Source organism: Bradyrhizobium sp. 141, assembly GCF_023074055.1.
In the GTDB taxonomy this organism is placed as follows: Bacteria; Pseudomonadota; Alphaproteobacteria; order Rhizobiales; family Xanthobacteraceae; genus Bradyrhizobium.
Window position 1 is genome coordinate 1 of record NZ_JADPKR010000113.1, and the last position, 105,610, is coordinate 105,610.

Below are 105,610 nucleotides of genomic sequence, written 5' to 3' on the forward strand. Positions count from 1 at the left end.
ACATCCCTGCCTCCATCGACCTTTGAAAGCAGAGAATCATTCGGCTCACCGTTCGGCAAACGGAAACGCGCCAAATCACATAGATTCACAGCCTCTGAGAGTGACAAGGTTGGCACTGTGAAGATGACAAGTTTGGACGCTCAAAGCGAGCAGCCCACTCTTTCCGTCGGAGCTTGTACCGGTGTTCGAAGTCACGGAAGGCTTCCCAGTTCGGCTCGTAGCTGTTGCAGTGCCGGTTGCCTGCGTGCTTGCGCTTACGGAATAACTTGGCTTCAACGAGGCGATTGCCAGCCCTGATGATCGTCCGCGTGCTGCATTTTAGGATGTGAGCGGCCGTTTCTTCTGAGGGGTCACACCGGCCGGTCTTCCGATTGAAACTATCGATCAGAAAAACCGCGAACTGCTTCTCGGTACCATTGAGCCGTTCCGACATCGCAATGTGCTTGAAGGCAAGCAAGATATCGTTGGGTTGAAAAGGCATCGGCCAGCACTGTTCGGCGCCGGCTTACAGGCGGACGATCCGCGATCCAGCGCGTCGACAGCTAGCCAAGACACCACCGCCGAGTCTTGGAAGTTAAATGGAGGAGAAAAGCAGATAAATGGGGTCAGGCGGGATAACGCTCGGAATATCTCGTCGTAAGACGCTTTTCCTTAGAGGCCTCGCTGCCAAACCCGGCCGCTCGCGATACTCGAGCCCGCGCCGCGGCTGCGATCGATGTATGTTTACCTGCAAGGATATCTGCCCGCATCTCCTCGACCAGCTCTAGATCTCCTGCTTGATAGGAGCCGGAACCGGGAGGACGGCCAGCGCTCCGCTTGCTCTGAGGATCAAGCACTTGAGCTTTCTCAGCAATTACCTCACGCTCATGCTGGGCCGTGGTGGCAAGGTTCTTCCATTCGCTATCAAGCTCGGCAAGCTCTGCTGGTAGCTCTGGAGCATCACTTGCCCGGGCATCGTCGTAGTGACCAGTCCAAGGATCGACTTCGCTTTCGTGCGCCCCTTGGGTGGAGTGCTGTTTATCTAAAATGGGGTCTTCCAAATCGCCAAAGCCCCCCGTAGCCCAGTGGATGGCTTCTCGACGGACCGCAGCGGCAGTCCCACCGGGACAATCGGGGGGACCGAGGTGTCGCGCCTTTCTCACCAGACGACGTAGACTCGAGGCTAATGACCCGACGCCCGGAGGTAGCTCTACCTCATGGTGCTCACAAAACTTGCGTATCCCAGACTTGCTGACGATGATCCGATTGAGGAGCTTAGCTGCGTAGTCCCGATCAATCGGGGCGTGCACTCCGATATCTCTTTTCATCGCCCAATACATCTCGAGAACGTCGATCGGTTCGCCGCTCGGGAGCAGAAATGTTCCTTCTGGAAAATGGCCGGAGATCGCCCAGTCGCAGATTCGGCGCAGGGTGAGCAAAGGTAGCTCACCGCTTTGCTCCGACCACACATTCACCAGGTCCACGAAGGCTATATATTTTGAGGCGGCCATAACTCGGGAGAGAATCTTCAAATTGTCAGGCGGGGATTCTTCTTCCTTTCACTGCCATTTTTCAACCGAGACGCCCTAAAAAGCTGTCGAGTACACGGTCTGAGCCACTTGGGACTCAGTCCATGACCGATTCGGACAGCGACCTCCTCGAAATTGCAGCCATTCTTGCGGTCGCCCACCAGCGTCTTTCGGAGCGAAAGTCCAGTCAAAAAACCCGCTGTGGGACAGAAACTCTGCTCGACTGTGGCGAACGGTCTGAGGGTGATGTGGCCCGAAAAGCCCAGGAAGTTACCCCGTGAAAGAGTCCATTTTGTCGCAGTTGGCGGCCCTAAAGGGCGCCTCCGCCCCCGTTCTAAAGGCCCGCTGGCGCGAGCTTTTCGATACGGAGCCCCCTGCCTATAACCGCCGTTTCCTGGAGAGACGACTGGCCTACCGCATTCAGGAATTGGCCTATGGCGGCCTGAGCCGGGAAACCACCGAGCGGCTTAAGGCCATGGCCAAGCAATATGCCGACCAGAAGCCGGCAGACCGCAAAGCCCGGCCGGCTCTGCGCCCCGTTTCAGGGACCAAGCTGATTCGCGAATGGGAGGGCGTGGAGCACTGCGTCTCTGTTCGTCACGACGACTTCGAATATCTCGGCCGACCCTACAAGTCCCTGTCCTCGGTTGCTCGTCAGATCACCGGCACAAACTGGAATGGCTGGGTCTTCTTCGGCTTGAAAAAGTCGACGGGCAAATGAACTCCCGCAAGCGGCAAAAGGGCCGAGCCTCCTTATTCGCCAACTCCTTCGAGAGTGCAGCCACAGGCCGGCCAGGTGTCCGAAAGATCCGCTGCGCGGTCTACACCCGCAAGTCGAGCGAAGAAGGCCTCGACATGGACTTTAATTCGCTCGACGCCCAGAGAGAGTCATGTGAGGCTTACATCGTCAGCCAGCGGGCCGAGGGGTGGACCGCAGTTTCCGACCGTTACGATGATGGCGGCTTCTCGGGTGGCACCCTCGAACGGCCTGCTCTGAAGCGGATCATTGCTGCTGTCCAGGCCGGCAAAATTGATGTCATCGTCGTCTACAAAATTGACCGACTTTCGCGGTCGATGCTCGACTTCCTCAACCTTGTGGAGCTCTTTGAACGCCATGGGGTGACGTTTGTCTCGGTCACCCAATCGTTCAACACCAAGGATGCCATGGGCCGCATGGCGCTGAACATCCTCGTGACCTTTGCCCAGTTCGAGCGCGAGTTGATCGGGGAACGCATTCGCGACAAGGTTGCGGCCTCTCGCAAGCGCGGCAAATGGATGGGCGGCTGGACGCCGCTCGGCTACGAAGTCCGCGACCGCAAATTGCTCATTCATGAGCTCGATGCCGAGCGGGTTAGGGCCATTTTTCGGCGCTTCGTACAGCTCAAGTCCGCGACCCTGCTGGCTCGCGAGCTCGTCGCGGCCAACGAACGAACGCGATACGGACAACTCCTAGACAAGGGGGTGCTGTACAAGATCCTTCACAACCGGGTCTATCTTGGCGAGGCCGTTCACAAGGGCACCTCATATCCAGGCGAGCACCAAGCAATCATCGATCAGAAGCTCTGGGATCAGGTCCACGCCATTCTCAAGGAGAGCCCGCGCAAGCGCGCCAACAACAGCCGGGCACAAACCCCTGCCCTGCTAAAGGGTCTGTTGTTCGGGCCCGATGGCGCGGCGATGTCGCCAACCCACACCCGGAAATCCGGCCGGCTCTATCGCTACTACATCAGCCAGACTGCGATGAAGCAGGGTAGATCAGAATGTCCCGTCAAATTGGTGCCCGCAGCCGAGTTAGAGCGAATCATCATCGATCAAGTTCGGCGGTTGCTGCAAACACCCGAAGTGATCGTTCAGACCTGGCGTGCTCTCCGCAAGCAACCCGCTGATGTTAGCGAGGCGGAGGTGCGAAGCGCCCTGCTCGGCTTTGACGAACTCTGGGACGAGCTTTTTCCGGCAGAACAGGCACGGATCGTTGCGCTGCTCGTCGAGCGCATCGACATGCATGCCGAGCGCATGGACATCACATTGAAGGTCCAAGGCCTGACCTCGCTCTCCTCGGAATTGCAACTCCAGCCCTTCCAGCAGGCCGCCGAATGAACCGACCGACCACCCTCACCCTCGGTCCCATCGGTCGACCGAAGCTCAGCCGCGATGGCCGGACAATGGTTGTGAGCATCCCGATTTCATTGCGACGATCGGGTGGGCGCAAGCGCGTGGTTACTCCGGCAAGTGCGGAAGTCTGGTCGCCCCCGAAGCCTCAGGTCGACAACACATTAGTCAAGGCAATGGTGCGGGCGCATCGCTGGCGCAACATGCTCGAATCCAACCTGTTTAGCTCAGTGCGAGACCTCGCTAGGGCCGAGAAGATCAACGAGTCCTATCTCTGCCGGGTGCTTCGGCTGACCCTGCTCTCGCCGGCCATCACCGAAGCCATCCTGAATGGGCTGCAGCCGGAGGGGCTGGAGCTAGCACAGTTGTTGAAATCCATCCCTGCCGAGTGGGACGAGCAGCAGGCGGTGTTCAGCTCATCTGCCAAGAAGGCTGAAGCGCGTTAAAACCCCTTACAAGATGGAAGTGGTTTCAGCCGGCGCGGGTTCGCCCATCGAATGTTATGGAATTTTGCCGACTGATAAGCTTTGCGAGCAAGCCTTATCAGTGATGAATCGGCTCGAAAGTAAATAAGTCGATGCACTCAAGGGGGACGCCTGTCATTCGCGACGCTGGTGCGGATAAAGAGCTTCCCGCTGCGAAACGATCCTTGAAAACTCTAGCAAATTCAACAGAACATTCTACGACCACCGAGACAGTTGGACGAAATGGTGGACGTTTTCTAACGTTCCCCGGCCATCTCGGATCCACTTCGACTTCGCGCAAGGCGACGCGTTCACCAGAGAGCGCGAACGGCCACGGTTTTCAGTGCCTCAATAACACTCCGAAGCTCGCGGGCACTCTCTCCATGCACAATCACACCGCATTCAAGTGAGCGGTCCAGTGCGGAAGCCATGAAGTTACTAGATCCCACATAGTAGGCCGCTTGGTCTACCAAGACGACCTTGGCATGGAAAGTCTCCCGTCCTGAGGGTAGCGCCGACGGCAATGCATATTCATAGACCGCTACAGCAAGGCGCTTGAACTCTTTCTCGCGTCTGCGGAAGGCGTCGCCACAATGGGGTTCATTCAAGGGACGGCAGATGAGTTCTTTGGCGGCGCCCGGTCGGCAGGCCGAATATAGGTCGATGAGAAATTCGCAGCCGGCATCATCGAGGAACGGCGCCAACACGGTCAGCACGCGCTCTGTACCGTGCGCCAGATTCAGAAACGCGTCACGCGTTTGAAATAGGCGTGGCGGCAAGCCTCTGCGATTGATTTCTCGTCGCAAAGCACTGTTATTGCCCGGTTCAGTTATGACAACCCGCACGGCATCCGCGTCTTTGTGGCTCCGGAGATAAATCGAAACGCCGTCCAAGTTTGCCGCAAAGCGCGCCAACTGACCTGGATGCGCAACGATTCGCAAAGCGAATCCGTTTTCTACAGCAACACCCGTTCGCAGAAGCGACCGCTTCACGAGAGCTACTTGTTGCGCCGATACGCCTCCGACGCGCCCGGCGAGCTCTGCGTCCGAGCCGGAAATAGAAGTCGGCGTCTGGCTTAAATACTGCAGAATACGGGCCGCTTGGCCTGCAAGAGAATGCAGGTCCACCAGCAGTTCAGAGGCTATTTGATCATTTCGCAGCACGGGCATTTTCGAGCGCGAATTGCAAATAGCCTTTGATCCGCTCCTCACCTGAGAGAAAATCAGGCCGCCCCCGTCCGATCAGTGTTGACCGGCTGAGGTATTTGTTCGCCGTCAGGCAGATGACTTCCGGAATCATAATACAATCTGGACAGGCACCTCCTTTAGTCATGCAAAGATTTCCCAGATTACAGCCGAGAGACGTCGGAAAGTTTCGTAGGTAAGACAAGAACGCTTGATAATGATTTCGCCAGAGCGCGGAGAGATCGCCGAGATCGAGCGTCATTCCATTGCGATAGACGACAAACGCCAGATCGCACGGAAAAATGTACTCGCCCATCGAGCCAAGATCGAGACCGGAAAACTGTTGGATGCCCTGCATGACATAGTGGGAGTAAGAGTGCAGCAGTGCGTAGGTCATCGAGTATATGGTCGGACCGGATTTCCGTTCATGCTCCTCGAGATAGCCGCTCATTACCTTAGCGGAACCAAGCATGGCCGCGGCAAAGTTGCCGCTGAAATCGTCGAGCAGCGCCGCATCCGCGCAGCCCAACTCGGATTGGCGGAGCCATGCCCGGACGAGCTCCTCGTCGAGCTTGAAATAGTAGGCTTCGTTGGACTGCTCGAGCACATAGACCGGATGCAACGGTTCGTGGCCTGCGCGCACCTTGGGAAACAGATTCAGGCGCACGGGCATCATACGGTCGTGCTTCAAGACCTTGGGGCCGTTCTCGACGCGCGAATAGCCATAGCTGAACTTGCACAGATCGAACTTCGTAATGAGGCCGGCGCGTGTCAGCCCGAGCTGGCGCTGCGCCTCGTGTGCCGAAGTCACCATAATCTCTTTTTCGTTGGATGACGGCGGAACAAGCCATTCATCCGGATTGTCAAAATCGACGTAGCTGGCGCGGCCGGAAACAATATCTCCCTTGAGCTTGGTGTTCGAAAGAGCGGCGTGTTCAACGATTAGACGGAACGGATCGTATTTGCCGGACCATTCGTGCCGGTGATGTAGCTTATCGAGAATGTAGCTCGGTAACGCGCCCTTGCGGTTGAGCCAGCCCGATTTCGTCCAGCCCGACAACCGTTCGGCCTTAATGCCGGTGATGAACGTAAGGGCTTGCTCGTTCGTGCTGTCAGCGGCCAGCCGAAGGATGCTGTCGAATTCCGTTACTTCGGCATGCCGGCCTTTTTCCAAAAGCTGCGTCCTGATCTCATCATCGCTGAGAGCCGCACCTTCGAGCCCAATCATTCGCTCGATTGCCTGCGGGAGCAGGTGGGTCTGTCCGGGCTCCAACGCCTCAATGCCGGAACCTTCCGGGAAAGTGATGAACGTATCCGATTTGACAAAGTAAGCGGCCGACGCCGCGTAATTGATCTTCTCCATGGAGGCTTCGCCGGCGATGTTGCCGCCGGGAACGATATTTGCAGCGATCCGGCCGAGAGTCTCGTCGCACTTGTCGATCCAGGGATCCGGATGGCGCGTGCCACAAGCCGCGCAGGAGAACGACCAATTCGACAGAGCAACCTGGTCTTTGTTGAGTACGAACTGCCGGCTGCCACACTTTCCGCACATCGCGTAACGCTTAATGGGCCGCCGGGATGCCTGATCGTATACTGTCATATTTGGGCTCGCGGATTTCCACGAACCGGACCAGTGCGCAAAAATCACGTCGAGCTGTCCCCAGGAGCAATCTTTGGGATCGTCCGGGCGCTTCGGATGAGGGCACTTTTCAGCGAGTTCACTGAGCCGCTGACCCATCCGGCGTGGCGTTTCGGTCGCTTCGATCAGACCACACTCGCTGCAAATGAGTGTGGTCGGGTAAGGTAAGTAGCCCATCCGGTCAGGGCGCAGATAAACCAAGGCTTGTGGCCGGAACGTGTATTGCTGGCGTGTTGCATCCAGAAGGGAGACGTCCACGCAGAATTCCGGGAGCGGCCTCGGAGCTGGTGGAGTACTGTTCTCACGGCAACTTATCGCCTTATCGAACCACGCACGAGCTGCTTCGTTTATGCGCATTTCGATTTGAACGCGCGTGGTGGCGCTCGGCTTTGCGGGGGTGGCGTCGGGTGATGGTATAGCTTGGCAAGCGCCGGCTGCGCCCTCGAATGTAAAGTGTTGTCCCGGAGCATAGCTCATCGCGATCTGCGCCTGGGACCTTGTCATGGAAGGGCCGCGGGCGAATTCTTCCTCGCCATCCTCTTGCTTGGGTCGTCTTGCCATTCGCACTACTCCCCGGCTTCGCCTGCCGTCCACGCATTGTTTCCGCGCATCAAGGCCGACATGACCCGCCCAAGATCGCTCCGGTTGATGCGGTCCGAACCGCTGCCATAGCCGCCCTCGAGCATTCCAGCTTCGTTCACGTCGCGCAGACTCGTCATGGGCTTCGAAAGCGGACATGCCGGTTGGCGGAAGAATGTCTCTAACGTCTCGGTCCGCCAGTTCGACTGCTCCATAGCGGTGGTCGCGCTATCGAACAATTGCTCAATGCGGGCGACATAGAACGTCTTATTGATCGGCGACGTCGCGTGATAGAGGCCCACGCCGTCGACGACGAACTTGCGCAGGTCGTGAAGCAAGTTGATATGGTCGTTTCGCGAGCGGGTTCCGATTTCCCCGACATTATCGGGCTCCGCAAGCGCAGCCTTGTCGGCGGCACTCCTCGCGCCGTTCATGTTGGTGATGTAGTCGACCCCGCACAGTTTCAGCTGCAGAAACGACGCCAATGTGCGGTTGATGGCGTTCTCGGCCCACCGCTCTACCGGGGCAGCGTCAATCATACGCTCGAGGAAGCGGTGGAAGATGTCGTGGATTTCCACGACGTAGCGGTCGCGCCGCTGCTGCGGGGTTGGAATCAAAATGCTCGTGCCGACGTGGGTTCGTCCAACACGGGATGAGGCCTGAATATACTCCGCGATGTCCGCCGGCATTCCCGCAAAAAACATCATGTTGAACTCATCGACGTCGACGCCGTGCGAGATCGCGGACGTCGCGATCACGCCACGAAGAGAATCGCGCACGTTCTCGACTCGTAGAGGAGAGCCGACAGCAGGCTTGCTGGCGGCTTCATTGACGATGGCGCCAATGAGGCCCGCGTCAATGGCGCCCGTGATGAGTTGCGTCTTTACACCCGGAAACTCGCCAAGGCCGGCAAGGCGGTGATCGCGCCGAACGACATCTTGAAGCGCGGCTTTGACATTGTCGCCGCCCTTCTTGTTCGTCACATAAAGGAGTGCAATTCTGTTGAGATCGATGATAGCCGCGATCTCCGCATGCGTCGTGGATGGGTCAAGGATCGCGCCCCGGTGACTCGGTTGGAAGACGTCATCCGGCAGGACCTCGGCCATCGCATTACGGACTTGCCAGCGCGCGGCATCGTCGCCTTCGATCAGACGGGTAAGCAACTCCGAAATCGTCAGGTGAAATGCCGACAGGACGCCCACCGTCGCTGCGGTATGCGTCCGGCCATTGGTCATGAGCGACGCATACCGGCGCCGCGTGGGGCTCCGGTGTTCGGCATTCGGGCTGTTTTTGCGCGCGTTATCTCGCGCTTCGGGCCGGGCCAATCGGGAATAGAAGCTTTCGTAGAGATCGGGCCCCGACTGCGGGAATAACCGCACGCTTCGCTGATAGATCTGGTCGATTTGACGCTCGGGTTCCGTGACCGTGGCGGATGCCGCCACGATGCGCGGACCGCGATAAGGGGCAGACGCCGATGCGCCGGGGCGGTCCAAAAGCGGGGCGAGCGTGCGCAGCGCGTGATGGAAGGTGGTCTCAAACAGGCCGGAAAAGGTGCCGAGAGACTCATCGAGCAAATGCGCTTCGTCTTGAATCTCCAAGAGGGGATAAGGGTCAAGGAGCAGATGCTTTCCATCCCCGTAGAAGGGGAATACGGCTTCGCACCCGAACGCCTGCGGTCCCTTCCGGAATTGCTCTCGCGTGCTCGGCGAAATAAGCCGGCCTGTGTCGACGTGATGCCAAGCCGGAAAGCCGAACATGCCCATTACTCTGGCGATGGTCCGAGCACTTTGTCCGATGAGCGCAAGCTTATCCACGGTACCGAGAAGAACGCACGGCGTGTGGGCATAGATATCCGTATCCATAATGTGAATAGGCAGCGGCCAGGGCTGGTGCTTGGCTTGATGCTGCCGGTTCCATTCGCATTCCTTGTTGAAGCAGAAATGGGCCAGGCGCTCTTCGCTGCCTTCGTGAAACCGCCGAAGGCCAACGGTGGATTTGCGCTTGCCGTCGCTGCCAACGAACGAGCCGTTGCAAAATGGGCAAGCCGGGAGCCGCGACCATTTTTTGAGGTAGAGCGCATAGTCGCCCTTGCGGATATTTAGCTCATCCCAATCGTCGTCGAGCCGCGGTATCTCGCTCACACCGCGCGCGCTGGAGTTGTTCGGGGTGTTGTTTCCGCCAACCCAAAATCCGATGGCAAACTCATGTCCTTTGAGAGACTGCGATTGCTGGCTCCAGCTCCAGCGGACCCGCTGCGCGGCAGCCAAGACTTGCGAAAGGCGGAACGCCTGCTGGCTGGTTAAGAGGCGTAGCGGATAGCGCACCGCAGCAGTGATCCCGCGCAGTTTGCCGCGCAGCCGGTCAAACGCCAGCGAGAATACGAGAAGGCCGAAGAAGCTCTCCGATTTACCGCCGCCGGTAGAGAAGTAGAGCAAGGTAGCTTCGCGATCGTCGTTTGGCTCGTACGCGAATTCGTTGTTCTTCCAAGTGTCGAGCCGCGATACGACGGCAGGTAGTTGCGCCAAAACAAAAGCAATTTGAAACAAACGCCATTGGGCAACTTTTGAATTTTTCCGAGACCAAAATTCCTTGAACGTTTGGTTCATGAAACGCCATGCAGTTAACGGCAGGACTTCCTCGGAGTCGTAGGATTTTCCGCTCGCGGCCGATGCCGCTGCTAGTTCGAGGATGGCGACACCGCGGGCAATGGCGCGCCGCTCAGACTGCCAGGCGGGTAAATCGACCGTTTCAAACTGCTGCTTTTCACGTGCGAGATCAGCGGCATCGGTTTGAATATCGAGGCCCTGCTCATATGGCTTAGATACAGCGATATCGGAAAGCCAGCGGTCATACGCTTTAAGCAGCTCGCGCAAGAATGGCAGCCCGCCGTCCGGACCGCCCAAGGCGTCAAACACGGGCCCAGGCGAGGTCTCAAATTGTTCGGTCAGGGGTTGGAAGTAGATCGGAAGCGGTGTGGTCTCGAGGACGTGTGCGTCCGTGAACCGGCGGCGCCGGATGCCGCAATTGATGCCGAGGGCGTCGTGCGTGAGATAGCGGTTGTACCTATAGGAGGGCTCGATCCGCTCAAGGCGGATAGGTTTGTGAAGGTCGGGCGCGAACTCGACGGCGAGTTGAACCTGATAGAGCGTTGCGTCGGTCTCGCGTGCGGCCGCGTAATCGTTTTTAATGAGCTCGGATTCGTTGGCGAGGATGATTCGGATCGTGCGTTCTTGCGGATGCAACGGGTCGTCGAGATTCTCGTATTCTAGGACGGGTTCAATGTTAGGCCGCGCCAATCGTCGGTTCGTGCGCAGCCGCACGAGGGTATTAGGCCAAGCGACGACATCGGCGGGTGTTACCCGTTGGCTATGCGATCCGCGGCCACCAGGAAAACCCCACAGGAGGCCACCGGAAGCCGCGTCTGGATCAGCGGCCCACGCGTCGATGGCATCATCAATCGCCTTCTTCATCGAACCATTGAACGCAGTAATCGCTTGCTCGATGGCGGCATCGTCCCGCGAAAGATCGATGCGCAAGGTACCGAAGTTGACCGGCACGCGAATCCATTTTTGCGGAATTTGCTCGGGCTCCGTTAAAACGGCGGGTGGTGGGTGTGGTGCGCCCGGTCGAACCTCGAACTCAAAGATGCGCAGGGTATCGCTTTCGGCGCTTCCGGCATTGTTTCCGGATTTCTCAATGTCGGTGCCGTCACCGTCTGTTGTGGCGCTGTCGTCGGCGACGTCGTCCGATGCCGACTCATCGCTCACCGAGGGGTCATCGTGAGCGCCTCTTTCATCGGAATCGGGAAGCACGGAAACAAGTGCCTCCCGCTTCGGGACTTCGCGCAGAACGGCGGAGCCGATGCGGAGTTCGGCGAGCGCGGCTATCTGGGCTCTCTCCGTTGCCGCTTCTTTGATGGCTTGCCAGGCAGCGCTCTTCTTACCTTCAGCACCCAGTAATTCACGGTTCTCGATCTCTGCGTCCCGCAGCGCATCGCGCCGGTGCCGCATGATGACGGAGCGCGCATCCTTCGAAAGCCGGAATACTACGGAGCGGTGCTGGAGATCCTCAACGGACGGCAATATCCGGAGATAGATGCACGCCTTCGGAGACACCGCAATCGATCTGTCCCGGCGGTCGGCAATCTGAAACGTCATGCCAACGGTGCCGACATGTGAAGGCGACGTTACGTCTTCCTTGTCCATGTAGGTTGCCGCGCCGGGCGATGGTTTACGACGGGGCAATAAGGTCTGGGTGAGCAGTAACTTCGACGGCTTCTCGCGATAGACAATGCGCCCCGACTCGCCAGCGCCGCGGAGGCGATCAAACGTCTGATGCAGAATGGCCGACGCCACCGCCTCTTTTGACGTGTGGTTCAATTGCCCGGTGGCTGGATAGGTGAGATCGGTCATGACACTGCCGCCTGGACTGAGTTCGACGAGTGACGCGTGCTGCTCTCAAGGTGTTTCTCAAGTACGGGGTATACGTTCTCCAACGCTTCGCTGCGCAGACCCCGAAGCTTGTCGAAGGTGACCCGGTGCGTGTGCATCAGGCTGTCAGGATCGAGCAGAAGGCGATCGAAGAGCGCCCGGTTGGTGTGTCCGTCGCGCTGGAGCGCGGAGCGAACGATACGAATGGCACTTGAGAGGGGCCGGGCCATGAGGCCTGCGCCCATCAAATGCAGGAAGGCTTCAAAATGAGCTGGGTCGCTGGCGGCATAAGGCGTGTCGACGTCAAGGCGCTCGGCCGCTTGCAGCCAGTAATCGACGGCTTGCTTACCGATAGAGGGTAATGCGGGATTCGCTTCGAACAGCATCTCGTGGATGCGAGCCGCCGTAGGGCGTTTGCCCTCTTGGGTGCTCAATCGTTCGATGCCGGACTTCACGTAAGCCTTGTATTGATCGACCATCGCCTGTTCGAGCGTACGGCCGCGGTCGTCCTTCTCGCGCAGGATGGCTTCGATCTCTTCACGTATGGAGTCGGACATCACGAAGACTGCATCGCCAAGTTCTATAGACCGTGCTTCGTGCGGATGGAGTTCCTGGCTGACCGGATCGAGAACGTAAAACGTGGTGCCGGGTCCTGCGGCGACCCTGCCATAGCCATCCAGTAACATGTACCCCTGGCCAGTAAACGGCAAAGCAATCCTCGGTCGATCGGGATCGAGCTTCAGCGCAATGGAAATGTCGCCGACCTCCTTGGGTGCCCGTGGCAGGCCAGCGGAGAGACGCACAATGCGATCTTGGAAGGCGTGGTATTCGGGCATGCCATTGACCACTTTGAGGATCCGGCCGATGGTCACGACATCCTGCCCGGCGACCAGCAATCGAAACTGCTTGGAAGCGAGCGGGTCGCCAACGTAAGCACGCGTACCGGCGATGGGTGACGCCGCCCAAACCACACAGGTCGGATGCCTTGCCACCAACTCGCTTGCATACCGGCTGGATGTTGTCACACGCAGTTCCGGCACGCCTTGCGTAAAGCGGCCAGGTTCGGTCAAGTAATCCAGCAAGAGAATGTTGGCTTGCTGGGCATCTTCCGGATGGCGGAGAACCACGAGGATATCCTCGTTACGGCTCGATTCATCCAGCAAACGCTTTAGATAGCGGAGAAGCGGCGTTCCGGTTCGCAGCGCCGAAGCCAGAGAGAGGCCATCAGCCAGATCTCGCTCAATGTCGCCGCGTGCGTGTCCGCCGCGCCCTTCCGCGATCAGTCCCTGTGCCTTGTTAAAGTGTGGCTCGAACGAATGCCGTTCGCGTTTTATGCGATGATAGGCATCGTGTGTATCCGCATAAGGTGCGAGAAGCTCATCTGCGGTTGATGCTGTAAGCGCCATGCCCTTCAGCGCCACGGCGGCATCAATCAGTGTGGACCTTAGCGGATTGGCCGGTTCAAGTTCGTGCGAATGCCGCCATATCCTCGTCGCGACGACGCATTCTTGTGATGCGACCGTAACAACTTGGGGCGGCGGAGCCGGTTGAATGGGAGCTGGAACCTCCCAGCCTTTGCCGCGCGATGACCATGTGAGCCGATGAACCTGAACGCGCGTGCCGAGGGGACCCGCATCGCGTCGGTTTTCCGCGGCACTTCGAAGGAACGAATAGCGGAGCGGGCAATCGGTAACGATCAACGTGCGCCGGGGCGTGAGATTCCGCTGCAGCTCCAGCTCGTGAAGAAGGTCTCTCAAAAGATCGCTTGCATCCCGGCCACGAACGGCGTGGGTCGTCATGTCGATCACGACAAGATCGATATTTCCCGGTAAGCATCGTAGAGCTTTGCGGCGCGCAGCTTGGTCAAAATGCGACGGCATCAGGAACGCAAAGCCGGAGCTACGGTGGGCCGAGGTCAAAACGTCAAGGTGCGAGCGGATCGATTGCAGGCGGCTTAGATCGAAATACCGCTTAAATCCTTTGAGCGTCTTTTCGTCGAAATCTCGCCAGAATGTGTCATCGTTCAAGGCCACGGCATGAGGAACGATTGAAATCAAGGGCACGGCAGTAACGTTGGAATTGCGGGTATCGCCTAGGAACATCAGAAAGTGTGCATCTGGCCCAATGGGGTGCGCGGCACCATCGCCGCGCCCATCAATGCCGCTTCTGAAGACTCCGCGCGCTTGCAACCGGGATGTGCGAGCAACCACCCCCGAAAGTGTCTGGAGAGCCGGACGGCCCATGTTCATAAATAAGGTACGGGATGCTTGGCGCACGCGCCCGCGGCAGACTTCGCGAAGCATCCACGGCAAGATCATGCGGGGCGGAATATGCGGCCACGCAACGCTCAAATGGAGAGGACAATCATCCGCGGCGACCTTGTCGAACAGATCGACAAGTAGTTTGAGCTCGGCGTTCGGCTCTTGCTGAAGAACCGAATAATCAAGGTCATCGTGGGCAATGGCAGCGGACGCGGGAGCAGGCTCGGGAACGCGTTGTTCTTCTTTCTGTACCTGTACCGGCGCAGTCTCGGTCACTTTCCTCAAGCGGCTCAGAAGGGAACGCGCGCGTTCGGCGTTCGCCGCGGCAATCTCGGCATGGTTGGGTTGCTTTCTTTCCCATGGAGAACGCTTCACGATAGCCTCTGCGTCTCTGACCTTTCAAAGAGTGTTTTCCAATCGCGCGCGACGTATTTTTTCAGAGTACCGATGCGGCACCCGTACAGCACGGCGATCATATCGAGGATGGTGTCACGGTCGCCGCGCTTGCGCGCAGCCTTGAACTCGGTGCGCCAGCGCTTGTCGAGTTTGCGCCAGCGCGGCAGTGGGACCTTGGCAATGTGTTCTTTCTGGAATCGATGGAAGCTGTTTTCCGTACCCGAGGCCATCCCGGCCACAAACAGTCCCAGTACGCCCGCAGAGAGAAAGACCAGAAGGTCTTGGAGCGGCCATTCTTTGCTTCGGATCTGATAGACGCCACCGCCCGCGCAGCAGCCTTTCCGATCGATTCCGATGACCGGTACAGCCGAAATGTCGACGATCAGCAGCTTGCGAGCCTCATACCATTCCGGTTGAAGCGCATCGATCGATCGCCACCAAATCTTAGCATTCTTCGCTTTTGCGCGCGCCTTGAGCGCGTCCTTGTGGCGATACAAGTACCGGCGAAGACGTGGATATCGTGTCAGCGCCACGGGCTTGCCGGAGCGGTCAAAGACATTGACGATCTTGGTTCCTGACCACTGCACAACGCCATTCTTGATCGATCGGGCATTCACGAATGGTAGGAGACGGCTCTTCTCGACAATGTCGTTTGGGCCATCGACAAGGAAGGTCTCGTTTGAACCGGTCGCCGACCCCACGCGAACCAAACACCCGGCTTGTTCCAAGGTCGGAAACTTGTTGCGAGCCCGTCGTACAGTGGCTGCAACATCGCCGCCGACGTTGAGAATCAAGGGAGAGTTTGACGGAGCAAACTGACGGGTCGTGGACGCGGAAACACGGGCGCTTTTGCCCCTCGTATTCATGGAAGCGATGTAGGTTGCGCCCGAGCGGCCATTTTGAAACACGAAGAAGTGCGGGTAAGCGTCTGCCGGCGTTTCAAAGCTGTCGATGTTGCTGAAGTCGGAGATCGACTTGATGTGTCCGCGGGACGTGAGCGCCTCGCGAATACTTCCACCATAGACGTTGCGGGTCCACGTGCCCGGGCAGAGAAAGCCGAGTTGTCCTCGCGGCGCGAGCAGCTCGAGCGATTTTTCGATGAAGGGTATGTAAAGATCGGCTCGCTGCTTGAAGGAATCGAATCGCTTTCGATAGGCGTCCCGTAGGGACGACGGTACGGCGTCCCAGCGAATGTAGGGCGGATTTCCAACAACATGCGAGAACGCGCCCTTGAGATTTGCCTCGAGGAAATCTTCGTTCCTGACCCAGGCACGCACGATCTTGCGCGCGGAATCCTTATCGATACCGGCTTCATGCAACGCGCTCGCGCACCGCTGCCGCAAAGCCGCCGCGACGATGGGGTCGATTTCGAACGCCCGGATATTGTCGGCCAGCGCTTCAGCCGGCTGCCGGAGCTTGCGGTTGTGGCGAACTAACCGCGGGATAAGCGGTAGAATGAACGCCCCCTGCCCGGCTGCAGGTTCTAGCAGCCGAATGGACGATAGGTTCCGAGGCAGGTCGAGCCGTTGGAGGCACAGCCGGGCAATATCGGCACGCGTGAAGAACTGACACAGTTCTCCCTGCCAAGGCCGGTCTACCCCGGCGCTCTCCGCGACGTACCCCTCCATCCCCCGCCCCGAACAACTGGTTGAGTCTTCGGGAAGACTATACAGTTGATATATGTGCCGGCCACTAGATATTGTGCGGTGGATGATCAGACTTTCGGCCGAATGGCGCCAAGTTGGGCCGACCGGAATGATTCACGAACAATCCGCGCACTTCTAATCCGCTCCCTTCGGAGATGCCTAGAGCGGGTGAAGAGCAACGAACCCGGCCACACTCACTGACAAGCTTTTGTTAGAAACCTCAGTGCCTGAGCGCACCGCTGCCGTCGGAATGCATAGGCGATCGAATCCGCAAATTCCGAATCGATTGGCATAGAATCGGAGTCCTTCGTTCTCATCGGTTGAGCGAGAGAGATCCAAACCGCCGCGCAACGAAGCCGTTGTTTTTCCGAGAAATGCCGTACTAGACCAATTTTGCGGGTTCTAAGATTCGGAGAAAATTCGGTTCTCCGGCTTCATCGAGGCCCCTGCTGGATGAAGGATGGGAGTTCTCCGCCCGCAGAAAAGCAGGAAAACGGCCGAGTTTCTGGCCTGTCTCCAGCTCCAAGTACGAGACGATTTTGGTGGGGTGGCGGAGAGAGTGGGATTCGAACCCACGGTACGGTTTCCCGCACACACGCTTTCCAAGCGTGCGCCTTAAGCCACTCGGCCATCTCTCCGGAGCGCCCTCTCTTGAAGGGGCGCCGATGATTTTGCAAGGGATCGAAGGGGAATCGGGTGAATTTTCCGCAACCTGTTGTATTTACGCGATAATATCTGGCGTCGCACATGCCTTGAACCGTTTGGCGGCCGAACCCGTGGCGGGTCTGGCGCGACGATTCACGTGAGGACGCCAACCACGACCGGGGACGCCATGACCATCCGCAAGACCATCACTGCGCTGAGCCTGATATCGGCCCTTGTCCCCGTCTTCGCCGTGCCGGCCCTGGCCCAGGTCTGCACCCGGCAGGGCGTCGATGTGAGCTGCAACGACGGGCGGCGCGGGGTGCTGTCCGGCGATGCCATCATCTGGCCGGACGGCACGCGCTCCAGCGCGACGCCGCATCCAAGCGTGATCATCGGCAACAAGAGCTCGGTCCATGTCGGGCCTGGCGTGTTCGTCGGCCAGGGCAAGGGGATGGTGCCGATGGACGATCCCAATGCGCCGAACAAGCGGCAGTGTGCGATCCTGGATGGGGTGTCGTATTGTTATTGAATGTCGTTATTTGCGGCTAGCCGTCATGCCCGGGCTTGTCCCGCCTGCGCGGCCGAAGCCGCTTCGGCGCGGCGAAGCCCCGGGCATCCACGTTCTTAAGGACGAGGAGTGACGTGGATGGCCGGGACAAGCCCCGCCATGACGCAGGATCCTAAATCAACCGCACGCCTGATATCGCCGACCTCAGCCAGCGCAGTGCTTGCGGCGGCTGCGCTGCGAGCGGCGCCTCCGCGGCCTTCTCGGTCCGGCACTTCTCCAGTTCCGCGACGAAGTCGGCCGACCATTGCTGGATGGTGTGGCCGCGCAGCTTCTTCATCATCGCGTCCCAGCGCATCTTGCGCTCGGTGAGCGGCATTGCGGCCGCGACCGCGATCGCGCGCGCCATGCCGTCGATGTCGTGCGGATTGACCAGCAAGGCGGTCTCGAGCTCGTTGGCTGCGCCCGCGAACTTCGACAGCACCAGCACGCCGGGATCGGCCGGGTTTTGCGCGGCGACATATTCCTTGGCGACGAGGTTCATGCCGTCATGCAGCGGCGTCACCACGCCGACCTGCGCTGTGCGATAGAGACCAGCAAGCACGGCCTGGCTGAAACCTTTGTTCAAATAGCGGATCGGCGTCCAATCCACTTCGCCGTGGCGGCCATTAACGTCGGTGACGAGGCGCGCGACCTCGTTCTGGAGATTGCCATAGGCCTCGATCGCGCCGCGCGAGGGATTGGCGATCTGAAGCAGCGAGATGCTGCGCGCAAATTGCGGCTGATCCGTCCACAGCCGGTCGAATGCGCTGATGCGGTTGACGAGGCCTTTCGAATAGTCGAGGCGATCGACGCCGATCGCGAGCCGCTCGCCGTTGAGGCTGCGCCGCAGCCGCGACACATCGGGATGCGATGCCGATTTTGCGGCATAGGCCGCGAACTTCTCCGCATCGATCCCGATCGGAAATACCTCGCAGCGGGTGCGGCCATGCTGAGAGATCGCAACGCCGTCCTCGATGGTGAGGCCGAGCTCGCCGCCGACATAGCCGAGAAAGTTCTGGCAATCCTCATTGGTCTGGAAGCCGAGCAGATCGTAGGCCAGCATCGCCGTGATCAGCTCACGATGATTGGGCACGCCTTGCATCACCGCAGCGACGGGCCACGGCGTATGCAGAAAGAAGCCGATCGGATCGTCGACGCCGAGATTACGCAGTTCCGCACCGAGCGCGAGGAAGTGATAATCCTGCACCCAGAACGCGGTCTTGGTTTTTCGGAAGCGCATCAAGGCGCGCGCCATGAAGGCGTTGACCTCGCGATAGCTGACATAATCTTCGCGCGAGACGCGGATCAGATCGCTGCGCGAATGCAGCGCCGGCCACAGCGCCGAATTGGCAAAGCCCTCGTAATAGCCGCCGTAATGCGCTGCCGGCAGATCCAGCGTCGCAATCGCGCCCGTTCCCAGTGCTTCGATCTCGGCGAACGGTTCCTTCTGATGGCCGTCACGCACCCGGCCCGAAGATCCCACCCAGATCGCGCCCGAATGTTCCACCACCGGCAACAAGGCCGCCGCGAGGCCGCCCGTCATGGGCTCGTTAGGCTTGCCGCGCGCGACGCGATTCGAAACGACGACTAAGTTCACAGGTCGTCCCCTCCTGTTTCATTCCACCCCATTTAACTGCCGTTCATCAATATGGTTCCTGATCATCGTTTCAACCAATTGAAACCAAAATCGGGCGCGCGCGTTGGAACTGGTTTCGCTTGTGGGAACCGGGAATTTCACTGCAAAGACAGCTTTTGCGGCGATGTTGCGCGGCACGCGTTGCGGCGCGCGGCTGCGCCGTTTCCAAGAGCTTCATGTCGGCGGCGTGGCGCTGCCTTGGTTTCACCTTGGATCGAGCAGGCGGGCAAGGAACGCGCGTACGTCGTTCGGGGCGTCGAAATGGCCGTTCACGCCCATGGCACGGCGGCCGACCGAGAAGGCAAGCCCGTTCATGTCGGGCATGATCGCGAATACGGTTTCATCGGTGACGTCGTCGCCGATGAAGATCGGACGCCGTCCTTTGAAGGGCTCCCGCTTCATCAGTTCACGCACGCCGGTCGCCTTGGTGAATCCGGAATGCTTGATCTCGCAGACGAACTTGCCGGGCAGCACCTCGATCGGCGCATTGGGCAGGTCGGCGCGGATCACCGAGACGGATTCATAGATCGCTTTCTCCGCGTGCGGCGCGAGGCGGTAATGCAGAGCGAGCGAATAGCCCTTGTCCTCGAGCAGAATACCCGGGCTGAGCTTGGCGATGGCCGCCAGCCGCCGCTTCAGCTCCTTGTCCAGCGGCGGCGCGTGCACGGCATCGGCCTCATTGTCGACCGACAGTCGCATCTCGGCACCGTGGCCGGCGACGGCGCGAAACACGTCGGGCGCGAAGATCAGGTCGATGTCGTTGAGTGAGCGGCCGCTGACCAGCGCCAGCGCGCCGGAGGTGCGCTCGGTCAGATGCTTCAACGTTTCAGACAGTCCCGGCGGCACCCACACCTCACGCGGGGTCGGCATCAGGTCGAGCAGGGTGCCGTCGATGTCGAGCAGAATTGCGGTCTCACCGAGATGCGGCACGAGCGCATGCGGCACCGGCACCGTTTCGGGCGTGTCGTCGTCGAATATGGTGGGCTGCTGGTCCAACGCCATTTCTGCAAGTTCCGATTTCATCAGTCTACTCCATAAAGGCGAGCGGCCGTGCGATTTGTTCGAGCGATTTGCGCTCCGCCGAAACGGCATAGCGCCACGCCACGATCGCGGCCGCGATCATCAGGACTGCCCCCAGCAGATAGCCGGCGAACACGCTGGTGCGTGATCCCGTATCGATCAGCGCGCCGAACAGCGCCGGCCCGATCACGCCGCCGATACCGGTGCCGACGGCGTAGAACACCGCGATCGCCAGCGCACGAACTTCAAGCGGAAAGGTTTCGCTGACGGTGAGATAGGCCGCGCTCGCAGCCGGCGAGGCAAAGAAGAAGATCACCATCCAGGCGACGGTCTGCCCCTGCGCGGTGAGCACGCCGATGGAGAACAGATAGCCCGAGATCGCCAGCAGCAGGCCCGACATGCCATAGGTGAACATGATCATGGCGCGGCGGCCCAGCGTATCGAACAACCGGCCAAGCAGCAGCGGCCCGAGGAAATTGCCGGCAGCAAAGGGGAGCAGGTACCAGCCGACGTTTTCGGCACTGATGCCGTAGAAATCGGTCAGCACCAGCGCGAAGGTGAAGAAGATCGCGTTGTAGAAGAACGCCTGCGCGCTCATCAGAACGAGGCCGACCAGCGCGCGCTGCCGGTAAACCGAGAACAGCGTGTGGACGACCTCGCGGATCGGCGTGTGGTCGCGCATCCTCAGACGGATCTTCGTGAAGCGTCCGTCGCCCGCATCCTGGCCGTGTCCGACCACCGAGCGCTCGATCTCGTCGACGATGGCATGCGCTTGCTCGGGACGGCCGTGAATCATCAGCCAGCGCGGGCTTTCCGGAATCCACATCCGCATCAACAGCACGACGAGGCCGAGCGTCGCGCCGATCAGATAAGCGAGACGCCAGCCGAGATCGGGCGCGATCACAGCGGGATCGAGCAGCACGATGGCCGCGACCGCACCCATCGCGGCACCGATCCAGAAACTGCCGTTGATGACGAGATCGGTCCAGCCGCGATAGCGCGCCGGCACCAGCTCCTGGATGGTCGAGTTGATCGCGGTGTATTCGCCGCCGATGCCGGCACCGGTGAGAAAACGAAACAGCGCGTAGCTCGCCACATTCCATGACAGAGCAGTCGCCGCCGTCGCCGAGAGGTAGAGCGCCAGCGTGATGAAGAACAGCTTCTTGCGGCCGATGCGGTCGGTGAGCCAGCCGAAGCCGAGCGCGCCGAGCACGGCACCGGCGAGATAGGCGGAATTGGCGATGCCGAGATCGAGGTTGGAGAAATGCAGCGACGAACTCTGTTTCAGCGCGCCCGAGAGCGCACCGGCAAGCGTCACCTCAAGCCCGTCAAGGATCCAGGTGATGCCGAGCGCGAGCACGACGCGGGTGTGAAAGCCGCTCCAGGGCAGTGCGTCGAGGCGCGAGGGAATGCTGGTCTCGACGATGCGATCGGCGGCGGCCGCCGCGACTACAGGAGCATAGTTCGGCGCTGGGCTTTGCTGCAATGCCATCGGGTTGTTGTGTCTGATCAATGGAAGTGCCCCCGGCTCACGTGTTGTGGACGGGGTCGATCCGATCATCGGGGTGCGGCATTCCGCCTGCCACCAACGACAACGTCTGCGGCGAGGCCAGGTTCCCATGGGAACGGCCCTTCGTGCCGCTGGTTTCCGATGGGGCCGCAAGGAGTTGACGCATGGCTCATGTCAGAAAGACGACACAATCCCGCAAAACAGCCGCGCGCAGGAAGACGAGCGCAAAGCGCAGCACCGGGCGGAAGAGTTCGAAGCGTGCTGCGCCGAAGCGCTGGTCGCAGCACGTGACGAAGGAGAGCGACGCGCTCGACCTCAAGCGCGGTGTGTTCAAGCTGACCAGCGCGAAGCGTATCGCGACGTCGCTGAAACGATCGGCAGAGCACAGCTCACGCCGCAAGACTGGCGCCTATCGCTCGGCGCTGTCGATGCTGACCTTCTACATCAATCGCGCCGGCAAGACGCTGCCGCAAACCCAGCGCACCCGGCTCGAGCGCGCGAAGGTGGAGCTGAAGCGGGCGTTCGGGAAGGAGTGAGGGTGAGCGCAGCTGGCGTCCCTTGCTCCGCTGTCCTCCCGGACAAACGGAGCGCCGATCCGGGACGACAGTGGAGTATGACGCCGCAACGAGCCCTACGCCGCCCGGATATTCCCCATGAAGCGATCGAGCTCGGCGCGTAGGCGGGTGCTTTCGGATGACAGCGTCTTGGCCGAGTGCAGCACCTCCTCCGAGGCCGAGCCGGTCTCGGCGGCGCCGCGGTTGACCTCGCCGATATCGGTGGCCGCGGTCTGGGTGCCTTGCGCGACGGTCTGGACGCTGCGCGCGATCTCCTGGGTCGCCGCGCCCTGCTGCTCGACCGCGCTCGCGATCGAGGTCGAGATCGACGATATCTGGCCGATGGTCGCCCCGATCTCCTTGATCGCGGCTACCGATTCCGCCGTGGCGCCCTGCATGCCCGTGATGTGCGAGGAGATCTCGTCGGTGGCCTTCGCGGTCTGGCTCGCCAGCGACTTCACTTCGCTCGCAACCACCGCAAAGCCGCGGCCGGCTTCGCCGGCGCGCGCCGCCTCGATGGTGGCGTTGAGCGCCAGCAGATTGGTCTGCTCGGCAATCGCGGTGATCAGCTTGACCACTTCGCCGATCTGCTGGGCGGCATGCGAGAGCTTGCCGATGCGCCCGTCGGTCTCCCTGGCCTGAACCACGGCGGCCTCGGCGATGCGGCTGGAGTCCCGAACCTGGCGGCCGATCTCCTCGACCGAGGCGGAGAGCTCTTCTGTCGCGGTGGCGACCGACTGCATGTTGGAGGAGGCCTGCTCGGAGACGCCGGCGACCTGGCTCGACAGGCTCTGTGTGGTCTCGGCGGTGCGGGTCAGCGTGGAGGCCGCCGATTCCAGCTGCACGGCCGAGGCCGAGACGTTGGAGACGATGGCACCGACCGCGCTCTCGAAATCATCCGCAAAGCGGATCAGCTCGGCGCGCCGGCTTGCCGCCTGCTCCCGGTTCTGGACTTCGCTGGCGGCGGCATCGCGCTCGGCTTTTGCGACGGCCTGGACCTTGAACTCCTCGACCGCGCCGGCCATCTCGCCGATCTCGTCCTTGCGGCCAAGGCCCGGCAGCACCACGTCGAAATTACCCGAGGCCAGCTCGCGCATGGCCTTGCACATCGCGATCATCGGACGCGAGATGCCGTTGCCGAGCATCAGTGCGAGCACAGCGCCGATGGCGAGGCCGCCGAGCGCCAACATCACCATCAGCCGCTCGGTATCCACGATCGTCGCATTGGTGCTGGCTTCGATGCGCTGCTGATCGGCAGTCAGGTCCGACCGCAGCTCGCCCGAGAGCTTGAGGATGCCTGCCGCCGTCTTGGTCATATCGCCGTTCAGCTTGACGATGATCTTCACATTCTCCGACAGCTTGGTGAAGGAGGTGCGGTATTGCTTCAGGAGGTTGCCGATCTCGGTCACGCGGTCGGTGATCTTCTGGTCGTTCGCATAGATCGAGACCAGCAGGGTCTCCAGGAATTTGACCCGCGCGATCACGCCATCGGCGGTCTTCGGCTCCGGCTTGGCGACGAAGGCGCTGACCGAGGTGGAGACCGCCAGATATTGCGAGGTGATGTCCTTGGCCGTGGTCTGGACCGAGGCCAGCCCGGCCAGCGCGGCGGTATCCGCAAGGTCGTCGAACTTGAAGCGGATCTTGTTGCCGACGCTGTTGAGCTCATCGGCCGCGATCTTGTTGTTCTCGCGCGTCAGGGTGATGATTTCGCCGAACACCTTCGTAAAGAGCTGGAACTCGGCCTCGAGCTTGCCGACCTGCTCACGGCGGGCGGCACCGGTCGTGGCGGCCATCGACTTCGCGATCGCGCTCCTCAGATTCTCTTCAGCCGCCTTGGCCGCGGTCTCGTCATCGGCCGCGCCGGTCAGGGTATAGGCCCGCGCCAGCCCCTGATAGGCGATCAGCTCGCGATCGACCGTCCGGGCGAGGTCGGCTTCCGACACGCTGGTTCGGTAGGAGGCGACGGCGCCTTGGATCCGCTCGAAGCCGAAATAGGCGAAAGCCATACTGACGGCGAGGATGGCTAGCACTGCCACGAAGCCGAGGATGATTTTTGCACGAAAACGCAACGTTGGCAGCTTCGATTGGCGCGACTTCGACTTGACCGACATTCCCCCACCCCATTCCATTCGCGGAAAACCAGGCGCAGCCGGAAGCAGCCCGCTTCCAGACTCGCCGGCACGTTACGGGGCAAAGGATAAGCTGTGGTAAATTTGTGGCAGCGCAACTGACGGTTAGGTGACGCGGGGGATGTAGGAGGCGCTTTCCCGCGCCGTTACAAATCGGCCGCCACGCCAATCTGTCGTCTCGGATCGGCGCGCGCCCAAGGGCGCGCTAGTCCGGGACGACAGTGGAGTGTGACGCCGCAACAAGCCTTACGCCGCCCGGATATTCCCCATGAAGCGATCGAGCTCGGCGCGCAGGCGGGTGCTTTCGGATGACAGCGTCTTGGCCGAGTGCAGCACCTCCTCCGAGGCCGAACCGGTCTCGGCGGCGCCGCGGTTGACCTCGCCGATATCGGTGGCCGCGGTCTGGGTGCCTTGCGCGACGGTCTGGACGCTGCGCGCGATCTCCTGGGTCGCCGCGCCCTGCTGCTCGACCGCGCTCGCGATCGAGGTCGAGATCGACGATATCTGGCCGATGGTCGCCCCGATCTCCTTGATCGCGGCTACCGATTCCGCCGTGGCGCCCTGCATGCCCGTGATGTGCGAGGAGATCTCGTCGGTGGCCTTCGCGGTCTGGCTCGCCAGCGACTTCACTTCGCTCGCAACCACCGCAAAGCCGCGGCCGGCTTCGCCGGCGCGCGCCGCCTCGATGGTGGCGTTGAGCGCCAGCAGATTGGTCTGCTCGGCAATCGCGGTGATCAGCTTGACCACTTCGCCGATCTGCTGGGCGGCATGCGAGAGCTTGCCGATGCGCCCGTCGGTCTCCCTGGCCTGAACCACGGCGGCCTCGGCGATGCGGCTGGAGTCCCGAACCTGGCGGCCGATCTCCTCGACCGAGGCCGAGAGCTCTTCCGTCGCGGTCGCGACCGACTGCATGTTGGAGGAGGCCTGCTCGGAGACGCCGGCGACCTGGCTCGACAGGCTCTGCGTGGTCTCGGCGGTGCGGGTCAGCGTGGAGGCCGCCGATTCCAGCTGCACGGCGGAGGCCGAGACGTTGGAGACGATGGCGCCGACCGCGCTCTCGAAATCGTCGGCAAAGCGGATCAGCTCGGCGCGCCGGCTTGCGGCCTGCTCCCGGTTCTGGACTTCGCTGGCGGCGGCATCGCGTTCGGCCTTTGCAACGGCTTGAACCTTGAACTCCTCGACCGCACCGGCCATCTCGCCGATCTCGTCCTTGCGGCCAAGGCCCGGCAGCACGACGTCGAAATTGCCCGAGGCCAGCTCGCGCATCGCCTTGCACATCGCGATCATCGGACGCGAGATGCCGGTGCCGAGCAGGAAGGCGAGGACCGCACCAAGCAGCGTACCGCCAATGGCGAGGATCAGAACCAGGTGCTCGGTCTGCCCGATGGTCGCTTCCGACTCCGATTCCAGCCGTTGCTGTTCGGCGACAAGGTCCGCCTTCATGGCGGTGGCGCCCTGAAAGATCGCGCCGGCCGAGCCGCTCATCTCGGTGACGAGGTCGTCGACCAGCTTGGCTTGCGCAATCAGTTTCTCCAGCGCTTCGCGATAGGCGGTAAGAAACGCTTTGGCCTCCTTCAGGCCGGCGACGATCTTGTCGTCCATGGAATAAATCGCGCCGAGCGAGTTCTCGACGAACTTCAGTCGCGCCATCGCACTTGCTCCAACGGCTTGGTCGGAGTTGAGGATGAAATTGCTCGCGGCCGCACTGGCGGTCTGGAATTGGGCGTTGACCTGCTTGGTGCCGAATTCGATCGCCTGCGCCTCGGAGTCGGAGGCGTTATTCCCGACGTCGTCCAGCTTGTATTTCAGGAGGTTGGCGTTGCGCTGAAGCTGATTCTGGACCAGAAGCGTGCTGTCGCGCTTGGCCTGCAGAATCTTGGCGAAGGTCGCCGAGAAGTTGGAAAATTCCTTGGCGAGCTTGTTGAGGCTCTCCAGCCGCGCCGGCTGCTTGGCATTCTTGATCGCCTGATCGATGGCATTCTTCAGGCTGGCCTCGGCGTCCAGCGCCGCCTTGGCGTCGTCGTCCTTCCCGGTCACCACGAAGTAACGGGCAGCCGAGCGATAGCCGAGCAGTTCGCGATCGATATTGCGGGCAAGATCAGCCTCCGAGACGCTGCTCCGGTAGGATCCGACGCCTTCCGAAACGCGCTCGAAGCCGAAATAGGAGAAGGCCATGCTGCCGGCGGAGATCGCCAGCACGACGGCAAAGCCGAGGATGATCTTGGCGCGGAACTTGAGAGTGGGAAATATTGTGCGCTTTGACGGCGACGCGATACGCCCTGACATTCCCACCCCCATCATTTATTCCAAACAGCCGCGATCCGAAGGCGCCCGCCTCCCCGACCGGATGCGTAAAACTAAGGCAGAAACGTCAAGGGGCGGTAAATTCGTCCTATCTACGCGCGCTCCGGCTTCCTCGGCTAAGGCCTACCGAATGGGGGCGCCGGCTGGCATCCCACGCAACCTGTGCACCTTAATAATGAGAATATGCTGGGGATCGCCCTCGCCCCCGCCTCAGCCGCCGGGCCGCGGACGCCGACTCGCGGTCGCAAAGCCATTGTGTCCCCGGCAGGATCAATGACTTTTCCATGACGCGGGCGACCAAAATCCTAGTTGCAAAGTTCCGGGTCGCTGTCTCTAATTAGAAGCAATCAAAATCAATCCCGGGAGGACTACACCGTGTCTACAGTCAAACTGACAGTGAACGGCAAGGCCGTTGCTGTCGACGTCGAGGACCGCACGCTGCTGGTCCAGCTCCTGCGCGATCACCTCAATCTCACGGGAACCCATGTCGGCTGCGACACCAGCCAGTGCGGTGCCTGTGTCGTGCACATGGACGGCAGGGCGGTGAAATCCTGCACCATGCTGGCGGGCCAGGCCGACGGCGCCAGCATCACCACCATCGAGGGCATCGCCAAGGGCGACGAGCTGCACCCGATGCAGGCCGCTTTCCGCGACAATCATGGCCTTCAATGCGGCTATTGCACGCCGGGCATGATCATGTCGGCGATCGACATCGTGCAGCGCCATGGCGGCCAGCTCGACGAGGCCACCGTCCGCAGCGAGCTGGAAGGCAATATCTGCCGCTGCACCGGCTACCATAACATCGTCAAAGCCGTGCTGGACGCAGCCGGACGCATGAAGGTCTCGCAGGCGGCCGAGTAAAGCGGCGCGCCTCGATAGAACAAATCACCGCTGCCGCTCTCGAAGGAAGGCGCAGCCATAGAATTTCCGGTCGGGAGGACCAGTCATGGGTGTTGAAGGCATCGGCGCGCGGGTCGTGCGCAAGGAAGACAAGCGTTTCATTACCGGCAAGGGCCGCTACGTCGACGACATCAAATTGCTGGGCATGACCCATGCCCATTTCGTCCGCAGCCCGCACGCCCACGCCAAGGTGAAGGGGATCGATTCCTCTGCCGCGCTGAAGATGCCGGGCGTGGTCGCTGTGCTCACGGGCCAACAGATCGTCGACGACAAGGTCGGCAACCTCATTTGCGGCTGGGCCATCACGTCCAAGGACGGCAGCCCGATGAAGATGGGCGCATGGCCGGCAATGGCGCCGGAGACGGTGCGCTTCGTCGGTCAGGCCGTCGCGGTCGTGATCGCCGACAGCAAGAATCTGGCGCGCGATGCGGCGGAAGCGGTCGTTGTCGATTACGAAGAACTTCCGGCGGTCGCCGACATGCAGGCCGCGATCAAATCAGGCGCGCCGCAGCTTCATCCCGAGGCCTCCGGCAACCAGGTTTATGACTGGGTGATCGGCGACGAGGGCGCCACCGATGCCGCCTTCGCCAAGGCCGCCAACGTCGTCAAGCTCGACGTCACCAACAACCGCCTCGCCCCCAACGCGATGGAGCCGCGTGCGGCGATCGCCGATTACGACGCGGCGGAAGAGCATTTCACGCTCTATACGACCTCGCAGAACCCGCACGTCGCCCGCCTCGTGCTGTCGGCGTTCTACAACATCGCGCCCGAGCACAAGCTGCGGGTGATCGCGCCCGACGTCGGTGGCGGCTTCGGCTCCAAGATCTTCATCTATCCCGAAGAGATGGTGGCGCTGTGGGCCTCCAAGAAGATCGGCCGTCCCGTGAAATGGACTGGCGACCGCACCGAGGCCTTCCTCACCGACGCGCATGGCCGCGACCATGTGACCCATGCCGAATTGGCATTTGACGCCAACAACAAGATCACCGGCCTCAAGGTAAAGACCTACGCCAATTTTGGCGCCTACATGTCGCTGTTCTCGTCCTCGGTGCCGACCTATCTCTATGCGACGCTGCTGTCGGGCCAGTACAACATCCCGGCGATCCATGCCGAGGTGATCGGGGTCTACACCAACACCACGCCGGTCGACGCCTATCGCGGCGCGGGCCGCCCCGAGGCGAGCTATCTGATCGAACGGTTGATGGAAACAGCGGCGCGGCAGCTCAAGGTCGATCCGGCCCAGCTGCGCCGGACCAACTTCATCACCCAGTTCCCGCACCAAACGCCCGTCATCATGGCTTACGACACCGGCGACTTCAACGCCTCGCTCGATGCCGCAATGAAGGCGATCGACTATGCCGGCTTCCCCGCCCGCAAGGCCAAGGCGAAATCCGACGGCAAGCTGCGCGGCATCGGCGTGTCCTGCTACATCGAGGCCTGCGGCATCGCGCCGTCGAAGGCGGTCGGCAGCCTGGGCGCCGGCGTCGGCTTATGGGAATCGGCCGAGGTGCGCGTCAATCCGGTCGGCACCATCGAGATCCTCACGGGGTCGCACAGCCACGGCCAGGGTCATGAGACCACGTTCTGCCAGCTCGTCGCGGAGCGCCTCGGCGTTCCCATCAGCCAGGTTTCGATCGTCCATGGCGACACCGACAAGGTGCAGTTCGGCATGGGCACTTACGGCTCGCGCTCGGCGGCCGTCGGCCTCACCGCGATCCTGAAGGCGATGGAGAAGATGGAGTCCAAGGCCAAGAAGATTGCGGCGCATGCGCTGGAAGCTTCCGAGGCCGACATCGTCATCGAGAACGGCGAGTTCAAGGTCACCGGCACCGACAAGGCGATTGCCCTGCCGATGGTCGCGCTCGCGGCCTATACCGCGCACAATCTGCCTGACGGGATGGAGCCGGGTCTGAAGGAAAGCGCCTTCTACGATCCGACCAACTTCACCTTCCCGGCCGGCACCTATATCTGCGAGCTCGAGGTCGATCCCGGCACCGGCAAGACCTCCTTCGTCAACTTCGTCGCGGCCGACGATTTCGGCCGGCTGATCAACCCGATGATCGTCGAGGGCCAGGTCCATGGCGGCCTTGTTCAAGGCATCGGGCAGGCGCTGCTCGAGCATGCGATCTACGATGCCAGCGGCCAGCCGGTCACGGCCTCGTTCATGGACTACGCCATGCCGCGCGCCGACGATGTGCCCTCCTTCAACCTCTCCCACACCACGACGCTGTGCCCGGGCAATCCGCTCGGCATCAAGGGCTGCGGTGAGGCCGGCGCGATCGGCGCCTCTGCCGCCGTGATCAACGCGATCACGGATGCGATCGGCAAGAACAATCTGGAAATGCCCGCAACCCCTGACCGGGTGTGGCGCACGATCCATGCGGCCTAAGAGGGAGCAACGAAGATGTACCAGACCAAATATCATCGCGCTTCCTCGGTCGACGAGGCCGTCAGCCTGTTCGCCAAGGGCAGCGAGGCGAAGTTTCTGGCCGGCGGCCAGACGCTGCTGCCAGTCATGAAGCAGCGCCTCGCCAGCCCGTCGGATGTCATCGACCTCGGCAAGATCAAGGAGCTGCAGGGCGTCGAATTGTCGGGCGATACGCTGACCATCAAGGCAGCCACGACCTATTACGACATCATGACGAATGCCGATGTGAAGAAGGCGATTCCCGCAATCGCCCATCTCACCTCGGTGCTAGGCGACCCTGCCGTGCGCTATCGTGGCACGATCGGCGGCTCGATTGCCAACAACGATCCCGCGGCGGACTTCCCCGCCGCGCTGCTCGCGCTCGGCGCAACCGTCAAAACCAACAAGCGGTCGATTGCGGCGCAGGACTTCTTCCAGGGCCTGTTCTCGACGGCGCTCGAAGACGGCGAGATCATCACCGCCGTATCATTCCCGGTGCCGGCGAAGGCAGGCTATGAGAAGATGCGGCACCCGGCCTCACGTTTCGCCCTGACCGGCGTGTTCGTGGCGCAGACCAAATCGGGTGAGGTTCGGGTGGCCGCGACCGGTGCCTCGCAGAGCGGCGTGATGCGGGTGCCCGCGATCGAAGCCGCGTTGAAGGCGAACTGGTCGCCATCGGCGATCGACAGCGTCAGCATTTCGGCGAACGGATTGCTGGCCGACATCCATGGCACGGCGGAATACCGCGCCAACCTCGTCAAGGTGATGGCACAACGCGCGGTCGCTGCCGCGAGCTGAGCATGATCCGGAAAAGTGTGAAGCGGTTTTCCGACCAGACCATGCTCAAAATGAATAAAGACGCGACTTAGCGTCTCGACACAAATTTTCCGCGGCGCGCACTTCGGTGCGCGCCGTTTTATTTTGGCCATGCGGCATGAAAACCGCTTGCCTCGCTGGCGCGAAGGCGAGAAAAGTTAATCAGCCAATTAACTCGCCCCAAAGAGCAATGTCAGAGGTGATTGCCGCGCCACCGGCATCCGCCCGCGACCCGAGGAAACAACAACCGTGCTCGACAAACCAGCCCAAGAAAAATCAGACGGCTCCTCCGTCCGCACCTCCGGCCCGCTGTCGGGCTTCCGCATCGTCGAATTCGCCGGCATCGGCCCCGGCCCGTTCGCCTGCATGATGCTGGCCGACATGGGCGCCGATGTCGTCACGCTCGACCGTATCGGCGCGAAGAAGAGCATGAAGTCGGTCGCAGGGCGCGGCCGCAAGGTGATCGAGCTCGATCTCAAGGACAAGGCCGCGATTGCGCAAGTGCTCGACCTGCTCGCCAGCGCCGATGCGCTGGTCGAGGGTTTTCGTCCCGGCGTGATGGAGCGGCTCGGCCTCGGGCCTGACGTTGTGCTCGCGCGCAACCCCAGGCTGGTCTACGGTCGCATGACCGGTTGGGGCCAGGAAGGCCCGCTGGCGAACGCCGCAGGTCACGACATCAATTACATCTCCATCACCGGCGCGCTTGCCGCCATCGGGACGAAGGACGCACCGGTGCCGCCGCTCAATCTCGTTGGTGATTTCGGCGGCGGCGCGCTCTATCTCGTCGTCGGCGTGCTCGCCGCGCTGCTGGAAGCTTCAAAGTCCGGCAAGGGCCAGGTCGTCGACGCCGCGATGTGCGACGGCGCGGCATCGCTGATGTCGTTCTTCTTCGACATGACCACGATGGGACGCTGGACCGAGGGGCGCAACCAGAACTTCCTCGACGGCGGCGCGCATTTCTACGGCGTCTATGAATGTGCCTGCGGACACTTCGTCTCGATCGGCTCGATCGAGCCGCAGTTCTACGCGCTGCTCCGCGAGCATGCGGGCCTGACCGACACCGATTTCGACGCGCAGATGAACCCCAAGGCCTGGCCGGCGCTGAAAGAGAAGCTGAAGGCCGTATTCAAGAGCAAGACGCGCGAGGACTGGTGCAAGATCATGGAAGGCACCGACATCTGCTTCGCGCCGGTGCTGACCATGTCGGAGGCCACGCAGCATCCGCACATGGTCGCCCGCAACGTGTTCGTCGAACGCCACGGCGTGAAACAGCCCGCCCCCGCGCCGCGCTTCTCGCGCACGCCGTCAGCGGTGCGCGAGCCGGAAGGTGCGGAGATCGGGGCGGTGATGGCCGCTTGGAAGGCAGGGAAGTAATCCCACGCGCTAATCCGTAGGGTGGGCAAAGGCGCTCTTGCGCCGTGCCCACGTTCTCCCCGCAATTTGATAAAGGTGGTGGGCACGCTGACGCTTTGCCCACCCTACGGCAGCGTGCGTGAAGGCTGCGCCTTACGCCGCATCCACCTTCAACACCCCGCGGCGGATCTGATCTTCCTCGATCGACTCGAACAGGGCCTTGAAATTGCCCTCGCCGAACCCGTCGTCGCCCTTGCGCTCGATGAACTCGAAGAAGATCGGACCGATGGCGTTGGCCGAGAAGATCTGGAGCAGCACCTTGGTCTGGCCGCCCTCGACCACGCCTTCGCCGTCGATCAGGATGCCGTTCTTCCGGAGGCGCGCGAGATCCTCGCCGTGCTCAGGCAGCCGGGTATCGACCTTCTCGAAATAGGTGTCGGGCGGTGGCGGCATGAACGGCAGGCCGGCGTCACGCAGGTCTTCGATGGTGCGGTAGATGTCGCGGCAGCCGCAGGCGATGTGCTGGATACCCTCGCCGCGATAGGTCTTCAGATATTCCTCGATCTGGCCGGAATCGCCGGCGTCCTCGTTGATGGGAATCCGGATCTTGCCGTCGGGGCTCGTCAGCGCGCGCGAGAACAGGCCGGAGGCGCGGCCCTCGATGTCGAAGAAGCGGATCTGGCGGAAGTTGAACAGCTTCTCGTAGAAGCCGGCCCAGACATCCATGCGGCCGCGGTGGACGTTGTGGGTGAGATGGTCAAGATAGAACAGGCCGGCGCCGACCGGCCGCGGATCGCGCGCACCGAGCCATTCGAACTCTGCGTCATAGGCCGAACCCTTGGCGCCGTAGCGATCGACCAGATAGAGCAGGCTGCCGCCGATGCCCTTGATCGCGGGCACGTCGAGCGTCTTCTGTGCAGAGGATACGTCCGCAGGCTCCGCACCGAGCGAGATCGCCCGGTCATAGGCCGCCTTCGCATCGACGACGCGGAACGCCATCGAGGGGGCGCAGGGTCCATGCGCGGCGACGAACTCATAACCGTGGGTGCCGGGCTCCTCGTTGACGAGATAGTTGATGTCGCCCTGGCGATAGACCGTGATCTTCCTGGTCTTGTGGCGCGCGACAGGCGCATAGCCCATCAGCTTGAACAGCGCATGCAGCTCTTCCGGATTGGGATGCGCATATTCGACGAACTCGAACCCGTCGGTGCCCATCGGATTGTCGGCGCTAATAATGGCCGGCGGTGCATCGTGCGGAAACGGTCCCATGGTGTTCTCCCGAATGATTGCTGGGAGGAATTATCCTTCATGCGGCCCGCAAAGTGCGTGCAAATGGGGTACGATTTCGGCATAATGTGCACGATCCGTGCATGAAATGGACAAAACGCGCATGATTTCGGTTGACACCTTCGACCTCAAGATCCTCAGCGCGCTCCAGGACGATGGCCGCCTCACCAACCAGGAGCTCGCCGATCTTGCGGGACTTTCCGCCTCGCAATGCTCGCGCCGGCGCATGCGGCTGGAGGAGGAGAAGGTGATCGCGGGCTATCACGCCGATCTCTCCAGCGAGGCACTCGGCTTCGGCGTGATCGCCTTCATCCAGGTCGGACTTGCGACTCACTCGCCCGATAATTCGAAGCGGTTTCGCGCGCTGGTGAACCGTATCGACGAAATCCAGGAAGCCTATTCGCTCACTGGCGACGCCGACTACGTGCTGAAGGCGGTGCTGCGCGATCTCAAGGGTCTCTCCAACCTCGTCAACGACGTGCTGATGCCGCACCAGAGCGTCGCGCATGTGCGCTCCTCGATCGTGCTGGATAGGCTGAAAGAGAGTTCGCGGCTGCCGCTCAAGGAGATCAAGGCCGGCTGAAATCGAGGGAAATGCGGCATTCGCGCGGCCCATGCGATCTGCGATGATCAGAACCAATCCGGAGATTCTGCCATGGCCCTCCAGCTTCGACCGAACTGCGAATATTGCGACTGCGACCTGCCGCCTGATGCAACGGATGCACGGATCTGTTCGTATGAATGCACGTTCTGTGCAGACTGCGTCGATACGAAGCTGTTCAACGTCTGCCCGAACTGCGGCGGCGGGTTTGCGCCGCGCCCGATCAGGCCAACGCAGGAATGGCGGCCGGGCGTCTGCACGACCAAGCAGGTGCCCTCGGACAAGCGGGTGCATTTGAAGTACAGCGTGGAAGACGTCGCGGCGCATTGCGCGCGGATCAAGGATGTGCCGCCAGACAAACGATAGGTCGCGTAGGGTGGGCAAAGCGAAGCGTGCCCACCATGTCCATAGCGTGGGCACGGCGCTACGCGCGCCTTTGCCCACCCTACGAGACCGAGTGAATGGCTCACTCCGTCGCCAGAATCGTTCCCTCGACCTCACCAAACCCAACGCGGTAGCCGTTGCCCTGGCACCAGCCGCGCATGACGAGGCTGTCACCGTCCTCCAGGAACGACCGTTTCGCCCCGCCGGGGAGTTCGACCGGCTCGGTGCCGTTCCAGCTGATCTCCAGCAAGCTTCCGCGCTGGTTCTTCTCCGGGCCGGAGATGGTGCCGCTGCCTAGGAGATCGCCGACATTCATGGCGCAGCCGCTGGAGGCGTGGTGCATCAGCTGCTGCACCGAGGACCAGTACATGTACTTGAAATTGGTGCGGCTGATACTGGCGGGCGCATTGGCGCCGGCGGCGCGCAGGGAGACGTCGAGCGCGATATCGTAGTTCTGCGGCTGCGCCTGCTTGAGATAGTCGAGTGGCACCGGCTGCTGCTCCGGCCCCTTCAGGCGGAACGGCTCCAGCGCCTCGCGCGTCACCACCCACGGGCTGATCGATGTCGCGAAGGCTTTTGCGAGGAACGGGCCTAGCGGCACATATTCCCATTGCTGGATGTCGCGCGCGCTCCAGTCGTTGAGCAGCACGAAGCCGAAGATCATCTCCTCGGCTTGTTGCTCCCCAAGCATACCGCCCATGGCTGAGGGCTGGCCAATCACCACGCCCATCTCCAGCTCGAAATCGAGCCGCTTGCAGGGCCCGAAGCTCGGCAGCTCGACATTCGGCGGCTTCAATTGTCCCCGCGGGCGCTTCACCTGGGTGCCGGAGACCACAACCGTGGAGGCGCGTCCGTTATAGGCGATCGGCATATGCAGCCAGTTCGGCTGCAGCGCGTTGTCTTTGCCCCGGAACATCACGCCGACATTGGTGGCGTGTTCTTTCGACGAATAGAAGTCGGTGTAGCCGGAGACCGCGAACGGCAGATGCAGCTTCGCATCGCGCATCGGTACGAGAGCCTGTTTGCGCAGCTCCTCGTTGTCGCGCAGCTCCGGATGATCGTGGCGCAGAAGCTCGCTGATCCGCGCCCGCGTCTTTGCCCAGACCTTTGACCCCAGCGCCATGAAGGGATTGAGCGAGGGTCCGGAGAACACACCGAGCGGGCCGACATCGAGCCGGGAATCCTGCTCGAGCTCCCAGAGATCGAGCACGTAGTTGCCGATCGCCACGCCGACTCGCGGCGTCGGATTGGCCGCGGTCGAGAACACGCCGTAAGGCAAATTCTGGATCGGGAAGTCGGAAGAAGGATCGACATCGATGAAGGAACGGAGGCTGGGGTCGTTGGGGTGGGCTGTCACGTTCGGCTCGATTCTTTCTTCCTTCTCCCCTTGTGGGAGAAGGTGGCGCGAAGCGCCGGATGAGGGGTTCTATCCGCGTGTCCGAAAGTGAGAGGTTTACTCGTGGAGACAGACCCCCCACTCGTCTCGCCGCTTCGCGGCGAGCCACCCTCTCCCACAAGGGGAGAGGGGAAGAAAGCTACGGCTTGTTCGGATCGAACCGCTTTTCCAGGCCCTTCCAGCAGTCCGCGTAATCGTCCTGCAACGTGGGGGCGTTCGCCGCGTGCGCTGTCACACGTTGCGGATAGCGGGTCTCGAACATGAAGGCCATCGTACCCGTCAGCTTCACCGGCTTCAATTCGCCATTGCTGGCGTGCTCGAAGGCGTCGCGGTCCGGGCCGTGCGGCAGCATGCAATTGTGCAAGCTCATGCCGCCGGGGACGAAGCCTTGCGGCTTGGCGTCGTAGACGCCGTAGATGAGGCCCATGAACTCGCTCATGATGTTCATGTGATACCAGGGCGGACGGAAGGTGTTGTCGGCCACCATCCAGCGCTCGGGGAAGATCACGAAGTCGATATTCGCGGTGCCCGCCGTCTCCGACGGTGAGGTCAGCACCGTGAAGATCGAGGGATCGGGATGGTCGAAGCCGATCGCACCGACGGGCGAGAAGGTACGCAGATCGTATTTGTAGGGCGCGTAATTGCCGTGCCAGGCGACGACGTCGATCGGCGAATGCGGCAATTTGGTCTTGAACAGCGAGCCGCCCCATTTCACGAACAGCTCGGTCGGCGTGTCCTTGTCCTCGTAATGGGCAACCGGCGTGAGGAAGTCGCGCGCATTGGCGAGGCAATTGGCGCCGATCGGCCCGCGCTCCGGCAACGTGAACGCGCCGCCGTAGTTCTCGCAGAGATAGCCGCGTGCCGGCCCGTTCGGGATCTCGACGCGGAACTTGACGCCGCGCGGGATCACCACGATCTCGCCCGGCTCCGCGTCGATGCGGCCGAACTCGGTGACGAGGCGAAGATTGCCCTGCTGCAGCACGAACATCAACTCGCCATCGGCATTGTAGAAATGCTGGTCCACCATCGACTTGGTGATGAGATAGACGTGCGCGGCCATGCCGGCCTGCGTATTCACATCCCCCGCCGTCGTCATGGTCTGCACGCCCTGAACGAAGGTCACCTCCTCCTTCGGAACCGGCGTCGGGTCCCAGCGCATCTGCGCGATCGGCAAATCGTATTCGTGGCACGGCGCCGAACGCCACAGGCCGGCATCGACCTTCTCGAAACGCCCGGAGTGCTTCACCGAGGGCCGGATACGATAGAGCCAGGAGCGTTCATTGGTGCCGCGGGGCGCGGTGAAGGGCGAGCCGGACAGTTGCTCGGCGTAGAGTCCATAGGCGCAGCGCTGCGGCGAGTTGCGCCCGATCGGCAACGCGCCCGGCAGCGCCTCGGTCTCAAAGCTGTTGCCGAAGCCGGACATATAGCCCGGCGTCACCTGAGCCGAGCTTCGGATGATCTGATCAGGCGAGGTGTTGATGTTCATGACTATCCTCCTCCTTGCAGCGCTGCCCACATTTCCTGGTCGCGCTTGTCGGTCCAGATCACGGGGTCGTCGATCCCCGACGCTTCGTCGAAGGCGCGCGACACGTTGAACGGCAGGCAGTGTTCATAGATGGCGAAGCTGTGGAATTTCGGATCCATCACCTCGCGCGTTGCCGCCATCGATTCCTTCAGCGTACGCCCCTTCGCGATCGAGATCTCGGCTGCGCCATAGAGCGAGGTGACGAAGTCGCGCGTCATCGCGATGGCTTCGCGCACCGTCGCTGTGCCCTTCAGCGCATCGCCGCGGCCCGGCGCGATCGCCTTGGGATTGAAGTTGCGGATCTCGTTCAGCGTCAGCGGCCATTCGCGCAAATGCGCATCGCCGCAATAGCAGGCCGAGTGATATTCGATGAGGTCGCCGGAGAACATCACCTCGGCATCGGGCACCCAGGCGACGATGTCGCCGGAGGTGTGGCCGGCCCCGAGCTGCATCAGTCGCACCTCGCGCTTGCCAAGGTAGATCGACATCTCACCTTCGAAGGTCAGCGTCGGCCAAGTCAGGCCGGGGATGCTTTGCGCATCCTGGAACAGCCGCGGGAAGCGGCCATATTCGGAATCCCAATCCTGCTTGCCGCGCTCCTCGATCAGCCGATACGTCTCCTGCGAGGCGACGATGCCTTGCGCGTTGTAGGCGGAGGCGCCGAGCACACGCACCGCATGATAGTGCGATAGCACGACATATTTGATCGGCTTGTCGGTGACCGCGCGCACGCGCTCGATCACCTTGTTCGCCATCGCGGGTGTTGCCTGCGCGTCGAACACCAGGCAGCCGTCGTCGCCGACGATCACGGCGGTGTTCGGATCGCCCTCGGCGGTGAAGGCGTAGAGATCAGTGCCGATCTCGGAGAAGGTGATTGTCTTCTCGGAGAGGTCGCCGGTGGATGCGAAGTTCTTCGCCATCAATTCGTCCTTCAGGTCATAGGGTCATTGTTGTTGCTGTTGCTGCTGGCCGTCGATCATGCGGCGCTTGGCGAGCGTGATCGCCTCGCGCAGCACATCGATGTCGCCGATATGGTTGGCGAGGATCAGCACCAGCGCCGCGTCTAAATCGGCGCTCTGCTCCTCCGTGAGACCACGATGCGCCTCGGCGATGGCACGGAAGGCATCGTCGGGTCGCGCGAAGTTGGAGCTGGTGGACAGTGGCATGAAAAACCTCAATTCAGGCCTTGTGTCAGGCCTTGCGCCCGCGACAGGGCCGCCGCGATCGCCGCCCGTGTCGGATGGCGGAAGCGCGCCGCGACATAGCCGTCGGGCCGAAGCAGATAGGCGGCGCCCGGCTCGGCGTCATAGCGCTTTGCAACGAGGCCCGCGGGATCGGCAAGTCCGCCCGCGCCGCCGATGCGGATGTCCTTCACCCCATCGGGCGCAGCGATCGCCGCGCCATTGCTGAACGACAGCAGCGTAAAGTCTGTTCCACCCGTCCGGACTGCATCGGTCAAATAACCCTGCTCGCCCGCACGCATCGCAACGGGGGCATCGAGCATCGAGCAGCCGGGAGCCGGTCCGGCGCGCCAGGCATCTGCATCCGGCGACGACAACGGCGAATTGTAACTGCACGGCACCGACAACCGTCCGCCATTGACCATGCGCTTGCCGAACTCGGTCTCCTTGGCGAGCGACAGCACCGCCTTGCGCAGCCGCGCTTCCTGATGCGAGTTCGGTGCCATGAAATCGGTCGAGCGGGTGGATTCGCGGATATTCTCGTCGGCCGCCAGGCTGCGCTCGAGATGATAGCTCTCGAGCAGGCTTGCGGGCGAAGCGCCCCGCAGCACGCGGTCGAGCTTCCAGGAGAGATTTTCGGCGTCCTCGAGACCCGAGTTGGCGCCTCGCGCGCCGAACGGCGAGACCTGATGCGCGGAATCGCCCGCGAAAATCACACGGCCATGGATGAAGCGGTCCATCCGCCGGCATTGGAATTTGTACAGCGAGATCCACTCGAACTCGAACTTGTCGTGACCGAGCATGCGCGCGATCCGCGGCCGCACGTTCTCCGGCTTCTTCTCGACGACGGGGTCGGCGTAACGATTAAGCTGGAGATCGATGCGCCAGACGTCGTCGGGCTGCCGATGCAGCAGCGCTGAACGTCCCGCATGGAACGGCGGATCGAACCAGAACCAGCGCTCGGTCGGGAATTCTGAGGTCATCTTGACGTCGGCGATCAGGAACTGGTCCTCGAACACCTGTCCCGCGAACTCGGCGCCGACCATCTGCCGCAGCGAAGACCGCGCGCCGTCGCAGGCGATCACATATTGCGCGTGCAGGCGGTAAGCGCCCTCGGGCGTTTCGATCGTCAACAGGGCGGAATCGTTGCGCTGCTCCAGCGCCGTCACCTTGTTGCGCCAGCGCAGGTCGATCTCGGGCAGATCCTGGATCCGATCGACCAGATAGGCCTCGGCGTAGTATTGCTGGAGGTTGATGAAGGCCGGCCGCTTATGGCCGTCTTCAGGCAGGAGGTTGAACTGGTAGAGCTGGGAGTCGCCGTGGAAGATCCGGCCAACGCTCCACACCACGCCCTTGGCGACCATGCGGTCGCCAACGCCGAGCCGGTCCCAATATTCCAGCGACCTCTTCGAGAAGCAGATCGCGCGGGAGCCCTCGCCGATACGGTCGGCGTCATCCAGAAGGACGACGCGCTGGCCGCGCTGGGCGAGATCGATCGCGAGCGACAGCCCGACCGGGCCGGCGCCGACGACCACGACCGGATGCTCGGCCGGGCTTTGAGCGGCGCGGTCCTGATCGGGATGGCGGCGATAACCGAACTGGGCTTTGGCCTGATGCGACTTGGCCTGCGCCATACACTAACCTCGGCTCTGGTCAGGAGAGGACTGATCTGCTAGATAGTCTCACGTGCAACTATTTTGGACCGGAGCCGGCCGGCCGTCAACTGGAATTCGGAGCGCTCTCCTTGGCGAGGACATCTGGCGATATCGCACTGAAGGCGCGCGAAGCCGATGAGGCTTCAGCGCGGCCAAAGGCACGGCTCGACCTGTTCAAGTTCGTCCCGTTCCGCCTCAACCGGCTCGCAGCGGAAGTCAGTTCCGCGCTCTCGGTCGAATATCAGGAACGGCATGGTCTCGACATTCCAGCCTGGCGCGTGATCGCCACGCTCGGGTTCCGCAACGATGCCTGTAGCGCGCAATTCATCTCGCAATGCACCCGCACGCACAAATCGACCATCAGCCGGGCGGTCACGACGCTGTTGCATCAAGAGTTGATCGAGCGGGTCGAAAACGAAGCCGACCGCCGCGAATTCCGCCTGCAACTGACGAAGAAGGGCCGCGCACTCTACGAAGAGCTGTTCCCGCAATTGCTGCGGCGGGAAGACGAGATCCTCGCCTGCCTTTCTGCGCAGGAGCGCAAGCAGCTCTCAGTGCTGCTCGGCAAGATTGAGCAGAGCCTCGATTTGATCCAGACCAGCGAAGAGGCCGACGCCAAGCAGGCGTATTGATTGAGTCGCCCGCGGGTAGCGCCAGCCCCGTCATCCCCGCGCAACCGCGAAGCGGTTGTCGCTGGAGGTGCGAGGCGCGCGATGCGAAGCATCGCGGGAGGAGCCTCGAAGGATGAACGGCCGAGATGCAACCGCGCGGATCGAGCCGGGCCGTCGCCCTTCGAGGGCCGCTGAAGAAGCGGCCACCTCAGGGTGACGGCGATGGGGTCGCGCTCGCTTTACGCCGTCACTTCGCAAACGACCGCGACGGCGGCAGGTGCAGCGCCCAGGCCTCGACCTTGTCGCTGGCGCGCGGATAGATCTCCGTCACGATCGGATCGTGGCCGGGGATGAATCGATCGGCATGGCCGGCGAGACGCTCGATCGTCTCCCAGCCCTGCGCCATGTCGCCGACATTGTAGACGATCGGGAACGGGCTGCGCCGCTGCAGATTGGCGTAGTAATGCGCGGCATCGGATGCCAGCACCACCGGCCCGCGCGCGGTTTCGACCTTGACCACCTGCAAGCCGTCGGAATGGCCGCCGACACGATGCACGGTGACGCCGGGCGCGACTTCGCCGTCGCCGGAATAGAAATTGACGCGCTCGCCATAGACGTGACGCACCATCTGCGTGACGTGCTCGACCGAGAATGGATGACGCAGCAGGCCGTTGCACATGCAGCGGCCGGTCGCGTAAGCCATCTCGCGCTCCTGCAGATGGAAGCGCGCATTCGGGAAGCGATCGAGATTGCCGGCGTGGTCGTAATGCAGATGCGTCACGATGACGTCGCGAATGTTTGACGCCGCAACGCCAAAGCGCTCCAGTGCATCGACCGGATTGAGCGTCAGCTTGCGCGCCCGCGCGCTCGCCTCCTCGGCATTGAAGCCGGTGTCGACCAGAATGTCGCGGCCGCCGCCGCGGATCAGCCAGACGAAATAGTCGAGGTCCTGCGCCGCGCTGTCATGCGGATCGGGCGCCAGAAAGTTCATGCTGGGGGTGCGCGGCGACATCGTCGCATAGCGCAGGGCGTAGATCTCGTAGGCGTTTCCCATGGTTCTTGCTTGCTTTTCTGAGTGGGGCTTCCGGGACGATCCTGCGCAGCAAGCCATTGTCCGCTGCAAAGGTCAAACGCCTCGCGGCGCGACGGGGCAGGCCTTTCAATGTGAGACCAATCACATTTTCGTCGCGATGGAGGTCCTAACGTGCCGCCGGCAAGATCGAGCCGGATCACGTCGAGCACAGACATGACAGACTGTTTAATTCCCCTTGCGGCGCGCCCGGACGTTGCGGTCAATCGTCGCGATAACGCCGAATCTCCAAGTAGTTGACGCCCCCCGTCCCCGGTTTGATAATGCAGGAAGCGTAAGTTAAGGTCGCCGCGGCGCAAAGCTGGGAACGGCGCCTTTTTGGCTGGACCGCGCTGATTATGAAAATTCGCTTCTTTTTTCTTCTGCCCCTGCTCATCTCACTCGTCCCGACCGCCCCATCGCTTGCGGCCGGGGACCGTTTTGCGCTGGTCATTGGCAACGCCAAATATCCGGATGCGGACGCCCCGCTGAAGGAACCGATCAACGATGCGCGCGACGTCGCCGACGAGCTCAAGCGCGACGGCTTTGCGGTCGAGATCGGCGAGAATCTGACCGGCGACGGCATGCGCCGCGCCTTCGACAAGCTCTACGGCAAGATCAAGCCGGGATCGGTGGCGCTGGTATTCTTCAGCGGCTTCGGCATCCAATCGGCGCGCCAGAGCTACATGCTGCCGATCGATGCGCAGATCTGGACGGAATCCGACGTGCGCCGCGACGGTTTCAGCCTTGAGACCGTCCTCGGCGAGCTCAACACCCGCGGCGCCGGCGTGAAGATCGCGCTGGTTGACGCCTCCAGGCGGAACCCGTTCGAGCGCCGGTTCCGCAGCTTCTCGGCCGGCCTGACCCCGGTCATCGCGCCGAACGGCACGCTGGTGATGTATTCGGCGGCGCTGGCCTCGGTGGTCTCGGACGCCGGCGGCGATCACAGCCTGTTCGTCCAGGAGCTCCTCAAGGAAATCCGCGTCCCCGACCTGATGGCCGAGGAGACGCTGAACCGGACCAAGATGGGCGTCACCCGCGCTTCCCGCGGCGAGCAGGTGCCGTGGATATCCTCTTCATTGGCCGAAGATTTCTCGTTCAGCCCGGGAGCCGGCGGATCGCGTCCGGCACCGGCGACGCCGCCTGCGCCTCCCGCGCCGCCGCCGGTCGCCGCCAACAACCCGCCGCCGCCCGCGCCGCCGCCTCCGCCGCCGAAGCCGGCCGACACTGCCGCGGCCCCCGCGCCTGCTCCGCCACCTGCGCCTGTTCCCGCGCCGGCCCCGAAGCCGCAAGTCGAGGCCGCTCTGCCCCCGCCGCCACCGCCGGTGAAACCAAATGATGCCGCTCCGGCGCCGAGCACGGACAGCGGGCCGAGTGCCGCCGCCCTGGCCGACGATCCCACGATCAAGGGCCTGACGTCCAAGATCGCCGCCAATCCGGACGACGTGAACGCGCTGTATCGGCGCGGCCAGGTCTATGCCAGCAAGGGCGCCTACAACCTCGCCATCAAGGATTTCGACGACACGCTTCGGATCAACTCGAAGGACGTCGAGGCGCTGAACAACCGGTGCTGGACCCGCACCGTGGTCGGCGACCTCCAGGGCGCGCTGAAGGATTGCAACGAGGCGCTGCGGCTGCGGCCGAACTTCGTCGATGCGCTGGATAGCCGGGGGCTCGTCAATCTCAAGTCGGGCGCGGTTAAGAATGCCATCGCCGATTTCGATGCGGCCCTGAAGATCAACCCGCGCCTGACCTCCTCGCTCTATGGCCGCGGCCTCGCCAAGCAGCGCAACGGCTCCGCCCAGGAAGGCGCGCTCGATATCGCCAACGCCAAGGCGATGGATCCGAACATCGTTCAGGAGTTCGCAAGCTACGGAGTGCGTTGATATTTTTTTGGGTTGAGGCGGTCGAAGCCTCGAACCTTGAACAGCCCAAGGAAGACTAATGGGCGGATGTCGCAACAGGTCTTTTCCGAGGCCCATTGCTGGAAATTGGAAGCACGCAAGCTGGCTGCGCAGGAGGGACTGGCTATGAGATTGGCTGCAAAGGGACTGACCGCGATCCTGTCCATTATCACCATCGGCGCCGCTCTGTCGCTGCCGACCTCGTTCGCCTTCGCCGGCGAAGAAAGCAACAGCAAGAACGTCACCGAGGACGAGATCGTCCGCGCACTGGCGCCGGCGCCGAAGAAGCCCCTGACCCGCGGCCTCTCGATCGCCCCGCAGGCCGATCCCGCGCCGAATGCGGCGGAAACCAAGCTGATCCAGTCCGTTCGCGGCCGCTCGACGCGCTCGCTGTCGTCGACCGAGCGCGAGGAAATCGCCTCAGTCGCCAAGGACAAGCCGAATATCGATCTCGAAATCACCTTCGACTACAACTCGGCCAATATCAGTGCCAAATCGATGGCCTCCGTGCAGGCGCTGGGCCGTGCGCTCACCAGCCCCGACCTCAAGGGCTCGACCTTCGTGGTCGCCGGCCATACCGACGCCGCCGGCGGCGAGGCCTACAACCAGGACCTGTCGGAGCGCCGCGCGGATTCGATCAAGCGCTACCTCGTCGACAAGTACAGCATCTCCGCAACCGACCTGGTCACCGTCGGCTACGGCAAGAGCAAGCTGAAGGACCCGAGCCAACCGATGGCGGAGGCCAACCGCCGCGTGCAGGTCGTCAACATGGAAAACAAGACCACCGCATCGAAGTGAGCACGACGTAATCCTTTGCAGTGACAAGTCGTGATGTGGTGTAAAGTCTCGCTTCCAAAGCGCGTCCCGCAGCCTTGCGGGACGCCGCTTTGTTTCAGGGAAACGCTCTCGATGGGCCTCGCGCGGACGGCCGTGAGCCAGGCCAGGATGATCCGGCGATGAACCTCTCCGAATATCTCAAGCCTGCCGGCACCGTGCTGTTCGTCGTCGCGCTCGGCGTCGGCTATTATCTGTTCGAGCATCGCAAGCGCCCCGAGCCGAAGGAGACGCAGAGCGAGGCGCTCGTCATCGTGACGAAGTCGACCAATGCCTGCTTCTCCGACCTCGTGCGGGTGACCGGCTTCTTCGTGCCGCGCCGCGAGGCCGTGGTCATCGCCGACCAGGAGGGCTCCAGGGTCACCGACCTCCTGGTCACCGAAGGCACCGTCGTCGCCGACAACCAGGAGCTGGCGCGCCTGACCGCGCCGCCGCAGATCCCGGGCCAGCCGCAGCGACCTGGCCCGCAAGGCCCGGTCTCGCTGAAGGCGCCTGCGCCGGGGCTCGTCACCGAAGTCCGCACCATCGTCGGCGCGCCCGCATCCCCGCAGGCCGGCCCGATGTTCCGCATCGCCGTCAACAACGAGATCGAGCTCGACGCTCAGGTCCCGGCGGTGCACATGCCCAAGCTCAGTTCCGGCGCTACCGTGCGCATCAGCCGCGACGACGCGCCCGATTTGATCGGCCGGGTTCGGCTGGTTGCGCCCGAGATCGACCGCGCCACGCAGCTCGGCCGCGTCCGCATCAGCGTCACCAACAATCCCTCGCTGAAGGTCGGCGTGTTCGCCCGCGCCTCGATCGACGCCAAGCGAAGCTGCGGCGTCTCGATCCCCAAGACCGCGATCGACCATCTCACCATTCAGGTCGTCAAGGGCAACACGATCGAGACGCGCAAGGTACGGGTCGGACTGTCGTCCGACAGCGCAACGGAAATCCTGGAAGGCCTCGACGTCGGCGAAATCGTCGTGGCCGACGCCGGCTCTTCGCTCCATGACGGCGACCAGATCAAGACCATGTTCGCCGATGAACTCGATCGCACGCGGGTACGCTGATGGCTCTCAATATCTCGGCATGGTCGATCCGTAATCCGCTGCCGTCGGTCGTCTTCTCGATCATCCTCCTGATTCTCGGCTGGGTGTCCTTCACCAAGCTCGCGGTGACGCGGCTGCCTTCGGCCGACATTCCCGTGATCTCGGTCGTGGTCTCGCAGTTCGGCGCGGCGCCCGCCGAGCTCGAATCGCAGGTGACCAAGACGGTCGAAGACGCGGTCTCCGGCGTCGAAGGCGTGCGGCACATCACCTCACAGATCACCGACGGTGTGTCGGTCACCACCATCCAGTTTGCGCTGGAGACCAACACCGACCGCGCGCTCAACGACGTCAAGGACGCGGTGACGCGCGTGCGCTCGAACCTGCCACAGAACGTCACCGAGCCGCTGATCCAGCGCGTCGACGTGATCGGCCTGCCGATCGTCACCTATGCCGCGATCTCGCCCGGCAAGACGCCGGAGCAGCTCTCCTATTTCGTCGACGACGTGGTCAAGCGCGCGCTGCAAGGTGTCCGCGGCGTCGCCCAGGTCGAGCGCATCGGCGGTGTCGAGCGCGAGATCCTGGTCTCGCTCGACCCGGACCGCCTGCAGGCAATGGGCCTGACCGCCGTCAATGTCAGCCAGAGCCTGCGTGGCACCAATGTCGACGTCGCCGGCGGCCGCGCCGAGATCGGCAAGAACGACCAGGCGATCCGCACGCTCGCCGGCGCCAAGACGCTGAGCGATCTCGCCGGCACCATGATCCCGCTGTTCGGCGGCGGCGAGGTCCGGCTCGACGATCTCGGCACCGTCACCGACACCATCGCGGACCGCCGCACCTTCGCCCGTTTTAACGGCGAGCCGATCGTCGCGCTCGGCATCAAGCGTTCCAAGGGCGCCAGCGACGTGAAGGTGGCAGAGGCCGTGCAGAAGCGCGTCGACGCGCTCAAGGCCTCCTATCCCGACGTCGACCTGAAGGTGATTGACACCTCGGTCGAATACACCAACGGCAACTACCACGCGGCGATCTCCACCCTGTTCGAAGGCGCCATCCTCGCCGTCATCATCGTGCTGCTGTTCCTGCGGGACCTGCGCGCCACCATCATTGCCGCAATCTCGCTGCCGCTGTCGATCTTCCCGGCGTTCTGGGCGATGGACCTCCTCGGCTTCTCGCTGAACCTCGTCAGCTTCCTCGCCATCACGCTGTCGACAGGTATTCTCGTCGACGACGCCATCGTCGAGATCGAGAACATCGTCCGGCACATGAACATGGGCAAATCGCCCTATCGTGCCGCCCTCGAAGCCGCCGACGAGATCGGCCTCGCGGTGATCGCGATCTCCCTGACCATCATCGCGATCTTCGCGCCCGCAAGCTTCATGTCGGGCATCGCCGGACAGTTCTTCAAGCAGTTCGGCATCACCGTCTCGGTGCAGGTATTCTTCTCGCTGCTCGCGGCGCGCTTCGTCACGCCGGTGCTCGCCGCCTATTTCCTCAAGCATGGCCATCACGAAGAGCCGCCGCCCGGCCGCGTGCTGCGGTCCTATCATCGGATCGTGGCCTGGTCGGTGAAGCACTATTTCATCACGGTGCTGGTTGGCTTCGGCGTCTTCGCCGCCTCGATTTGGAGCATCACGCTGCTGCCGCAGGGATTCCTGCCGGCGCAGGACAGCGCGCGCTCGCTGCTCGCCCTCGAGCTGCCGCCGGGCACCCAGCTCGCCTATACCGAAAAGGTCACCGAGGACATCGTCGCGCGCCTGCGCAAACGGCCGGAGGTGAAGAGCATCTTCGTCGACGGCGGGCGCGTTCCGCCGGGCACCCAGGAAGTCCGGCGCGCCGCCTTGATCATCAACTACACGCCCAAGGACAGCCGCGACATCACCCAGCGCGAGCTCGAGTTCTCGATCAGCCAGGAGCTGGAGAACATTCCGGACATCCGCTTCTGGTTCCTCGACGAGAACGGCCTGCGCGCGATCTCGCTGGTCGTGACCGGCGTCGACGCCAACATCGTCAACAATTTCGCGAGTGAGCTCGCGACACAGATGAAACGGATTTCGACCATCTCCAACGTGATCTCGGAAACCACGCTGGAGCGGCCCGAGTTGCGCGTCGAACCGCGCGCGGATCTCGCCGCACGGCTTGGCGTTTCGACCGAAAGCCTGTCGCAGACCATCCGCGTCGCCACCATCGGCGATGTCGGACCCGCGCTCGCCAAATTCGACGTCGGCGACCGGCTGGTGCCGATCCGCGTGCAGCTCGAGGATGCCGCCCGCGGCAATCTGAAGACGCTGGAACAGTTGCGCGTCCCGCTCGGCGAGCACGGCGAAAAGGGCGGCGTGCCCCTCTCGGTCATCGCCGACGTCAAGCTCGACCAGGGTCCGACCAGCATCAACCGCTATGATCGTGAGCGGCAGGCGACCGTCGCCGCCGACCTCGTCGGTTCCGCCGCGCTCGGCGACGCCACCAAGAAGATCTACGACCTGCCGGTGATGAAGAGCCGGCCGAAGGGCGTGAAGGTCTCCCCCTCCGGCGATGCCGAGAGCCTGAACGAACTGTCCGACGGCTTTGCCACCGCGATCACGGCGGGCCTGATGATGGTCTACGCGGTGCTGGTGCTGCTGTTCGGCACCTTCCTGCAGCCGATCACGATTCTGTTCTCGCTGCCGCTCTCGATCGGCGGCGCGATCGCGGCCCTGCTCCTTACCGGCAAGCAGCTCACCACGCCGGTGTGGATCGGCATCTTGATGCTGATGGGCATCGTCACCAAGAACGCGATCATGCTGGTGGAATTCGCCATCGAAGCCATTCACGCCGGCAAGCCGCGCGACGAGGCGATGATCGACGCCGGCATGAAGCGCGCCCGCCCGATCGTGATGACCACGATCGCGATGGCCGCGGGCATGATGCCGAGTGCGCTCGCGGTCGGCGCCGGCGGCGAATTCCGCTCGCCGATGGCACTCGCGGTGATCGGCGGCCTGATCTTCTCGACCATCCTGTCGCTGGTGTTCGTGCCCGCGATGTTCATGGTGATGGACGATTTCGGCGCCCTGATCTGGCGCTTCGCCAAGCGGCTGATCGTGCACAGCGAGGATGCCGGGATGGACGGTCATCACGCAGCTGCGCCGGCGGAAGCGGGGCCAGCGCCGAAGAACATCGTGCACCCCGCGGCGGAGTAGAGTTCGAGCGCAGGTGCCAACCGGCTTACATGACGATGCTTTTACCTAATGGCACCAATGCGATCGTCGATATTCGGAAGATCGAAGATTATTGCCTCAATCCCTCGCACCCACGCGGCAGGCATAAGGCAAGAGTGTTCCGTGACGCGCTAGACCTTCAGCGTGGAGATGCCATGTGGCTTCGCGACGCACTGATGGAAGCCGTAATTTCCGGCGATGCGTCCGAAGTTGCGACGGACCACTGGGGCGCCCACTGGCGGATGGATATCCTGCTCAGGCGACATCGGAAGCAAGCTGTGGTAAGAACTGCATGGATCATACGAGCCGAAGACGACCGGCCGACATTCGTCACCTGTTGGGTGCTATGATGAGTGCAGTGAACAACAAGCAAGATCGGACGCCGCGCGCCCTGGACGTCGTTGCATTGCTCGCAAACCTTCCCGACCACCGGTTAGCGCGAGGAAACGTCGGCACGATTGTCGAAGAACTCGACGACAAGACGGTGCTTGTCGAATTCAGCGACGATGATGGCCGACCGTATGCCGTCGCCCCGTGCCTACGATCCGAGTTGCTGACACTGCACTACGTGCCGGAAGCAGCTTAGCTGTCCCTACTCGTTCCGCGCGATTGCCGTCAGCTTGGTCATGTTCCGCAGCAGGATGCGGCCGCGCTGCAGATCCAGGATCGCTTCCTTGCGCCAGGCCTGCAGCTGGCGGTTGACGCTCTCGCGGGCGGCGCCGACAAAGACGCCGAGCTGCTCCTGCGAGATGTGCACCTCGGAGCCGAAATCGGCGGCGAGCGCGCAGAGCCGCCGCGCCAGGCGCACCGGCAGCGGCTGCAGCATGGATTCCTCCATGCGCTCGCTCTGCCAGCGGATGCGCTGGCACAGCAGTGCGATGATCTTGATCGCGACCTTCGGCTCGCGTTCGAGGAAGCTGAGAAAATCTTCGCGCCGCAGCACGAACAATTCGCTGGCCTCGCCCGCGGTCGCATCCGCGGTGCGGTTCTGGCCATCCAGCACCGCGACTTCGCCGAACAGGTCGCCCGGCCCCATGAAATTCAACGTCAGCCGGCTGCCGTCGGAGGCGCCGGTTTCGATGCGGACCTGGCCGCGGCGCACGCCGAACAGCGCATCCCCGGGATCGCCCTTCTGGAACAGCACCTCGCCGTTCCCCAGATGCTGGGTGTGACAGAGGTTGGACAGCCGCTGAAGCTCGTCTGTACCGAGATCCGCGAACATCGCGTTCATCTTCAGGATGACCGCAAATTCGGCCTGCTTGCTCATTTCAATGTCCTTGTGAACGTCCTGGTCAGCTTTCTTGGCAAATCGCTGGAAACCCTCAACATCAGGATCGCGTAAAACCGCGCCGGGGAAGTGTGTCATAAGTCACATAATTTTGCAGCCCCCCTGACTATTTTTACGCGCTTGGAGCCGCTTCCCGTCCGGGGCTAAACTCCGGCGCAAAGCAAAGGATGGGTGCAAAGAACGGACATCTGCGGGATTCGACGCTGATTGTCTGTCGCTGGAAAGTCGAGATGAGAGCAGTAAAATTCGCCGGCGTGGCTTTGGCCGCCGTCATCATCGTGATCGCACTCCTGCTGGTGGTCGGGATCCCCTCGGGCTTCCTGACCGCGACGATCGCCTCGCGCGTCGAGAGCGCCACCGGCTATCGTCTGTCGATCGACGGCACCACCAAGATCAGCCTGTGGCCGACGCTGAACGTCACCCTGAACGACCTCACGCTTGCCGACCCCCGGGATCGTAGCGGCATCACGCGCCTGACGGTCGACAGCGTGCAGGCCGACATGTCGCTCTCCAGCGTGTGGTCGGGCCGCCCTGAGATCAGTGAGCTCGTCGTCACCCATCCCGTGCTCTACCAGCCGCTGCTGCGTGAGCGCCTGCCGAATGCGGGCATCTCGTCGAAGCCGGTCGCGCTCGACGTCGACGGCGCGTCCATCGACCGCGTCAAGGTCACCGACGGCGAAGTCGCATTCTCGCGCGTGCGCGATCGTGTCGAGGGCCGCATCAGCGCCATCAACGCCGACGCGACCGTCGGCCGCGACCGCAAGGTCAACATCACCGGCACCGCGCGCGTCGGCGATCACCCGACCAAGTTCGACATCAAGGCGACCACGCCGGCGCCGCCGGCCGACCGGCCAACGATCCCGGTGGATTTCGCCATCGACATGCCCGATGTGCTGAAGTCTCAACTCACAGGTCATGCCGAGATGCGGCTGAGCGGCGATGTCGTGATGATCAACGGTGTGAATGGCAGGCTCGGCGACGGCACATTCAACGGTTGGGCTTCGGTCGACATTGCGAGCAAGCCCCTGGTCAAGGTCGATCTCGACTTCCAGCGGCTGGCGATTCCGCTGGCAAAATCGCCGGATGGCGCGGCCGGGCAACCCTGGAGCAATGCGCCGATCGACGTGTCCGGACTCAACTATATCGATGCGCAGGTGAGGATTTCCGCGAACGAGGCCGTGATCGGCGATGCGCACATCGCGCCGCTGGCGCTCGATGGCAAGCTCGCCGGCGGCGTGCTGAAGGCCGGCACCGCCAATCTCGGCGCCTATGGCGGCCAGGTCTCGGGCGAGGTGATCCTGGATGCGACCACCGGCGCGCCGAGCTTTGCCATGCATTCCGACCTCGTCGGCGTGCGCGCGCTGCCGCTGCTTCAGGGCCTTGCCGAATTCGACCGCATCGACGGCAAGCTGCAGGCCAAGCTCGCCTTGCGCAGCGCGGGCACCAGCCAGCGCGCGCTGATGGCGAACATGCAGGGCACCGCCTTCGTCAATTTCCAGGACGGCGCCATCCGCGGCATCAACGTCGCGCAGATGATCCGCTCGCTGACATCGGGCACGCTGTCCGGCTGGCAAGGAAACCAGGACCAAGGCCAGGAGCAGAGCACGGACCTGTCGCAGCTCTCGGCCTCCTTCCGCATCGACAAGGGTCAGGCGGTGACGACCGATCTCAATCTGATCGGGCCGCTGGTCCGCGTCACCGGCGCCGGCACCATCGCGCTCGACACCAAGATGATGGGGTTTCGCGTCGAGCCGAAGCTGGTGATGACGACTGAAGGTCAGGGCCGCGCCAACGAGCCGGTCGGCTTCGGCATTCCCGTGATGATCCAGGGCAGCTGGTCGCAGCCGCGGATCTATCCTGATATGGCCGGCATGCTGGACAATCCGGATGCCGCCTATGCCAAGCTGCGCGAGATGGGCAAGGGCCTGTTCGGCCCTGACGGCGCCGGGCTCGGCAACATTCTGGGCAGCCTTGGCCTCGGTGGCACCACCGCGCCGGGCGGCGGCAATGCGGCCGGCAACGCCAATCCGCAAACCCAGCAGCCGGGCCAGAACAATCTGCTCGGCGGCCCGCTGGGGGAGGCGATCGGCAATTTGATTCAGCAGGGGCTTTCCAATGGCGCGGGAAGCAGCACTGGCACTGCACCGGGCACCGGCCGCAGCCGCAGCCTGCCGGCAACACCCTCCCCACCGTCCCCGCAGGCCTCGCCCGCCGCCCCGGCCCTCGAGGACCCGCCGGTCGCGCAGCAGGACAGTCAGCCAATGAACGACGTGCTGCGGCAACTCTTTAACCGGTGATGGGTGGACGGGCGGGCTGAACTCCACGGCAATCCCCTTACATCAGCCGCCCCGCCCCCGGCTTCCTCCGAACGGATGAGGCCGCGGCAATCAGTCCCCCCTCCACCCACCCCGACGTCCACAGGGAGTAACCACGCCGGCCGGTCCCCCGCCGCGCGGCGGTCTTTTGGCCCAAATTGTGATAGAACGGCCCCGAAGGGCCTACGGCCCGCAGCGCCGGCGTCGATGGCGGCGCGAGAGGATCGGGATGGCAGGAGCGAACGACAAGAGACGGTTTCTGCGCGAGGGCCTGTTCGCCAAATACGTCGTCTCCCTCGTCGGCCTTGTCGTGTTCGTCCTCGCCGTCAACGGCGCGATGGAGACCTGGATCTCCTACCGCGCCACCCGGACGCAGCTGACCGACGGCCTGGAGGACAAGGCGCAAGCGGCAGCCCGGCGGATCGAGCAGTCGATCTCGGAGCTCGATCGCCAGATCAGCTGGGTGACGCGGGCGAGCCAGGACACCCTCGAGAAGCGCCGCGCCGACTACGCATCGCTGCTGCACCAGGTCTCCGTCGTCAACCAGCTGTTCCAGCTCAATGGCGACGGCCGCGAGGTGCTGCGCGTCTCGCGCCAGTCGACCACGACCGGCAGCAACGCCGACCTCTCCCGCGACATGCGCTTCACCGACACCGTCGCCCGCGGCGTCAGCTATGCGCCGGCCTGGTTCGCCGACCGGACGCCGTTGATGTCGATCTCGGTGGCGCATTCCGGCTTCAATGCCGGCGTCACCGTGGCGGAGATCGATCTCAGCTTCCTCTCCGACTTCCTGTCGGACGCGCAAGTCGGCAAGGCCGCCTTTGCCTATGTGGTCGATCCGCGCGGCCGCGTGCTGGCGACGTCGTCGAAAGGGCCCGATGTCGGCAAGGACCTGTCGAAGCTGCCGCAGGTTGCGGCCGCGATCGCGCCCGGCCACGAGCCCGACACCTCCGGCACCGACTTCAACGGCCATGCGGTGATGAGCGCCGCGAGCACCGTGCCGAAGCTCGGCTGGAGCGTGCTGTTCGAGCAGCCGACCACGCAGGCCCTGATGCCGATCCGCGACCAGCTGGTGCGCATCGCGCTTCTGATCGGGATGGGCCTGATGGTCGCGATCCTCGCCGGCACGCTGCTCGCGCGCCGCATGATCATCCCGATCACGGCGCTGCGCGACGGCGCACACAAGCTCGGCGAGGGCGATTTCAGCCACCGCATCGAAGTGCGCACCTCCGACGAGCTGGAAGATCTCGCCGGTCAGTTCAACCGCATGGCCGGGCAGATCCAGGAGACCTATTCGAACCTGGAGACCAAGGTCGATGAGCGCACGCGCGATCTCGCGCAGTCGATCAACGAGCTGAAGGTGCTGGAAGAGGTCGGCCGCGCCGTCGCCTCCTCGCTCGATCTCAACGCCGTGCTGCCGACGATCGCCGCGCGCGCGATCGAGATCACCCATGCCGATGCGGTGCTGATCTACGGCTTCGATGCCGAGAGGCGCCACTTCAACCTGGTCGAGGCTGAAGGCATCGACAAATCCGCCGACGGCGCCCATGTCACCATCGACGAAGGCGAGAACATCCTGAGCGATGCCGCCGCCAGCGGCGAGCCGATCGCACTTCCCGATCTCGATCATGCCGCCGAGCAGCCGCTGCGCGAGGTCGCGATCGCGGCCGGCTTCCATTCGGTGCTGGTGGTGCCGCTGGTCGACCAGCAGGGCACGCTCGGCTCGCTGGTGGTGCTGCGCCGCGCCGGCGGCGAGTTCGCTCCCAGCATCATCGGCCTGATGCGCACCTTCGCCAACCAGGCCGTGCTGGCGATGCGCAATGCGCGCCTGTTCACCGAGGTCGATCACAAGGGCCGCGAGCTGGAGGCGGCGAACGAAACCGTGCGCGACCAGGCCGACAAGCTCAAGCAGCAGACCGAGCAGCTCAAGGACTGGAACAAGTCGCTGGAGGAACGCGTCAAGACCCAGCTCGGCGAGATCGAGCGCATCCGCAAGCTCGAGCGCTTCCTGGCGCCGCAGGTGGCGCAGCTGATCGCCTCCTCCGACAGCCCCGAAGGGCTGCTCACCAGCCAGCGCCGCGAAGTGACCGTGGTGTTCTGCGACCTGCGCGGCTTCACCGCGTTCACGGAAGCAACCGAGCCGGAAGAGGCGATGAACGTGCTGCGCGAATATCACGCCGCGCTCGGCAAGCTGATCTTCAAATACGAGGGCACGCTCGACAAATATGCCGGCGACGGCGTGATGATCCTGTTCAACGCGCCGATCCAGTTCGAGGACCACACCAAGCGCGCCGTGAAGATGGCGTTGGAAATGCGCGACACCATCGGCCCGCTGACCGAGCGCTGGCGCAACCGCGGGCACAGCCTCGGCTTCGGCATCGGCATTGCGGTCGGCTATGCCACGCTCGGCCAGGTCGGCTTCGAGCAGCGGCTGGAGTATGCCGCGATCGGCAGCGTCACCAACCTCGCCTCGCGCCTCTGCGGCGAGGCCAAGCCCAACCAGATCGTGGTCAGCCGCCGCGTCTACGGCATCGTCGAGCCCTGGGCCGAGGCCCGCGCCCTCGACGATCTCCAGCTCAAGGGCTTCAATCATCCCGTGCTCGCCATGGAGATCCTGAGCTGGCGCGAGGAGGTGGAGAACGTGGTGGATGCCACGGCGGTGCGGATGCGGGGATAAGCGAGCCAAACAAAAACTGAAAAACAACCCCATGCACAGTAGGCGGGGGCTTTGAGATCAATGAGTTACGAGGGGTGACCAGACGCAGGGTTGCAAGGCCCTTTGACACGTCGGGCAAAACACCAGCAGAATAGCACCACCCCGCCTCCCCCCGAACCACATCCCACCTCCCCGCGACTAACCCTCGCCTCAACGGCGAGGCGACTCTGATCGGAGACGACCCGTGGCGTTTGCCTTGCCTTCGCGTGCTTATGATTTGCAGATGCTGGATCGGCCCGCCGACCGGGCGCGCGATCACGGCTGGGTCTACGGGCTGCCGCCGGGTATCACGTCCGAGCAATGGCCGCTCGATCCGGTCACAGGCTATCCGCTGATGCACGGTTTTACGCTGCTGCTGCCGGAAGACTATCGCGTACATGGCGAGGACATCGTCGCGGTGTCGTTCTTCGCCACCCCGGCTGATCACACTGACGGCGGCGCGACCGACACCCCCGAGATCCGCGAGGCGGTGCTGGCGCGGCCATCGCATCCACGTCTGTCGCGCATGACGGACATCCTCGACTACGAATATGCTGCGCTGTTGCTGACTAGGAGCGAGTACGAAGGCGCGTTCGCGACGCCGCCGGCACCGCTTGCGCTTGCGACGGCGGAGCGGCCGCGCTGGCTCGATGTCGGCGGCGCCAGCGCTTTCTACGGGGCTGCCCCGCCCTTCGCGCAGAAGATGTTCGCGGGCCCTCCGCGCGCCGATCTGACAGCGAACCTCGGAATCGCCTTGATGCCGCGCGCGAGCGATCCCAACGCCGGAAAGCCCCCGCAGGACCCGCACTTCCCGCGCAACCCGCCGAGCGACTATCAGTCCTACTACTATTTTGACGGCGTCCCGAGCCCCGAGAATTACCGCCTGCACGACTGGGGCAAGGACCACGCCCACAACCATCTCGGCGGCACCATGCGGCCCTGCCAGGCGGTGCCGGAGATGAGCCCGTTCTACATCGAGTTCGAGGAATATTTCGGCGGCTATAATTTCGGCACCGGCAACGCGCAGCTCGACTTCAGGGACATGAAGTTCGACTGGGCGTGCGGATAGCCTAAAGCGCGATGCGATTAGGATGAATCGCCATCGCGCTTTGGGTTGTTGTTTAAGCATGATCTTTTCGGAAAACCGCTGCGCACTTTTCCGGATCATGCTTTAGGGATCAATGGGCGCGCTCCACAGCGCGTCATCCCATCGTCATCTCCTCCCGATACCGCTCTCGTCCCACACGCATTTCGGGACGCCGGCCGGCGTCGCATTTCCAGGGCACGTCAGGGAGGGATCATGGCTTCGTTCACCGTGGCAAGCGGCTCCATCGTCACGTCCGCAAAGACCGTCGGCAACACAGATACCGGCCTCATCGAGGCGGGCGGCACCCTGTCTGGCGCCACCGACATCACCTGGACCGGCGCCGCGGCCGGGCAGACCGTGGTGATCGACAATGCCGGAACCATCACCGCGACCAAGCGCGGCATCGATACCAGCGGCTCGTTCACATCAGGCAGTCTCGCCTTCACCAACGAGGCCGGCGCAAAGCTCCTCGCAGGCGATGACGCATTCCGCATCAACACCGCGCTTTCGGGCGGCACGATTACAGTCGACAATTCCGGCACCGTCGTATCAGGCACGGTGGACGCGAACGGCAACATTGTCGCGGGCTCCAGCGGGCAGGCCCTCGACTTCGCCGCGATCGTCTCGGCAAGCCAGACGGTCAACATCACCAATCACACCGGCGCGCTGATCGGCGCCTCCGGCAATGATGCGATCCGCCCCGGCGCCGGCATCATCACCATCAGCAATGACGGGCTGATCGACGCGACCGCCTCGGCGAGCCGTGCGATCAACCTCAACGCCGCCAATCTCACCAACATCACTTCGTTCACGCTGAACAATGGGCAGGACGGCGTGATCCAGTCGCAGGGCGATGCAGTGCGCATCACCGCGGCGACGCTGACCACGACGGCGACCTATTCGGTCACCGTCGACAATGCCGGCACCATCCAGTCGACGGGGTCGGGATCCAGCAATGGGCAGGCGATCGACTTCACCGACCTGGCTTCGACCAGCGGCACCATCCACCTCACGAACCAGGCCACCGGCGTGATCAAGGCCGCGGACGCGGACGCGATCCGCGGCGGCGTCGACATGGTGATCGACAATTACGGCAAGGTCTTCGGCGGCAATGCCAGCGGCGACACCAATGACGGCATCGACTTCCAGGGCAATGCCGGTGGCGTCGTCCACAACCATGCCGGCGCCACCATCGAGGGCACGCGTCATGGCATCACCGGCGATGCGCCGATCGCGATCAGCAACGATGCCGGCGGCAGCATCATCGGCGATGCCGGCTCCGGCATCAACATGGACACCGCGAGCACGACCACCACGACGATCCTCAATGCCGGCCTCATCACCGGACATGCGGACGGCACCAGCGACGGCGACGGCATCGACGTCGACGGCCTGATCGCGCTGACCAATTCCGGTGCGATCACCACGACGGGCCACAGCGACGGCATCCTCGCCGAGGCGATCACGATCGGCGGTGGCAGCATCACGAATTACGGCACGATCGACAGCGTCGAGCGAGCCGTCACGGTCGACGATTCCAATCTCGGCAACGCCTTTGCGCCGACGACAATCTATAACGAAGGCACGATCCGCGGCGGCAACGGGGAGGCGATCTCAATCACCGACACCTATGCCGACATTCTCACCAACAAGGGCCTGATCGACGGCAGCGTCGCGCTCGGCGGCGGCGGCGACATCGTGAACGTCTACACCGGCGCGCTCTTCACCGCGGCGATCGACGGCGGCGACGGCACCGATACGTTCAACCTCGCCGGCACCGGCTCCGGCACGCTGGCGCATGCGGTGAATTTCGAGCTGCTCGGCGTGCAGGGCGGCAATTGGAGCGTCACCGATGCCGCGACCTTCGTCTCCGGCATCACGATCGATGCGGGCGCCAGGCTTGCGATCGCCGACGGCGGCTCGCTCGCGGGCAACGTCACCGACAACGGCGTCTTCGCGTCCACTCATTCCGACGTCTTCGTGTTCAACGCCACGATCTCCGGCAGCGGCGCCTTCGACCAGGCCGGCACCGGCACCACGGTGCTGAGCCAGAGCAACAGCTATACCGGCGGCACCACGCTGCATGCCGGTACGCTGGAGCTGGCGGCGCGCGATGCCGCCGGTACCGGCGCCATCACCTTCGAGAACGGCGCGCAGACGCTGAAGATCGACAAGGCGGCGCTCGACCACGGCCATCTCGACAACACCATCGAAGGCTTTGGCGTTGGCGACACCATCGATCTCGCCGGCATCGGCAAGGCCACGCAGGCGACGCTGTCGGCCGACAACGTCCTCACCATCACCGGCGGCAAGGCCGGCGCCGTCACGCTGCAGCTCGACTCGCACGCCTATGCCTCGGGGCTGAACTTCCAGCTGTCTTCCGACGGCAATGGCGGCACCAAGATCACTGCCGTCGCCGACAATCTGGTCGAGGGCAATGACGGCAACAATCTGCTGATCGCAAAGCTGTTCAGCCCGGTCGGCAGCTTCCTCGACGGCAAGGGCGGCAACGACATCCTGATCGGCGGCCTGCATTCCGACGTACTCAACGGCGGCGCCGGCAACGACCTGCTCTACGCCGGCGCCGGTGCGGATCAGTTCCGCTTCAACGGCACCGACCAGGCAGCCGGGCTGCGCGCCACCGACACGGTGTTCGACCTCAACTTTGGCAAGGGCGATGCGCTGGTGTTCTACGACTACGAGGCCGGCACCTTTGCCTCATCCGGCGCGCATCCCGCGACCGTGCTCGACACCGGCGAGGGTTTTGGCTCCGGCACGGTGGTGAAGTCGATGGCCGCGCTGGTCGATCTCGTCAAGGATTCGGCCGACGTCACCGCCCACCGCGGCGGCGCCAACGACCTCGTGATCGACATCAGCCAGAGCAACGGCAGCCACGAGACGGTCGTGCTCGATCATCAATGGCAGGCCTATTCGCTGGCATCTAGCGGGCATTTCTTCAGCTGAGATCCGACCCGACCGGCGCGCGTGCAAGCGCGCTCCGGTCACCTCATTTCGAGCAGTTGCTCACGCCCCGCGCTTTGGCCCGATCGCCTCGAACCCCGCCTTCTGCTCATCGCTCAAGTCAGCCTCGAAATCATCGAGCGCGTCAGCAACGCCGTTCACGGCCTGCAGCATCGTCTCCAGCCGCGCCTTGGCGGCGGTGAGGCGGGCCTGGGGCGTCGCGGCGGGCTGTGACGGGCAGGCGCTGAGCGTTTCCATGGTGCGCAGGGTGGTGTCCTGCAGCACCTCGAAGCGGGCGCGCGCGGTCTCGTCGAGACGGAGCGTCGAGGCGATGTCGCCCGCAGGCCATTGCTGCTGCACGAGCTGCTCGTACTGACGCTGCAGCTTTTCGTCATAGCGGGGATCGCTGTCGGCGTCGCACGCGTTCGAAGCCTGCGCATCCTTGTTCGTATCCTTGTTCGTTTCCTTGCGCTGCATCGAGGCAAGCGCGGCGCGACGCTCGTTGGCGAGAGCATTGAGCCGGGCCTTCTGATCGTCATCGAGCAGACCCGTGAACTTCGAAAGCGGCGGCGCGACGGCGTCGGTGGCCTTGATCATCGCCTCGATCCGCTCGCGCATCAGGCCGAGGCGCTCGGTGGCCGTGGCAGGCGCCTGCGCCGGGCAGGCGGCGCGAATGGTGTCGCGCGCGGCATTCCAGGCGGATGCGAGCTCGTCGAGCGCGGTGCGCTGCAATTCGTTCGGCTGCACGGCGGCAGCGATGCGTTCGACGGGCAGGCCGCCGGTGTCACTGGCCTCGCAAAGCGTCTCTGCAGACGGGATTCTCCGCGCGCGCCGGCCTTGCGGCCCGGCATAGGCCGCGAGCTCGGTCGCCGCGTAGGGAGCGAAGATCGCGGCATAGATGTCGCCATAGCCATAGAGCGAGAGGCTGGTCGCATCGCCGAGCACGACGGCATTGGTGAGGTCGTCATGCGCGAACGGCCAGAACACCGGGCCGACCCAGCCATAGCTGCCATCGGGATGGCGCCACCAGCCTTGCGGGCGGCGGCCGCCGTGCCAGCCCGCCAGCGCGGCTTGCGCCGTGAGCGCCGCGCGGATGATGTAGGGGTTGGAAGGCTGCCCGCGCTCGGCGCCGCGCGGATCTTGCGACCTCAGCGCAGCCGAGCGGTATCGACTACCCCGCACCGCCATGCGGGAATGGCGCAGTCGCGACATGCCGATCACGTGGCCGACGGCGAAACGCGCAACGCCGAGCGGACCGCCGCGCAATCCGAACTGCGCCTCGGCTCTAGCAGGCAGCAGCACGGCCGCAATCAGGAGGGTCGCGCCGGCCAGCGCCAGTCCCATGCGTCCCGACATGACCGCTGACCTGACCAATTCGGCCTCCTCCCAGCGCCAAGCGCGCACTGCGCCGCATCGAGATGACGCGCGAGGGAACCGATTGTTCCTAAGGGACACAAGGCAAAGCGTCGCGGGCGGCCCCTGACCTCTCCCCGTAACAAACGGGGAGGAAAGACCGCGCCGCTCACTCCGCCTTCTGCGGCATCACAAATGTCTGGCCGGGATAGATCAAATTGGGGTTGTGGATCTTGTCGCGGTTGGCCTTGAAGATCACGGCGTAGCGGGCGCCGTCACCGTAGGCGAGCCGGCTGAGCGCCCACAGGCTATCGCCGCGGGAGATCACGCGGTTGCCGCCTGCCTCCGCCGGTGCGGTCTGGAGCGCGTCCGCCGGCGAGGCCGATGCCACCGTCGTCGCCGCGGGTGCCCGCGCCATGACCTTGGGTTTCGGCGCGCCGGTCAATTTCGCCCGGGCGGCGGACCTGTCGGGAGTCGCGGCGAGATGCGGCGCGCCCGACGGCAGCGACGCCACGACATCCGATTTATCCTCTGCCTTCTCGGCCTGCTTCGACTCTTGCTTCGACTCTTGCCTCGCGACCGGCACCGGGCGCGCGGGTGGCGGCGCCGCCTCGGCGATGGTCACCGGCATGGTCCGGCTGGACTGCGTGACCGTGCCATCCGGCGCCCTCGCCCGGAGCGTCAATTCATAGGAACCGGAGGGAAGCTGCGCCGGGGTCATCACGAACTGGCCGGAGGCATCGGCAACCACCGTATCGAGCGCCTTGCCATCGCGCAGCAGCTCGACCTTTGCACCCGGCGCGGCCCGGCCGGCAATCACCGCCGCCTCGCCGTGATCGTCGACCCGGGCGACGTCGAAACGGGGGCCGGTGTCGGCGACCGCCGGCGGCGGCTTGACGGGCGCGAGATCGGGCAGCGCCGTGACCTGCTTCTGGATCTCGGCCAGCGCGCCGGCCTTCGGCTCGGGCGCCGGGACCGCCGCTGGTGCGGGCGCCGGCGGCGTAGCGGCGGCAAGCTTCGGCTGTTCCGGTTTGGGCGCTTCCGGTCTCGGCTCGGGCTTGAGGTCGACCTTGGCCTCGACCTTGGCCTCCGGCTTGGCGGCGACGGCAGTCTTGGTCCCGTCCGGCAGCAGACGGCGCAGCTCGGTCGGACCGATCACCAGCACCGTGCCGACCAGCGCGAGCAGGCAGAAAGCAATGAAGGCCTTGGATGCGGTCATCATCGGAAACGAACCTTGGGTGGCAAATCAGCCGAGGGCGGCAAGGTGCGCCGATTTGGCTGCGGCAGCAAGACGGTCGATGGGATGAGACCGCCATCCCGCCGAGCCCGGGATGAACCGGCGCTACGCCGCCGGCGTCAAATCACCGAGGCCGCATCGCCGCAATTTTCGAGGAATTTTTCCCGTGTCCGCATTTCGCCGTCTTGCCCAATGGCTGGCGCTCGTCCTGACGCTCGCCGCCTCTCCCGCGCTGGCGGCCTCAGGCCCGCCGCCGGGCTTCGTCCTCTCCGACGATGCCGAGCTCGCCTTCACCTCGCCCGACGGCGCCATCAGGCTCGAGCAGTACATGAGGGACGGTGGCGCCTGGGACGTCAAATGGCAGGTCTGGGCGCGACGCGGCGGGCAGATGACGGAGCTGAAGCCGGAGCAGGGCTACGGCGCGGGCTTCCGCTTCACCAGCGACTCGCAATGGCTGGTGCGGATGCAGAAGACCGGCTCCGGCGCGCAGGACCTTTTTCTCTACCATGTCGAGAACGGCGCCTTCGTCAGCGCGGCGAAGCAATCACTCAGCGACCTCGCCTGGGCCTATTTCCACAGCCGTCCCGACACCAACAACATGAAGCTCGACTACCACATCTCGGCCAATCTCGTAAAAGGCACGGAAGAAGCCTATCGCTGGCTCGGGGTGCACTGGCCCGACAACCGTTATCTCGTGATCTCGCTGTCGGGCGAAATGGACAAGCATCCGAAGAACGTCGCCGTGAAGGGATTGGCGGATTGGAAATGCCGTTATGACCTCACGACCGGCAAGTTCGACGTGCCCAAGATGTTCGCGAAGGGCAATGCGGAAGCGCTGAGATGGGAGATCAAGCGGTGAGGACGGCTTCGTAGCTTCGTAGGGTGGGCAAAGCGGAAGCGTGCCCACCACCTCCATCCATCATGGACAGATCGTGGGCACGGCGCTGCCGCGCCTTTGCCCACCCTACAAGACCTGAGCTGGGGAATCCGGCGGTGAGCGCGTCGGCCTTCGAGTCCAGGGAACCAACCCACTGATTTTCCTCCGATTCATAGTTCCCTAACCCTCGATGGTAACGGGGTCTTTTCGGTTTAGCTGCATCTTGCATCCCACGGGAGGGCTGCATGGGCACATCGATCCGATGGACCGCGCGCTTGCGCGCGCTGCTCCGTCGCTGGCGGGGAGCGCCATTGACGTGGCTGATCGTCGGCGGCTTCGTGCTGATGGCCGCGATGGCCGTCGGCACCGCGCTCACCGTCGACCGCTTCCGGCAGAACGCGATCGAGAGCGGCCGCGACAGCCTTGAAAACTCCGTGCGCCTGCTGGCCCGGCATTTCGACCGCGAGTTCGAGGATTTCGCGGTGCTCCAGAAGAGCATCATCGCCGAGCTCGAGAGCCGCGGCATCGAATCCGCCGACATTTTCCGCAGCGAGATGGGCACGCTGGCCGTGCACGAGGTGCTGCGTGCAAAAGCCAGCGGCTGGTCCGACGTTGCCGGCGCCAATCTGTTCGATTCCAGGGGCATGTTGATCAACTCGTCGCGGCGCTGGCCGGTCGCCGACGTCTCGGTCGCCGACCGCGGCTATTTCAACCGCCTCAAGAACGATCCGGCCGCGCAGGAAGAGATCGAGGTCGTGCAGGGCCGGATCGGCAACGGACCGGCGATCGTGTTCGCACGGCGCGTGTCCGGCCCGCACGGCGAATTCCTCGGGCTGGTCTCGCGCGCGATCGCGCCCGAGCAGCTCGAATCGTTCTTCGCCTCGACCGGGCTCGGCGAGGACTCCTCGATCGCGATGCACCACCAGAACGGCCAATTGCTGGCCCGCGTTCCGCGTGTCGATGCGATGATCGGGCAGAACTTTCGCAACGGCAAGCCGGAGCAGATGGCGGTGTTCGAGCGCACCTTCGTCTCCATGCAGATCGCAAGCCCGATCGACGGCAAGGACCGCATCGTCGCCTCGCGCCTCCTCGCCGGCGAGCCGCTGGTCGTGATCGCGACCAAGTCGCTGGACGCGACGCTCGCGACCTGGCGCACGCAAACGAAATTCTTCGTCACCGTCGCCGTGCTGTCGATCGGCCTGCTGGTGCTCACGCTGTTCCTGATCTTCCGCCAGGTCACGCACCGGCTCTCGCTCGAGAAGCAGCGGCTCGACACCGCGATGAACACGATGACGCAAGGTCTCCTGATGTTCGATCAGGACGAGCGGCTGATCGTCTGCAACCGGCGCTACATCGAGATGTACGGCTTGTCCTCCGATGTGGTGAAGCCCGGCGCCACTTTCCGCGACGTGATCCAGCATCGCCATGACGCCGGCTCGTTCCACGGCGACGTCTCGTCCTATTGCGACGACATCCTGAGCAGTGTCGGTTGCACCCAAAACACTGTCGTCGAGACCGCCGACGGTCGCCTGATCGAGATCAAGAACCAGCCCGGCGCGGCCGGCGGCTGGCTCGCCACCCATGAGGACGTCACCGCCCGCATCCGCGCCGACGAGCGCATCGCGCATATGGCGCATTACGACGCGCTGACCGACCTGCCCAACCGCGTCTTGATGCGCGGGCATCTGGAGCGGCGCGTTGCCGAGCTCCGCGAGGGCAAACCGTTCGCCATTCTCTATATCGACGTCGACGAGTTCAAGGGCGTCAACGATTCACTGGGACATGAAGTCGGCGACGAGCTGCTGCGCCAGGTGGCGATGCGCCTGCGCGCCTGCGTCAGCGGCAACGATCTCGTCGCCCGGTTAGGGGGCGACGAATTCGCCATCGTCAAGGCCGGCACCAACGATCCCGCCGAGCTGACGGCGCTGGCGGAAACCATCCTCACGGCGTTGCGCGCGCCGGTGGATTGCAAGGGTCAGGTCATCCCGACCGATGCCAGCATCGGCATCGCGATCGCGCCCGACCATGGCGACAATCTCGACGATCTGCTCAAGCGTGCCGATCTTGCAATGTACGCTGCGAAGTCGGAAGGGCGCCGCACCTACCGCGTCTTCGCACCCGAATACGACGCCAAGGCGAGGCTCCGCCGTCAGCTCGAGCTCGATCTGCGTCAGGCGCTCGTTCGCGGCGAGTTCGAGGTGCACTACCAGCCGCTGGTCGATCTCGCGGCCAATGTCGTGACCGGCTGCGAGGCGCTGCTGCGCTGGCGCCATCCGGAGCGCGGCATGATCTCGCCGGCGGACTTCATTCCCGTGGCGGAAGATACCGGGCTGATCGGCGAGATCGGCGAATGGGTCTTGAGGCAGGCCTGCCTCGAGGCCGCCTCCTGGCCCGGCCAGATTCACATCGCAGTCAACGTCTCGCCGGTGCAATTCCGGTCGCGGACGCTGGCGCTCAAGGTCGCCGCGGCGCTCGCGGAGTCAGGTCTGGCGCCCGGACGGCTCGAGCTCGAGATCACCGAGACCGTGCTGATCCGCGACGACGAGGAGGCGCTGACGATCCTGCAGCAGCTGCGCGAGCTCGGCGTGCGCATCGCGCTCGACGATTTCGGCACCGGCTATTCGTCGCTGAGCTATCTGCACCGCTTCCCGTTCGACAAGATCAAGATCGACCGCAGCTTCATCAGCGACATCGGCGAACCCGAGGATTCCTCGCCGATCGTGCAGGCCGTGGTGCACATGGCTGCCGCCCGCCACATGGCGACGACCGCCGAAGGCGTCGAGACCGAAGCCCAGCGCGAGGTGCTGCGCCAGCTCGGATGCAGCCAGATGCAGGGCTGGCTGTTCAGCCCAGCCGTGCCCGCAGCGAAATTGAAGCAGCTCTTGTCGGCGCACGCCGCGGCGGCTTAGCGGAGCGCATTGCTGCCGCTCCATCTCGACCTCGTCACGAAGCGTCCTTCCTCTCTCCCGCCGTCGTGCATTTGCGAAAGCGCGCGCCGGCTTGGAGCAGGATCAGGCAAAGCATGGTCGCTTCAGGCAATACGACCTCCCTCGCAGCGCATAGAACGCGCGCCGGTCCGTACAAATACGGGCGACTGATCGGAATCCTGACGCGATCCGAAGGAGCCACGCGATGACCGGAAACACTGCTCCCATGCGCGATGTCTCGCAGCAGAGCGTACCCCCTGCACCTGGCGCGCAGCCGGACGACAGCTCGCATTCCGAACGGCGCGCCGCCGGTGCGGAGATGGCGCGCGTGCTCAGAACCGAGCCATTTCGCATGGCGCTGGACGCCTCCGGTGCCGGCCTGGCGCACTGGCGACATGATCCGCTGCACGACGTCGTCGAGCCCATGAGTCACCACGTGATCATGGCGTATAACGGCGTGATGCAGCGTATGGAGCGGCGGTCGGGGCGATCGGTCGCGATCGGCACGTTTCGTCCCGGGGTCCTGATCATCATCCCGGAAGGATCGAGCTCCAGGTGGGATATTCCCAAGCCTGTCGATGTGGTTCAGCTCTATCTTCCCGACGCAATCCTGAAGCGTATTGCCGACGAAGCCCAGGTCGGACCGGCCGACCTGCTGGAGCGAACCGCACATCCCGACCCCATTACCTCCCGACTGATCCTGAGCGCGGCGGACACGTTGCAAGGCAATGGAGCCCTCGACGCGCTGTTTCGGCATCAGTTGACGGATCTTCTGGCCACGCGCCTTCTGGCTGCGCATACGGGCTCGCCAACCACGTTCGAGCCGACCATGGGCGGGCTGTCGCCGAAGATCCTGCTTCGTGCGATCGAGCGGTTGCGCTCGGACAGCGATGCGGACGTCTCGCTCGATGCGCTGGCATCCGATGCGGGTCTGTCGCGCTTTCACTTCTGCCGTGCGTTCAAGGAAAGCACCGGCCTGTCCCCGCACGCCTGGCTGCGCCAGCACCGGCTCGAGCAGGCCATGAAGATGCTGCGCGACGGCGATGACCCGGTCGTCTCGATCGCAGCCGCGCTCGGCTATGCCTCGCAGACGGCGTTCGCGGCGGCGTTCCGCAAGCTGACTGGCGAGACGCCAAGCGACTGGCGCAGGCGCCACACGCGCTGACGACAATCGCTCCAGGTTCAACGAGCTCATTCTCGATCACCGGGCCATTCGCTGCGCTGGCGTCCGGTGTCGCGCCTGTCGCGCTTTCATCTTTGCCGTGCGTTCAAGGAAAGCACCGGGCGTTCGCAAAGCCTTCCGGAAGCTGACCCGCGAGAACCCGAGCGACTGGCGCAGGCGCAAGCGTTAGCAGCAATCGCGCTGCAATCACGGCAATCGCTCTGGCGCAGCGGCAGGTCCGACCAGCTAGACCATCATCATGCCCAGACCAATCGACGGAGACCGAAGATGACCTGGAAAAACTTCATCAGCCGGCGGGTGATCGCCTCGCGCCGCCGAGGCCTTGCCACCGCAACCTTGTACGGACTCTCGCTGGCCGTTCGCTTCACGTCGGCGACGGGCGAGGAGGTGGAGCTTCCGGCGCACTATGTGCACCCGATGCATCCGCTGGTGTCCATCATGACCCGGGATGGCTCCGGCCTTCCCTATCAGGACTGGGGCCCGAGGCCGGTCGTGTTTCGCCAAGGCTGGTCGCCGAGTTCACCGCTGCAACGCTGCATGGCGCCTTAGACGCAGCGGTCCACTTCATCTCTTTACATCTCTCCGTGCCGTCACCGGACGCTGCCCTTGACGGAGCAGCGGCGGTCGCGCGCGGACTTTCGAACCACGCAAACCAAGGAGCAAACCCATGCGACTAGTGATCATCGGCGCCGGCTTCGCCGGCATGTACGCCGCCCTTTCCGCAGCCCGCCTGCGCGAAATCCAGGGCGTTACGCCAGACCAGCTGGAGATCGCGCTGGTTGCGCCCGAGCCTACGCTCGTGGTTCGCCCGCGGCTCTATGAACCGAAGCCCGAAACCCTGACGGCGCCCCTGCTCGACGTGCTCGAGGCCATCGACGTCACCTATGTGCAAGGCATCGCCGAGACCGTCGACACCAAATCTTGCATGGTAAAGGTCGCGACGGCAAAGGGCACGAAGAAGACGCTGTCCTACGACCGCCTCGTCGTGACCACCGGCAGCCGGCTGTTCCGTCCGAACATTCCGGGTCTTGCCGAGCATGGCTTCAGCGTTGATTCATTCGACGACGCCATCGCGCTCGACAAGCACCTGCATGGGCTCGCCAAGCGTCCGGCCAGCAACGGGCGCGACACGGTCGTCGTCGCCGGCGGCGGCTTCACCGGCATCGAGGCGGCCACCGAAATGCCGGCGCGGCTTCGCGACGTCCTCGGCACGAACGCGAAGACTCGCGTCATCATCGTCGAGCGCAACAATGCGATCGCGCCCGACATGGGCGCAGGTCCCCGCCCCGCCATCGAGGACGCCCTTCACAGGCTCGGTGTGGAAACCCGCATCGGTGCCGGCGTCGCATCGCTCGACCAATCCGGCGTCACGCTGTCGAGCGGCGAGCACATCGAGACCGAGACCGTGATCTGGGCGGCCGGCATTCGTGCGGCGCCTTTGACCGCGCAGATTCCCGCCGAGCGCGACAGTTTCGGCCGCTTGCTTGTCGATCGCTGCTTGCAGGTGACAGGCGTTCAGGGCGTCTTCGCGGCCGGCGATGCGGCACGCGCGGCCTGCGACGATGAGGGCAATTACGCGCTGATGTCGTGCCAGCACGCCACACGGATGGGCGCCTTCGCCGGCAACAATGCCGCGGCCGAGTTGCTCGGCCTTGCGACCCGGCCCTACCACCAGAAGGCCTACGTCACCTGTCTCGACCTTGGCGGAGCCGGCGCGCTGTTCACGCGCGGCTGGGAGCGCGAGGTCACGATGGTCGGCGACGTCGCCAAGAAGACCAAGCAGGAGATCAACACCGTCTGGATCTATCCGCCGAAAGCCGAGCGCGCCGCCGCACTCGCCTCGGCCGACCCGGAGCGTGTGACCGACGTGAGCGGCTTCTTCTAGGGCTCTTACGCGAAAGGGCTGCGCCCCCCCCGCAAGGCGCGGCCCGCTCACCCCAATTCACCTTGGAGTTCGACCCCGATGAAACACGAGACCGTGCGCACCAGCGCATTCGCGATGCCGCTGACCAACCCGGCCTTTCCGCCCGGCCCCTACCGCTTCGTCAACCGCGAATATTTCATCATCCAGTACCGGACCGATCCCGAAGCGCTGCGCCGAATCGTGCCCGAGCCGCTCGTGCTCACCGAGCCGGTCGTGAACTACGAGTTCATTCGCATGCCCGACTCGACCGGCTTCGGCGACTACACCGAAAGCGGCCAGGTCATCCCGGTGAGTTACCAGGGTCAGGCCGGCAGCTTCGTCCATCAAATGTTCCTGAACGATCATCCGCCGATTGCCGGCGGACGCGAGCTGTGGGGCTTCCCCAAGAAGCTGGCGCAGCCGAAGCTCGCGGTCGAGATCGACACGCTCGTCGGGACGCTGAACTACGGCTCCGTTCGCATCGCGACCGGCACGATGGGCTACAAGCATCGCGCTCTCGATGCCGCAGCCGAAGCGAAGAAACTCGCCGCGCCGAATTTCCTGCTCAAGATCATTCCGCACGTCGACGGCACGGCGCGCATCTGCGAGCTGGTGCGCTTCCATTGCGAGGACATCACCGTGAAGGGCGCCTGGACCGGGCCGGCCGCGCTCGACCTCTGCTCGCATGCGCTTGCACCCGTCGCCGAGCTGCCGGTGCTGCAGGTGTTGTCGGCCAAGCATGTCGTCGCCGACCTCACCCTCGGGCTCGGCAGCGTCGTGCACGACTATCTGTCGCCGGGCGCGTCCGAACGACGGCGCGCGCCCGTTTCCGAAATCTCGATCGCCGGCTGACCGGATCAGCCGCAATGCAGGGAGTACTGGCAATGTTGAACGTGACGCGGGAGTCCTTCGGTTCGGCGCAGCAGATCAAGCCGCTGCCATACGATGTCGTTGCGCTGGTCCTTCAGGGCGGCGGCGCGCTCGGGGCCTACCAGGCCGGTGTCTATGAAGGCCTGCACGAGGCCGGGATCCGGCCGAACTGGCTCGCCGGCATTTCGATCGGCGCGCTCAATGCGGCGATCATCGCGGGCTCGCCCGAGGACAAGCGCGTCGAGCGGCTGCGCGAGTTCTGGGAAACCATTTGCGCCTTCTCGATCGAGTGGCCGGCCGGCGAGGGGCTGGCCAATGCCCTGCCCTTCGCGTTCGACGTCAGCTCGGTGCGGAACGCACTGGCGGCGATGCGGGCGCTGGTCCAGGGCCAGCCCGGCTTTTTCAAGCCGCGCTTCCCGTCGCCGCTTTGGTCTCCGTTCTCGGGCGATGCGGCGACCAGCTTCTACGACACTGCACCGCTGCACCAGACTTTGGAGCGGCTGGTCGACTTCGACCGGCTGAACTCGGGCGAGGTGCGCGTCAGCGTCGGCGCAGTCAACGTGCGCACCGGCAATTTGACCTATTTCGACACCGCCGAACGCCGGCTTGGACCGAAGCATTTCGTGGCATCCGGCGCCCTGCCGCCGGGATTCCCCGCCGTCGAGATCGACGGCGAGCACTATTGGGATGGCGGCGTCGTCTCCAACACGCCGCTGTCCCGCGTGCTCTCCGGCGACGCGCGCGACGCGCTGACGTTCCAGGTCGACCTCTGGTCGGCCAAGGGCCGCGTTCCCTACGACATGATGGAAGTGTCGAGCCGGCAGAAAGACATTCAGTATTCGAGCCGCACGCGCGCCGTGACCGACCAGGTGCTGCAAATGCAGAAGATGCGTCGGGCGCTGCAGGAGACGATCGACAGATTGCCGGAGGCGGCGAAGCAGGATCCGGACGTCCGCACCATCGCGGATATGGCCCGCCACCGCTCCTACAACATCGTTCACCTGATCTATCAGACCAAGCTCAACGAGGGCCATTCGAGGGATTACGAGTTCGGGCTGAGCGCGATGCGCAGGCATTGGCAGAGCGGGCTGGAGGATATCCGCCGCACGCTTTCCAACCCTCGCCGTCTCGACCCGCCGCCGCCCGAGCTCGGCATCGTAACCCACGACATCCATCGCCGCGACTGAGCGGGCGGCAACGCGCAACTGAACGACTGCAGAAAGGAAATCCCATGTTGAATGATAAGGTCGCCATCGTCACCGGGTCGACCAGCGGCATTGGGCTTGGAATTGCGAAAGAGCTCGCAAGTCTCGGCGCCGACATCGTGTTGAACGGCTTTGGCGATGCGGGCGAGATCGAGAAGATCCGCAGCGGCGTCGCGCGCGAGCATGGCGTGCGCGTGGTCTATGATGGCGCCGACATGTCGAAAGGCGAGGCCGTGCGCGGCTTGATCGCGGCAACCGTCAAGTCGTTCGGGCGCCTCGACATCCTCGTCAACAATGCCGGCATCCAGTTCACCGCGCCGGTGGAGGAATTCCCGCCCGCCAAGTGGCAGGCCATCATCGACATCAACCTGTCGGCGGCATTCCACGGCATCGCGGCCGCAGTGCCGCAGATGAAGCGGCAGCGCTGGGGACGGATCGTCAACATTGCCTCTGCGCATGGCCTCGTCGCCTCGACGCACAAGGCCGCTTATGTCGCGGCCAAGCACGGGCTCGTCGGCCTCACCAAGGTGGTTGGCCTCGAGACCGCCGGCAGCGGCGTCACCTGCAACGCAGTCTGTCCCGGCTGGGTGCGCACGCCCCTGGTCGAGAAGCAGATCAGTGACATCGCTGCCGACAAGCACATCAGCCAGAAACAGGCGACGCACGAGCTCCTGGCGGAAAAGCAGCCCTCGCTCGACTTCGTCTCTCCCGCGCAACTCGGCGGCACGGTCGCCTTCCTGTGCTCGGCCGCGGCGGACCAGATCACCGGGACGGCGATCTCGATCGATGGCGGGTGGACGGCACAGTAACCGGGAGCACGAACATGGACATCAGTGATCATAGCCGTTGCAGGAGGGTGTCGTGGCGCATTTGAACAAGAGAGCCATCGGCTTGTCGCTGTGCCTCGCCTCGGTCGCGGTCGTGGCCGCGGGATTTACCTATGCTCAATCCGGCGAGACGTCGACCGACAACGCCTATATTCGCGGCGACGTGACCTCGCTCGCGCCAAAGGTTGCGGGTTACGTCACCGCGGTGGAGATTCAGGACAACCAGACCGTCCGGGCGGGTGACGTGCTGTTCCGAATCGACGATCGGGACCACCGCGCGCGGCTCGCCCAGGCGGTCGCCAATGTCGAAGCGGCGCGGGCCCGCCTGACCAATGTCGATGCGGAGATCCAGCTTCAGCATGCCCTGATCCGGCAGGCCGAAGCTCAAGGGCTTGCGAGCGTGGCCGAGAAGAATCTGGCCCGCAAGGCGTCCGACCGTCGCCGCGAACTCATTCGCACCAATGCCGTCAGCCAGGCCCAGGTCGATGAAAGCGACGCGGCGCTGTCGAAAGCCGAAGCGGCGGTCTCCGCGGCGGAGGCAACGATCGAGGCCCAGAGACAGCGCATCGCCGTCCTCGCCAGCCAGCGCGAGGCTGCCCTCGCTGCGGTGGCACAGGCGCAGGCCGCACGCGAGCTCGCGCAAATCGATCTCGACAACACCATCGTTCATGCGCCGGTCGACGGGATCATCGGCAACCGCCAGGTCCGCATCGGCCGCCTGGTCGCGCCGGGCACCTCGCTGCTCGACATCGTTCCGGTCAGGGACGTCTGGGTCGTGGCGAATTTCAAGGAGACCCAGGTCGAGCATATCCGGCCGGGCCAGCGCGTGCGCATCGTCGTCGACGGCTACAGGCACACGACGCTTGAGGGCGTGGTGGACAGCTTTGCGCCGGGCAGCGGATCCGCCTTCAGCATGCTCCCCTCCGACAACGCGACAGGCAATTTCGTTCGGGTCGTTCAACGCGTCCCGGTGAAGATCCGCTTCACCAGCAACCAGCTGCCGGGCCGGCTGGTGCCGGGCCTGTCGGCGCGTGTCGACGTCGATCGAGGAAGCGGCTCGTGACGGCGCTCATCGCCGCCGCGCCGCGCCGCGCGCAATCTGCGGCGGGAGCCCTGTTCGTCGCGGGCATCGTGCTGGCTACGCTGACGGAGGCGATCGCAGGCACGGTGCTGTCGCTCGGGCGCGGCTATGTCATCGGCGACGTCCATGTCACGCCCGACGAGTTCGCCTGGCTCGACGTCGGATACACCGCTTCGAAGCTGATCGGGTTCATGGCCGCGCCCCTGCTGGTGCACCGTGTCGATTTTCGCCGCCTGATCATCGGCTCGACGCTGGCGATGGGCACCGCATGCGGCTTGACGGTCGTCACGACGCAGCTGGATCTGCTGATCGTGCTCCGCATCATGCAGGGCCTGTCCGGCGGCATCCTGCTTGTCGCGGGCCAGGCGGCGATCTTTCACGCCTATCCACGATCCCAGCAACCGACGCTTCAGGCCTTGTTTGCGATCGGATCGGTCGTCGCTCCCGCGACGATCGCCCCGGCCCTGCAGGGCTGGCTGATCGACAGCCGGTCCTGGACGTGGATCTTCTTCAGCGTCGTTCCGCTGGCACTGGCGGCCGCAGGCCTGCTGTTGATCGCCGCCGGTCCGAAGCCTGTCGTGCAACTGCGCCGCCCGCCCGACTGGATCGGCCTGGGGCTGATCTCGATCGCGCTGTTCTGCTTCACCTACGTCCTCAACCAGGGCAGCCGATGGGCCTGGTTCGAGGAGCCCGGCATCCTCTCGCTCACGGCGATCGGAGCTGCCGCATTGCTGGCATTTCTCGGCCGGCAAGTGCTGGCCCGGGGCCGGGGCCTGCTCGACTTCACCTTGTTCGAGTGCGAGGATTTTTGCTTCGCCTTCATCGTCAGCTTTGTCGCGGGCGCCGCATTGTTCGGCAGCGCGTTCCTGATCCCGGCCTTTGCAATGTCGGTTCTGGCGTTCAGGCCGACCGACGCCGGCCTGCTGTTGCTGCCGAGCGGTGCGTTCTTCGTCGCCACGTTGCTGGTGGCCGCCTTCCTCATGCAGGTCCGCCGCGTCCCTCCCGTCGCCACGGTGCCCTTTGGCATCCTGATGATCACGGTTGCGATGTGGATGTTGTCCGGCTCAACCAACGAAAGCGGCGCGCACGACATGATGGTCGCCATCCTGTTGCGCGGCCTTGGTCTCGGGTTCCTGTTCCTGTCGATTACACTGATCGCCTTCGGCGACCTCAACGAACGCAACCGCGCCTTCGGCATCGGTCTCTTCAATACCAGCCGGCAGCTGGGCGGCCTAATCGGCGTTGCCGGCCTCGAGACTCTGATCGAGCATCACACCGTGGGCAATGTGACGGTGCTCGGCGCCAACCTTACGGCCGGCGCTTCCGCAGTCAGTGAGCGGCTGACCACGACGGCCGCGATGCTCACCGCGAGAGGAATGGACGCGCTGGCCGGCCGCGCCGCGACCAGCCTGCTGGACCGCGTTCTCATCGGCCAGTCCACCGTGATTGCCTTCGACACCGCGTTCAATGCCGTCGCCCTGCTGTTTGTATTCGCCGCGCCGGTGCTGGTCGCCATCAAGATCGGGCTGCACCGATACGCCCAAAGGCGCACTGCGCAACTGCCAGGGACCACGGAGCCTGGGATCGCCGGCATCGCGATCTCCGTCGACAGTGGCCGGGCCGCACGGAGACCCGGTCTCAATCAACCATCCTTCACCAGAACGGAGAGCGACCATGAACGCGCATTTGCACTGGACGTTCGCAGCAATTGCTCGACAGCGACGGCAATCGCTCTGGGGCAGCCGCAGCGCTGATCCGTTAGACCATCACCACAGCCAAACGCTGGGTCTTTTGCAGAACTGAACACCAAGACAGAGCGCAGGAGCTTTCAGATGAACCAGACGATCCGCAACACTCAGGAGACGAACATGAACATGCACAACAGCGCAGATACCGGCAAACCGGTGGGAGACGAGCTGGTCCCGTCGCGCTACGCGCTGAAGATCGGCGAGATCGACGTGATGGTGATCAGCGATGGCGTGCTGACACTGCCGGGCGCGATGCTGGCCCACAATGCCGACCCGGCCGTCCGCGCGGCCTGGTTGAAGGACATGTTCCTTCCCCCGGATGCGTTCGACTGGGCGCTGAACGTGGTCGTGGTACGTAGCGGCGGCCAAACCATTCTCGTCGACGCCGGGCTGGGGTCCGACCCGAATCTGCACCTGCCGCGGGCCGGGCAATTGAGCAAGCGACTGGAAGCGGCCGGCATCGATCTCGGATCCGTGACTGACGTGGTGCTGACCCACATGCACATGGACCACATCGGCGGGCTGCTCGCCGACGAGGTGAGGGATCAGCTGCGTCCGGACCTGCGGATCCACGTCGCCGCCGCCGAGGTCAAGTTCTGGGAGGCGCCCGATTTCTCCCAGGTCTCCATGCCGCCGGGTTTCCCGGACGCGTTGCGGGCCACCGCCAAGCGGTTCGCGAAGGAGTACCACAACCAGCTGCGCACCTTCGAGGACGAGCACGAGGTCGCGCCGGGCGTGGTGGTCACGCGCACGGGCGGCCACACCCCCGGGCATAGCGTGGTCCGGCTGGCATCGGGCGGCGATCGGCTGACATTCGCCGGTGATGCCGTGTTCACTGTCGGATTCGACCACCCCGACTGGCACAACGGCTTCGAGCATGATCCCGATGAGGCCGCGCGCGTTCGGGTGCGTCTGTTGCGGGAGCTGGCAGCGAACGAAGAGCTCCTCGTCGCCACGCACATGCCGTTCCCCTCGGTCGGCCGGGTTGCGGTCGACGGCGACCACTTTCGCTGGGTGCCGGCCTTCTGGGACTACTGACCGCGCGTCAGGTCGGAAGCGCGATGACGATCGTCATCGCGCTTCCGCGCAATATGACATGACGCAGGAGCGAAGTGCTCACATCAAACGTTTTGCGGCACGCACTTCGGCGATCTCGGAGTCGGGGTGGCTGACGATGGTGGCGAACATGATGCCGCTGATGATGAGCGACCAGGCGGTGTTCCAATAGATCCAAAACACGTGCCAGCCTCCGTTCGATTCGTCCGCCTGCGGGATCAGGGTAACGGCAAGGCGAGGCCGCCGTTCCCGGTGCGAATACAGCGCTACTTTTGTTTGGTCGGCGGCGACGCGGGATCGGTTTGACCGGTGTGGCGCTTTGCCACGACGTCCTCATCGCGCTCGCCTTCCTGCGGGCGCGGCGGCGGCTTGGGCTGGCCTTTTTGGCCGCCATGCTTGCCGCCCATGTCGGGCTTACCTTCGAGATCGTTTTCGCGGGGCATGCCGGTTCAATGCGCCGGCGCGGCATTGGTTCGCATTGCGCCGGCGGTTTTCGCCTGTGAACGAGTTCATAGGATTGCCGCGGTTTGCAGCGCAGGATCCTGGATGCCCTGGACATTCATGACACCGACGGATTCGGCCTGATGCGGAAGCGGCTCATCGCCTGGACCATCCTGACGTCCGCCCTGGTTGCGGTGACCGTCTGGACCGTGCTCGGACCGCCCGCTCCTCCGTCCAGCCCGCATCTGCCCTCCCGGACCGCTTCCGTGCGGTAGCCCTCCCGCGCGACCGATACAATTTCGGCATCGATCGATCCCAATTGGAATTTGGTGCGGTGGCGCGCCGCCCGCTATCCTCGCCGGCAAAACGACGATGCCGCGACCCGGCCTTCAGGAGGAGCCCATGTTGAGACCGACCCGACGCATCGCATCCAAAGCGCCACGCGCTGCGATGGCCACCACCCTGTTCGCAGCCCTCACTCTCATTTCTGGAGTCCACGCCGGCATGGCCGAGACCTTCGCCTATGTCGGCAACGCCGACAGCAACGACATCAGCGTGTTCAAGATGACCGCCAGCGGCGAGATGACGCCCGTGCAGACGGCCGCCTTCAAGGGCGTCGACAAGCCCGGCTCCTCGACGCCGCTCGCGATCACGCCCGACCACCGCGTGCTGATTGCCGGAATCCGCTCGCAGCCGTACCTCGCCGTGAGTTTTGCGATCGATCCCAAGACGGGCCAGCTCAGCCATATCGGCAACGGACCGCTCGCCGACAGCATGGCCAATATCGCCGTCGACCACAGCGGCAAGTTCCTGTTCAGCGCCTCCTATGGCGGCAACAAGGTTGCGCTGAATCCGCTGCTTGCGAACGGCGTCGCCGGCGAGCCGAAGCAGGTGATCCCGACCGGGCTGAATGCCCATGCCTTCCTGCCCTCGCCCGACAACCGCTTCGCGTTCGCGACCAATCTCGGCTCCGACCAGGTGCTGAGCTTCGCGTTCGATGCCACGGCCGGCACGCTGACGCCGAGCGATCCGCCGGCGCACAAGGTGCCGGAAAAATCGGGGCCCCGGCACTTCGTATTCCACCCCAATGGCAAGTTCGTCTATCTCCTCCACGAGCTGAACGGCGACCTGGCGGCGTTCACCTATGAGGCCAAGGGCGGCGCCTGGGACGAGATCCAGCGCACCACCGCGTTGCCTGAAGGGTTTTCCGGCAAACCTTGGGGCGCCGACATCCACATCACCCCGGACGGCCGCTACCTCTATGCCTCCGAGCGCACTACCAACACGCTCACCGCCTACAAGGTGGACGCGACCAGCGGCAAGCTGACCACGATCGGCAGCGTGCCGACCGAGAAGCAGCCGCGCGGCTTCAACGTCGATCCCTCCGGCCGCTACCTCGCCGCGGTCGGCGAGCTCTCCGACAGCATGACGGTCTATGCGATCGACCAGAGCAGCGGCGCGCTGGCCAAGCTGAAATCCTACCCCACCGGCAAGAAGCCGAATTGGGTGGAGTTTTTGAACCTGCCGTGAGGCAGGCCATCGCTTCGAGTCCTGCACTTTTGGGCACTATAGTTTCCACATCGTCATGGCCGGGCTTGTCCCGGCCATCCACGTCTTGCCCACGGCACGAAGAACGTGGATGCCCGGGACAAGCCCGGGCATGACGACTTCTTGTGCAGGTGCACATGTGATCACCCTGCTGCCGTGAGGCGCGCGCGGCGGAGCTACGTAATCATCCGTAATTTCGCGAGGCCCGGCTTGGAGTCATATCACCGGGCATGGACCGTCAGATCGTTTTCAGGTGCCCCCGAACCGGCATGAATGTGCAGCATCGGCTTGACGACGAGCCAGGCGGTCGCACGCATGTTTCCGTGCCGTGTCAGGCCTGCACGCGCCTGCACCTGATCGATCGTTCCACCGGCAAGCTGCTGGGCGAGCGCCCGAGCTGAGGCCAGCCATTGCCCGGCCTCCGGCGTGACGTTCTTGACGTGATCCACACCCCATGGACGGCCGCAATCACGCCGCCCCGCGCCGGGGGCGGCGAACCTGATCTCCAATCCCGCGACTAATCAATGACTTGCCGTGGCGGCGCGCGCCGGCGTGGCATCCTGACATGGGGCGACGCGGCCGTAGTCCGGCCCGTTGCCATCTGCTATCGATCGAAGGGCTTGAACCCCGTGGAATTTCTGATGCGTCATTTGCCCCGTGCCGTTGTTCGAAGCCTGTGTCCCGCGGCCGTCGCGGGCGTGCTCGTGCTCGGTCAATATCCGGCCAGAGCTGCCGATGACGACGCGCCCAAGGGGCCGGCCGTCACGGTGCTGAAAGTCGCAAAATCCTGCTTCTCCGACATCGTCGAGGCCACCGGCACGATCATCGCGCGGGAGGAAACGTCGGTGCGGCCCGAGCGCCCGGGCCTGAAGGTTACGGACGTGCTGGCGGAAGCCGGCGACACCACCACCGCCGGCCAGGTGCTGGCGCGGCTGGCGCTCCCCGAGGGCGGCACGCTGCAAGTCACCGCACCCGTGGCGGGCGTGATCGCGACGTCGACGGCCCAGATCGGCAATCTCGCCTCGGCCAAGGGCGAGGCGCTGTTCACGATCGTGGCGCGCAGCGAATACGATCTCGTCGGCCTGGTGGCGACCACCGATATGCGCAAGCTCGCCGTCAATCAGCCGGCGACGGTGCGGATCGCCGGCGCCGGCGACATCGACGGCAAGGTGCGCCGCATCGGCCCGACCGTCGAGCCGAACATCCAGCAGGGCATGGTCTATATCGGCATCTCCTCGCAGAAGCGGCTGTTGCTGAAGGCGAGTGGACGTGCGCTGATCAAGACCGGGCAGAGCTGCAACGTCGCGGTGCCGCTCACGGCCGTGCAATATTCCTCCGCCGGCACCGTGGTGCAGGTGATCCGCCGCAACCGCGTCGAGACCAAGCGCGTCGAGGTCGGATTGATGTCGGGCGGCAATATCGAGGTCCGCGACGGCCTCAACGAGGGCGATGTCGTCGTCGCCCGCGCCGGCGCTCTCTTGCGTGAAGGCGATCCGGTGCGCCCGGTGATGGCTGCGGAAGCGGCGAAGTAGCAGCCTCGATCGTCATTGCGAGCGTAGCGACGCAATGACGATGGAGAAGCAGACGGACACCACGCACGTATGCCGTAGGGTGGGCAAAGCGACTTGTCCGCCGTAGCTCGAAGAGCGAAGGCGGAAGCGTGCCCACGTCTTTCCATCGAAATCTTGGAAAATGGTGGGCACGGCGCGTTGCGCCCTTGCCCACCCTACGAGAGCTCGCGAGCCGCAAGACGACGGTCAAAGAAATGCGCCCCGGCTCAGCGTCGCATCATTGCATGATGCGCCGCGTCCGGGGCACGAGAACGTCCACAGGCTCAAGCGGATCGTCGAACGCGCGACGGAGACTACGCCGTAGCGCTACCCCCTGACGCCGACGGCGGACTGCTTCCGCACCGGACAGTCCGGATCGTCCCTCATCTTCGGCTTGCAGTCGGGGCCTATCACCTTGTCCTTGACGAGCTTGCGGATCGTGCCGCCCACCCGGTTCACGAAATCGGGCTCCGCGGGCCTCGTGCTCACCTTGGCGCCGGTCGCCGGATAGACGGTCCGGGCCACCGCGGGCACCGGACCGATGCGGGTTGCGGTGGCGGTGCCCGTCGATATCGTCCTGCCGTCGGGAGCCAAGGTGTAGTTCCAGCTGCCGAGGCTGTTGGTGTAGGTGAAGGTGTCGCCCGAGCAGGTCCAGGTGCCCTGCACGCAGGCGGGATGCTCGCTGCACAGCGCCCGGCCATCGCGCAGCACCGAGCCGCGGTTGCCGCTGCCGGAATGGCGCCAGTCACCGACGAACTTGGCCGCGCAGCTCGCGGGCGGCGCCGCCAGCGCCGGTGCCGCGGACGCGAGCAGGAACAGGGAGATGACGGGCGAAATTCGGATCATGAACGCTCCTCTCCAAAACGTCGATCCTAGCATCCGCCCCCGCCCCGCCAATCCCACCGTTGGGAAAGGGGTTAATCGACGTCGCGATGGACGCGGTACGAAGGCCACCTCGCCCGAGGTCAATGCGTCAGGCACACATGCCGCAGGGTAGAAATGAAGCTGGAGGCGCAGACGTGCCCAAGCACGCTTCTATCGAAATCTTGGAAAAATGGTGGGCACGGCGCGTTGCGCCTTTGCCCACCCTACGAGAGCTCGCGAGCCCTCAGAAAAAACTAGCCGCCGGCTTCGCCGAAATGGACGTCTTCGAGCAGCGAGGAGGAGACCGTCGGGACCTGGTCGCCTTCGCTGGCGCGGGAGATGGCGAGACGGGTCTTGTTGAAGACGCTTTCGGCGCTGCCGCGTGCGTTGAGGTTGTTGAGGAACTCGCTGACCAGCACGCTGTGCTCGCCCTTGCCGTCGTCGACGACCTTGCCGGGCGAGGCCGAGGTGAGGATCAGGGCATTGTCGGACGCGCTGATCGGCGCGAGGCCGTGGCTGTAGGAGCGGAAGCGGCGCTCATAGGGATTGCGGCGGGAGGCGTCGACCACGACGAGCTTGGCCTTGGCGCCCTGCTCCTTCATCATGTCGAGCACGCCGTCGATCGAGACACCTTGGCGGCGGACGTCGCTTTCCTTCCAGATCACGGCATCGACCGGCAGCATGTAGCTCTGGCGGCCGGCCTGCACGCCGTAGCCGCCGAAGAACAGCATGACGACGGTGTCGCGCTTGATCCGGGACTTCAGGCGGTTGACGGCGCGGACCATGTCGTCCCTGGTCGCGTCTTCGACCATGTCGACGTCAAAGCCGTCCTTGCGCAGGGACGAGGACAGCGCGCGGGCGTCGTTGATCGACTGCGTCAGCGGCGCGCTGGCGTCGGGATAATGTCCATTGCCGATGACGAGCGCGAGGCGGGAGGTCTGGGCGATCGAACCGGTGACCTGATCGGTCGAGACGGCCTTGGCAGCATCGATCGCACGCATGTTGAGAGCAGCATGGGCGCCGATCACCAGCGAGACCGTGCCGACGAGGGCCGCGGCCAGCGCGATCGTGCGCCTGGAAAGGTCGAGCCGCTTTACATTCATCTCGGTTCGTTTCCTGTGCCAAAGACCAGCCAAGCGCGCGCACACTGTTTGAGTAGCGCGATAGCGTCTTTAGGTTTGAGGGATTGGCCGGGGATGTGCCCCCGAATTGCGCGCAATTTGCGGCGCCGCACCAAACAAACCCTTAACCGGATATCACCTCCCCGGCAATAGATTGCCCAAAAATTGAGCTAAGTGACTGAAGTTATTCGCTAATTTTTCAGGCCGGATTTGCGCGTTTTCCCCCTCCCCGGTCGCTTTCCGAGCCCCAATCATGCAGCCTTCGTGCCGGCTTTTTCCGTGACTTTCATCACATTTGTTTTTCCTGCGAATCCGGGTAGCCTTTTCAACGACTTGCAGGGGGTGGCGCGTCGTTGGGAGCGCGCGGGCCGGCCCCCGGCCAAAACCCCGCCAAAGTCCCCGCGACCAGGTATTTCATGAGCTTTCATTATTTTGCCCACGCCGCCTGCCGGGCGCTGCTGGCGTCGAAGGACGGCCCCTCGCTTTACGACGTCTGCGATCCCGTATTATCGGGCCCAACCAGCGGCGATCCGCATCTGGCCAAATTCTACAAGACCGTGCTCGGCAATCCGGCGCTGCGGGTGCTGCTGCGGCGAGCCGGGCTGCCTGAGCTGCGAGACCAGGCCAGGCTTACGGCGCTGCGCGAGGCGCTGGTTCGCGCCCGCGACGAGGCCGAGCCGGACTGGACGGCGGTCGGCCAGCCGGTCGCCGATCTCGTCGACAGCATCGCTACCGACCATCCCAAGCCTCCGCCGGCGATATTCACCGGCTCCGCGCCGCCGCAGGCGCAGATCGACGGCGTGATCCGCGATTGCGCGCAGCATCTGCTCGGCTCGTACCGCAAAAACGGCTTTCTGCCGACCTATGCCGCCTTCAACCTGATCGGCGATCCTGATTTCCGCGGCCGCGAGCTGATCATGGCGCTCACGGGCCTCAACGCCCGCGGCTACAAGAATTCCTCGCTGCTGTTCAACCTCGCCCGCGTCTTCATCGCGCGCTCGCCGGCACGGGCCGTCGTCAATCCGCCCTGGCGAGGGGTCGCCGAGCCGATGTGGGAACCGGTGCAGATCCGGCACCGCTCGGCCTATTACGACGCGTTCTTCATCGAGGCGCTGCTGAGCTATGGCGAGACCGGGCTCGCCTCATCGACCGACAAGATCGCGGCCCAGCGCGCCATCGCCGACATGGTGGATTTCTGCGTCAATATCAGCCGCGAGGAGGTCGAGGGCATCGACGGCGCGCGCTTTGACGTCATCACCGCGCTGGCGCCGGCGCCGCATCCGCGCTTCTCGCGCTACTTCGCGCAGATCAAGCAGGACCTCGGCTTCGGCATTTACGTGCCGGACTGTGACACCACGGCGTGCTCGATCTCGGCGGCGACGCAGGCCGGCTGCCTTGATGCGATCATCGACCAGCCGCTGCTCGACTTCTATTCCGGCTACCAGGTGCGCGCCGGCATCAACGCGCCGCGCGTGACCGTGCCGCTCAACGACAATATCGACTATGAGGGCGGGGTCGCGACCTGGATCGACAATCTCGCGGGCGAGCGTCCCTACGGCAACGACCTCGATCCGACGCTCAATCTCGACATTCTCGAGGTCAGCTTTCGCAACCTCGCACGCTGGAAAGTGCTGGAGACGCCGTCGCGGCTGGCCACGGTGCATCGCATCATCGGCTTCCAGAAGCGGCTGGCCGCGAGCGGCGCCTTCGCCAATCCGCGCTCGCACATCTATTACCTTCCGGAGCTCTACAGCGCCTATTTCGGCCGCTGCTATGCGGCGTTCCTGGCGCTGCCGCTGGCGGCGCAGGCCGCGATCGATCCGGGCGGCGATTTCGACTTCATCCGCCATCGCGTGCTGTCCTACGTCAAGGGCGAGCTGATGGCCGCGGAGATGAACGTGTTCGACGCGGCGCTGGCGCTGATCGCGCTCGGTCACCTCGGCGCCGACCCGCGCGCCTTTGCGCCGGCGCTGAACGTGATCGTCGCAAACCTCGGCGAAGGTGGCCGCCGCGGCCCGTTCCGCGCCTATGAGTGGAACAAGATGAAGACGCCGACGCGGATCCTGGTCGGCGGGCCGGAGGTGACGTCGGCGTTCGTGCTGATGGGGCTGGCGGTGGCGAAGCGGGCGATGGCGCGGGGGTAGATGAGTCTCGTGCCCCGGACGCAGCGCAGCGCTTCTTCAGCGGTGCGCTGCAGAGCCGGGGCCCATGCCAAGACCGGCGCTCGTAACTTCTGGGTCCCGGCTCTGCGGAGCGGCGTTGCACGCCGCACCGCGTCCGGGACACGAGCGTCGTGAAGTCAACTAAGATGACGGGAAGTTGAAAGCCCATTTGTTGAGCACGCGCTGGCCGGGCGGCCAAAAGCCGACCACAATTGCGCGGTCTATCGAGATTTTCATCACACGCGGACCGGCATGTTGCGAAAATTCCTGATTGCGCTGTCTCTCCTTGCCCTGCCGTCGCTGGCCGAGGCCGCCGATATCACCGGCACGGCAAAAGTCCGCGCCGGCGATGCCGTCGTGATCGGCAACACGCGCATCCGGCTCGGCGGCATCGACGCGCCCGCAGTCGACCAGCTCTGCCTCAACACCAAGACCGAGCGCTGGACCTGCGGCCTTGCGGCGCGCGACGAACTCGCCAAATACGCCGACGGCAAGAGCTGGGTCTGCCACACGAGGTCGATCGACCGGCGCGGCCGCACCGTGGCGCGCTGCGAGGTCGGCGGCGAGGACATCCAGAAATGGCTGGTGCGCAGCGGCTGGGCGCTGGCCTACACCCGCATCTCCAAAGACTACGAGCCCGACGAGGCCGCCGCGCGTGAGGCAAAAGCCGGGATGTGGCAGGGCGCCTTCATCGCGCCCTGGGACTGGCGCGTCCGCAACAAGAAGACCGTCATCCTGGGCGCGACCAAGCCGCCCGACGGGGCGCATGCGGTGCTGCTCGCCTCGGCCTCGGGACCGGTCGCGCCCTCCCCGGATTGCACCATCAAGGGCAACGTCAACAGCGCCGGCGAGTGCATCTTTCACCAGCCGACCAGCCGCTGGTACACCCAGATCAAGATGAAGATCAGCAAGGGCACCCGCTGGTTCTGCTCGGTCGAGGATGCGGAAGCCGCCGGCTGCCGCGAGACCAAACGATAACCCAGACCTGCGTTTTGGGCGCTTTTCCAAGGCGTCAGCGCCACGTAAAAGTATGAATCAGCGATCCACCATCCTGTTCTCAAGCAACAAGGACTGACAGCAATGACCGTTCGCGCGGGCCGGGAGTTTCTGGCCATCCCCGGGCCCACCAACATGCCCGACGAGGTGCTGCGGGCGATGCACCGTCCGGCGATCGATATCTATTCCAAGCAGATGCTCGATCTGACCGAGAGCCTGCTCGCGGATATTTCGAAGCTGTTTGCGACCAAAGGCAAATCCTACATCTACATCGCCAACGGTCACGGCGCCTGGGAAGCGGCGCTCAGCAACGTGCTGTCGCGCGGCGACAAGGTGCTGGTGCTGGAGAGCGGCCGCTTCGCGATCGGCTGGGGCAATGCGGCAGCCCTCATGGGCGCCGAGGTCGAGGTGCTCAAGGGCGACTGGCGCCGTGCCGTGCGGCCGCACGAGGTCGAGGAGCGCCTGCGCCGCGACAAGGAGCACACCATCAAGGCCGTCGTCGTCGTCCAGGTCGACACCGCCTCAGGCGTGCAGAACGACGTCGAGGCGATCGGCAAGGCGATCAAGGCGGCCGGTCATCCCGCGCTGTACATGGTCGACACCGTGGCCTCGCTCGGCTGCATGCCGTTCGAGATGGACAAATGGGGCATCGACGTCGCGATGTCCGGCTCGCAGAAGGGCCTGATGACGCCGCCCGGCCTCGGTTTCGTCGCCGCCAATGCGCGTGCGCTCGAGGTGCACAAGAAGGCGAACATGTCGACGCCCTATTGGAGCTGGAGCGAACGCGAGGGCACCGAGAATTATCGCAAATATGCCGGCACCGCGCCGGTGCATCTGTTGTTCGCGCTGCGCCAGGCAATCGACCTCTTGCACGAGGAAGGCCTGGAGAACGCCTTCCGCCGCCACAGCCTGCTCGGCGAAGCCGCGCGCCGCGCCGTTGCCGCATGGTCCGAAGGCCAGGTGCTCGGCTTCAACGTCGCGGAAGCCAGCGAGCGCTCCAACACCGTGACCACGGTGACCATGAGCAACGGCCATGACCCCGCGGTGCTGCAACGCTATTGCAAGGACAAGTGCGGCGTCGTGCTCGGCACCGGCATCGGCGACCTCTCGGGACAAGCCTTCCGCATCGCCCATATGGGCCACGTCAATGCGCCAATGCTGCTCGGCACGCTCGGGGTGATCGAGGTGGGCCTGAACGCGCTGAAGATCCCGCACGGCAAGGGCGGACTGGAAGCGGCGGTGGCGTATCTCGGGGAAGAGGTGGCGGTGTAGGGCGCAAGCCACAAGCGCGCTGTCAAACGAACTCGCGGAGAAATACCCCTCACCCATCTCGCCGCTCCGCGGCGAGCCACCCTCTCCCACAAGGGGAGAGGGTGAGATCAGCGCTCGACGCGATACGCCTCGACCTGGGCCTTCAACTCATCCAGTGATGTCGTCGGCTTGCTGCGATCAACCCGATACTCCCCGTTCGCCAACCATCTCAGCACCATCGCGTCGATCACCGGCGAGTGGTGGATGACATCACCGTAATTATTGAGATCGTGCGTCACCGTCTTGATCGCGCGGAAATCGTACAGACGCACGTTGGGAAGCTGCGTCAGGCGCCTGGCGATGTGCGCCGTGAGACCGGTGACGATCTTCAGCGTCGCAGGCGATGCATCGCGCATCGCGACGAATTGCAGGATCGAATAGGGCGGGAAGTAGATGTCGAAGGTCACGTCGGGATGGCGCGTGATCAGGCCGACGGCATCGCGCTCGAAATGACTGACCATGGCGTCGTAGCCGTAGCCTTCACCGAGAAAGCTGCTGCGCGTGGGAGCGGTGATGTAGGTAAAGGCCGCGAGCGTCCGCTTGGCGTTGTAGCCGCTCGCGACGTCGAAATCCCTGGCCAACGCATAGATGTCGTCGACATCGGAAAGCGCAAACTTGATGGGGAGGTAAGGCGCCGCCCGCGTCAGCGGCGCTCGCAGCGGCGGAACCGAGCGCAGCAATGCGAACAGGGATTCCTTCGCCATCGCGGCGCTGAACAGATAGGACGCGAACCCCTTGGCTGTCCCCCGATAGAGATCGACGGACAGATAGGGATCCGTCTCGATGTCGGCCGCATCGACGAAGATGAAATCGTCCATCGCCCAGATCACCCGTTTTGCGCCGCCGTCGATGGCCTGCTCCAGCACAAAGCTATGCTGGCGCGAGTTGGAGCCGGTCATGGCCAACTTCAGGGAGCGGACACCGAGCGCGCGATCGATGTCGCTCTGGCGGAAATGGATCGCGAGCGAGGTGCCCATGAAAGCGGTGTCGAACGACTGGCTGCGGATCAGCCCGGCATTCTGCACGCGGGTGTCATCGGAATAGAAGGCCGCGAGACGCGAGGGGCGGAACAGTTGCAAGGGATCGACGACGTAGGTGAGCGAGGCCGCGCCCAGCACGCCCGCGATGCTGGCCAGCAGAAGAAGTCTCAGCTGTGTGAACGTGCCCTGCATCAGAAGCGGAAGTAGATGAATTCGCTGTGGCTCTGGATGCCGAGGAGCCCGAATGCGAGTACCAGCGACGCCGCATAGAGGACCAGCGGCCGCATGCGCCCTGCCCGCAAGGCCTCGCCGACCCTGCGGTTGCCGTGATCATATCCCATGAGCGCTTGCGTGTTTGGCGCCAGCCACACCAGCGCAGCGTAGATGGAGACCAGCACCAGCGCCGCGATCTCCTCGCGGCCGAACACGATATTCGAGGGATCAGCCATGGAGTGGAGGACGCGGAGCGCCCAGGCGACGCTCTCGGCGCGGAAGAACACCCAGGCAACGACGACGGCCAGGAAAGTCAGCGCTGCTCCGGCGACGCGGGCCGGGCGCGCGAGAACAGATGGAATGGTCGGCACCAGCGCATTGAAGGCGTGATTGAGACAGAGATAGGCGCCGTGCAGCGCGCCCCAAATGACAAAAGTCCAGGCCGCGCCATGCCAGAGGCCGCCGAGCAGCATTGTAATCATCAAATTGGCATAGCGCAGCACGCGGCCGCGCCTGTTACCCCCGAGCGGAATGTAGAGATAATCGCGCAGGAACTGCGACAGCGTCATGTGCCAGCGGCGCCAGAACTCGACGATGTTCGTCGCCTTGTAAGGCGAGTTGAAGTTCACGGGCAGGAAGATTCCGAACATCAGCGATATCCCGATCGCCATGTCGGAATAGCCGGAAAAATCGAAATAGAGCTGGAACGTATAGGCGAGCACACCACACCAGGCCTGATCGAAGCTCGGCGAGCGCGCCTCGAAGGCGAGCGCGACCAGCGGCTGGATGCCGTCGGCAAGGCAGGTCTTCTTGAACAGGCCGATGGCGAAGATGATGACGCCGCATAAAATGAGATGCGCGTCCGGGCGCTTCGTTTCCTCTCGCTCGAATTGCGGGATCATGTCCTTGTGGTGGAGGATCGGTCCGGCGATCAGATGCGGGAAATAGGTCACGAACAGCGCGTAGTGCGGCAGCGCGTAAGCCGCGACCTGGCCGCGATACGCATCCACCAGAAATGCGATCTGGGTGAACGTGTAGAAGGAGATGCCGACCGGCAGCAGGATGTGAACGGCGAAATGGGTGCCGGCGAGCGCATTGATGTTCTCGGTGACGAAGCCGGCATATTTGAAGATGCCGAGCACGAGGAGATCGCCGATGACGCCACAAGCGAGCGCTATCTTTCGTTGCGACGGGACGAGCTCCGCCACGATGAGGAGATGGCCGACGCCATAATTGAACGCGATCGACAGCAGCAGCAGGGCCACGAACTGCCAGCTGCCGATCGCATAGAAGGCGAGCGAGGCCAGCGCCAGCCAGATCACCGGGGTCAGATTGCTGCGCCGCCCGAGCCAGAAAAAGCCGGCCAGCACGACCGGCAGGAACAGCAGAATGAAAGGATAGGAATTGAACAGCATCAGGCTGCAACCGGCGGCGGGGATATGGTTCCTAAAGCATACATGCGGTCCAGCAACAACCCGGCGACATGGCGCAGTCCTTGGCGCAGTTGCGCTGGCAATTCGCGGAATCGGGACGATATAAGACGGTGCCTCCTCTCCCTCTCCCCGTTCTTACGGGGAGAGGGCTGGGGTGAGGGGCCTCTCTCCGCGGACAAGACCTGTCGAGGGACCTGTACCCCCTCACCCGGATCGCAAGAGCGATCCGACCTCTCCCCGCAGGCGGGGAGAGGTAAGAAAGGAGCGCCGCCCGAACGAGACATGATGAGGATCGAGTGACCCAGGCCAAAACACCTTCCCAGCCCCCCGTCGCCCCGCGCCGGCCGCATTCCTTCACGCGGCACGGGATCAATGTGACCGACGACTATGCCTGGCTGAAGGACGCGAAATGGCAGGAGGTGCTTCGCGATCCCAAGGTGCTCGATCCCGACATCCGCAAATATCTCGACGAGGAGAACGTCTATACCGAGAGCCTGCTCGGCCATACCGCCAGCCTGCAGAAGACGCTGGTGCGGGAGATGCGCGGGCGCATCAAGGAGGACGATTCCAGCGTGCCCTCGCCGGATGGGCCGTTCGCCTATTTCCGCAGGTTTCGCGAGGGCGGACAGCACGAGCTGTTCGGTCGCATGCCGCGCGAGGGCGGCGACGGCGATATCGTGCTCGACGGCGACGCGCTCGCCAAGGACCACAAATATTTCAAGTTCGGCGGCAGCCGGCATTCGCACGATCACAAGCTCCAGGCCTGGAGCGCGGACACCAAGGGGTCCGAATATTTTTCGATCCGCGTCCGCGACTGGGCGAGCGGCAAGGATTTCGACGACGTCGTCGAGGAGACCGACGGCGGCATGGTGTGGTCCGCGGATTGCAAGAGCTTCTTCTATGTGAAGCTGGACGACAACCACCGGCCGATGCAGGTGTGGCGGCACAGGCTCGGCACCAGGCAGGCCGACGACACGCTCGTCTATGAAGAGCAGGATGCCGGCTGGTTCACCCATCTGCACGAGAGCACCAGCGGCCGCTTCTGCGTAATCGCGGGCGGCGACCACGAGACTTCCGAGCAGCGGCTGATCGATCTCGCCCATCCCGAGGCGCCGCCGCGGCTGGTCGCGGCGCGCGAGGAAGGCGTGCAATATTCGCTGGCCGATCGCGGCGATCAGCTCTTCATCCTCACCAATGCCGACGACGCCATCGACTTCAAGATCGTCACCGCGCCGCTTGTCTCGCCCGAGCGCAAGAACTGGCGCGATCTGATCCCGTATCGTCCCGGCATCTACATCATCGACCTCGACCTCTATGCCGGCCATCTGGTGCGGCTGGAGCGCGCCAATGCGCTGCCGTCGATCGTGATCCGCGATCTCGCCTCGAACGAGGAGCATGCCATCGCCTTCGACGAAGCCGCCTATTCGCTGGATACGATGGGCTCCTACGAATTCGAGACGACGAATTTGCGTTTTTCCTATTCGTCGATGACGACGCCGTCGGAGGTCTACGACTATGACATGGTCAAGCGCACGCGCACCTTGCGCAAGCGCCAGGAAATCCCGTCCGGCCACGACGCCGCCGACTACGTCACCACGCGCATCATGGCGAAGGCGCATGACGGCGCCGAGGTGCCGGTGTCGATCCTCCATCGCCGCGGGCTCCAGCTCGACGGCTCGGCGCCGCTGCTGCTCTACGGCTACGGCTCCTACGGCATGGCGATGCCGGCCTCGTTCAGCGCCAACCGCCTGTCGCTGGTCGATCGCGGCTTCGTCTACGCCATCGCTCATATTCGCGGCGGCGCCGACAAGGGCTGGGGCTGGTATCTCGACGGCAAGCGCGAGAAGAAGACCAATTCGTTCGACGATTTCTCAGCCAGCGCGCAGGCGTTGATCGCTGCAAAATACACCAGCGCCAAGCGCATCGTCGGCCATGGCGGCTCGGCCGGCGGCATGCTGATGGGCGCGGTCGCCAACCGCGCCGGCGAGCTGTTCGCCGGCATCGTCGCCGAGGTGCCGTTCGTGGACGTGCTCAACACCATGCTCGACGACACGCTGCCGCTGACGCCGCCGGAATGGCCGGAATGGGGCAACCCGATCGAGAGCGAAAAGGATTTTCGCACCATACTATCGTACTCGCCGTACGACAATGTAGCCGCGAAGGAGTATCCGGCGATCCTCGCGATGGGCGGCTTGACCGATCCGCGCGTCACCTATTGGGAGCCGGCAAAATGGATCGCGCGCCTGCGCGCGACCATGAGCGGCGGCGGTCCGGTCCTGCTCCGCACCAACATGGGCGCCGGCCATGGCGGCGCCTCGGGGCGGTTCGATCGGCTCGATGAAGTCGCGATCGTGTACGCATTTGCGCTGTGGGCGGCGGGAATGGCGAAGGCCGGAGTGTAAGCGAACCCCGCAGCCTTGTAGGGTGGGCAAAGCGAAGCGTGCCCACGATCTTGTGCCGTTTCGAACAGAAGGTGGGCACGGCGCAAATGCGCCTTTGCCCACCCTACGGCAGCCTGACTCGTGGCGACTACTTCACACCGCCCCGTGCGCTTCCACATACAGCGCGTAAATCGAATGGCTGCTGGCCATGTAGAGACGGTTGTTCTTGGGGCCGCCGAAGCAGAGATTGGCGCAGCGCTCGGGCAGCTTGATGAAGGCGAGCGGCTTGCCTTCCGCGTTGAACACCATCACGCCGTCGAGATCCTCCGGCCTGGCCTTGAGCTGGAACACCTTGCGGCCGCCGACGTCGCTCGGCTCGGATTGCAGCGCGCCGTTGGAGCCCCAGCCGCACCAGAGATTGCCGTCGCGGTCGACGCGGAAACCATCGAGCGAGCCCTGGTCGGCGGCGTCGATCAGCTTGGTCTTGCCGCTGAGGGCGCCATCGTCGCCGACGTTGTAGCTCCAGATGCTGCGGTTGGGCGTGCCCTTCCACTCGACGACGTAGAGCTTCTTCTCGTCCGGCGAGAAGGCGATGCCATTGGGATTGACGAGATCGGTGAGGACGGCGGTGATCTTGCCGTCCTTGGCGATGCGATAGACGTTGGTGGTGGCCTGCTCGGCCTTCTCCTTCTTGCCTTCCCATTCGCCATTGATGCCGAACAGCGGATCGGTGAACCAGATGCTGTCGTCGGACTTCACCACGATGTCGTTCGGCGCGTTCAGCCGCTTGCCCTCGAACTTGTCGGCAAGCACGGTGATCTTGCCGTCCTTCTCGGTGCGGGTGATGCGGCGGGTGACGGAATGCTCGCAGGTGACGAGACGGCCCTGGCGATCCCTGGCGTTGCCGTTGGCGTAATTGGCATTGGCGCGGAACACGCTGGTCTGCCCGGTCTTCTCGTCGAACTTCATGATCCGGTTGTTGGGAATGTCGGAGAACAGCAGATAGCCGCCTTCGGGGAAATAAGCGGGACCTTCGGCCCAGCGCATGCCTGAAGCGACCTGCTCGACCGTCGAGGAATAGAGCCGGTATTTTGTGAAGCTCGGATCGAGAACCTGGACGGCGGGATCGGGATAGCGCTGGTTCGGCGTGAACGGGAACGATTGCGCGCCGGCAGCACGGGCGAGAAGCGTGGTCGCCATCGCTGCGCCGGCGCCGGCCACGAGGTTACGTCGCGTGAAATTCATGGAAGTCCTCCCTGCTTGATAAAAGGCCGGCGCTTGATGCGGCCGGCCTGTTTCTTGACGTGATCTGCTCTCGGCCTTAGCGGCCGTTCTTCTTTCGCCATTCCGCAAAGTCGGTCAGCGTCTGCGGATCGGTGGCGGGATAGAGACCGAAGATGCCCCGACCCTTGCCGACTTCCTCGGTGACAAAGTCCTCGAACGCGGTCATCTCGAAGGTCTCGTTGGCAATCTCGTCCGCGAGATGCGCGGGGATCACGATGACGCCGTCGGCATCACCGAGGATGACGTCGCCGGGAAACACCGGTGCGTCACCGCAACCGATCGGGACGTTGATCTCGATCGCCTGATGCAGCGTGAGATTGGTCGGCGCCGAGGGACGGTGATGGTAGGCAGGAATGCCGAGCTTGGCGATCTCGGCGGAATCGCGAAAGCCGCCGTCGGTGACGACGCCGGCGACGCCGCGCTTCATCAACCGCGTCACCAGGATCGCACCGGCCGAGGCCGCGCGCGCGTCCTTGCGGCTGTCCATCACCAGCACGCTGCCTGCCGGACAATCCTCGACTGCCTTGCGCTGCGGGTGCGAGCGATCCTTGAAGACCTCTATCGTGTTGAGATCCTCGCGCGCCGGCATGTAGCGCAGCGTGAAGGCTTCACCGACCATGGTCGGCTGGTCCGCGCCGAGGGGGTGCACGTCCTGGATCATCTGGACGCGCAGGCCGCGCTTGAACAGCGCGGTGGCGACCGTGGCGGTGGAGACGGATTTGAGCTTGGTGCGGGTCGCTTCGCTGAGTTTTGTCATTCGTGGGCTCTCTCTGTCGTCATTCCGGGGCGCGCGTAGCGCGAACCCGGAATCCATCAGGCCGCACGTTCTGCTGCACGATGGATTCCGGGCTCATCGCTTCGCGATGCCCCGGAATGACGGGGACATTAATAAATCGACGGCTCGCCGATCGGCGCACCGAAATCGGTCTCGAGGAAGTCGAAGTCGCAGCCGTCATTGGCCTGCTTGATGTGTTTGGTGAACATCCAGCCATAGCCGCGCTCGAAGCGGCGCTCGGGCTGCTTCCAGGCGGCGCGGCGCTTGTCGAGCTCGGCTTCGCTCACATCCAGATTGATGGTGCGGGCGGCGACGTCGAGCGTGATGCGGTCGCCATTCTGCACCAAGGCCAATGGACCGCCGATGTAGGACTCGGGCGAAACGTGCAGGATGCAGGCGCCATAGCTGGTGCCGCTCATGCGCGCGTCCGAGAGGCGCACCATGTCGCGCACGCCCTGCTTCACGAGCTTGGTCGGGATCGGCAGCATGCCCCATTCCGGCATGCCCGGCCCGCCCTGCGGCCCCGCATTGCGCAGGATCAGGATATGGTCCTCGGTGACGTCGAGGTTGGGATCGTCGACCGCCTTCTTCATCGAGGGATAGTCATCGAACACCAGCGCTGGTCCCGTGTGCTTGAGGAAACGCGGCGCGCAGGCGCTCGGCTTGATGACGCAGCCATCGGGCGCGAGATTGCCCTTGAGCACGGCCAGCGCGCCTTCCTTGTAGATGGGATTGTCGACCGAGCGGATCACGTCGGCATTGTGCACCTCGGCGCCCTCGATGTTCTCACGAAGCGTCTTGCCGGTGACTGTGATGCAATCGAGATGCAGATGCGGCTTGATCTGGCCCATCAGCGCCGGCAGACCGCCGGCGTAGAAGAAATCCTCCATCAGATAGGCATCGCCGCTGGGACGGACGTTGGCGATCACGGGCACCTTGCGGCTCGCGATCTCGAAATCGTCGAGCCCGATATCCTGGCCGGCGCGGCGGGCCTGCGCGATCAGATGGATGATCGCGTTGGTCGAGCAGCCCATCGCCATCGCCACTGCAATGGCGTTCTCGAAGGCCTTGCGAGTCTGGATCGTCTTCGGCGTCAGATCCTCCCACACCATCTCGACGATGCGGCGGCCGCATTCGGAGGCCATGCGAATGTGGTTGGCGTCGGCGGCGGGAATTGAGGAGGCGCCCGGCAGCGTCATGCCGATCGCTTCCGCAATCGCGGTCATGGTCGAGGCGGTGCCCATGGTCATGCAGGTGCCGTAGCTACGGGCGATGCCGGCTTCGATATCGAGCCAGTCCTTGTCGGATATCTTTCCGGCGCGGCGTTCGTCCCAGTATTTCCAGCCGTCCGAGCCGGAGCCGAGCGTCTTGCCCTTCCAATTGCCGCGCAGCATCGGGCCTGCCGGCAGATAGATCGCCGGAATGTTCATCGAGGTCGCGCCCAAGAGCAGCGCCGGCGTGGTCTTGTCGCAGCCGCCCATCAGCACCACGCCGTCGACGGGATGGCTGCGCAGCAATTCCTCGGCGTCCATCGCCAGCAGATTGCGATAGAGCATGGTGGTGGGCTTGAGCAGCGATTCCGACAGCGACAACGCCGGCAGTTCGATCGGAAAGCCGCCGGCCATCAGGATGCCACGCTTGACGTCGTCGACGCGCGACTTGAAGTGCATGTGGCAGGGCTGCGCGTCCGACCAGGTGTTGAGGATCGCGATGATCGGGCGGTCCTTCCACTCCTCCGGAGCATAGCCCATCTGCATCGTACGGGAGCGGTGGCCGAACGAGCGGAGATCGTCAGGCGCGAACCAGCGCGCGCTGCGGAGCTGGTCGGGCGTGATTTTCTTCTTGGTCATGATTGGGTGCCCCATTTCTGCACGGTGTTCCGCTCGATGGCGCGGAAGATCAGGTTCTCGACAAAGAGGCCGATGATGATCACCGTCAAGAGGCCTGCGAAGACCGCAGGTATGTCGAGCAGATTGCGGTTCTCGAAGATGAACCAGCCGAGTCCCCCTTGACCCGAGGACACGCCGAACACCAGCTCGGCCGCGATCAGCGTACGCCAGGCAAAAGCCCAGCCGATTTTCAGCCCCGTCAGGATCGAACCAAAAGCCGCAGGGATGAGGATTTTCGCGACGTAAGGCAGCCCGCGCAGGCCGTAATTGCGGCCGACCATGCGCAGCGTGTTGGACACGCTCTTGAAGCCGGAATGGGTGTTGAGCGCGACCGGCCACAGCACCGAATGGATCAGCACGAAGACGAGACTGCCATTGCCGAGCCCGAACCAGATCAGCGCGAGCGGCAACAGCGCGATCGCCGGCAACGGGTTGAACATCGCCGTCACGGTCTCGAGAAAATCGGTGCCGATGCGGGTCGAGATGGCGAGAATGGTGAAGATCGCGGCCAGCGTGATGCCGGCCGAATAGCCCATGAACAGCACTTTCAGCGACGTCCACGCGCGCATCGGAATGGTGCCGTCCTTGACGCGATCGAACAGCGTGACGGCTGTATCGTGTAGCGTCGGGAACAGCAGCGGATTGTCGAGGGCGACGCCGTACGCTTCCCAGATCGCCGCCAGGAACAGAATGATGACGGACTTGCGGACGAAGCCGTCGTTCCACAACAATTCAGGCACGCTCAGCTTGCGCTCGACCTCGCCAGCACCTGAAACGGCGGCCGGCTCGGCCCGCAGCAATATCTTGGCTTCGCCCATCAGAGGCTCCTCAATGCGCGGTCGCTTCTTGCGCGAACAGGAGATCGTGGATCTCCTTCTCGAGCCGGCCGGCGCTACCGTCTTCGTTTGAGACCTTGTCGACGTCGACCACCTCGGCCTTGACGCGGCCGGGATGCGGCGACAGCAGCAGGATGCGGTTGCCGATGCGGATCGCTTCCGCGATCGAATGGGTCACGAACAACACCGTGAATTTGGTCTCGCTCCAGAGCTGGAGCAGCTCGTCCTGGCAGGTCCGGCGCGTCAGCGCATCGAGCGCGGCGAACGGCTCGTCCATCAGCAGGATATCAGGCTCCATCGCCATCCCGCGCGCGATCGCGACGCGCTGCTTCATGCCGCCCGACAGCGTATGCGGATAGGCGTCGACGACGCGGGTCAGGCCGACCTTCTCGATATAGGCCCGCGCCTTCGCTTCCGCGTCCTTGCGCGACAGCTTTCGCGCGGTCAGCAGCGGAAACATCACATTGGCGAGCACACTCTTCCAGGGCAGCAGCTGGTCGAACTCCTGGAAGATCATCATGCGATCGGCGCCGGGACCGTGGATCTCGCGATCGCCGATCGTCATGCGGCCTTCGCTCGGGCTCATGTAGCCGCCGACGGCTTTGAGCAGGGTCGACTTGCCGCAGCCGGAGGGACCGAGCAGCACGAAGCGGTCGGACTTGTCGACCGTAAAGCTCACCCTCTCCGTGGCGGTGACGACGGCGCTGGAGGTCTTGTAGCGCAGCGTCACGCCACTGACGTCGAGCAGCGCCATCAGTTGCCCTTCAGATCGTGGGCGATGGGCAGATAATAATCGGTCCACGCCTTGGGCTGGTTCTTCAGCGTGCCGGTCTTGAACAGATGGGCGGCGAACTTCATCGTGCCCTGCGGCTCGAGATTCCACTCCATCATGCCGGGCTCCTTGAGGAGATCGAGCAGCTCTTCGACCGAAGTCTTGTCGCCGGTGACCTCCTTGTAGATCTCGACCGCCTGCTTGGTGTCGCTGCGGATCAGATTCTGCGCTTCCTTGGTCGCGTCGCGCACGGCCTGGATGATCTTTGGATTGGCTTCGGCAAACTTCGTCGTGGTGAAGAACTGGGCCTGGCTGAGCGGTCCGCCCATCACGTCCGGCGATGACAGCACGATATGCGCGCCCGGTACGTTCTTCAGCTCCAGGAAGGTAAAGGGCGGGATCGAGAAGTGGTTGTGCACCTCGTGCTTGGGGTTGGACAGCGCCGCATAGGCGTCGGGATGGCCGAGCTGCACGGTGTTGGCGTCGAGCTTCGACCATTGGTCGGCACCAAAGGCCTCGGCGGCTGCGATCTGAAGCACGATCGCCTGGGTCGAGACCTTGACGGTCGGCACCGCGATCTTGTCGGAGGGGCCGAAGTCCTTGATCGACTTGATGTTGGCGTCGCGGCTGATCAGCGTCATCGGCTGCGCCGAGGTCGCGACGATGCCCTTCACGCCGCCGCGGGTGCGATCCCACAGCAGCAGGAGGTTGCCGGTGCCGGTGTTGAGGATGTCGACGCCGCCGGCGAGCAGCGCGTCGGTCTGCGCCCCGCCGCCGGAGAAGGTGATCCATTTGGTGGTGACGCCGGAGACGCCGAGGGATGCTGCGTGCTTCTCGATCAGCTTCAGCTTCTCCATGATATGGCTCGGCATGTAGAAAATGCCGGGCTGGCGCGACAGCGCGATCTCGGATTTCTGCTGGGCGTGCGCGGCATTTGCCGCCAGGACGGCTGCGGCGATCAGGACGGCAGCCGCAAGCTTGCTTCGAAGATGCGTGATCATTGTTGTGTGTTTCCTCCGGTCATCGTCGAGCTGCGTTGACGCTACTGATGCACTAATATATTAGTGCATCAAAGGCAAGCCCGCAGGACCCGCGATGGAATCACCCCACCCCGCGCCGCGCGCGGCACCACGACCGGCCGCCCGGCTCGACCGCGGCCGCCAAGCCGCACCGCAGGTGTTCGAGCGGTTGCGCAACGCAATCATCGCCCTCGAACTGCCGCCCGGCGCCCCGCTGTCGCGCGCCGAGCTTGCCAGCCAGTTCGGCGTCAGCTCGACCCCGGTGCGCGATGCGCTGATGCGGCTCGAGGAGGAAGGCCTGGTCGACGTGTTTCCGCAACATGCGACCGTGGTCAGCCGGATCGACGTCGATCGCGCGCAACAGGCGCATTTCCTGCGCCAGGCACTGGAGATGGAGATCGTCCGCCTGCTCGCAACCGGTCCCGAGGCGTCCCTGATCGTGCGTCTGGATCACACCATTGCATTGCAACAGCAATTCGCCAGGGCTGGCGACTTCGAGGCCTTCATGGCCGCCGACAACGATTTTCACGCCCGGCTCTACATAGCTGCGGGCAAGCAGGATCTGTGGGCGCTGGTGCGCAGCCGCAGCGGACACAGCGACCGGCTGCGCCGGCTGCACCTGCCCTCACCCGGCAAGGCCCAGAACATCGTGCGCCACCACAAGCTGATCACGCGCGCGATCGAGGCCGCAGACGCCGACGCTGCGCAACAGCACCTGCGCCAGCATCTGTCAGGCACGTTGAGCGAGCTCGACAGGATCCGGAGCAACTATCCGGAATATCTGACGGATTAGGCGGCCGGCCGGCGTGATGAACCCTTATGCACGCAACTGTGCATAAGTATGGCTCCGGATTTCGGCTTAGGCGAGCATTCGCCGGACATTCGCGAAGTGCTTGCAGGCTGGACGGAATCCGCGCAACAATTTCATCTTTGATGGTTTGATTTGCGGCCGGCGGGGATCTCCCATCCGGCCCGGAGGAATTCAGACGTGGCCAACATCCTGATCGTGGATGACGACCCGGCCGTTCAAATCACGATCCGGCTGCTCCTGGAGAGGGCCGGTCATCACGTCACCGTCGCCGGCGATGGCCGCAAGGGACTTGCGCTGTTCGAGGCGGGCCGGTTTGATCTGCTGTTTCTCGACATCTTCATGCCTGGCATGGACGGGCTGGAGACGATGCGTCACATCCGGGTGCTAGTCCCGGCCATTCCGATCATCGTCATTTCCGGCCGCTCGATCACGCCGGACGCCTATGCAGAGCCGGACTTCCTGAAGATGGCGACCAAGCTCGGCGCTGTGGCAAGCCTGCAAAAGCCATTCAGACCCGGGGCGCTGCTCGCCGCGGTCGACGGCTGCCTGAAGGCGGGCGAGCCGGAGGGGTCCGATGTCAGCTCCGGTCACCGATAACGAGGACTCCTCTGCTTCAGGCCAGATCGGCCGCGATCGTCCGGGAAGCCCTGCGAGCACCCCCCTGACGCTCGCCACGCGGCTGGCCATCGCAATGATCTTGCTAGTGGCGGTCACCGTGGCCGCGGTCGGTTGGCTGGGCTTTCGCAACACCACGCAAGCGGTCATTCCGCGCGTGCTGGAGCGGGTCGAGGCCCAGTCACGCCTGCTGGCAACCAACCTCGAAACCTACGTCGCCGGCGTGCGCGGCGATCTGATCGGCTATCGCGCCGCCGCGGCCATCAACGGCCTGATCCGCGCTCACGTCGGGGGCGGGATCGACCCTTCTGACGGTGTCTCGGAGCAAACCTGGCGCGAGCGTATCGCCACGCGGCTCGCGGCCGAGATCGAGGCCAAGCCAATCTACGCGCAATTCCGGATCATCGGCCTCGACGACGACCAACGCGAACTGGTGCGCGTCGACCGTTCCGGCCCGAATGGCGCGGCACGGATCGTCCCCGGCAACGAATTGGAACGCAAGGGCGAACGAACCTACTTTCAGGACACGATACGGCTGGCGCCGGGCGAGATTTACGTTTCGCCCATCGATCTCGCGACCCGCAAGGGCGGCACCACGGACTCGCACGTTCCGACGCTGCGGGTCGCCACGCCACTGTTCACGCCGGATGGCAAGCCGTTCGGTATCATCATCGCCAATATCGACATGCGTCCGGCCCTCGACCACGTCCGCGCGACGTCGAATTCGGGTGGAGAGATTTACGTCGTGAATTCGCGCGGCGACTATCTCGTTCATCCCGATCGCGCGCGCGAATTCGGTTCATTGCGGGGCCACCCCACCAACTGGCGCGATGATTTTCCATTCTTCTCAGCCTTGGCCGGCACCTCGGACGTATCCACGCGGCTCATGACCGACGGGTCGGGCCGGCCGAGCGGCGCGGCGATCGCGCCGGCCCTGCTGGCAGGAAAGGAATGGACCGCGATCATCGTGACCATTCCCCCGTCCGTCTTCGGCCGGGTGCCGGCCGCCATTCAAAAGACGTCCTTGCTGGTTGGCGCGCTTGCCGTCCTCGCCGCGGCTTCACTCGCGGTGCTGCTTGCGCGCTCATTGACTCGCCCGATCGGCCGCCTCACCGCGGCCGTGGAGGCAATCGGCCGCGGAAAGCCGGCGGACATCCCCGTCGATGCCAGCGGCGAGACCGGCGTGCTGGCGCGTGCTTTCGCCCGGATGGTCGAAGAGACCCGGGCGAAAACGGCCGCACTCGAGCGCGAGGTCCGGGAGCATCGCCGCACCGAGGCCGCGCGAAGCCATCATGCGGCGCGCGAGCAATTGTTCAGCGCCGCCGTCGAATCATCCGACGACGCGATCGTGATGCAATCGCTCGACGCCATCATCACGGGCTGGAATCCGGCGGCCGAACGCCTCTACGGCTATTCGGCGAATGAAGCGATCGGGAAATCCACCTCGATTATTGTCCCGCCCGACCGCCGTGCCCATGGCAAGGACTATTTGGCGCGGATCGCGCGGGGTGAGCCGATCGAGCGGTTCGAAACGGTGCGCCTGCGCAAGAACGGCACGCCGGTCGAGATTTCGCTCAGCCTGTCGCCGATCAGGGGGCCTTCGGGCGAGGTCGTCGGCGTCTCCGGGACCGCGCACAGCCTTACCGAGGCGCGGCGGGCCGAGCGGCAGCTCCAGCAGCAGATCGAGGAGCGCCGGCAGATCTTCGACACCTCGCAGGATCTCATCATGATCATGGATGCGCGGGGCCATGTCGCGCAGATCAGTCCGAGCAGCGAGACCATTCTCGGCTACCGGCCGGACGAGATGATCGGCCGCAGCGGCGCCGACTTCGTTCATCCTGACCATCTGGCGCAATCGCGCGAGGACATGCGCGCGCTACGGCGCGGCGAACGCCCCAAGCTCGGCGACACCCGCTGCTTCCACAAGAACGGACACGAGGTCTGGCTGTCCTGGCTCGGCAGCTGGTCCGAAAAGGCGCATCGCTTCTACTTTGCCGGGCGCGACATGACGGAAGCGCGGCTCGCGCAGGAATCGCTGCGCGAGAGCGAGCGGCTCGCCCGCAACATCGTCGAGACCTCGCTCGACGCCTTCATCCAGACCGACGAAACCGGCAGCATCCTGAACTGGAACTCGCAGGCCGAACAGCTCTTCGGCTGGCGCCGCGACGAGGTGCTCGGCCAGAGCACGATCGACCTCATCGTCGCCGCGAGCGAACGCGAAAGGGTCAGGGCGGGCCTGAAGCAGTTCCTGGAGAGCGAGGACGGCAGATCACTGAATCGCCGCCGCGAGCTCGTGTGCCGCCGCCGCGACGGCAAGGAATTCAAGGCTGAGCTGAGCGTCACCGCGCTGAAGCGCCGCGAAGGCCTGCTGTTCAACGTCTTCTACCGCGACCTCACCGACAAGATCGCCGCGGACGAGCGCATCCGCCATGCCGAGAAGATGGAGGCGGTCGGCCAGCTCACCGGCGGCGTGGCGCACGATTTCAACAATATCCTCACCGTCATCACCGGGACGATCGAGATCCTCGCGGAGGCCGTCGAGAAGGAGCCGCAGCTTGCGGCCATCACCAAGATGATCGACGAGGCCGCCGCGCGCGGCGCCGACCTGACCCAGCACCTGCTCGCTTTCGCGCGCAAGCAGCCGCTCCAGCCGCGCGAGATCGACATCAACTCGCTGGTCGTCGACACCGCGAAACTGCTGCGGCCGACACTGGGCGAGCAGATCCTGATCGAATCCGTGTTCGAGGACGAGATTTGCGTTGCGATCGTCGATCCCAACCAGCTCACCACCGCGATCCTCAACCTCGCGCTCAACGCCCGCGACGCCATGCCCGGTGGCGGCAAGCTCATCGTGGAAACCGGCGCCGCCTATCTCGACGAGGTCTATGCCAGCGTCAACGATGTCCGCCCCGGCCATTACGTGCTGATTGCCGTGAGCGACACCGGCACCGGAATTCCCGCGAGCATGCTGCCCAGGGTGTTCGACCCCTTCTTCACCTCGAAGGGACCGGGCAAAGGCACCGGACTCGGGCTCTCGATGGTCTACGGCTTCATCAAGCAGTCCGCCGGCCACATCAAGATCTACAGCGAGGAAGGCCACGGCACCACGATCAAGATGTACCTGCCGCCCGGCAAGACGCCGACAGCGCCCGGTGAAGGCGTGACGCCGGCGACGATCGAGGGCGGACACGAGACGATCCTGGTGGTCGAGGACGACAGGCTGGTGCGCGACTATGTGCTGGCGCAGCTGCATTCGCTGGGTTACGTCACCTTGCAGGCCGCAAACGCCGCGGAGGCGCTCGCGATCGTCGCCGCCGGAAAGCCGTTCGACCTTCTGTTTACCGACGTCATCATGCCCGGCAAGATGAACGGACGGCAGCTCGCCGACGAGCTCCAGAAGACGCGCCCCGATCTCAGGGTGGTCTACACATCGGGCTATACCGAGAATGCGATCATCCATCACGGCCGGCTGGATTCCGGCGTTCTGCTGCTGGCGAAGCCCTATCGCAAATCGGATCTGGCGCGGATCATCCGCAAGGCGCTGCACGAGCAACGCGCGGTCCGTAGCCCGGATGAAGCGTAGCGCAATCCGGGAGCAGTCTCGCCGCACGCAGGAACCCGAATTACGCTTCGCTCCATCCGGGCTACGAAACGTAACCGCGTCTTACGACGCGCGCTGGGCCGCGGTCATCACGATGCGGATCAGATCGGCGGCGTTGCGCGCGCCGAGCTTCTTCATGATGTTGGCGCGGTGGTCCTCGATGGTGCGCGGGCTGATGCCGAGCGTGCGGCCGGCTTCCTTGTTCGACGCGCCTGCCGCGAACTGCTCGAGCACCTCGCGCTCCCTGCGCGTCAGCGGCTCGCGTCCGGGGAAATGCAGCGAGCCGAATTTCGGCGAGGCGTTCTCCGCCTGCCTGCGCGCATAGGCGCCGATCGCCTCGTCGAGCCGGCCGACGATCTCGCTGCCCCGGAACGGCTTCTCGATGAAGTCGAGCGCGCCGCTCTTGATCGCGCCCACCGCCATCGCGATGTCGCCCTGTCCGGAGATCATGAAGATCGGCGCCGGATAGTCCTCGCCGTGCAGCTCCTTCAGAATGTCGAGGCCCGACTTTCCGGGGATGTTCACGTCCAGCAGGATCGCAGCCGGTGTACGGTTTCGCGCGATGGAGAGCAGCGCTGCGCCGTCCGCAAAACAGATCACCTCATAGCCCGCCGCCTTCAACACCATCGAAAGAGTGTCGCGAACGGCAGGGTCGTCGTCGACCACGAAGATTTCACCGCGAGAGCTTTGTTCGGCCATGTGCCACATCCGGTTGGCATGAAGGACTCGCGTGCGCGCCAACCGTTTATGGCGTTCGGCGCGGATTCGGCCCACCCGTATTTGTACGGGACAAGGACTTAACGCACAAGTAGCGGCAAGGTGCCTTATTGCGGGGTACGGAGAATATCCATGCTAAATTTCGCTGGCACACCCCCGCTCGTCGCGATGCCCGAAACTGACAGCCGTCAGTTGATCGCTGCCGATCTTCGCGCTCTGATCACACGGATCGAGAGCAGCATGCGCCTGATCGACGCAGCCATGATGGAAACCAGCATGTTGGAAACAGGCTTGCTGGATACGGGCTTGCTGGATACGGGCTTGGCGCAGGGCGATCCGGCGGGTTCCGCCGACATTTTCGTGCTCGACGACGTCACGCCGCGCTATGCGACGGCGAGCGCCGCCCTCAATGCCTGTCGGGCGGGCCTCGGCCACGCCCTGCAATGTCTGTCGGAATCCGGCACCCCGGCATAGAGCGCGATCGGCGCGGCCCAGCAGCCGCATCCCATCGCATGGCAGCTCCGCAGCTTAGGCGCGGTGCCGTTCCACGATCGCGTCGGTGGCGACGCCGCCCCAGGTATGCATCGCCGGAAGTCCCATCGCGGTCTTGCCGAGATTGGCGAGGCTGATGCGCAAGGCCGCGAGGTCGAGCGGCTTCGGCAGGCTCTGGAGCTCGATCCCGACGGACCGGGCGAAGCTGCGGGCGGCGCTGCGGCGCTTGCCGTCCATGCCGCTGATGACAATCACGGCGCCGCCGAATTTCGCGGCCGCCATCTCGCGCAGCACGTCGATGCCGTCGCCATCCTCCAGCACGAGATCGAGCGTCACGCAATCGAAGCGGGCGGCACGAAGCTTCTCGATCGCGTCCGCTACCGACGGCGCCACGGTGACTTCGTGGCCGGCCTGCTTGGCGGCGACCGTGATCAGGCTGCGCTGCGTGGCGTCGTCATCGACCACCAGGAGCTGAAGCGCACGCCGTTCGGCGCCATCGGGCAGGTTTGACGGGATGGGGGAAAGAGAACTTCTGGGCATTGCCGTATCCTGAGATTGAGACCGCCAACGGATACACGGTTCGCGCTTAAGCGACGTAAAGCGGCCAAGGCAAATTCGCTCGGATGTTTCAGCAAATGTAAAGCAACCTGGCGGACAGCGCGGCGGCTGCCACGCCGATCAGGCCGCTTCGTCACGGCCGCCGGCCGCGCCGCGCTTCTTCCTGTTCTTGCCGCGCAGGAACTGGATGTCCATTTCGGCGCCGTTGACGCGGACGAGCTCACAGCGGCGGTAGGCGAGGCCCGTGGACGACAGCAGCAGGAAGAACTCTTTCAGGTTCAAGCCTTGGATCGAGCCTTCCACCGTCAGGATGGCGTCGGTGTCGGAGATCGCGTTGAGCTTGCAGTCGCGGCGCCAGGTGCCGTCGATGGCCATGATGCAGACGTCATAGCCGCGACTGAACGTCACGCGTTCCGTGCCCTTGCCATCCTCGGCCATGTCTAGCGTCCTGCCATCACCGCCATGCGCGGTGCTGCGCCGGCGAGAGCCGGCTTGGCGGCCGCGGCACGCGGATCGTTCGGCTTGTAGAGGCCGCGCCGCTCCGGAATCGGGCGGAACGTATCGGTCAGACCGACCACGGTTTCGGCCGCGCCCAGCACCAGGAAGCCGTCGGGCTCGATCTGGCGCGCCAGACGGTTGAAGATGCTGATCTTGGTATCCTGGTCGAAATAGATCAGCACGTTGCGGCAGAAGATGACGTCGAAGGTGCCGAGCTGGGAAAAATCGTGCAGCAGGTTGAGCTGGCGATGCTGGATCATCGCCCGCAGCTCGGGATTGATCTGCCAGGTCTCGCCGGTCTGCTTGAAATATTTCATCAGCATCTGGATCGGCAGGCCGCGCTGCACCTCGAACTGGCTGTAGATGCCGGCCTTGGCCTTCTCCAGCACCTCCTGCGACAAATCGGTCGCGATGATTTCGACGCGCCATCCGGTCAGGGCCGGGCCCATCTCCTTCAGGCTCATCGCCAGCGAATAGGGCTCCTGCCCGGTCGATCCGGCGGCGCACCAGATGCGCACGCTCCGACGCGCCGCGCGCGCCTTGATGACCTCGGGCATGATGGTGTCGCGGAAATGATCGAACGGGACCTTGTCGCGGAAGAAGAACGTCTCGTTGGTGGTCATGGCTTCGACCACGTCGGTGATCAGCGTACGCGAGCCGCCTTGCAGCTTCTGCACGAGCTCGGCGATACCAGAGAGCCCGGCCTTGCGGGCGAGCGGCAGCAGGCGGCTTTCGATCAGATATTGCTTGTCTGCGGACAGGTCGAGCCCGGAATTGTCCTTCAGGAACTTACGCAGATACTCATACTCGGTCGGGGTCACGGATGGCCTCTTCGAAGCTGTACTGGAACACTCTGGCCAAAGCACTTCGGCCAGACACACTCAGACCATGGCTTGTCCGACCGGGATCAAACCAACCTCTGCGAATTTGTCGGCGATGATGTCCTTGTCGAAGGGCTTCATGATGTACTCGTTGGCGCCGCCGCTGAGCGCCTGGGCGATATGAGCCACGTTGTTCTCGGTGGTGCAGAACACGACCTTGGGCTGGTCGCCGCCGGGCAGGCGGCGCATGTGGCCCATGAATTCGAAGCCGTCCATCACGGGCATGTTCCAGTCGAGCAGCACCGCATCGGGCAACTGCCGCTGACAGATCTCGAGCGCCTTCGAGCCGTCCTCGGCCTCGGTGACTTGGAATTCCAGGCCTTCCAGGATCCGGCGCGCGATCTTGCGCACGACGCTGGAATCATCGACCACCAAACATGTCTTCATTTCTGTTCTCCGGATTCGATGTTTCGTTTGGCTCACGCAGCCATCTGCACTTCGGTCTTCAGCTCGAGGACGCGATCGACGTCGAGGACGACCATGAGCTGTCCGTCGAGGCGGTGGACGCCGCCGGCGAGCTTGGCCATGCGGGGGTCGAGGTTGACG

83 protein-coding genes, 1 tRNA gene and 1 pseudogene are annotated in these 105,610 nt (G+C 63.9%); 45 read left to right on the forward strand and 40 right to left on the reverse strand.

Annotation, left to right across the window (positions count from 1 at the left end; all coding sequences use genetic code 11):
* Positions 1 to 605: 605 nt before the first annotated feature.
* Positions 606 to 1,511: a hypothetical protein gene (locus IVA81_RS37480; protein ID WP_247327564.1), complete on the reverse strand. Its 906-nt coding sequence runs from the start codon at positions 1,509 to 1,511 to the stop codon at positions 606 to 608.
* Positions 1,512 to 1,612: 101 nt separating this feature from the next.
* Here IVA81_RS37480 and IVA81_RS37485 point away from each other — a divergent pair, with 101 nt between their 5' ends.
* From IVA81_RS37485 to IVA81_RS37500, 4 genes are read left to right on the forward strand one after another with little or no spacing between them, the layout of a single operon-like run.
* Positions 1,613 to 1,789, forward strand: a complete 177-nt coding sequence (locus IVA81_RS37485; RefSeq protein WP_247327565.1) for a hypothetical protein — start codon at positions 1,613 to 1,615, stop codon at positions 1,787 to 1,789.
* The gene (locus IVA81_RS37490; protein ID WP_247327566.1) at positions 1,786 to 2,229 is read left to right on the forward strand and encodes a DUF2924 domain-containing protein; all 444 of its coding nucleotides are present in this window, start codon (positions 1,786 to 1,788) and stop codon (positions 2,227 to 2,229) included. The genes IVA81_RS37485 and IVA81_RS37490 overlap by 4 nt, the downstream gene beginning before the upstream one ends.
* A complete protein-coding gene (locus IVA81_RS37495) occupies positions 2,226 to 3,605 on the forward strand; it encodes a recombinase family protein (protein WP_256469426.1) in 1,380 nt (459 codons plus the stop codon). The genes IVA81_RS37490 and IVA81_RS37495 overlap by 4 nt, the downstream gene beginning before the upstream one ends.
* Positions 3,602 to 4,063 (forward strand): hypothetical protein, encoded by a 462-nt coding sequence (locus tag IVA81_RS37500; RefSeq protein ID WP_247327567.1) that lies wholly within the window; start codon positions 3,602 to 3,604, stop codon positions 4,061 to 4,063. The genes IVA81_RS37495 and IVA81_RS37500 overlap by 4 nt, the downstream gene beginning before the upstream one ends.
* Before the next feature lie 329 nt (positions 4,064 to 4,392).
* Here IVA81_RS37500 and IVA81_RS37505 read toward each other — a convergent pair whose 3' ends face one another.
* The 6 genes from IVA81_RS37505 to IVA81_RS37530 form a co-directional block, all read right to left on the reverse strand.
* Complete coding sequence (locus IVA81_RS37505) at positions 4,393 to 5,250, reverse strand: phospholipase D-like domain-containing protein (protein ID WP_247327569.1); 858 nt, start codon at positions 5,248 to 5,250, stop codon at positions 4,393 to 4,395.
* Entirely contained in the window at positions 5,231 to 7,465 is a 2,235-nt protein-coding gene (locus IVA81_RS37510; protein ID WP_247327571.1) for a hypothetical protein, read from the reverse strand. The genes IVA81_RS37505 and IVA81_RS37510 overlap by 20 nt, the downstream gene beginning before the upstream one ends.
* A 5-nt stretch (positions 7,466 to 7,470) precedes the next feature.
* A complete protein-coding gene (locus tag IVA81_RS37515; protein ID WP_247327574.1) occupies positions 7,471 to 11,895 on the reverse strand; it encodes a helicase-related protein in 4,425 nt (1,474 codons plus the stop codon).
* A complete protein-coding gene (locus tag IVA81_RS37520) occupies positions 11,892 to 14,549 on the reverse strand; it encodes a hypothetical protein (RefSeq protein WP_247327578.1) in 2,658 nt (885 codons plus the stop codon). Before IVA81_RS37520 ends, IVA81_RS37515 begins: the two co-directional genes overlap by 4 nt.
* The gene (locus IVA81_RS37525) at positions 14,546 to 16,198 is read right to left on the reverse strand and encodes an Eco57I restriction-modification methylase domain-containing protein (RefSeq protein WP_247327580.1); all 1,653 of its coding nucleotides are present in this window, start codon (positions 16,196 to 16,198) and stop codon (positions 14,546 to 14,548) included. Before IVA81_RS37525 ends, IVA81_RS37520 begins: the two co-directional genes overlap by 4 nt.
* A gap of 566 nt (positions 16,199 to 16,764) precedes the next feature.
* Positions 16,765 to 16,854 (reverse strand) — tRNA-Ser (locus tag IVA81_RS37530).
* A gap of 194 nt (positions 16,855 to 17,048) precedes the next feature.
* Between IVA81_RS37530 and IVA81_RS37535 the strand changes: the two genes are divergently transcribed.
* A complete protein-coding gene (locus IVA81_RS37535) occupies positions 17,049 to 17,390 on the forward strand; it encodes a hypothetical protein (protein WP_247327583.1) in 342 nt (113 codons plus the stop codon).
* Positions 17,391 to 17,541: 151 nt separating this feature from the next.
* On the opposite strand, the gene IVA81_RS37540 is transcribed toward IVA81_RS37535, so the two are convergent.
* The 3 genes from IVA81_RS37540 to IVA81_RS37550 form a co-directional block, all read right to left on the reverse strand.
* Entirely contained in the window at positions 17,542 to 19,005 is a 1,464-nt protein-coding gene (locus IVA81_RS37540) for a trehalose-6-phosphate synthase (protein ID WP_247327586.1), read from the reverse strand.
* A gap of 243 nt (positions 19,006 to 19,248) precedes the next feature.
* On the reverse strand, positions 19,249 to 20,067 hold the full coding sequence (otsB, locus tag IVA81_RS37545; RefSeq protein ID WP_247327588.1) for a trehalose-phosphatase: 819 nt from the start codon (positions 20,065 to 20,067) through the stop codon (positions 19,249 to 19,251).
* Between the two features lie 4 nt (positions 20,068 to 20,071).
* A complete protein-coding gene (locus IVA81_RS37550) occupies positions 20,072 to 21,556 on the reverse strand; it encodes an MFS transporter (RefSeq protein WP_247327734.1) in 1,485 nt (494 codons plus the stop codon).
* 182 nt (positions 21,557 to 21,738) lie between these two features.
* Between IVA81_RS37550 and IVA81_RS37555 the strand changes: the two genes are divergently transcribed.
* Entirely contained in the window at positions 21,739 to 22,110 is a 372-nt protein-coding gene (locus IVA81_RS37555; protein WP_247327590.1) for a DUF3175 domain-containing protein, read from the forward strand.
* 95 nt (positions 22,111 to 22,205) lie between these two features.
* Here IVA81_RS37555 and IVA81_RS37560 read toward each other — a convergent pair whose 3' ends face one another.
* Positions 22,206 to 24,239, reverse strand: a complete 2,034-nt coding sequence (locus IVA81_RS37560; RefSeq protein ID WP_247327592.1) for a HAMP domain-containing methyl-accepting chemotaxis protein — start codon at positions 24,237 to 24,239, stop codon at positions 22,206 to 22,208.
* Positions 24,240 to 24,503: 264 nt separating this feature from the next.
* Positions 24,504 to 26,543, reverse strand: coding sequence for a HAMP domain-containing methyl-accepting chemotaxis protein (locus IVA81_RS37565; RefSeq protein WP_247327593.1), 2,040 nt, complete (start codon positions 26,541 to 26,543; stop codon positions 24,504 to 24,506).
* 393 nt (positions 26,544 to 26,936) lie between these two features.
* On the opposite strand from IVA81_RS37565, the gene IVA81_RS37570 reads away from it, so the two are divergent.
* The 4 genes from IVA81_RS37570 to IVA81_RS37585 all read left to right on the forward strand — a co-directional run bounded on the left by IVA81_RS37570 (position 26,937) and on the right by IVA81_RS37585 (position 32,058).
* Positions 26,937 to 27,422, forward strand: a complete 486-nt coding sequence (locus tag IVA81_RS37570; protein WP_212069060.1) for a (2Fe-2S)-binding protein — start codon at positions 26,937 to 26,939, stop codon at positions 27,420 to 27,422.
* Between the two features lie 85 nt (positions 27,423 to 27,507).
* Positions 27,508 to 29,850, forward strand: coding sequence for a xanthine dehydrogenase family protein molybdopterin-binding subunit (locus IVA81_RS37575; RefSeq protein WP_247327594.1), 2,343 nt, complete (start codon positions 27,508 to 27,510; stop codon positions 29,848 to 29,850).
* Between the two features lie 15 nt (positions 29,851 to 29,865).
* Complete coding sequence (locus IVA81_RS37580) at positions 29,866 to 30,666, forward strand: xanthine dehydrogenase family protein subunit M (RefSeq protein ID WP_247327595.1); 801 nt, start codon at positions 29,866 to 29,868, stop codon at positions 30,664 to 30,666.
* A 267-nt stretch (positions 30,667 to 30,933) separates the two neighbouring features.
* Entirely contained in the window at positions 30,934 to 32,058 is a 1,125-nt protein-coding gene (locus IVA81_RS37585) for a CaiB/BaiF CoA-transferase family protein (RefSeq protein WP_247327596.1), read from the forward strand.
* Positions 32,059 to 32,190: 132 nt separating this feature from the next.
* Here IVA81_RS37585 and hppD read toward each other — a convergent pair whose 3' ends face one another.
* Positions 32,191 to 33,306, reverse strand: a complete 1,116-nt coding sequence (hppD, locus tag IVA81_RS37590) for a 4-hydroxyphenylpyruvate dioxygenase (protein ID WP_247327597.1) — start codon at positions 33,304 to 33,306, stop codon at positions 32,191 to 32,193.
* Positions 33,307 to 33,427: 121 nt separating this feature from the next.
* On the opposite strand from hppD, the gene IVA81_RS37595 reads away from it, so the two are divergent.
* Both IVA81_RS37595 and IVA81_RS37600 read left to right on the forward strand, forming a co-directional pair.
* Complete coding sequence (locus IVA81_RS37595; protein WP_247327599.1) at positions 33,428 to 33,907, forward strand: Lrp/AsnC family transcriptional regulator; 480 nt, start codon at positions 33,428 to 33,430, stop codon at positions 33,905 to 33,907.
* Between the two features lie 72 nt (positions 33,908 to 33,979).
* A complete protein-coding gene (locus IVA81_RS37600; RefSeq protein WP_247327601.1) occupies positions 33,980 to 34,291 on the forward strand; it encodes a DUF1272 domain-containing protein in 312 nt (103 codons plus the stop codon).
* Positions 34,292 to 34,391: 100 nt separating this feature from the next.
* Here the strand turns inward: IVA81_RS37600 and fahA are convergent, their stop codons facing one another.
* The 5 genes from fahA to IVA81_RS37625 form a co-directional block, all read right to left on the reverse strand.
* The gene (gene fahA / locus IVA81_RS37605; protein ID WP_247327602.1) at positions 34,392 to 35,666 is read right to left on the reverse strand and encodes a fumarylacetoacetase; all 1,275 of its coding nucleotides are present in this window, start codon (positions 35,664 to 35,666) and stop codon (positions 34,392 to 34,394) included.
* A gap of 178 nt (positions 35,667 to 35,844) precedes the next feature.
* The gene (gene hmgA / locus IVA81_RS37610; protein ID WP_247327605.1) at positions 35,845 to 37,191 is read right to left on the reverse strand and encodes a homogentisate 1,2-dioxygenase; all 1,347 of its coding nucleotides are present in this window, start codon (positions 37,189 to 37,191) and stop codon (positions 35,845 to 35,847) included.
* Positions 37,192 to 37,193: 2 nt separating this feature from the next.
* Positions 37,194 to 38,150, reverse strand: coding sequence for an MBL fold metallo-hydrolase (locus IVA81_RS37615; protein ID WP_247327607.1), 957 nt, complete (start codon positions 38,148 to 38,150; stop codon positions 37,194 to 37,196).
* Between the two features lie 24 nt (positions 38,151 to 38,174).
* Positions 38,175 to 38,396 carry a DUF2783 domain-containing protein gene (locus IVA81_RS37620; protein WP_247327609.1) on the reverse strand — a complete coding sequence of 74 codons (222 nt, stop codon included), beginning with the start codon at positions 38,394 to 38,396 and terminating at the stop codon, positions 38,175 to 38,177.
* An 8-nt stretch (positions 38,397 to 38,404) separates the two neighbouring features.
* Positions 38,405 to 40,045: an FAD-dependent oxidoreductase gene (locus IVA81_RS37625; protein ID WP_247327611.1), complete on the reverse strand. Its 1,641-nt coding sequence runs from the start codon at positions 40,043 to 40,045 to the stop codon at positions 38,405 to 38,407.
* A gap of 110 nt (positions 40,046 to 40,155) precedes the next feature.
* Here IVA81_RS37625 and IVA81_RS37630 point away from each other — a divergent pair, with 110 nt between their 5' ends.
* Entirely contained in the window at positions 40,156 to 40,698 is a 543-nt protein-coding gene (locus IVA81_RS37630; protein WP_247327613.1) for a MarR family transcriptional regulator, read from the forward strand.
* A gap of 226 nt (positions 40,699 to 40,924) precedes the next feature.
* Here the strand turns inward: IVA81_RS37630 and IVA81_RS37635 are convergent, their stop codons facing one another.
* Positions 40,925 to 41,731, reverse strand: coding sequence for an N-acyl homoserine lactonase family protein (locus tag IVA81_RS37635; protein ID WP_247327615.1), 807 nt, complete (start codon positions 41,729 to 41,731; stop codon positions 40,925 to 40,927).
* 374 nt (positions 41,732 to 42,105) lie between these two features.
* On the opposite strand from IVA81_RS37635, the gene IVA81_RS37640 reads away from it, so the two are divergent.
* The 5 genes from IVA81_RS37640 to IVA81_RS37660 all read left to right on the forward strand — a co-directional run bounded on the left by IVA81_RS37640 (position 42,106) and on the right by IVA81_RS37660 (position 49,289).
* Positions 42,106 to 43,632: a caspase family protein gene (locus tag IVA81_RS37640; RefSeq protein ID WP_247327617.1), complete on the forward strand. Its 1,527-nt coding sequence runs from the start codon at positions 42,106 to 42,108 to the stop codon at positions 43,630 to 43,632.
* A 144-nt stretch (positions 43,633 to 43,776) separates the two neighbouring features.
* Positions 43,777 to 44,448 carry an OmpA family protein gene (locus IVA81_RS37645; RefSeq protein ID WP_247327619.1) on the forward strand — a complete coding sequence of 224 codons (672 nt, stop codon included), beginning with the start codon at positions 43,777 to 43,779 and terminating at the stop codon, positions 44,446 to 44,448.
* Positions 44,449 to 44,606: 158 nt separating this feature from the next.
* On the forward strand, positions 44,607 to 45,536 hold the full coding sequence (locus tag IVA81_RS37650; protein WP_247327621.1) for an efflux RND transporter periplasmic adaptor subunit: 930 nt from the start codon (positions 44,607 to 44,609) through the stop codon (positions 45,534 to 45,536).
* Positions 45,536 to 48,685, forward strand: coding sequence for an efflux RND transporter permease subunit (locus IVA81_RS37655; protein ID WP_247327623.1), 3,150 nt, complete (start codon positions 45,536 to 45,538; stop codon positions 48,683 to 48,685). The genes IVA81_RS37650 and IVA81_RS37655 overlap by 1 nt, the downstream gene beginning before the upstream one ends.
* A gap of 310 nt (positions 48,686 to 48,995) precedes the next feature.
* Entirely contained in the window at positions 48,996 to 49,289 is a 294-nt protein-coding gene (locus IVA81_RS37660; protein WP_247327627.1) for a DUF4926 domain-containing protein, read from the forward strand.
* A gap of 6 nt (positions 49,290 to 49,295) precedes the next feature.
* On the opposite strand, the gene IVA81_RS37665 is transcribed toward IVA81_RS37660, so the two are convergent.
* Positions 49,296 to 49,970 (reverse strand): Crp/Fnr family transcriptional regulator, encoded by a 675-nt coding sequence (locus IVA81_RS37665; RefSeq protein ID WP_097666467.1) that lies wholly within the window; start codon positions 49,968 to 49,970, stop codon positions 49,296 to 49,298.
* Between the two features lie 251 nt (positions 49,971 to 50,221).
* Between IVA81_RS37665 and IVA81_RS37670 the strand changes: the two genes are divergently transcribed.
* From IVA81_RS37670 to IVA81_RS37685, 4 genes are all read left to right on the forward strand, one after another.
* Positions 50,222 to 52,288 (forward strand): AsmA family protein, encoded by a 2,067-nt coding sequence (locus IVA81_RS37670; protein WP_247327630.1) that lies wholly within the window; start codon positions 50,222 to 50,224, stop codon positions 52,286 to 52,288.
* 247 nt (positions 52,289 to 52,535) lie between these two features.
* Complete coding sequence (locus IVA81_RS37675) at positions 52,536 to 54,983, forward strand: adenylate/guanylate cyclase domain-containing protein (RefSeq protein ID WP_247327633.1); 2,448 nt, start codon at positions 52,536 to 52,538, stop codon at positions 54,981 to 54,983.
* Between the two features lie 262 nt (positions 54,984 to 55,245).
* Positions 55,246 to 56,070: a hypothetical protein gene (locus IVA81_RS37680; protein WP_247327636.1), complete on the forward strand. Its 825-nt coding sequence runs from the start codon at positions 55,246 to 55,248 to the stop codon at positions 56,068 to 56,070.
* Positions 56,071 to 56,301: 231 nt separating this feature from the next.
* Positions 56,302 to 59,052, forward strand: a complete 2,751-nt coding sequence (locus IVA81_RS37685; RefSeq protein ID WP_247327640.1) for an autotransporter-associated beta strand repeat-containing protein — start codon at positions 56,302 to 56,304, stop codon at positions 59,050 to 59,052.
* Positions 59,053 to 59,112: 60 nt separating this feature from the next.
* Here the strand turns inward: IVA81_RS37685 and IVA81_RS37690 are convergent, their stop codons facing one another.
* Positions 59,113 to 60,405 carry a Spy/CpxP family protein refolding chaperone gene (locus IVA81_RS37690; protein ID WP_247327738.1) on the reverse strand — a complete coding sequence of 431 codons (1,293 nt, stop codon included), beginning with the start codon at positions 60,403 to 60,405 and terminating at the stop codon, positions 59,113 to 59,115.
* A gap of 166 nt (positions 60,406 to 60,571) precedes the next feature.
* The gene (locus tag IVA81_RS37695) at positions 60,572 to 61,624 is read right to left on the reverse strand and encodes a LysM peptidoglycan-binding domain-containing protein (RefSeq protein ID WP_247327645.1); all 1,053 of its coding nucleotides are present in this window, start codon (positions 61,622 to 61,624) and stop codon (positions 60,572 to 60,574) included.
* A 181-nt stretch (positions 61,625 to 61,805) separates the two neighbouring features.
* Between IVA81_RS37695 and IVA81_RS37700 the strand changes: the two genes are divergently transcribed.
* The 11 genes from IVA81_RS37700 to IVA81_RS37750 all read left to right on the forward strand — a co-directional run bounded on the left by IVA81_RS37700 (position 61,806) and on the right by IVA81_RS37750 (position 75,298).
* Positions 61,806 to 62,498, forward strand: a complete 693-nt coding sequence (locus IVA81_RS37700) for a hypothetical protein (RefSeq protein ID WP_247327648.1) — start codon at positions 61,806 to 61,808, stop codon at positions 62,496 to 62,498.
* Positions 62,499 to 62,761: 263 nt separating this feature from the next.
* Positions 62,762 to 65,425, forward strand: coding sequence for an EAL domain-containing protein (locus tag IVA81_RS37705; protein WP_247327651.1), 2,664 nt, complete (start codon positions 62,762 to 62,764; stop codon positions 65,423 to 65,425).
* A gap of 244 nt (positions 65,426 to 65,669) precedes the next feature.
* Complete coding sequence (locus IVA81_RS37710) at positions 65,670 to 66,608, forward strand: AraC family transcriptional regulator (RefSeq protein WP_346659435.1); 939 nt, start codon at positions 65,670 to 65,672, stop codon at positions 66,606 to 66,608.
* Positions 66,609 to 66,893: 285 nt separating this feature from the next.
* Complete coding sequence (locus IVA81_RS37715) at positions 66,894 to 67,175, forward strand: hypothetical protein (protein WP_247327657.1); 282 nt, start codon at positions 66,894 to 66,896, stop codon at positions 67,173 to 67,175.
* Positions 67,176 to 67,293: 118 nt separating this feature from the next.
* A complete protein-coding gene (locus tag IVA81_RS37720; RefSeq protein WP_247327658.1) occupies positions 67,294 to 68,511 on the forward strand; it encodes an FAD-dependent oxidoreductase in 1,218 nt (405 codons plus the stop codon).
* A 78-nt stretch (positions 68,512 to 68,589) separates the two neighbouring features.
* Positions 68,590 to 69,381 carry an acetoacetate decarboxylase gene (locus IVA81_RS37725; protein ID WP_247327659.1) on the forward strand — a complete coding sequence of 264 codons (792 nt, stop codon included), beginning with the start codon at positions 68,590 to 68,592 and terminating at the stop codon, positions 69,379 to 69,381.
* A 32-nt stretch (positions 69,382 to 69,413) separates the two neighbouring features.
* Complete coding sequence (locus IVA81_RS37730) at positions 69,414 to 70,586, forward strand: patatin-like phospholipase family protein (protein ID WP_247327660.1); 1,173 nt, start codon at positions 69,414 to 69,416, stop codon at positions 70,584 to 70,586.
* A gap of 44 nt (positions 70,587 to 70,630) precedes the next feature.
* Positions 70,631 to 71,413 carry a 3-hydroxybutyrate dehydrogenase gene (locus tag IVA81_RS37735; protein ID WP_247327661.1) on the forward strand — a complete coding sequence of 261 codons (783 nt, stop codon included), beginning with the start codon at positions 70,631 to 70,633 and terminating at the stop codon, positions 71,411 to 71,413.
* 52 nt (positions 71,414 to 71,465) lie between these two features.
* Positions 71,466 to 72,494, forward strand: a complete 1,029-nt coding sequence (locus IVA81_RS37740) for an HlyD family secretion protein (protein WP_247327662.1) — start codon at positions 71,466 to 71,468, stop codon at positions 72,492 to 72,494.
* Complete coding sequence (locus IVA81_RS37745) at positions 72,491 to 74,266, forward strand: MFS transporter (protein ID WP_247327663.1); 1,776 nt, start codon at positions 72,491 to 72,493, stop codon at positions 74,264 to 74,266. Before IVA81_RS37740 ends, IVA81_RS37745 begins: the two co-directional genes overlap by 4 nt.
* 78 nt (positions 74,267 to 74,344) lie before the next feature.
* Positions 74,345 to 75,298, forward strand: a complete 954-nt coding sequence (locus tag IVA81_RS37750; RefSeq protein ID WP_247327664.1) for an MBL fold metallo-hydrolase — start codon at positions 74,345 to 74,347, stop codon at positions 75,296 to 75,298.
* Between the two features lie 78 nt (positions 75,299 to 75,376).
* Here the strand turns inward: IVA81_RS37750 and IVA81_RS40555 are convergent, their stop codons facing one another.
* Entirely contained in the window at positions 75,377 to 75,499 is a 123-nt protein-coding gene (locus tag IVA81_RS40555) for a hypothetical protein (protein ID WP_256468902.1), read from the reverse strand.
* 119 nt (positions 75,500 to 75,618) lie between these two features.
* On the opposite strand from IVA81_RS40555, the gene IVA81_RS37755 reads away from it, so the two are divergent.
* The 3 genes from IVA81_RS37755 (at position 75,619) to IVA81_RS37765 (ending at position 77,287) form a co-directional block, all read left to right on the forward strand.
* On the forward strand, positions 75,619 to 75,819 hold the full coding sequence (locus tag IVA81_RS37755) for a hypothetical protein (protein WP_247327666.1): 201 nt from the start codon (positions 75,619 to 75,621) through the stop codon (positions 75,817 to 75,819).
* A 24-nt stretch (positions 75,820 to 75,843) separates the two neighbouring features.
* Positions 75,844 to 76,032 carry a hypothetical protein gene (locus IVA81_RS37760; protein ID WP_247327668.1) on the forward strand — a complete coding sequence of 63 codons (189 nt, stop codon included), beginning with the start codon at positions 75,844 to 75,846 and terminating at the stop codon, positions 76,030 to 76,032.
* Between the two features lie 127 nt (positions 76,033 to 76,159).
* Positions 76,160 to 77,287 carry a beta-propeller fold lactonase family protein gene (locus tag IVA81_RS37765; RefSeq protein WP_247327670.1) on the forward strand — a complete coding sequence of 376 codons (1,128 nt, stop codon included), beginning with the start codon at positions 76,160 to 76,162 and terminating at the stop codon, positions 77,285 to 77,287.
* A gap of 239 nt (positions 77,288 to 77,526) precedes the next feature.
* Here IVA81_RS37765 and IVA81_RS37770 read toward each other — a convergent pair whose 3' ends face one another.
* The gene (locus IVA81_RS37770) at positions 77,527 to 77,814 is read right to left on the reverse strand and encodes a hypothetical protein (protein WP_247327672.1); all 288 of its coding nucleotides are present in this window, start codon (positions 77,812 to 77,814) and stop codon (positions 77,527 to 77,529) included.
* Positions 77,815 to 77,946: 132 nt separating this feature from the next.
* On the opposite strand from IVA81_RS37770, the gene IVA81_RS37775 reads away from it, so the two are divergent.
* Positions 77,947 to 78,837 (forward strand): HlyD family efflux transporter periplasmic adaptor subunit, encoded by an 891-nt coding sequence (locus IVA81_RS37775; protein ID WP_247327673.1) that lies wholly within the window; start codon positions 77,947 to 77,949, stop codon positions 78,835 to 78,837.
* A gap of 345 nt (positions 78,838 to 79,182) precedes the next feature.
* On the opposite strand, the gene IVA81_RS37780 is transcribed toward IVA81_RS37775, so the two are convergent.
* Together IVA81_RS37780 and IVA81_RS37785 are read right to left on the reverse strand one after the other, a co-directional pair.
* Positions 79,183 to 79,701: a hypothetical protein gene (locus tag IVA81_RS37780; protein WP_247327674.1), complete on the reverse strand. Its 519-nt coding sequence runs from the start codon at positions 79,699 to 79,701 to the stop codon at positions 79,183 to 79,185.
* Between the two features lie 272 nt (positions 79,702 to 79,973).
* Positions 79,974 to 80,822: a caspase family protein gene (locus IVA81_RS37785; protein WP_247327675.1), complete on the reverse strand. Its 849-nt coding sequence runs from the start codon at positions 80,820 to 80,822 to the stop codon at positions 79,974 to 79,976.
* Between the two features lie 434 nt (positions 80,823 to 81,256).
* Here IVA81_RS37785 and IVA81_RS37790 point away from each other — a divergent pair, with 434 nt between their 5' ends.
* The 3 genes from IVA81_RS37790 to IVA81_RS37800 all read left to right on the forward strand — a co-directional run bounded on the left by IVA81_RS37790 (position 81,257) and on the right by IVA81_RS37800 (position 85,270).
* Positions 81,257 to 82,984 (forward strand): hypothetical protein, encoded by a 1,728-nt coding sequence (locus IVA81_RS37790; RefSeq protein WP_247327677.1) that lies wholly within the window; start codon positions 81,257 to 81,259, stop codon positions 82,982 to 82,984.
* Between the two features lie 270 nt (positions 82,985 to 83,254).
* Complete coding sequence (locus IVA81_RS37795) at positions 83,255 to 83,980, forward strand: thermonuclease family protein (RefSeq protein WP_247327678.1); 726 nt, start codon at positions 83,255 to 83,257, stop codon at positions 83,978 to 83,980.
* A 102-nt stretch (positions 83,981 to 84,082) separates the two neighbouring features.
* On the forward strand, positions 84,083 to 85,270 hold the full coding sequence (locus IVA81_RS37800; RefSeq protein WP_247327679.1) for an aminotransferase class V-fold PLP-dependent enzyme: 1,188 nt from the start codon (positions 84,083 to 84,085) through the stop codon (positions 85,268 to 85,270).
* Positions 85,271 to 85,377: 107 nt separating this feature from the next.
* Here the strand turns inward: IVA81_RS37800 and IVA81_RS37805 are convergent, their stop codons facing one another.
* Positions 85,378 to 86,481 carry a hypothetical protein gene (locus IVA81_RS37805; protein ID WP_247327680.1) on the reverse strand — a complete coding sequence of 368 codons (1,104 nt, stop codon included), beginning with the start codon at positions 86,479 to 86,481 and terminating at the stop codon, positions 85,378 to 85,380.
* Positions 86,481 to 87,917 carry an MBOAT family protein gene (locus IVA81_RS37810; RefSeq protein WP_247327685.1) on the reverse strand — a complete coding sequence of 479 codons (1,437 nt, stop codon included), beginning with the start codon at positions 87,915 to 87,917 and terminating at the stop codon, positions 86,481 to 86,483. Before IVA81_RS37810 ends, IVA81_RS37805 begins: the two co-directional genes overlap by 1 nt.
* A gap of 314 nt (positions 87,918 to 88,231) precedes the next feature.
* On the opposite strand from IVA81_RS37810, the gene IVA81_RS37815 reads away from it, so the two are divergent.
* Positions 88,232 to 90,337 carry a S9 family peptidase gene (locus IVA81_RS37815; protein WP_247327687.1) on the forward strand — a complete coding sequence of 702 codons (2,106 nt, stop codon included), beginning with the start codon at positions 88,232 to 88,234 and terminating at the stop codon, positions 90,335 to 90,337.
* A 132-nt stretch (positions 90,338 to 90,469) separates the two neighbouring features.
* On the opposite strand, the gene IVA81_RS37820 is transcribed toward IVA81_RS37815, so the two are convergent.
* From IVA81_RS37820 to IVA81_RS37845, 6 genes are all read right to left on the reverse strand, one after another.
* Entirely contained in the window at positions 90,470 to 91,561 is a 1,092-nt protein-coding gene (locus tag IVA81_RS37820) for an SMP-30/gluconolactonase/LRE family protein (RefSeq protein ID WP_247327690.1), read from the reverse strand.
* A 76-nt stretch (positions 91,562 to 91,637) separates the two neighbouring features.
* Complete coding sequence (locus IVA81_RS37825) at positions 91,638 to 92,357, reverse strand: ribonuclease activity regulator RraA (protein WP_247327693.1); 720 nt, start codon at positions 92,355 to 92,357, stop codon at positions 91,638 to 91,640.
* Positions 92,358 to 92,485: 128 nt separating this feature from the next.
* The gene (gene araD, locus IVA81_RS37830; RefSeq protein ID WP_247327700.1) at positions 92,486 to 94,225 is read right to left on the reverse strand and encodes an L-arabinonate dehydratase; all 1,740 of its coding nucleotides are present in this window, start codon (positions 94,223 to 94,225) and stop codon (positions 92,486 to 92,488) included.
* The gene (locus IVA81_RS37835) at positions 94,222 to 95,082 is read right to left on the reverse strand and encodes an ABC transporter permease (protein ID WP_247327701.1); all 861 of its coding nucleotides are present in this window, start codon (positions 95,080 to 95,082) and stop codon (positions 94,222 to 94,224) included. Before IVA81_RS37835 ends, araD begins: the two co-directional genes overlap by 4 nt.
* 10 nt (positions 95,083 to 95,092) lie before the next feature.
* Complete coding sequence (locus IVA81_RS37840; RefSeq protein WP_247327702.1) at positions 95,093 to 95,854, reverse strand: ABC transporter ATP-binding protein; 762 nt, start codon at positions 95,852 to 95,854, stop codon at positions 95,093 to 95,095.
* Complete coding sequence (locus IVA81_RS37845) at positions 95,854 to 96,873, reverse strand: ABC transporter substrate-binding protein (protein WP_247327711.1); 1,020 nt, start codon at positions 96,871 to 96,873, stop codon at positions 95,854 to 95,856. Before IVA81_RS37845 ends, IVA81_RS37840 begins: the two co-directional genes overlap by 1 nt.
* A gap of 94 nt (positions 96,874 to 96,967) precedes the next feature.
* On the opposite strand from IVA81_RS37845, the gene IVA81_RS37850 reads away from it, so the two are divergent.
* From IVA81_RS37850 to IVA81_RS37860, 3 genes are all read left to right on the forward strand, one after another.
* The gene (locus IVA81_RS37850; RefSeq protein ID WP_247327714.1) at positions 96,968 to 97,684 is read left to right on the forward strand and encodes a GntR family transcriptional regulator; all 717 of its coding nucleotides are present in this window, start codon (positions 96,968 to 96,970) and stop codon (positions 97,682 to 97,684) included.
* A gap of 195 nt (positions 97,685 to 97,879) precedes the next feature.
* A complete protein-coding gene (locus tag IVA81_RS37855) occupies positions 97,880 to 98,299 on the forward strand; it encodes a response regulator (RefSeq protein WP_247327717.1) in 420 nt (139 codons plus the stop codon).
* Positions 98,277 to 101,900, forward strand: coding sequence for a PAS domain S-box protein (locus tag IVA81_RS37860; RefSeq protein ID WP_247327719.1), 3,624 nt, complete (start codon positions 98,277 to 98,279; stop codon positions 101,898 to 101,900). Before IVA81_RS37855 ends, IVA81_RS37860 begins: the two co-directional genes overlap by 23 nt.
* An 81-nt stretch (positions 101,901 to 101,981) precedes the next feature.
* Here the strand turns inward: IVA81_RS37860 and IVA81_RS37865 are convergent, their stop codons facing one another.
* Positions 101,982 to 102,617, reverse strand: a complete 636-nt coding sequence (locus tag IVA81_RS37865) for a response regulator (protein ID WP_247327721.1) — start codon at positions 102,615 to 102,617, stop codon at positions 101,982 to 101,984.
* Positions 102,618 to 102,767: 150 nt separating this feature from the next.
* Here IVA81_RS37865 and IVA81_RS37870 point away from each other — a divergent pair, with 150 nt between their 5' ends.
* Positions 102,768 to 103,109 carry a hypothetical protein gene (locus IVA81_RS37870; RefSeq protein ID WP_247327724.1) on the forward strand — a complete coding sequence of 114 codons (342 nt, stop codon included), beginning with the start codon at positions 102,768 to 102,770 and terminating at the stop codon, positions 103,107 to 103,109.
* Between the two features lie 54 nt (positions 103,110 to 103,163).
* Here the strand turns inward: IVA81_RS37870 and IVA81_RS37875 are convergent, their stop codons facing one another.
* The 5 genes and pseudogenes from IVA81_RS37875 to IVA81_RS37895 all read right to left on the reverse strand — a co-directional run.
* Positions 103,164 to 103,667, reverse strand: coding sequence for a response regulator (locus IVA81_RS37875; protein ID WP_247327728.1), 504 nt, complete (start codon positions 103,665 to 103,667; stop codon positions 103,164 to 103,166).
* A gap of 138 nt (positions 103,668 to 103,805) precedes the next feature.
* Positions 103,806 to 104,123 (reverse strand): hypothetical protein, encoded by a 318-nt coding sequence (locus tag IVA81_RS37880; protein WP_018321617.1) that lies wholly within the window; start codon positions 104,121 to 104,123, stop codon positions 103,806 to 103,808.
* Positions 104,124 to 104,125: 2 nt separating this feature from the next.
* Positions 104,126 to 105,004 (reverse strand): protein-glutamate O-methyltransferase CheR, encoded by an 879-nt coding sequence (locus IVA81_RS37885; RefSeq protein ID WP_247327731.1) that lies wholly within the window; start codon positions 105,002 to 105,004, stop codon positions 104,126 to 104,128.
* Between the two features lie 60 nt (positions 105,005 to 105,064).
* On the reverse strand, positions 105,065 to 105,451 hold the full coding sequence (locus tag IVA81_RS37890; protein ID WP_028143851.1) for a response regulator: 387 nt from the start codon (positions 105,449 to 105,451) through the stop codon (positions 105,065 to 105,067).
* A gap of 32 nt (positions 105,452 to 105,483) precedes the next feature.
* Positions 105,484 to 105,610 (reverse strand): annotated as a pseudogene (locus IVA81_RS37895) (chemotaxis protein CheW); the annotation flags it as partial.

Coding starts and splice junctions, on each gene's coding strand:
- IVA81_RS37485 (WP_247327565.1), top strand. CDS start 1,613: ATGACCGATTCGGACAGCGACCTCCTCGAAATTGCAGCCATTCTTGCG.
- IVA81_RS37495 (WP_256469426.1), top strand. CDS start 2,226: ATGAACTCCCGCAAGCGGCAAAAGGGCCGAGCCTCCTTATTCGCCAAC.
- IVA81_RS37500 (WP_247327567.1), top strand. CDS start 3,602: ATGAACCGACCGACCACCCTCACCCTCGGTCCCATCGGTCGACCGAAG.
- IVA81_RS37505 (WP_247327569.1), bottom strand. CDS start 5,250: ATGCCCGTGCTGCGAAATGATCAAATAGCCTCTGAACTGCTGGTGGAC.
- IVA81_RS37510 (WP_247327571.1), bottom strand. CDS start 7,465: ATGGCAAGACGACCCAAGCAAGAGGATGGCGAGGAAGAATTCGCCCGC.
- IVA81_RS37515 (WP_247327574.1), bottom strand. CDS start 11,895: ATGACCGATCTCACCTATCCAGCCACCGGGCAATTGAACCACACGTCA.
- IVA81_RS37525 (WP_247327580.1), bottom strand. CDS start 16,198: ATGGAGGGGTACGTCGCGGAGAGCGCCGGGGTAGACCGGCCTTGGCAG.
- IVA81_RS37535 (WP_247327583.1), top strand. CDS start 17,049: ATGACCATCCGCAAGACCATCACTGCGCTGAGCCTGATATCGGCCCTT.
- otsB (WP_247327588.1), bottom strand. CDS start 20,067: ATGAAATCGGAACTTGCAGAAATGGCGTTGGACCAGCAGCCCACCATA.
- IVA81_RS37550 (WP_247327734.1), bottom strand. CDS start 21,556: ATGGCATTGCAGCAAAGCCCAGCGCCGAACTATGCTCCTGTAGTCGCG.
- IVA81_RS37555 (WP_247327590.1), top strand. CDS start 21,739: ATGGCTCATGTCAGAAAGACGACACAATCCCGCAAAACAGCCGCGCGC.
- IVA81_RS37560 (WP_247327592.1), bottom strand. CDS start 24,239: ATGTCGGTCAAGTCGAAGTCGCGCCAATCGAAGCTGCCAACGTTGCGT.
- IVA81_RS37565 (WP_247327593.1), bottom strand. CDS start 26,543: ATGTCAGGGCGTATCGCGTCGCCGTCAAAGCGCACAATATTTCCCACT.
- IVA81_RS37575 (WP_247327594.1), top strand. CDS start 27,508: ATGGGTGTTGAAGGCATCGGCGCGCGGGTCGTGCGCAAGGAAGACAAG.
- IVA81_RS37580 (WP_247327595.1), top strand. CDS start 29,866: ATGTACCAGACCAAATATCATCGCGCTTCCTCGGTCGACGAGGCCGTC.
- hppD (WP_247327597.1), bottom strand. CDS start 33,306: ATGGGACCGTTTCCGCACGATGCACCGCCGGCCATTATTAGCGCCGAC.
- IVA81_RS37595 (WP_247327599.1), top strand. CDS start 33,428: ATGATTTCGGTTGACACCTTCGACCTCAAGATCCTCAGCGCGCTCCAG.
- IVA81_RS37600 (WP_247327601.1), top strand. CDS start 33,980: ATGGCCCTCCAGCTTCGACCGAACTGCGAATATTGCGACTGCGACCTG.
- hmgA (WP_247327605.1), bottom strand. CDS start 37,191: ATGAACATCAACACCTCGCCTGATCAGATCATCCGAAGCTCGGCTCAG.
- IVA81_RS37615 (WP_247327607.1), bottom strand. CDS start 38,150: ATGGCGAAGAACTTCGCATCCACCGGCGACCTCTCCGAGAAGACAATC.
- IVA81_RS37620 (WP_247327609.1), bottom strand. CDS start 38,396: ATGCCACTGTCCACCAGCTCCAACTTCGCGCGACCCGACGATGCCTTC.
- IVA81_RS37625 (WP_247327611.1), bottom strand. CDS start 40,045: ATGGCGCAGGCCAAGTCGCATCAGGCCAAAGCCCAGTTCGGTTATCGC.
- IVA81_RS37635 (WP_247327615.1), bottom strand. CDS start 41,731: ATGGGAAACGCCTACGAGATCTACGCCCTGCGCTATGCGACGATGTCG.
- IVA81_RS37640 (WP_247327617.1), top strand. CDS start 42,106: ATGAAAATTCGCTTCTTTTTTCTTCTGCCCCTGCTCATCTCACTCGTC.
- IVA81_RS37645 (WP_247327619.1), top strand. CDS start 43,777: ATGAGATTGGCTGCAAAGGGACTGACCGCGATCCTGTCCATTATCACC.
- IVA81_RS37650 (WP_247327621.1), top strand. CDS start 44,607: ATGAACCTCTCCGAATATCTCAAGCCTGCCGGCACCGTGCTGTTCGTC.
- IVA81_RS37655 (WP_247327623.1), top strand. CDS start 45,536: ATGGCTCTCAATATCTCGGCATGGTCGATCCGTAATCCGCTGCCGTCG.
- IVA81_RS37660 (WP_247327627.1), top strand. CDS start 48,996: ATGGATCATACGAGCCGAAGACGACCGGCCGACATTCGTCACCTGTTG.
- IVA81_RS37665 (WP_097666467.1), bottom strand. CDS start 49,970: ATGAGCAAGCAGGCCGAATTTGCGGTCATCCTGAAGATGAACGCGATG.
- IVA81_RS37670 (WP_247327630.1), top strand. CDS start 50,222: ATGAGAGCAGTAAAATTCGCCGGCGTGGCTTTGGCCGCCGTCATCATC.
- IVA81_RS37675 (WP_247327633.1), top strand. CDS start 52,536: ATGGCAGGAGCGAACGACAAGAGACGGTTTCTGCGCGAGGGCCTGTTC.
- IVA81_RS37680 (WP_247327636.1), top strand. CDS start 55,246: ATGCTGGATCGGCCCGCCGACCGGGCGCGCGATCACGGCTGGGTCTAC.
- IVA81_RS37685 (WP_247327640.1), top strand. CDS start 56,302: ATGGCTTCGTTCACCGTGGCAAGCGGCTCCATCGTCACGTCCGCAAAG.
- IVA81_RS37690 (WP_247327738.1), bottom strand. CDS start 60,405: ATGTCGGGACGCATGGGACTGGCGCTGGCCGGCGCGACCCTCCTGATT.
- IVA81_RS37695 (WP_247327645.1), bottom strand. CDS start 61,624: ATGATGACCGCATCCAAGGCCTTCATTGCTTTCTGCCTGCTCGCGCTG.
- IVA81_RS37705 (WP_247327651.1), top strand. CDS start 62,762: ATGGGCACATCGATCCGATGGACCGCGCGCTTGCGCGCGCTGCTCCGT.
- IVA81_RS37710 (WP_346659435.1), top strand. CDS start 65,670: ATGCGCGATGTCTCGCAGCAGAGCGTACCCCCTGCACCTGGCGCGCAG.
- IVA81_RS37715 (WP_247327657.1), top strand. CDS start 66,894: ATGACCTGGAAAAACTTCATCAGCCGGCGGGTGATCGCCTCGCGCCGC.
- IVA81_RS37720 (WP_247327658.1), top strand. CDS start 67,294: ATGCGACTAGTGATCATCGGCGCCGGCTTCGCCGGCATGTACGCCGCC.
- IVA81_RS37725 (WP_247327659.1), top strand. CDS start 68,590: ATGAAACACGAGACCGTGCGCACCAGCGCATTCGCGATGCCGCTGACC.
- IVA81_RS37730 (WP_247327660.1), top strand. CDS start 69,414: ATGTTGAACGTGACGCGGGAGTCCTTCGGTTCGGCGCAGCAGATCAAG.
- IVA81_RS37735 (WP_247327661.1), top strand. CDS start 70,631: ATGTTGAATGATAAGGTCGCCATCGTCACCGGGTCGACCAGCGGCATT.
- IVA81_RS37750 (WP_247327664.1), top strand. CDS start 74,345: ATGAACCAGACGATCCGCAACACTCAGGAGACGAACATGAACATGCAC.
- IVA81_RS37765 (WP_247327670.1), top strand. CDS start 76,160: ATGTTGAGACCGACCCGACGCATCGCATCCAAAGCGCCACGCGCTGCG.
- IVA81_RS37775 (WP_247327673.1), top strand. CDS start 77,947: ATGCGTCATTTGCCCCGTGCCGTTGTTCGAAGCCTGTGTCCCGCGGCC.
- IVA81_RS37780 (WP_247327674.1), bottom strand. CDS start 79,701: ATGATCCGAATTTCGCCCGTCATCTCCCTGTTCCTGCTCGCGTCCGCG.
- IVA81_RS37785 (WP_247327675.1), bottom strand. CDS start 80,822: ATGAATGTAAAGCGGCTCGACCTTTCCAGGCGCACGATCGCGCTGGCC.
- IVA81_RS37790 (WP_247327677.1), top strand. CDS start 81,257: ATGAGCTTTCATTATTTTGCCCACGCCGCCTGCCGGGCGCTGCTGGCG.
- IVA81_RS37795 (WP_247327678.1), top strand. CDS start 83,255: ATGTTGCGAAAATTCCTGATTGCGCTGTCTCTCCTTGCCCTGCCGTCG.
- IVA81_RS37800 (WP_247327679.1), top strand. CDS start 84,083: ATGACCGTTCGCGCGGGCCGGGAGTTTCTGGCCATCCCCGGGCCCACC.
- IVA81_RS37805 (WP_247327680.1), bottom strand. CDS start 86,481: ATGCAGGGCACGTTCACACAGCTGAGACTTCTTCTGCTGGCCAGCATC.
- IVA81_RS37810 (WP_247327685.1), bottom strand. CDS start 87,917: ATGCTGTTCAATTCCTATCCTTTCATTCTGCTGTTCCTGCCGGTCGTG.
- IVA81_RS37820 (WP_247327690.1), bottom strand. CDS start 91,561: ATGAATTTCACGCGACGTAACCTCGTGGCCGGCGCCGGCGCAGCGATG.
- IVA81_RS37825 (WP_247327693.1), bottom strand. CDS start 92,357: ATGACAAAACTCAGCGAAGCGACCCGCACCAAGCTCAAATCCGTCTCC.
- araD (WP_247327700.1), bottom strand. CDS start 94,225: ATGACCAAGAAGAAAATCACGCCCGACCAGCTCCGCAGCGCGCGCTGG.
- IVA81_RS37835 (WP_247327701.1), bottom strand. CDS start 95,082: ATGGGCGAAGCCAAGATATTGCTGCGGGCCGAGCCGGCCGCCGTTTCA.
- IVA81_RS37840 (WP_247327702.1), bottom strand. CDS start 95,854: ATGGCGCTGCTCGACGTCAGTGGCGTGACGCTGCGCTACAAGACCTCC.
- IVA81_RS37845 (WP_247327711.1), bottom strand. CDS start 96,873: ATGATCACGCATCTTCGAAGCAAGCTTGCGGCTGCCGTCCTGATCGCC.
- IVA81_RS37850 (WP_247327714.1), top strand. CDS start 96,968: ATGGAATCACCCCACCCCGCGCCGCGCGCGGCACCACGACCGGCCGCC.
- IVA81_RS37860 (WP_247327719.1), top strand. CDS start 98,277: ATGTCAGCTCCGGTCACCGATAACGAGGACTCCTCTGCTTCAGGCCAG.
- IVA81_RS37865 (WP_247327721.1), bottom strand. CDS start 102,617: ATGGCCGAACAAAGCTCTCGCGGTGAAATCTTCGTGGTCGACGACGAC.
- IVA81_RS37870 (WP_247327724.1), top strand. CDS start 102,768: ATGCTAAATTTCGCTGGCACACCCCCGCTCGTCGCGATGCCCGAAACT.
- IVA81_RS37875 (WP_247327728.1), bottom strand. CDS start 103,667: ATGCCCAGAAGTTCTCTTTCCCCCATCCCGTCAAACCTGCCCGATGGC.
- IVA81_RS37880 (WP_018321617.1), bottom strand. CDS start 104,123: ATGGCCGAGGATGGCAAGGGCACGGAACGCGTGACGTTCAGTCGCGGC.
- IVA81_RS37890 (WP_028143851.1), bottom strand. CDS start 105,451: ATGAAGACATGTTTGGTGGTCGATGATTCCAGCGTCGTGCGCAAGATC.